General features: G+C 70.9%; 104 protein-coding genes, 3 tRNA genes and 1 pseudogene (2 of these 108 running past the window's edge). 54 read left to right on the top strand and 54 right to left on the bottom strand.

Features of this window, described 5'->3' with window-relative positions; translation table 11 throughout:
- The 5 genes from gyrB to FB047_RS06545 form a co-directional block, all read left to right on the top strand.
- Nucleotides 1–398: the 3' end of a DNA topoisomerase (ATP-hydrolyzing) subunit B gene (gene gyrB / locus FB047_RS06565; RefSeq protein ID WP_136586373.1), read on the top strand. The gene continues 1639 nt to the left of window position 1, outside the view; 398 of the gene's 2037 nt are visible here — the last part of the coding sequence; its start codon lies beyond the left edge, outside the window; the stop codon is at nucleotides 396–398.
- A gap of 60 nt (nucleotides 399–458) precedes the next feature.
- Entirely contained in the window at nucleotides 459–3089 is a 2631-nt protein-coding gene (gene gyrA / locus FB047_RS06560; protein WP_136586372.1) for a DNA gyrase subunit A, read from the top strand.
- Nucleotides 3086–3487, top strand: coding sequence for a DUF3566 domain-containing protein (locus tag FB047_RS06555; RefSeq protein ID WP_136586371.1), 402 nt, complete (start codon nucleotides 3086–3088; stop codon nucleotides 3485–3487). The genes gyrA and FB047_RS06555 overlap by 4 nt, the downstream gene beginning before the upstream one ends.
- Nucleotides 3488–3555: 68 nt before the next feature.
- Nucleotides 3556–3629 (top strand) — tRNA-Ile (locus tag FB047_RS06550).
- A gap of 14 nt (nucleotides 3630–3643) precedes the next feature.
- A tRNA-Ala gene (locus FB047_RS06545) sits at nucleotides 3644–3716 on the top strand.
- Between the two features lie 43 nt (nucleotides 3717–3759).
- On the opposite strand, the gene FB047_RS06540 is transcribed toward FB047_RS06545, so the two are convergent.
- Complete coding sequence (locus FB047_RS06540; RefSeq protein ID WP_136586370.1) at nucleotides 3760–4086, bottom strand: hypothetical protein; 327 nt, start codon at nucleotides 4084–4086, stop codon at nucleotides 3760–3762.
- 207 nt (nucleotides 4087–4293) lie between these two features.
- Between FB047_RS06540 and FB047_RS06535 the strand changes: the two genes are divergently transcribed.
- A complete protein-coding gene (locus FB047_RS06535; protein ID WP_136586369.1) occupies nucleotides 4294–4725 on the top strand; it encodes an NUDIX hydrolase in 432 nt (143 codons plus the stop codon).
- Here the strand turns inward: FB047_RS06535 and FB047_RS06530 are convergent, their stop codons facing one another.
- Complete coding sequence (locus FB047_RS06530; protein WP_136586368.1) at nucleotides 4726–5208, bottom strand: aminoacyl-tRNA deacylase; 483 nt, start codon at nucleotides 5206–5208, stop codon at nucleotides 4726–4728. It abuts the gene before it with no gap.
- On the bottom strand, nucleotides 5205–5777 hold the full coding sequence (locus FB047_RS06525; RefSeq protein ID WP_136586367.1) for a DNA helicase: 573 nt from the start codon (nucleotides 5775–5777) through the stop codon (nucleotides 5205–5207). The genes FB047_RS06530 and FB047_RS06525 overlap by 4 nt, the downstream gene beginning before the upstream one ends.
- Before the next feature lie 101 nt (nucleotides 5778–5878).
- On the opposite strand from FB047_RS06525, the gene FB047_RS06520 reads away from it, so the two are divergent.
- Together FB047_RS06520 and FB047_RS06515 are read left to right on the top strand one after the other, a co-directional pair.
- The gene (locus FB047_RS06520; protein ID WP_136586366.1) at nucleotides 5879–6436 is read left to right on the top strand and encodes a peptidylprolyl isomerase; all 558 of its coding nucleotides are present in this window, start codon (nucleotides 5879–5881) and stop codon (nucleotides 6434–6436) included.
- 18 nt (nucleotides 6437–6454) lie between these two features.
- Complete coding sequence (locus tag FB047_RS06515) at nucleotides 6455–7381, top strand: rhomboid family intramembrane serine protease (RefSeq protein WP_240752654.1); 927 nt, start codon at nucleotides 6455–6457, stop codon at nucleotides 7379–7381.
- A 51-nt stretch (nucleotides 7382–7432) separates the two neighbouring features.
- Here FB047_RS06515 and FB047_RS06510 read toward each other — a convergent pair whose 3' ends face one another.
- Entirely contained in the window at nucleotides 7433–7672 is a 240-nt protein-coding gene (locus tag FB047_RS06510) for a cell division protein CrgA (protein WP_076673116.1), read from the bottom strand.
- 54 nt (nucleotides 7673–7726) lie between these two features.
- Here FB047_RS06510 and FB047_RS06505 point away from each other — a divergent pair, with 54 nt between their 5' ends.
- Genes FB047_RS06505 through FB047_RS06500 form a run of 3 tightly spaced genes read left to right on the top strand, consistent with a single transcriptional unit; the run spans nucleotide 7727 to nucleotide 9317 of the window.
- Nucleotides 7727–8509, top strand: coding sequence for a class E sortase (locus tag FB047_RS06505; protein WP_136586365.1), 783 nt, complete (start codon nucleotides 7727–7729; stop codon nucleotides 8507–8509).
- Nucleotides 8509–8664: a hypothetical protein gene (locus FB047_RS16875; RefSeq protein WP_167494170.1), complete on the top strand. Its 156-nt coding sequence runs from the start codon at nucleotides 8509–8511 to the stop codon at nucleotides 8662–8664. Before FB047_RS06505 ends, FB047_RS16875 begins: the two co-directional genes overlap by 1 nt.
- Complete coding sequence (locus tag FB047_RS06500; protein WP_136586364.1) at nucleotides 8661–9317, top strand: anthranilate synthase component II; 657 nt, start codon at nucleotides 8661–8663, stop codon at nucleotides 9315–9317. Before FB047_RS16875 ends, FB047_RS06500 begins: the two co-directional genes overlap by 4 nt.
- Here FB047_RS06500 and pknB read toward each other — a convergent pair.
- The 7 genes from pknB to FB047_RS06465 are packed head-to-tail and all read right to left on the bottom strand — an operon-like array spanning nucleotide 9289 to nucleotide 18227.
- Nucleotides 9289–10989, bottom strand: a complete 1701-nt coding sequence (gene pknB / locus FB047_RS06495; protein ID WP_136586363.1) for a Stk1 family PASTA domain-containing Ser/Thr kinase — start codon at nucleotides 10987–10989, stop codon at nucleotides 9289–9291. The genes FB047_RS06500 and pknB overlap by 29 nt on opposite strands.
- Nucleotides 10990–11020: 31 nt before the next feature.
- On the bottom strand, nucleotides 11021–12811 hold the full coding sequence (locus FB047_RS06490; RefSeq protein WP_136586362.1) for a serine/threonine-protein kinase: 1791 nt from the start codon (nucleotides 12809–12811) through the stop codon (nucleotides 11021–11023).
- Nucleotides 12808–14262 carry a peptidoglycan D,D-transpeptidase FtsI family protein gene (locus FB047_RS06485; protein ID WP_136586361.1) on the bottom strand — a complete coding sequence of 485 codons (1455 nt, stop codon included), beginning with the start codon at nucleotides 14260–14262 and terminating at the stop codon, nucleotides 12808–12810. The genes FB047_RS06490 and FB047_RS06485 overlap by 4 nt, the downstream gene beginning before the upstream one ends.
- Before the next feature lie 40 nt (nucleotides 14263–14302).
- A complete protein-coding gene (locus FB047_RS06480) occupies nucleotides 14303–15706 on the bottom strand; it encodes an FtsW/RodA/SpoVE family cell cycle protein (protein ID WP_136586360.1) in 1404 nt (467 codons plus the stop codon).
- Entirely contained in the window at nucleotides 15703–16941 is a 1239-nt protein-coding gene (locus FB047_RS06475) for a PP2C family protein-serine/threonine phosphatase (protein ID WP_136586359.1), read from the bottom strand. Before FB047_RS06475 ends, FB047_RS06480 begins: the two co-directional genes overlap by 4 nt.
- A gap of 9 nt (nucleotides 16942–16950) precedes the next feature.
- Nucleotides 16951–17493, bottom strand: a complete 543-nt coding sequence (locus FB047_RS06470; protein ID WP_136586358.1) for an FHA domain-containing protein FhaB/FipA — start codon at nucleotides 17491–17493, stop codon at nucleotides 16951–16953.
- Nucleotides 17490–18227, bottom strand: a complete 738-nt coding sequence (locus tag FB047_RS06465) for an FhaA domain-containing protein (protein WP_167494169.1) — start codon at nucleotides 18225–18227, stop codon at nucleotides 17490–17492. The genes FB047_RS06470 and FB047_RS06465 overlap by 4 nt, the downstream gene beginning before the upstream one ends.
- A 152-nt stretch (nucleotides 18228–18379) precedes the next feature.
- Between FB047_RS06465 and FB047_RS06460 the strand changes: the two genes are divergently transcribed.
- Nucleotides 18380–18463: transfer RNA gene (locus FB047_RS06460), tRNA-Leu, on the top strand.
- A gap of 700 nt (nucleotides 18464–19163) precedes the next feature.
- Here FB047_RS06460 and FB047_RS06455 read toward each other — a convergent pair.
- A complete protein-coding gene (locus FB047_RS06455; protein ID WP_136586356.1) occupies nucleotides 19164–20081 on the bottom strand; it encodes a DUF368 domain-containing protein in 918 nt (305 codons plus the stop codon).
- Between the two features lie 159 nt (nucleotides 20082–20240).
- Here FB047_RS06455 and FB047_RS06450 point away from each other — a divergent pair, with 159 nt between their 5' ends.
- Nucleotides 20241–20507 (top strand): GlsB/YeaQ/YmgE family stress response membrane protein, encoded by a 267-nt coding sequence (locus FB047_RS06450; protein ID WP_136586355.1) that lies wholly within the window; start codon nucleotides 20241–20243, stop codon nucleotides 20505–20507.
- 299 nt (nucleotides 20508–20806) lie between these two features.
- Here FB047_RS06450 and FB047_RS06445 read toward each other — a convergent pair whose 3' ends face one another.
- From FB047_RS06445 to FB047_RS06430, 4 genes are read right to left on the bottom strand one after another with little or no spacing between them, the layout of a single operon-like run.
- On the bottom strand, nucleotides 20807–21502 hold the full coding sequence (locus tag FB047_RS06445) for a response regulator (protein ID WP_136586354.1): 696 nt from the start codon (nucleotides 21500–21502) through the stop codon (nucleotides 20807–20809).
- The gene (locus FB047_RS06440) at nucleotides 21499–22791 is read right to left on the bottom strand and encodes a sensor histidine kinase (RefSeq protein WP_136586353.1); all 1293 of its coding nucleotides are present in this window, start codon (nucleotides 22789–22791) and stop codon (nucleotides 21499–21501) included. The genes FB047_RS06445 and FB047_RS06440 overlap by 4 nt, the downstream gene beginning before the upstream one ends.
- Nucleotides 22792–22795: 4 nt before the next feature.
- Nucleotides 22796–23224: a hypothetical protein gene (locus FB047_RS06435; protein WP_136586352.1), complete on the bottom strand. Its 429-nt coding sequence runs from the start codon at nucleotides 23222–23224 to the stop codon at nucleotides 22796–22798.
- Nucleotides 23225–23272: 48 nt separating this feature from the next.
- Complete coding sequence (locus tag FB047_RS06430) at nucleotides 23273–23881, bottom strand: GntR family transcriptional regulator (RefSeq protein WP_136586351.1); 609 nt, start codon at nucleotides 23879–23881, stop codon at nucleotides 23273–23275.
- A 331-nt stretch (nucleotides 23882–24212) separates the two neighbouring features.
- On the opposite strand from FB047_RS06430, the gene FB047_RS06425 reads away from it, so the two are divergent.
- On the top strand, nucleotides 24213–24419 hold the full coding sequence (locus FB047_RS06425; protein ID WP_136586350.1) for a cold-shock protein: 207 nt from the start codon (nucleotides 24213–24215) through the stop codon (nucleotides 24417–24419).
- 57 nt (nucleotides 24420–24476) lie between these two features.
- Here FB047_RS06425 and FB047_RS06420 read toward each other — a convergent pair whose 3' ends face one another.
- The 4 genes from FB047_RS06420 to FB047_RS06405 form a co-directional block, all read right to left on the bottom strand.
- On the bottom strand, nucleotides 24477–26540 hold the full coding sequence (locus FB047_RS06420) for a bifunctional lysylphosphatidylglycerol flippase/synthetase MprF (RefSeq protein ID WP_136586349.1): 2064 nt from the start codon (nucleotides 26538–26540) through the stop codon (nucleotides 24477–24479).
- 36 nt (nucleotides 26541–26576) lie between these two features.
- A complete protein-coding gene (locus tag FB047_RS06415; protein ID WP_136586348.1) occupies nucleotides 26577–27773 on the bottom strand; it encodes a hypothetical protein in 1197 nt (398 codons plus the stop codon).
- The gene (locus tag FB047_RS06410) at nucleotides 27766–28452 is read right to left on the bottom strand and encodes an HAD hydrolase-like protein (RefSeq protein WP_136586347.1); all 687 of its coding nucleotides are present in this window, start codon (nucleotides 28450–28452) and stop codon (nucleotides 27766–27768) included. The genes FB047_RS06415 and FB047_RS06410 overlap by 8 nt, the downstream gene beginning before the upstream one ends.
- Nucleotides 28453–28535: 83 nt before the next feature.
- The gene (locus FB047_RS06405) at nucleotides 28536–36227 is read right to left on the bottom strand and encodes a carboxypeptidase-like regulatory domain-containing protein (protein ID WP_240752653.1); all 7692 of its coding nucleotides are present in this window, start codon (nucleotides 36225–36227) and stop codon (nucleotides 28536–28538) included.
- A 52-nt stretch (nucleotides 36228–36279) separates the two neighbouring features.
- On the opposite strand from FB047_RS06405, the gene FB047_RS06400 reads away from it, so the two are divergent.
- A complete protein-coding gene (locus tag FB047_RS06400; RefSeq protein ID WP_136586345.1) occupies nucleotides 36280–36840 on the top strand; it encodes a hypothetical protein in 561 nt (186 codons plus the stop codon).
- A 92-nt stretch (nucleotides 36841–36932) separates the two neighbouring features.
- Here the strand turns inward: FB047_RS06400 and FB047_RS06395 are convergent, their stop codons facing one another.
- The 4 genes from FB047_RS06395 to FB047_RS06380 form a co-directional block, all read right to left on the bottom strand.
- The gene (locus FB047_RS06395; protein ID WP_136586344.1) at nucleotides 36933–37967 is read right to left on the bottom strand and encodes an ECF transporter S component; all 1035 of its coding nucleotides are present in this window, start codon (nucleotides 37965–37967) and stop codon (nucleotides 36933–36935) included.
- Between the two features lie 109 nt (nucleotides 37968–38076).
- Nucleotides 38077–38775: an endonuclease NucS gene (gene nucS, locus FB047_RS06390; RefSeq protein WP_136586343.1), complete on the bottom strand. Its 699-nt coding sequence runs from the start codon at nucleotides 38773–38775 to the stop codon at nucleotides 38077–38079.
- A gap of 9 nt (nucleotides 38776–38784) precedes the next feature.
- A complete protein-coding gene (locus tag FB047_RS06385; protein WP_136586342.1) occupies nucleotides 38785–39969 on the bottom strand; it encodes an AbaSI family restriction endonuclease in 1185 nt (394 codons plus the stop codon).
- 258 nt (nucleotides 39970–40227) lie between these two features.
- Nucleotides 40228–41466: an MFS transporter gene (locus tag FB047_RS06380; protein ID WP_136586341.1), complete on the bottom strand. Its 1239-nt coding sequence runs from the start codon at nucleotides 41464–41466 to the stop codon at nucleotides 40228–40230.
- 77 nt (nucleotides 41467–41543) lie between these two features.
- Here FB047_RS06380 and FB047_RS06375 point away from each other — a divergent pair, with 77 nt between their 5' ends.
- From FB047_RS06375 to mnhG, 7 genes and pseudogenes are all read left to right on the top strand, one after another.
- Entirely contained in the window at nucleotides 41544–42593 is a 1050-nt protein-coding gene (locus FB047_RS06375) for a LacI family DNA-binding transcriptional regulator (protein WP_136586340.1), read from the top strand.
- A gap of 96 nt (nucleotides 42594–42689) precedes the next feature.
- Nucleotides 42690–45617 carry a Na+/H+ antiporter subunit A gene (locus tag FB047_RS06370; protein WP_136586339.1) on the top strand — a complete coding sequence of 976 codons (2928 nt, stop codon included), beginning with the start codon at nucleotides 42690–42692 and terminating at the stop codon, nucleotides 45615–45617.
- Nucleotides 45614–46120: pseudogene (locus FB047_RS06365) on the top strand (Na(+)/H(+) antiporter subunit C); the annotation flags it as partial. The gene FB047_RS06370 and the pseudogene FB047_RS06365, both read left to right, overlap by 4 nt.
- Before the next feature lie 103 nt (nucleotides 46121–46223).
- A complete protein-coding gene (locus FB047_RS06360; RefSeq protein ID WP_136586338.1) occupies nucleotides 46224–47780 on the top strand; it encodes a Na+/H+ antiporter subunit D in 1557 nt (518 codons plus the stop codon).
- The gene (locus FB047_RS06355; protein WP_136586470.1) at nucleotides 47777–48391 is read left to right on the top strand and encodes a Na+/H+ antiporter subunit E; all 615 of its coding nucleotides are present in this window, start codon (nucleotides 47777–47779) and stop codon (nucleotides 48389–48391) included. Before FB047_RS06360 ends, FB047_RS06355 begins: the two co-directional genes overlap by 4 nt.
- Nucleotides 48388–48654, top strand: coding sequence for an MrpF/PhaF family protein (locus FB047_RS06350; RefSeq protein WP_136586337.1), 267 nt, complete (start codon nucleotides 48388–48390; stop codon nucleotides 48652–48654). Before FB047_RS06355 ends, FB047_RS06350 begins: the two co-directional genes overlap by 4 nt.
- Nucleotides 48651–49031, top strand: a complete 381-nt coding sequence (gene mnhG / locus FB047_RS06345; RefSeq protein WP_136586336.1) for a monovalent cation/H(+) antiporter subunit G — start codon at nucleotides 48651–48653, stop codon at nucleotides 49029–49031. Before FB047_RS06350 ends, mnhG begins: the two co-directional genes overlap by 4 nt.
- 36 nt (nucleotides 49032–49067) lie before the next feature.
- On the opposite strand, the gene FB047_RS06340 is transcribed toward mnhG, so the two are convergent.
- The 4 genes from FB047_RS06340 to FB047_RS06325 form a co-directional block, all read right to left on the bottom strand.
- The gene (locus FB047_RS06340; protein ID WP_136586335.1) at nucleotides 49068–50744 is read right to left on the bottom strand and encodes an FAD-binding dehydrogenase; all 1677 of its coding nucleotides are present in this window, start codon (nucleotides 50742–50744) and stop codon (nucleotides 49068–49070) included.
- Between the two features lie 112 nt (nucleotides 50745–50856).
- Nucleotides 50857–51399 (bottom strand): SRPBCC family protein, encoded by a 543-nt coding sequence (locus FB047_RS06335; protein WP_136586334.1) that lies wholly within the window; start codon nucleotides 51397–51399, stop codon nucleotides 50857–50859.
- A gap of 235 nt (nucleotides 51400–51634) precedes the next feature.
- The gene (locus FB047_RS06330) at nucleotides 51635–52342 is read right to left on the bottom strand and encodes an ABC transporter ATP-binding protein (protein ID WP_136586333.1); all 708 of its coding nucleotides are present in this window, start codon (nucleotides 52340–52342) and stop codon (nucleotides 51635–51637) included.
- Nucleotides 52343–52373: 31 nt separating this feature from the next.
- Entirely contained in the window at nucleotides 52374–53843 is a 1470-nt protein-coding gene (locus FB047_RS06325; RefSeq protein WP_136586332.1) for an ABC transporter permease, read from the bottom strand.
- Between the two features lie 133 nt (nucleotides 53844–53976).
- Between FB047_RS06325 and FB047_RS06320 the strand changes: the two genes are divergently transcribed.
- Both FB047_RS06320 and FB047_RS06315 read left to right on the top strand, forming a co-directional pair.
- Nucleotides 53977–54699, top strand: a complete 723-nt coding sequence (locus tag FB047_RS06320; RefSeq protein WP_276606269.1) for a response regulator transcription factor — start codon at nucleotides 53977–53979, stop codon at nucleotides 54697–54699.
- Complete coding sequence (locus FB047_RS06315) at nucleotides 54696–56207, top strand: sensor histidine kinase (protein WP_136586330.1); 1512 nt, start codon at nucleotides 54696–54698, stop codon at nucleotides 56205–56207. The genes FB047_RS06320 and FB047_RS06315 overlap by 4 nt, the downstream gene beginning before the upstream one ends.
- Nucleotides 56208–56299: 92 nt before the next feature.
- Here FB047_RS06315 and FB047_RS06310 read toward each other — a convergent pair whose 3' ends face one another.
- Nucleotides 56300–57313 (bottom strand): LacI family DNA-binding transcriptional regulator, encoded by a 1014-nt coding sequence (locus FB047_RS06310; protein ID WP_136586329.1) that lies wholly within the window; start codon nucleotides 57311–57313, stop codon nucleotides 56300–56302.
- A 119-nt stretch (nucleotides 57314–57432) separates the two neighbouring features.
- Here FB047_RS06310 and FB047_RS06305 point away from each other — a divergent pair, with 119 nt between their 5' ends.
- The 7 genes from FB047_RS06305 (at nucleotide 57433) to FB047_RS16870 (ending at nucleotide 68108) form a co-directional block, all read left to right on the top strand.
- Nucleotides 57433–59640 (top strand): alpha-galactosidase, encoded by a 2208-nt coding sequence (locus FB047_RS06305; RefSeq protein ID WP_136586328.1) that lies wholly within the window; start codon nucleotides 57433–57435, stop codon nucleotides 59638–59640.
- Entirely contained in the window at nucleotides 59637–60581 is a 945-nt protein-coding gene (locus FB047_RS06300; RefSeq protein WP_205822702.1) for a carbohydrate ABC transporter permease, read from the top strand. The genes FB047_RS06305 and FB047_RS06300 overlap by 4 nt, the downstream gene beginning before the upstream one ends.
- Before the next feature lie 9 nt (nucleotides 60582–60590).
- On the top strand, nucleotides 60591–61547 hold the full coding sequence (locus tag FB047_RS06295) for a carbohydrate ABC transporter permease (RefSeq protein ID WP_205822700.1): 957 nt from the start codon (nucleotides 60591–60593) through the stop codon (nucleotides 61545–61547).
- Nucleotides 61548–61632: 85 nt separating this feature from the next.
- Entirely contained in the window at nucleotides 61633–62994 is a 1362-nt protein-coding gene (locus tag FB047_RS06290) for an ABC transporter substrate-binding protein (RefSeq protein ID WP_136586327.1), read from the top strand.
- Nucleotides 62995–63165: 171 nt separating this feature from the next.
- Entirely contained in the window at nucleotides 63166–66048 is a 2883-nt protein-coding gene (locus tag FB047_RS06285) for a hypothetical protein (RefSeq protein WP_136586326.1), read from the top strand.
- A 57-nt stretch (nucleotides 66049–66105) separates the two neighbouring features.
- Nucleotides 66106–66732, top strand: coding sequence for a hypothetical protein (locus FB047_RS06280; protein WP_136586325.1), 627 nt, complete (start codon nucleotides 66106–66108; stop codon nucleotides 66730–66732).
- A 62-nt stretch (nucleotides 66733–66794) separates the two neighbouring features.
- Nucleotides 66795–68108 (top strand): hypothetical protein, encoded by a 1314-nt coding sequence (locus tag FB047_RS16870; RefSeq protein ID WP_167494167.1) that lies wholly within the window; start codon nucleotides 66795–66797, stop codon nucleotides 68106–68108.
- A 251-nt stretch (nucleotides 68109–68359) separates the two neighbouring features.
- On the opposite strand, the gene FB047_RS06270 is transcribed toward FB047_RS16870, so the two are convergent.
- Genes FB047_RS06270 through FB047_RS06260 form a run of 3 tightly spaced genes read right to left on the bottom strand, consistent with a single transcriptional unit; the run spans nucleotide 68360 to nucleotide 71510 of the window.
- Nucleotides 68360–70297, bottom strand: a complete 1938-nt coding sequence (locus FB047_RS06270) for a YhgE/Pip domain-containing protein (RefSeq protein WP_136586324.1) — start codon at nucleotides 70295–70297, stop codon at nucleotides 68360–68362.
- Complete coding sequence (locus FB047_RS06265; RefSeq protein ID WP_136586323.1) at nucleotides 70294–70902, bottom strand: hypothetical protein; 609 nt, start codon at nucleotides 70900–70902, stop codon at nucleotides 70294–70296. Before FB047_RS06265 ends, FB047_RS06270 begins: the two co-directional genes overlap by 4 nt.
- Nucleotides 70902–71510, bottom strand: a complete 609-nt coding sequence (locus tag FB047_RS06260) for a TetR/AcrR family transcriptional regulator (RefSeq protein WP_136586322.1) — start codon at nucleotides 71508–71510, stop codon at nucleotides 70902–70904. Before FB047_RS06260 ends, FB047_RS06265 begins: the two co-directional genes overlap by 1 nt.
- 71 nt (nucleotides 71511–71581) lie before the next feature.
- On the opposite strand from FB047_RS06260, the gene FB047_RS06255 reads away from it, so the two are divergent.
- Nucleotides 71582–72082, top strand: coding sequence for a hypothetical protein (locus tag FB047_RS06255; protein ID WP_136586321.1), 501 nt, complete (start codon nucleotides 71582–71584; stop codon nucleotides 72080–72082).
- Between the two features lie 68 nt (nucleotides 72083–72150).
- Here FB047_RS06255 and argG read toward each other — a convergent pair whose 3' ends face one another.
- The 4 genes from argG to FB047_RS06240 form a co-directional block, all read right to left on the bottom strand.
- The gene (gene argG, locus FB047_RS06250) at nucleotides 72151–73593 is read right to left on the bottom strand and encodes an argininosuccinate synthase (RefSeq protein WP_136586320.1); all 1443 of its coding nucleotides are present in this window, start codon (nucleotides 73591–73593) and stop codon (nucleotides 72151–72153) included.
- An 80-nt stretch (nucleotides 73594–73673) separates the two neighbouring features.
- Entirely contained in the window at nucleotides 73674–74360 is a 687-nt protein-coding gene (locus FB047_RS17075; protein ID WP_205822699.1) for a peptidylprolyl isomerase, read from the bottom strand.
- 17 nt (nucleotides 74361–74377) lie between these two features.
- A complete protein-coding gene (locus FB047_RS17070) occupies nucleotides 74378–75379 on the bottom strand; it encodes a glycoside hydrolase family 6 protein (RefSeq protein ID WP_205822690.1) in 1002 nt (333 codons plus the stop codon).
- A gap of 140 nt (nucleotides 75380–75519) precedes the next feature.
- Nucleotides 75520–76212 (bottom strand): Pr6Pr family membrane protein, encoded by a 693-nt coding sequence (locus FB047_RS06240; protein WP_136586319.1) that lies wholly within the window; start codon nucleotides 76210–76212, stop codon nucleotides 75520–75522.
- A gap of 120 nt (nucleotides 76213–76332) precedes the next feature.
- Between FB047_RS06240 and FB047_RS06235 the strand changes: the two genes are divergently transcribed.
- Nucleotides 76333–77619, top strand: a complete 1287-nt coding sequence (locus FB047_RS06235; protein WP_136586318.1) for an adenylosuccinate synthase — start codon at nucleotides 76333–76335, stop codon at nucleotides 77617–77619.
- On the top strand, nucleotides 77619–78821 hold the full coding sequence (locus FB047_RS06230) for a lactonase family protein (protein WP_136586317.1): 1203 nt from the start codon (nucleotides 77619–77621) through the stop codon (nucleotides 78819–78821). The genes FB047_RS06235 and FB047_RS06230 overlap by 1 nt, the downstream gene beginning before the upstream one ends.
- Before the next feature lie 30 nt (nucleotides 78822–78851).
- Here FB047_RS06230 and FB047_RS06225 read toward each other — a convergent pair whose 3' ends face one another.
- Nucleotides 78852–79976: an AI-2E family transporter gene (locus tag FB047_RS06225; RefSeq protein ID WP_136586316.1), complete on the bottom strand. Its 1125-nt coding sequence runs from the start codon at nucleotides 79974–79976 to the stop codon at nucleotides 78852–78854.
- A 90-nt stretch (nucleotides 79977–80066) separates the two neighbouring features.
- Between FB047_RS06225 and FB047_RS06220 the strand changes: the two genes are divergently transcribed.
- The 4 genes from FB047_RS06220 to FB047_RS06205 all read left to right on the top strand — a co-directional run bounded on the left by FB047_RS06220 (nucleotide 80067) and on the right by FB047_RS06205 (nucleotide 84145).
- Nucleotides 80067–80372, top strand: a complete 306-nt coding sequence (locus FB047_RS06220) for a chorismate mutase (protein ID WP_136586315.1) — start codon at nucleotides 80067–80069, stop codon at nucleotides 80370–80372.
- A gap of 382 nt (nucleotides 80373–80754) precedes the next feature.
- Nucleotides 80755–82119, top strand: coding sequence for a quaternary amine ABC transporter ATP-binding protein (locus FB047_RS06215; RefSeq protein ID WP_420812643.1), 1365 nt, complete (start codon nucleotides 80755–80757; stop codon nucleotides 82117–82119).
- Nucleotides 82119–83123 carry an ABC transporter permease gene (locus FB047_RS06210; RefSeq protein WP_136586314.1) on the top strand — a complete coding sequence of 335 codons (1005 nt, stop codon included), beginning with the start codon at nucleotides 82119–82121 and terminating at the stop codon, nucleotides 83121–83123. The genes FB047_RS06215 and FB047_RS06210 overlap by 1 nt, the downstream gene beginning before the upstream one ends.
- Before the next feature lie 119 nt (nucleotides 83124–83242).
- Complete coding sequence (locus FB047_RS06205; protein ID WP_136586313.1) at nucleotides 83243–84145, top strand: glycine betaine ABC transporter substrate-binding protein; 903 nt, start codon at nucleotides 83243–83245, stop codon at nucleotides 84143–84145.
- 108 nt (nucleotides 84146–84253) lie between these two features.
- On the opposite strand, the gene FB047_RS06200 is transcribed toward FB047_RS06205, so the two are convergent.
- On the bottom strand, nucleotides 84254–84985 hold the full coding sequence (locus FB047_RS06200; protein ID WP_240752652.1) for a YqjF family protein: 732 nt from the start codon (nucleotides 84983–84985) through the stop codon (nucleotides 84254–84256).
- 47 nt (nucleotides 84986–85032) lie between these two features.
- On the opposite strand from FB047_RS06200, the gene FB047_RS06195 reads away from it, so the two are divergent.
- Nucleotides 85033–85293: a DUF3253 domain-containing protein gene (locus FB047_RS06195; RefSeq protein WP_136586311.1), complete on the top strand. Its 261-nt coding sequence runs from the start codon at nucleotides 85033–85035 to the stop codon at nucleotides 85291–85293.
- Between the two features lie 7 nt (nucleotides 85294–85300).
- Here FB047_RS06195 and FB047_RS06190 read toward each other — a convergent pair whose 3' ends face one another.
- Together FB047_RS06190 and FB047_RS06185 are read right to left on the bottom strand one after the other, a co-directional pair.
- Nucleotides 85301–86041 (bottom strand): hypothetical protein, encoded by a 741-nt coding sequence (locus FB047_RS06190; protein ID WP_420812642.1) that lies wholly within the window; start codon nucleotides 86039–86041, stop codon nucleotides 85301–85303.
- Nucleotides 86042–86066: 25 nt separating this feature from the next.
- Nucleotides 86067–87056 carry a coiled-coil domain-containing protein gene (locus FB047_RS06185; protein WP_136586309.1) on the bottom strand — a complete coding sequence of 330 codons (990 nt, stop codon included), beginning with the start codon at nucleotides 87054–87056 and terminating at the stop codon, nucleotides 86067–86069.
- 265 nt (nucleotides 87057–87321) lie between these two features.
- On the opposite strand from FB047_RS06185, the gene FB047_RS06180 reads away from it, so the two are divergent.
- The gene (locus FB047_RS06180) at nucleotides 87322–88392 is read left to right on the top strand and encodes an epoxide hydrolase family protein (RefSeq protein ID WP_167494166.1); all 1071 of its coding nucleotides are present in this window, start codon (nucleotides 87322–87324) and stop codon (nucleotides 88390–88392) included.
- Between the two features lie 161 nt (nucleotides 88393–88553).
- Here FB047_RS06180 and FB047_RS06175 read toward each other — a convergent pair whose 3' ends face one another.
- The 3 genes from FB047_RS06175 to purL form a co-directional block, all read right to left on the bottom strand.
- Entirely contained in the window at nucleotides 88554–88994 is a 441-nt protein-coding gene (locus tag FB047_RS06175) for a hypothetical protein (protein ID WP_136586307.1), read from the bottom strand.
- Nucleotides 88995–89013: 19 nt separating this feature from the next.
- Complete coding sequence (locus tag FB047_RS17355; RefSeq protein WP_276606268.1) at nucleotides 89014–89148, bottom strand: hypothetical protein; 135 nt, start codon at nucleotides 89146–89148, stop codon at nucleotides 89014–89016.
- 118 nt (nucleotides 89149–89266) lie between these two features.
- Nucleotides 89267–91669: a phosphoribosylformylglycinamidine synthase subunit PurL gene (gene purL, locus FB047_RS06170; RefSeq protein WP_420812641.1), complete on the bottom strand. Its 2403-nt coding sequence runs from the start codon at nucleotides 91667–91669 to the stop codon at nucleotides 89267–89269.
- 118 nt (nucleotides 91670–91787) lie between these two features.
- Here purL and FB047_RS06165 point away from each other — a divergent pair, with 118 nt between their 5' ends.
- Nucleotides 91788–92168, top strand: a complete 381-nt coding sequence (locus FB047_RS06165) for a hypothetical protein (protein WP_136586305.1) — start codon at nucleotides 91788–91790, stop codon at nucleotides 92166–92168.
- 8 nt (nucleotides 92169–92176) lie between these two features.
- Nucleotides 92177–93169, top strand: a complete 993-nt coding sequence (locus tag FB047_RS06160) for a glycerate kinase (RefSeq protein ID WP_136586304.1) — start codon at nucleotides 92177–92179, stop codon at nucleotides 93167–93169.
- Between the two features lie 170 nt (nucleotides 93170–93339).
- Here FB047_RS06160 and FB047_RS06155 read toward each other — a convergent pair whose 3' ends face one another.
- The 3 genes from FB047_RS06155 to aqpZ all read right to left on the bottom strand — a co-directional run bounded on the left by FB047_RS06155 (nucleotide 93340) and on the right by aqpZ (nucleotide 97514).
- Nucleotides 93340–95661 carry an FdhF/YdeP family oxidoreductase gene (locus FB047_RS06155; protein WP_136586303.1) on the bottom strand — a complete coding sequence of 774 codons (2322 nt, stop codon included), beginning with the start codon at nucleotides 95659–95661 and terminating at the stop codon, nucleotides 93340–93342.
- A 61-nt stretch (nucleotides 95662–95722) separates the two neighbouring features.
- Nucleotides 95723–96592 carry a formate dehydrogenase accessory sulfurtransferase FdhD gene (fdhD, locus tag FB047_RS06150; protein ID WP_136586302.1) on the bottom strand — a complete coding sequence of 290 codons (870 nt, stop codon included), beginning with the start codon at nucleotides 96590–96592 and terminating at the stop codon, nucleotides 95723–95725.
- Nucleotides 96593–96701: 109 nt separating this feature from the next.
- Entirely contained in the window at nucleotides 96702–97514 is an 813-nt protein-coding gene (gene aqpZ, locus FB047_RS06145) for an aquaporin Z (RefSeq protein WP_136586301.1), read from the bottom strand.
- A gap of 307 nt (nucleotides 97515–97821) precedes the next feature.
- Between aqpZ and FB047_RS06140 the strand changes: the two genes are divergently transcribed.
- The 6 genes from FB047_RS06140 to FB047_RS06115 are packed head-to-tail and all read left to right on the top strand — an operon-like array spanning nucleotide 97822 to nucleotide 101016.
- Nucleotides 97822–98301 (top strand): Asp23/Gls24 family envelope stress response protein, encoded by a 480-nt coding sequence (locus tag FB047_RS06140; RefSeq protein ID WP_136586300.1) that lies wholly within the window; start codon nucleotides 97822–97824, stop codon nucleotides 98299–98301.
- On the top strand, nucleotides 98298–98486 hold the full coding sequence (locus tag FB047_RS06135; RefSeq protein ID WP_136586299.1) for a DUF2273 domain-containing protein: 189 nt from the start codon (nucleotides 98298–98300) through the stop codon (nucleotides 98484–98486). Before FB047_RS06140 ends, FB047_RS06135 begins: the two co-directional genes overlap by 4 nt.
- On the top strand, nucleotides 98483–98875 hold the full coding sequence (locus FB047_RS06130) for an Asp23/Gls24 family envelope stress response protein (protein ID WP_136586298.1): 393 nt from the start codon (nucleotides 98483–98485) through the stop codon (nucleotides 98873–98875). The genes FB047_RS06135 and FB047_RS06130 overlap by 4 nt, the downstream gene beginning before the upstream one ends.
- Nucleotides 98875–99453 (top strand): DUF6286 domain-containing protein, encoded by a 579-nt coding sequence (locus tag FB047_RS06125; RefSeq protein ID WP_136586297.1) that lies wholly within the window; start codon nucleotides 98875–98877, stop codon nucleotides 99451–99453. Before FB047_RS06130 ends, FB047_RS06125 begins: the two co-directional genes overlap by 1 nt.
- Complete coding sequence (locus FB047_RS06120) at nucleotides 99453–100040, top strand: hypothetical protein (RefSeq protein ID WP_136586296.1); 588 nt, start codon at nucleotides 99453–99455, stop codon at nucleotides 100038–100040. The genes FB047_RS06125 and FB047_RS06120 overlap by 1 nt, the downstream gene beginning before the upstream one ends.
- 19 nt (nucleotides 100041–100059) lie before the next feature.
- The gene (locus FB047_RS06115; protein WP_136586295.1) at nucleotides 100060–101016 is read left to right on the top strand and encodes an Asp23/Gls24 family envelope stress response protein; all 957 of its coding nucleotides are present in this window, start codon (nucleotides 100060–100062) and stop codon (nucleotides 101014–101016) included.
- A 64-nt stretch (nucleotides 101017–101080) separates the two neighbouring features.
- Here FB047_RS06115 and FB047_RS06110 read toward each other — a convergent pair whose 3' ends face one another.
- The 4 genes from FB047_RS06110 to FB047_RS06095 form a co-directional block, all read right to left on the bottom strand.
- The gene (locus tag FB047_RS06110; RefSeq protein ID WP_136586294.1) at nucleotides 101081–102448 is read right to left on the bottom strand and encodes an ABC transporter substrate-binding protein; all 1368 of its coding nucleotides are present in this window, start codon (nucleotides 102446–102448) and stop codon (nucleotides 101081–101083) included.
- A 30-nt stretch (nucleotides 102449–102478) separates the two neighbouring features.
- Nucleotides 102479–103420, bottom strand: a complete 942-nt coding sequence (locus FB047_RS06105; protein WP_136586293.1) for a carbohydrate ABC transporter permease — start codon at nucleotides 103418–103420, stop codon at nucleotides 102479–102481.
- Nucleotides 103420–104388 (bottom strand): carbohydrate ABC transporter permease, encoded by a 969-nt coding sequence (locus FB047_RS06100; RefSeq protein ID WP_136586292.1) that lies wholly within the window; start codon nucleotides 104386–104388, stop codon nucleotides 103420–103422. The genes FB047_RS06105 and FB047_RS06100 overlap by 1 nt, the downstream gene beginning before the upstream one ends.
- 285 nt (nucleotides 104389–104673) lie before the next feature.
- A complete protein-coding gene (locus FB047_RS06095) occupies nucleotides 104674–105159 on the bottom strand; it encodes a DUF1990 family protein (RefSeq protein WP_136586291.1) in 486 nt (161 codons plus the stop codon).
- A gap of 257 nt (nucleotides 105160–105416) precedes the next feature.
- On the opposite strand from FB047_RS06095, the gene FB047_RS06090 reads away from it, so the two are divergent.
- Genes FB047_RS06090 through FB047_RS06080 form a run of 3 tightly spaced genes read left to right on the top strand, consistent with a single transcriptional unit; the run spans nucleotide 105417 to nucleotide 107850 of the window.
- Nucleotides 105417–106604 (top strand): molybdopterin molybdotransferase MoeA, encoded by a 1188-nt coding sequence (locus FB047_RS06090; protein ID WP_136586290.1) that lies wholly within the window; start codon nucleotides 105417–105419, stop codon nucleotides 106602–106604.
- Complete coding sequence (locus FB047_RS06085; protein ID WP_240752651.1) at nucleotides 106598–107428, top strand: NTP transferase domain-containing protein; 831 nt, start codon at nucleotides 106598–106600, stop codon at nucleotides 107426–107428. Before FB047_RS06090 ends, FB047_RS06085 begins: the two co-directional genes overlap by 7 nt.
- Nucleotides 107429–107448: 20 nt before the next feature.
- Complete coding sequence (locus FB047_RS06080) at nucleotides 107449–107850, top strand: YkvA family protein (RefSeq protein WP_240752650.1); 402 nt, start codon at nucleotides 107449–107451, stop codon at nucleotides 107848–107850.
- A 227-nt stretch (nucleotides 107851–108077) separates the two neighbouring features.
- Here the strand turns inward: FB047_RS06080 and FB047_RS06075 are convergent, their stop codons facing one another.
- Nucleotides 108078–109253, bottom strand: coding sequence for a citrate/2-methylcitrate synthase (locus FB047_RS06075; RefSeq protein WP_167494165.1), 1176 nt, complete (start codon nucleotides 109251–109253; stop codon nucleotides 108078–108080).
- Nucleotides 109254–109305: 52 nt separating this feature from the next.
- Here FB047_RS06075 and FB047_RS06070 point away from each other — a divergent pair, with 52 nt between their 5' ends.
- Together FB047_RS06070 and FB047_RS06065 are read left to right on the top strand one after the other, a co-directional pair.
- On the top strand, nucleotides 109306–110391 hold the full coding sequence (locus tag FB047_RS06070; protein WP_136586288.1) for a citrate/2-methylcitrate synthase: 1086 nt from the start codon (nucleotides 109306–109308) through the stop codon (nucleotides 110389–110391).
- 191 nt (nucleotides 110392–110582) lie between these two features.
- Nucleotides 110583–111092, top strand: a complete 510-nt coding sequence (locus FB047_RS06065) for a hypothetical protein (protein WP_136586287.1) — start codon at nucleotides 110583–110585, stop codon at nucleotides 111090–111092.
- A gap of 4 nt (nucleotides 111093–111096) precedes the next feature.
- Here the strand turns inward: FB047_RS06065 and FB047_RS06060 are convergent, their stop codons facing one another.
- Nucleotides 111097–111462: a hypothetical protein gene (locus tag FB047_RS06060; protein ID WP_136586286.1), complete on the bottom strand. Its 366-nt coding sequence runs from the start codon at nucleotides 111460–111462 to the stop codon at nucleotides 111097–111099.
- A 222-nt stretch (nucleotides 111463–111684) separates the two neighbouring features.
- Here FB047_RS06060 and FB047_RS06055 point away from each other — a divergent pair, with 222 nt between their 5' ends.
- On the top strand, nucleotides 111685–112449 hold the full coding sequence (locus tag FB047_RS06055) for a DUF429 domain-containing protein (RefSeq protein WP_136586285.1): 765 nt from the start codon (nucleotides 111685–111687) through the stop codon (nucleotides 112447–112449).
- Between the two features lie 38 nt (nucleotides 112450–112487).
- Here the strand turns inward: FB047_RS06055 and FB047_RS06050 are convergent, their stop codons facing one another.
- Both FB047_RS06050 and FB047_RS06045 read right to left on the bottom strand, forming a co-directional pair.
- Nucleotides 112488–112889: an arsenate reductase ArsC gene (locus FB047_RS06050; RefSeq protein WP_136586284.1), complete on the bottom strand. Its 402-nt coding sequence runs from the start codon at nucleotides 112887–112889 to the stop codon at nucleotides 112488–112490.
- A 14-nt stretch (nucleotides 112890–112903) separates the two neighbouring features.
- Nucleotides 112904–113501, bottom strand: partial view of an arsenate reductase/protein-tyrosine-phosphatase family protein gene (locus FB047_RS06045; protein WP_136586283.1) — the 3' portion only. 68 nt of this gene lie beyond the right edge of the window; only the last 598 of its 666 coding nucleotides appear in the window; the start codon falls outside the window, past its right edge; its stop codon occupies nucleotides 112904–112906.

Below are 113501 nucleotides of genomic sequence, written 5' to 3'. Positions count from 1 at the left end.
TGCTGACCCTGCTGTTCCGTTACATGCGCGGTCTCATCGAAGCGGGCTTCGTCTATCTCGCGCAGCCGCCGCTGTACCGCCTGAAGTGGTCGAACCACCCCCACGAGTACGCCTACAGCGACCGCGAGCGCGACGCGATGCTCGTGGACGGGCAGGCCTCGGGTCGCCGGATCCCCAAAGACAACGGCATCCAGCGCTATAAGGGTCTCGGCGAGATGAACGACCACGAGCTCTGGGAGACCACGATGGACCCCCAGACCCGCACGCTGAAGCAGGTGACGATCGACGACGCGGCCGCGGCCGACGAGATCTTCTCCGTCCTCATGGGCGAAGACGTGGAGTCGCGCCGCAGCTTCATCCAGCGCAACGCCAAAGACGTCCGCTTCCTCGACATCTGATCTCGCCGACGCGAGACACGGCACCGACAGACGACGAACGCACTACGGAACTGAGAAGACATGGCTGACGACACCACGCCCGAGCCCGACGACGTCCGGGGCGAACCGGTGCACGACCACGGCAAGATCGACCAGGTCGACCTGCAGCTCGAGATGCAGCGGAGCTACCTCGACTACGCGATGAGCGTGATCGTCGGTCGCGCGCTGCCCGACGTGCGCGACGGTCTCAAGCCGGTGCACCGCCGCGTGATCTACGGCATGTACGACGGCGGCTTCCGCCCCGACAAGTCGTTCTCGAAGTGCGCGCGCGTTGTCGGCGAGGTGATGGGCCATTACCACCCGCACGGTGACGCCCCCATCTACGACGCCCTCGTGCGCCTCGTGCAGCCGTGGTCGCTGCGATACCCCCTCGCTCTCGGCCAGGGAAACTTCGGCTCGCCCGGAAACCAGGGGGCGGCCGCCCCGCGCTACACCGAGACGAAGATGGCTCCTCTCGCGCTCGAGATGGTGCGAGACATCGAAGAAGAGACCGTCGACTTCCAGGACAACTACGACGGTCAGACGCAGGAGCCGACGGTCCTGCCGGCGCGCTTCCCGAACCTGCTCGTGAACGGTTCCGTCGGCATCGCCGTCGGTATGGCGACGAACATCCCCCCGCACAACCTCCGCGAGGTCTCGGCCGGCGCGCTGTGGGCCCTCGAGAACCCGGATGCCACGCGCGAGGAGCTGCTCGAGGCGCTCATGCAGCGCATCCCGGGGCCCGACTTCCCGACCCGCGCGCAGATCCTCGGCACGCGCGGCATCAAGGACGCCTACCGCACCGGTCGCGGCTCCATCACGATGCGCGCCGTGGTCAACATCGAGGAGATCCAGGGCCGCACCTGTCTTGTGATCACCGAGCTGCCGTACCAGGTGAACCCCGACAACGTCGCGGTCAAGATCGGCGACCTCGCGCGCGAGGGCAAGATCACCGGTATCGCCGACATCCGCGACGAGACCTCGGGTCGTACGGGCCAGCGCCTCGTCATCGTGCTGAAGCGCGACGCCGTCGCCAAGGTCGTGCTGAACAACCTGTACAAGCACACCCAGCTTCAGGAGAATTTCGGCGCCAACATGCTGGCGATCGTCGACGGGGTGCCGCGCACGCTGTCGCTCGACGGGTTCATCAGCCTGTGGATCGACCACCAGGTCGAGGTCATCGTCCGCCGCACGCGCTACCGCCTGCGCAAGGCGGAGGAGCGCATGCACATTCTGCGCGGCTACCTCAAGGCGCTCGACGCGCTCGACGAGGTCATCGCGCTCATCCGTCGTTCTCCGACGGCCCAGGATGCCAACGAGGGCCTGCAGAAGCTCCTCGACATCGACGAGGTCCAGGCGCAGGCGATCCTCGACATGCAGCTGCGCCGTCTCGCGGCACTCGAACGGCAGAAGATCGTTGACGAGGCCACCGAGCTCGAGGCGCGCATCGCCGACTACAACGACATCCTCGCCACGCCGGCCCGCCAGCGCACGATCATCCGCGACGAGCTCACCGCGATCGTCGATCGCTTCGGCGACGACCGTCGCACCGAGATCCTGCACGGATTCGACGGCGACGTGTCGATCGAAGACCTCATCGCCGAAGAGGAGATGGTGGTCACCGTCACGCGCGACGGTTACATCAAGCGCACCCGCAGCGACAACTACCGCTCGCAGCACCGCGGTGGCAAGGGTGTGAAGGGCGCGCAGCTGCGCGCCGACGACGTCGTCGAGCACTTCTTCGTCACGACGACCCACCACTGGCTGCTGTTCTTCACGAACAAGGGCCGCGTGTACCGCTCGAAGGCCTACGAGGTCCCCGAGGCCGGTCGGGATGCCAAGGGCCAGCACGTCGCGAACCTCCTCGCGCTGCAGCCCGACGAGGAGATCGCCCAGATCCTCGACATCCGCGATTACCAGGTGGCGACGTACCTCGTGCTCGCCACGCGCGGCGGTTTGGTGAAGAAGACCCGCCTCGACGAGTACGACACCAACCGCCAGGGCGGTGTCATCGCGATCAAGCTCCGTGATCATGGCTCCGAGGAGAACGGCGACGCCGATCAGGGCGGTGCCGACGAACTCGTGAGCGCACTGCTCGTCGACGAGGGCGACGACATCCTTCTGATCAGCCGACTGGGGATGTCGCTCCGGTTCTCCGCGACCGACAGCGCTCTGCGCCCGATGGGGCGTTCGACCTCGGGCGTGAAGGGCATGGACTTCCGCGAGGGCGACAGCCTTCTGTCGGCATCCGTCGCCAAGGACGACGAATTCGTCTTCGTCGTCACCGAGGGCGGATACGCCAAGCGCACCGCCGTGACTGAATACCGCATGCAGAACCGCGGCGGTCTGGGCATCAAGGTGGCCCGTCTGACCGACGATCGCGGGGTTCTCGCGGGCGGCATGATGGTGTCCGAGACCGACGAGGTCCTTGTGGTTCTTGCCAGTGGCAAGGTGGTACGCTCCTCCGTGGCCGAGGTGCCTGCCAAGGGTCGCGACACGATGGGTGTCGTTTTCGCCCGTGCAGGAGGCGACGACAAGATCATCGCGATCGCGCGAAATGCCGAGCGCAACCTGGCCGAGACGACGGAGACGACCACGGAGCCCGCCGCGGATGACGCGAACGAGGCCACCGCCTCCACTCCCGAGACCCCCGAGGAAAGTACTGACGCATGAGCACGGTAGCCGACAAACTCGCCAAGAAGTCGACTCATAAGACCCCTGCCAAGCAGGTGCGTCTCCGCCTGGTCTACATCGACTTCTGGTCGGCGGTGAAGCTGTCGTTCCTGGTGGCCGTCGCTCTGGCCATCGTGACGGTCGTGTCGTACTTCCTCATCTACCTGGTGGTCTCGGCGACGCTGCTCACCAAGCTCGACGAGTTCTTCACGAGCTTCACCGACGGCGGTGCGACGCTGTCGCAGTACATCGGTCTGCCGCAGGTCATGGCGTTCGCCGCGATCGTGGCCATCCTGAACCTCGTCGTCGTGACGGTCCTCGGTGCAGTGATGGCCGGGATCTACAACCTCGCGGTGAAGGTGACCGGCGGTCTGCTCGTCGGTTTCACCTCGAACTGACGCCGATTCGTCAAAACCTCGCAAGTCCGGTAAACTCTTCGAGGTTGACGTGATCACGTCAGCGAGACGGGGCTATAGCTCAGGCGGTTAGAGCGCTTCACTGATAATGAAGAGGTCCCAGGTTCAAGTCCTGGTAGCCCCACCCCTTTCCCTCGCGGGGCCTTAGCTCAGCTGGTAGAGCGCCTGCTTTGCAAGCAGGATGTCAGGAGTTCGAATCTCCTAGGCTCCACACTCACGATGAACAGCCGGCCTTCGGGCCGGCTGTTCTCGTTTCACGCGGCGCGGTGCGGCGTTGCGCGCCGTCCTCTCAGAAGGACGACGGATGCCGCGAGCGGCACCGTCCCGCAGAGAAGCAGGGTCGTATCGAGCCCGTACACGGTCACGAGGAACAGCGGCAGGAACGCCGAGGTCCGGGCCACGGCGACGGCGCGCGGCCGCGGACGCGTCGATGCCGGGGAGACCCCGATCGTCTCGATGCGCGCGAGCGGAACCGACAGCAGCCCCCGCACGATCACCAAGACCACGAAGACCACGGGACGCGTCGCCCACCAGTCGGCGCTGCCCGGGAGAGGAGCCGCACCGGGGACGATCAGAGCCACCGCGGACACGATCAGGATGACGGGAAGATTCCACGACCACGACGAAGACGACGGCCGCGACACGCGCCAGGTCCAACGTGAGGTCTCGCCAGTGCGGGTCGGAGACGGCGGAGGACGATGCGTCGGGGCTCATCCGTCCATGCTGGCCCGCCCTCCATTCGAGCGGCGCGGACCGTCGTCGGCGGGCGGGGTCGCTAGAGTCTGGTCATGGACATGCGGGTTGCCGCGTACGCCGTCATCACCGACGCCGACGACCGCGTGCTGCTCGCCCACTGGATCGACGGTCGGCGGGCGGCCTGGACGCTCCCCGGCGGCGGCCTCGAGCCGGGCGAGGATCCGGCTCACGCTGTCCGTCGAGAGGTGCGCGAAGAGACCGGGTTCCGAGTGGTCGTCGGCGACCTTCTCGGCATCCATTCCCGAGTCATCCCGGCAGAGGCGCGTCTCGCCGACGGGGCGTCCGAACCCCTGCACGCGCTGAGGATCGTCTATCGCGCGCGGATCGTCGGCGGTCGCCTCCGGTTCGAGACGGACGGGTCGACGGATCGTGCGGCGTGGTTCACCCTCGCGGCGGCGCGGAAGGTGCGCCGGGTGCAGCTGGTCGACATCGCCTTCCGGATGGCCGACCTGCCGCGGCCCTGATCACCCTCGCTGCGCGCTCTCCGTGGTGATGTCGGCGACGACGGCCCCGTACGCGGCGATCAGATCGTCGGCGTCGACGAACAGGCTGTAGCCGTGTGCGCCGGCTCCCATCGCGATCCGTTCGCCGACGATGCGTTCGTCGGCGAAGACCGGCCAGGCGGTGGTGCTGCCGATAGGCACGATCGTGCCGCGTTCGTAACCGGTCGCGGCGAGAGCGAGTTCGGGCTCAGGCAGCCGAAGTTTGTTCACGCCCACGACCGCGCGCAGCTTGGGCCACGAGATGGCACGGTCGCCGGGCACCAGGGCGAACAGGTAGGTGTCGTCGGAGCGCTTGACCACAAGCGTCTTCACGATCGCGGAGGGAGGGATGCCGAGGAGGTCCGCCGCCTCGACGAGACTCGAGGCCGCGGGGCGCTCGCGCACATCGACAGAGAGGCCGCGCTCGCGCGCGGCCTCTCTGACTCTGATGGTGGGATCGCTCACGCGTCCGGTGCGCGCAGCGGGTCGTCGGCCACCCACAGCTCGTCGTCGGCGCGCAGCGTCTGCCACGCGGCGTAGGCCACGCCCGCCGCGGCCACGACGCCCAGGATGATGGCGATCACGCCACCGGCGCCGATGCCGTCGTGCTGCGAGGGGAGCTTCTTCGAGAGGCGCTTCGACGCCTGCTTCCCGTACTTCTCGGCACGCTTGGCGTACTTGTGGGCGTCGAGCTCGAAGCCCTTGCCCTTGGCGAGGCGGTCACGGGTGTCGCCCGCCGCGTCCCAGACAGAGAGCGCGCCGCCGACGACGGCTCCGGCGGCCGGGACGACCTTGTTGCTGAGGAAGCGGTTGCTGTACTTCACGCTCTTGTCGACGTACGGCGCGGCGTACTTGTTGTAGCCGTCCTGCACGGCGGGGACGAGGTCTTCGCGGCTGAAGCGACCGAGCTGGTGGCCGGCTTCACGAGCGACCTTCCCGCTCTCGCCCAGCAGCACCTGCTGCGACTCCCACACCTTGGCGGCGTGCTTCTGGAGCTTGCGCAGTTCCTTCTTGCTCTTGCGGCTGAGGCCCACGGCTCATCCTCCCTGTCGATGGGATGTACGTTGCCCTCATCTTGCCAGAACGGGCCGCTCGCGCCGCCGACCCTTGCAGATAACTCTGAGAGAATGTACCCATGGCCAACCACACCGCCGTCGCGACCCTGCACACCAACCACGGCGACATCGTCGTCAACCTCTTCGGTGACCACGCTCCGCGCACCGTCCGCAACTTCATCGGTCTGTCCGATGGGACGCAGGAATGGACGGACCCGGCCACCGGCGCCAAGGGCGAGGGTCCGCTCTACACGAACGTCATCTTCCACCGCATCATCCCCAACTTCATGATCCAGGGCGGCGACCCGCTCGGTCAGGGCATCGGTGGTCCGGGATACACCTTCAACGACGAGATCCACCCCGAGCTCGACTTCACCGCGCCGTACAAGCTCGCCATGGCCAACGCCGGACTGCGCCGCAACGCCATCACCGGTCAGCCCGAGGGCACGAACGGCTCGCAGTTCTTCATCACCACCGACCCCACGCCGTGGCTCCAGGGCAAGCACACCATCTTCGGCGAGGTCGCCGACGACGCGTCGAAGGCCGTCGTCGACGCCATCGCGGCGGTCCCCACCGGCGCGCAGGACCGGCCGAAGGCAGACGTCGTGCTGCAGTCGGTCGACGTCGTCTCGGTCTGAGTCAGCGGACGGCGGCGGGTGTCCACCACCGAGGAGTTCCGTCGCAACAGCGACAACTTCTGCTACCGGCATCCTGACCGGCAGAGCTTCGTGCTGTGTCAGCGGTGCATGCGCACCGTCTGTTCGGAATGCCGGACCCCCGCCGCCGTCGGCGTGATCTGCCCCGAGTGCATGGCTCAGCAGCGCGCGTCACAGACCCCCGCCCAGAAGAAGGCGCAGCGCCGCTGGGCGTCACGACCGATGGCGGTCGTCTCCTCCGACCGCCCGAGGATGACCCTGGGGATCATCGCCGTCACGGGCCTGGTCTACATCATCGGACTCATCCCGGGCGTCGGTCCGCTGCTGTCGAACCTCCTCGCGTTCAACAGCTTCTACGTGCTGCCCCAGGCCGGTCTCATTCAGCCGTGGCGTCTGCTCACCGTCGCGCTCGTGCACGACGGGTTCTTCCACGTCGGCCTCAACATGCTCGCGCTCTGGTTCATCGGGCGGAGCCTCGAGCCGCTGCTGGGGCGCGCGCGATTCCTGATCCTCTACCTCATCGGGGCGCTCGGCGGCTCGGTGGCGGTCGCGCTGCTCGCTCCGGGCGTCTGGACCGTGGGTGCTTCGGGTGCGATCTTCGCGCTCTTCGGTGCCCTGCTCGTGATCGGCCGACACATCGGGGCCGACATCCGCGTCATCGCGATCCTGATCGGGATCAACTTCGCGTGGCCGTTCGTGCTGGCGGGGATCAACGCGATCGGGTCCGGGGACTTCGCCTCGTCGCTCGCCGCCGTCGGCATCTCGTGGCAGGCGCACCTGGGTGGACTCGTGACGGGTGCCGCGATCGGGTTCGTCTACTCGCGGACGCGTGCGCCTCGGCAGCGCGGCCTGCAGACGGGGCTACTGATCGGCGTGACCGTGGCTCTCATCGCGCTGCTGGCGATTCCCGCGGCGTTCTACTTCTGAGACTTATCCACAGCCCCATCCACAGGTGGGGATGAATTACACGGGTGTAAGTCAGCGCCACCGGGTCGTCATGAGGAATCCGACGAAGGCGATGCCGAAGCCGATGACGAGGTTCCAGGGACCGATCCCGGGGATGGGGAACTGGGAGTTGCTGAGGTAGAACACCAGCACCCAGACGAGGCCGATGAGCATCAGGCCGATCATGATGGGCAGGAACCACACCGGGTTCGGGGCGGATCCACCGTCGTTGCGTTCGGCGATCGGGTCTTCGCCTTTGCCAGTTCGAGCCATGCGGCACAGTCTAATGGTCAGGTGCCTGCGAACCCACGGAACTAGACTCGCCTCGTGCACCCCGACTCGCAGCCGCAGACGCGCCGGAGCAGGCGGCGCACGAGCGCGCCCCGGCGTGGGCTCTCGGTGGTCGGCGTGATCGGAGATCTGCTCGTCACCGCGGGAGTGGTCGTTCTGCTCTTCGTCGTCTGGCAGTTGTGGATCGGCGATGTCATCATCGGGTCCCAGTTCAAGAACGCAGCCCGTGACATCACCGACTCGTGGGCAGCCGATCCTCCCGCGCCGGCCCCGAGCATCACGCCGACGCCGGGACTGCCCCCCACCGCCGATCCGCCGGAGATGGCGCAGCCCGACGATGCGCAGATCTTCGGGGTCGTCCGCATCCCCCGTCTCGGCTCCGACTACCAATTCCGGCTCGCGGGCGGGGTGAGCGCCGGACGCACCCTCGACCCCATCGGTCTCGGCCACTACCCCGACACCGCCATGCCCGGCCAGGTCGGCAACTTCGCGATCGCCGGACACCGGGGCAGTCACGGTGCGCCCTTCGCGGATCTGCCGTCTCTGCACATCGGCGACGCCATCGTGGTGGAGACCGAGACGGGCTGGTACACCTACCGCTATCGGAACCTCGAGTACGTGCGTCCCGACGCCGTCGACGTGCTCCTCCCCTTCCCGCAGAACACCGAGATCCAGGCCACGGACCGCATCATCACGATGACCACCTGCAGCCCGCGGTACGGCTTCTCCGAGCGCGCCATCGCGTACGGAGTCTTCGAGTCGTACACCCCCCGCACCGACGCGGGACCGCCCCTGTCCCTCACCTCTGGAGCCGCCTGATGTACGGAGCCCTGTGGCGCATCCTCCCGGGCCCCTGGTGGGTGCGTCTGCTGATCGTCCTCGTGCTGCTCGCGGCCGTGCTCTACGGCCTCTTCTTCTACGTCTTCCCGTGGGTGAGCGACATCGTCTACCCGCAGGAGGTCACGGTCGAGTGAGACCCCGGCGCGTCGTCGTCGTCGACAATCGCGACAGCTTCGTCCACACCCTCGCCGGCTATCTGCGTGACCTCGGCGCCGAGACGATCCTGGTCTCCGCGGACGATCCGGGTCTGCGCGGTCGCATCCGTCGCGACGCCGATGCGGTGCTCGTCTCGCCCGGGCCGGGGCATCCCACCGAGGCGGGTCAGTCCGTTTCGGTGGTTCGCGACACCGCCGCCCGCGGCATCCCCCTCCTGGGCGTCTGCCTCGGTCATCAGGCCATCGCCGTCGCCTTCGGAGCGCGGGTGGGTCACGCCCCGGAGTTGCTGCACGGGATCACCAGCGTCATCCGCCACGAGGGCGCCGGTGTCTTCGCCGATCTGCCGGACGGCTTCGCGGCGACGCGCTACCACTCGCTCGCGGTCGAACCGATCTCGCTGCCCCCGGAACTCGAGGTCACCGCGCGCACCGACGGCGGCGTGATCATGGGTCTTCGCCACCGGTCGGCGCCGATCGAGGGCGTGCAGTTCCACCCGGAGAGCGTCCTCACCGAGGGAGGGCACGTTCTTCTCGGCCGCTGGCTGGAGGATTCCGGCCTGAGCGGCGCGGCGGAGCGCGCCGCGGGCCTGAGTCCGCGCGGACTCAGGAGCCCGAGCAGACCGTCAGCGTGATCTCGCTGTGGACGGGGACCTCGCCGGGAGCGAGCGACTGACCGCTCACCGTCTGCGGGCTCGTCGCGCGGCATCCGGTGTCTTCCTGGGTGATCACCGTCAGCTGCTTCGCGTCGGACTCCAGCTCGCGCTTGGCTGCGTCGAGGGTGTAGCCCGTGTAGTTGACGATGACGACCTGACCGCTGGCGACGACGAGGTTGACGACCGTCCCCTTCGCGACCTGGGAGCCGCTCTCTTCGCTCGCCGACATCACGGTGCCGGCCGCCAGGGCAGGATCGGTCGTGCGGCGGATGGAGCCCACCGTCAGTCCGGCCGCTTCGAGCGCGGAGCGCGCCTCGGACTCCGAGATGCCGTCCAGAGTCGGGACGGTGGCGGTGTCGGGACCGGTGGAGACGTAGACGGTGACCTGCTGACCGGATGCCACGGTGGTGCCGGCATCGGGGGTGGTGCGCGTGACGTTGCCCGCGGCGATCTTCTCGTCGGGCTCGTTGACCCGGCTCGCGGTGAGCTGCTGGGCCTCGAGCGTCTCGACGGCCCGGTCGTAGGACATGTCGACCACGTTCGGGACCGTGAACGAGGTCGTGGGCACGTCGTCGTTCGGCTGGATCTGCATGACCCAGATCAGCACCGCCACGAGCAGCACCGCCAGCACGGTCACTCCGGCCCAGATCCAGGCGACCGGAGGGCCGGGCTGGGTGCGACGCATGGTCGTGTCGGTGCTCAACTGACGCAGCGATCGCGCCGTCTCGGCCGCCTGGCGCGGGTTCGGTCCGTAGAGCTCGTTCGACAGGGCCGACATCTGACGCTTCGTCGGCGCCTTCCCGTCGGCGGTCTCGTCGAGGGCCTCGCGGAAGCCCGCGGCATCCTGGGGTCGCTGGAAGGGATCCTTCGCGAGCGCACGCAGCACGATGGCATCCAGGGCGCGCGGGATCGTCTCGACGACCTCGCTGGGCGGAACCGGAGCCTCGCTGACGTGCTGGTACGCGACGGCCACCGGTGTCTCACCGCGGAACGGAGGACGCCCGGTGAGCAGCTCGTAGAGCACCACGCCGGTCGAGTAGAGGTCGGCACGGGCGTCGACCGATTCGCCCTTGGCCTGTTCCGGGGAGAAGTAGGCCGCGGTGCCGACGATCGCCGTCGTCTCGGCGACGGTCGACGACGAGTCCGACACGGCGCGCGCGATGCCGAAGTCCATGACCTTCACGCGTCCGGCGTCGGTGATCATCACGTTGCCGGGCTTGATGTCGCGGTGCACCACGCCCGCGCGGTGCGAGTACTCGAGAGCCTCGAGGATGCCGTCCACGTACCGCAGGGCGTCGTCGACGGGCACGGAGCCCTCGGCGATGATCTCCTTGAGCAGCCGGCCGTGCACGAGCTCCATCACGATGTACGGGACGGGACGTTCCACCCCGTCGATCCCGACCTCGACGTCTTCGCCGGCGTCGAAGACGCGCACGATCGTGGGGTGCGCCATGCGGGACGCGGCCTGCGCCTCGAGGCGGAAACGCGTGCGGAACGCGGCGTCGCCGGCGAGGTCGGCCTTGAGGATCTTGATGGCCACCGTGCGACCGAGCGTCTGGTCGTAACCGCGATAGACGCTCGCCATGCCGCCGCGACCGATGAGGTCGTCGACGCGGTAGCGCCCGGACAGGACGCGCGTCTCAGTGGTCACGAAAAAACTCCCGGGGAGGGTGGATCGAAGCTCAGGGCTTGGTGGCGGCGCCGTTGCCCGTGGAAGACGGGTTCGGCGTGCTGCCGCCGGTGATCGAGGCGGAGGCCTCGCCCGACGGGCCGGCGGTGCGGTCGGTTCCCGAGCAGCTCACGGTGTAGGTCACGCGGAGGGTCTGACCGGCGGAGTTGCTCACCTTGAGCTGCGCGTTGCGCTCGTCGGGCGAGAACGATGCCGTCGACTGACCGTTCGTGTCGAACGTTCCGTTGGTGGCGGTGAAGTTGTAGGAGGTGACGCTGCCCGTGCCCGCGGGGCACGAGTACTGCTGCCACGACACCTGGATGTCGCTGCCCGCGCTGACGGAGGTGCCCGGCAGGGTGGGCGTTCCGGGCTGCTGCAGGGGCGTCTCTTCGCCGTAGACGGTCACCGTGATGTTGGTGCCCTCGGGATTACGGCCCGTGGGGTCGACGATGTAGACGCGCCCGATCTGGTCGGCGTTCTCGGCGGCGGTTCCGGTCGCGCACGTCGCGCCCAGCATCGCTTCGCTGAGGATGCCGCGAGCTTCATCGCAGGTCTTGCCGATGAGGTCGAGGGCGTCGACGTCGACCAGTCGTGCGGTCTCGGTCGGCGTCGGGGTGTTCGACGGCGACGCGGGGGCACTGGGAGTGGCCGAGCTGGGTGCGGCGCTCGTCGGCACCGCGTCGGGCTCGCCCTGGTTGGACAGCAGGGTGAAGAGCGTGCCGCCGAGCACCAGCAGGAGCAGCACGATCAGCGCCACCAGGGGCCACGTCCACGGGCTGCGCTTCTTCTTCTGCGGGGCGGCGTCTTCTTCGGTGTGCTGCTCCGTGAGGAGGGATGCCGCGCCCGCGCCCAGGCCCGCTGCGCCGGCGGAGGGCAGGAGCCGCGTGGTGGCGGAGGTCTGACCCGACGTGAGCAACTGGGTCGCGTCGTCGGCGACGGCCGCACCGGCCGCGATGGCGGGAACGGCGGCCGCGGCGGCGGTGAGGTCGCCCCGGCGCAGGGCCGCGGCGGCACGCGAGACGGCCGCGGACGAGGCCGGGCGGTCCTCGGGCTTCTTGGCGATCATCGCCATGACGAGGTTCTGCACCGGGACCGCGACGGTCGGCGGCAGCGGTGCGGGCTGCTCGTTGATCTGCGCCATGGCGATCGCGACCTGCGACTCACCGGTGAACGGGCGCTTGCCGGCGAGGCACTCGTACGCGACGATGCCCAGCGAGTAGGTGTCGGTCGCGGGGGAGGCGGGGTGGCCCGACGCCTGCTCGGGCGAGAGGTACTGGACCGTTCCCATGACCTGGCCGGTCGCCGTGAGCGGCACCTGGTCGGCGATGCGGGCGATGCCGAAGTCGGTGATCTTGACGCGGCCGTCGGGCGTGATGAGCAGGTTGCCGGGCTTGATGTCGCGGTGCACCAGCCCCGCGGCGTGGGCGGCCTGCAGGGCTGCCGCGGTCTGCGCGACGATGTCGAGGGTCTTGTCGGTCGACAGCGAGCCCTCGCGCTCGAGGATCGTGGACAGGGCCTCACCGGGGACGAGCTCCATCACGAGGAAGGCGCTGCCGTCTTCTTCGCCGTAGTCGAAGACGCTCGCGATGCCCTCGTGATTGACGAGTGCCGCGTGCCGGGCCTCGGCGCGGAAGCGCTCGAGGAAGCCCGGGTCGCCCATGTACTCGTCTTTGAGGATCTTGATCGCGACGGTCCGTCCGATGACGTGGTCGGTCGCTTCCCAGACCTCGCCCATGCCGCCGATCGCGATCCGCGAATCGAGCTCGTACCGCCCGCCGAAGGTCACACCCTGTGTCGGTCTCATTTACCCAGCACCGCCTCCATGACCTTCTTCGCTATCGGGGCGGCGATCTCGTTGCCGCTCCCGCTCTGCCCCTGGCCTCCACCGTTTTCGACGACCACGGCGACGGCGACCTGGGGGTCGTCCGCCGGAGCGAAGCCGGTGAACCAGAGAGTGTAGGGGCGGGAATCGTTCTCCGCGGTGCCGGTCTTACCCGCCACCTGGACCCCGTCTATTCTTGCATTCGATGCCGCGCCGTCCTGGACGTTCGCCGTCATCATGGCGACCATCTGCGCGGCGACGTCGGGCTCGATCGCCCGTCCGAACTCGCTGTTGCTGCCCTCGTCGGTGACCGACAGGTTGGGTTCGATGACGCGGTCGACCATGCGGGGGTTCATCACCACGCCGTCGTTCGCGATCCCGGCCGAGACCATCGCCATCTGCAGCGGCGTCGCCCGGACGTCGCCCTGGCCGAAGCCGCTGAGCGCGGTCTGCGGGGCGTTCGGGCTCGCGGGGTACGTGGATGCCGTGGACTGCAGCGGCATCGTGAACTGCGCGTTGAAGCCGTACTTCTCGGCCTCCGCGCGGATCGCGTCGTCGCCCAGTTCCACCGCGAGTTCGGCGAACGGGATGTTGCAGCTCAGGCGCAGGGCCGTGGCGATCGTGACGGTGTCGCCGCCGCCGCAGGTTCCGCCGCCGGCGTTGCTGACGACGTTCGTCGACTGGGGCAGCGTGTAGGCCGCGAGGTTCGGGAAGGCCGAGTCGGGCGTGTACTTGCCGGAGGCGAGGGCGGCCGAGGCGACGACGAGCTTGAAGGTGGACCCCGGCGGGTTGAGGCTGCCCGCGATCGCGCGGTTGTCGAGCGGCTTCGCGTTGTCGGCCACGAGCTGGTCGTACGCCGAGTTCACGGCATCCGTGTCGTGCGAGGCGAGGACGTTCGTGTCGTAGCTCGGCTTCGACACCATGGCGAGGATGCGGCCCGTGGAGGGCTCGATGGCCACGACGGCGCCCTGGAGGTCGCCGAGGGCGTCCCAGGCGGCCTTCTGGACGTTCGCGTCCAGCGAGAGCTCGACGTTCGATCCGCGCGGGGCCTGCCCGGTGATCGCGCGGTCGATGCGCGAGAAGAACTGGTTCGAGTCCGAGCCGCTGAGCACGCTGTTCTCGGCGGACTCGATCTGGGTCTTCGCGTCGAGCACGGGGTTCATGTAGCCGGTCACGGGCGCCCACATCTCGGCATCCGTGTACTGACGCTGCCAGCTGTAGACGTCGTCGGACGGGACGGACTGCGCGATCGGAGTGCCGCTGACGATGATCGATCCGCGCTGGATCTCGTAGGAGTCGTAGAGCGCACGCGTGTTGCCCTGCGTGTTGGTCAGCGCGTTCGCCTGCACGACCTGGATGACGCTGGTCGAGGCGAACAGGGCGAGGAACATCGCCAGCATGACGATGCTGAGGCGTCGGAGTTCTTTGGTCACGGTGCCTCCTCGAATCGGGCGGCTGCGGGGGTGCGGCGCATCAGCCGATCACCACCCGCGGCCGGGAGCGGACGGCGTCGGAGATGCGCAGCAGGAACGCCACGATGATCCAGTTCGCGATCAGCGAGGACCCACCGGCGGCGAGGAACGGGGTCGTGAGTCCGGTCAGCGGGATCACGCGGGTGACGCCGCCGACCATGATGAACACCTGCAGCGCGATGGTGAACGAGAAGCCGGTGGCGAGGAGCTTGCCGAAGTCGTCCTGACCCGCGAGGCCGACGCGGATGCCGCGGCTCGTGAAGACCATGTACAGGGCGAGGATGGCGAAGATGCCGACGAGGCCGAGCTCCTCCCCGAGGCTCGGGATGATGTAGTCGCTCTGCGACAGCGGCGTGATGTACGGCCGGCCCTGACCGAGTCCGGTGCCGAACAGTCCGCCGTGCGACAGGCCGAAGATGCCCTGGACGAGCTGGTAGCTCCCGCCGTCGCGGTCGATGACGTCCTGGTCGAACGCGTTCAGCCAGTTCGCGAAACGGCCCTGCACGTACGGCAGCACACGGGATGCCAGGAACGCGCCGCTCGCGACGAGCACGAGGCCGATGAAGACCCAGCTCGTCTTGCCCGTCGCCGCGTAGAGCATCGCGACGAACATGCCGAAGATCAGCAGACCCGTTCCGAGGTCGCGCTGCAGCACGATGATGCCGAGCGAGACCAGCCAGATGATGAGCACCGGGCCGAGCTCGCGGGCGCGCGGCCACGTCATGAACAGGAAACGGGTGCCGGTGGAGGTGAGGCTCTCGCGCGTGCGCACGAGGTATCCGGCGAAGAAGATCGCCAGGCAGATCTTGGCCAGCTCGCCGGGCTGGAACGACACGAATCCGAGCGAGACCCACACGTCGGCGTTCTGATCCGTTCCGAGCCCCGGCACGAAGGGCAGGAGCAGCAGCAGGATGCCGACCAGACCCGACAGGTACGTGTAGCGGAACAGCACGCGGTAGTTGCGGACGAAGATCAGCACGGCCAGGGCGCAGACCATCGCGATGGCCGCCCACGCGATCTGGCGGTGGCCGGTGGCATCCCATCCGCTGCTCTGATCGGCGAGGTCGATGCGGTAGATCATGGCGATGCCGAGACCGGTCAGGACCGTGGCGATGGGGAGCACGAACGGGTCCGCGTCGCGCACGCGCAGGCGCAGCACGACGTGCATGACGAGACCCAGCACCGCGGGAACCGCCGCGAGCATGAGGAAGCCCGTGTCGACGGTTCCCGTCACGCCGAGCTGGACGAGCGCGATGGCGGAGCCGTAGACGGCGATCGCGAAGACGAGCAGGCCCAGCTCGCGGTTGCGCTGCGTGGCCGGGACGCGGATCTTCTTGAGCGCGCGCATGACGGCCGTGTCGGTGGACACGGCGTCGGCGGAGCGCGTCTGCTTCTGGTCGGTCATCCGCTTCCCTCCGCCGCCGGCCGCAGGCGGTCGACGATCAGCTCGGCATCCGAGAGCGAGCGGGCCGAGATCGTGGCCTCGACGGTCTGCCGGTCGAAGTCCGACAGATCGGCGAGCACGATGTTGGTGTCTTCGTAGACGGTCGACAGCGAGATCGGACCGATGGACTGCTGGATGCCGCGGTAGATGACCACCGAGTCGTCGTCGGCTCCGACGTAGTAGCGCGTCTGCGTCCAGTTGTACCCGGCGAACAGGGCGAGACCGATCCCCGCGAGCACGACCAGCAGCGCCGCGAGCCAGCCGAACCGGCGGCGCCGCGCGCGTCGGCGGTCTTCTTCGATGAGCTCCTCGAGGAACTCCGCGGCCGGTTCGAAGTGCGTGGGCTCGTTGGCGACCTGGCGGGCGTGGTGCAGCCAGTTCGGACGGCTGGGCCGCGCCGCCGGGACCACGACGCCGCTCGGGTTGGATGCGGAACCGACGATCGCCGGGGTGCCGATGAAGACGGGGTGCTGGCCGCCCACGTCGACGAGCACCACGGTGACGTTGTCGGGCGCGCCGCCGTCGAGCGCCTGCTTCAGCAGGGCGTCGGCCGTGCGCGCCGGGGGCATGCCGAGTCCGAGCGTCTTCGCCGTGTGGGCGTCGTCGACGACCCCGGACAGACCGTCGGAGCACAGCAGCCACCGATCGCCGTCCTGGGTCGGCATGATGAAGCTGTCGACCTCGGGATCGGGGTCCATGTCGCCGAGCACGCGCATCAGCACCGAGCGGCGGGGGTGATACCGCGCTTCCTCGGGCGTGATGCGACCCGAGTCGACCAGGCGCTGCACGAACGTGTGGTCGGCCGTGATCTGCGTGAGCGTGTCGTCGCGGTAGAGGTAGATGCGCGAGTCGCCGATGTGGCCGATCACCGCGTAGTCGTCGACCATCACCAGGGCGCTAACTGTCGTGCCCATGCCGGCGAGCTCCGGGCGCCGCGCGACGGTGTCGATCAACTCTGCGGCGGTGTCGGCGAGGGCGTCGCGGATCGCGTGCTCGGCCTGGGCGGGGGTGGCGTAGGGCTGGTCGAGCTCCGTCAGCCGCTGAATCGCCAGGCTCGAGGCGACGTCGCCTCCCGCGTGACCGCCCATGCCGTCGGCGACCACGAAGAGGTTGGACCCGGCGTAACCGGAGTCCTGGTTGTTGGAGCGCACCTTTCCCGTGTGGGAGATGGCGGCACTCGAGCCCTGGAAGACCATGGAGGTGGTTTACGCCCTCAACTCGAACGTGGTGGCGCCGACCTTGATCGGCGCTCCCACCTTGACCTGCACGGGGGCCGCGACGCGCACGCCGTCGTGGGTGGTCCCGTTGGTGGAGTCGAGGTCCTGCAGCATCCACTGGTCGCCCCAGAGCACCAGTCGCGCGTGGTGGCTCGAGGTGTAGTCGTCGCGGATCACGAGCCCCGACTCGCTCGAGCGGCCGATGGTCAGAGGCTCGGTGCCCAGGGGCAGCTCGAGACCGGCCTTGGGGCCGCTTGTGATGACGATGCGCGAGACCACCGAGGTGGTCGCGAGGCCCCCGACAGGCGCGGGGGCGGGCGGTGCGGCCGGTCGCTTGACCTGCGTGGTGACGGCGTCGGGAGACGCGGTCGGCGCCGCGGCGGCGGGCGCGGGGGATGCCGCCGGCTCGGGGAGTTTGCGCACCTTGACGCCGAAGAGATCGGCGCGCAGCGAGTAGACGACGCCGAACACGAAGAACCACAGCAGGACGAGGAAGCCGCCCTGCAGCAGAAGGAGAGTCAACTGACTCATGAGAGGGGTCCCCGTTCCCGGACGTCGAACATGCGCGTGGCGTCGGACGCCTGGGGGCGCCGCGGCGGCTGAGCCTGAGCGACCACACGGAACACGATATTGGTGCGACCGATCGAGATCGTCGAATCGGGGGGCAGCGCGGCCTCCGAGACCTTCCGACCGTTCAGGGTGGTGCCGTTCGTCGAGCCGAGGTCGCGCACCATGGCGCGCTCGCCGTCCCACAGGATCTCGACGTGCTTGCGGCTGGTCCCGGCGTCGGGGATGGTGATGTCGGCGTCGCTCCCGCGACCGATCACGGTGCGGGAGCCCGTGAGCGGGTGGCGCGTGCCGTCGATGTCGACGACCCCGCGCCAGGCGACGCGACCCTCCGTGGTCTGCGAATCGACGCGCAGTGTGCCGGTCGATAGTGAAGCGTCGCGCTCGATCGTGATCGCGACGGGCCCGGCGAAGGAGTACCCCTGCGTGCGGGCGTGCTTCTTCACGAGGGTGTCGAGCTCGGAGAGGAGCGTCGATCCGAGGGCGCTCATCTTCTCGTCGTCGACGGGGGAGAGGCGCACCGTGAACGCGTTCGGCGTGAGGATGCGCTCACGCGTGACGACCACGGCCTTCTTGTCGAGCTCGCTGCGCAGGGCCGAGGCGATCTCCACCGGCTGGATGCCACTGCGGAAGGTCTTCGCGAACGCACCGTTGACGGCGCGTTCGAGACCTTTCTCGAAACTGTCGAGTAGTCCCACGAGACTCCTTCGGGCAGGCAGACCAGTAGGCACATCGTAGCCAGGGCGGCTGGACAGGTCATGGAAGCGGCCCCCGACCCCCGCGTTTCGTCGTGCGGTCGCGGCCGTGATATTCTCGGGAAGTTGAGTTCGTGGCATCCGTGCCGTGACTCGCGCGAGTGGCGGAATAGGTAGACGCGCTGGCTTCAGGTGCCAGTGCCCGCAAGGGCGTGGGGGTTCAAGTCCCCCCTCGCGCACAGAACGAAGAAGGCCCCGGATCATCGATCCGGGGCCTTCTTCGTCGTCTGTGTGAGCGGGAGGGCCGTGAGCCCGTGCGGGGTCGGGTCCTCGTCGCCGAGGGCTTCGCACGCCGCGCTTCGGTGTACCTCGTGGATCCTCCGCGCGTCCTCACCTCGGCCGCCCTGGAAGGAGGCCCCACGCGACGGTCGTGGTCGACCGGGCGGGTTCGCACAGGCTGACGATTACACATGTGGATAACCCTGTGGAGAACATGTGCGAAACAGCCGGACGGGTGTCAGTAAGGCTGTGGAGAGACGCCGTATTCGTCTCAGTCTTCGAAACTACAAGCGCGTAATTCCGCGGATCGTGGGGGTGTGCTCGTCGTGGGGGAAGCGGGGGAGAGCCGAAAGGGAGGACGGATCGCCCTGTGGACATCTCGGCGGCGAGGCTCTCCCGCACCGGCGTGCGATGTGGGCCGAAGTTATCCACAGTTTGCACATGCCGGCCACGGAGTTATCCCCACGGCGACGGCCGCCGCGCTCTTCACGCTCCGTCCCCGGAATGACGCGGTTGTCATTCGTCTCCGGGGCGGAATTTCGCTTCAGTCCACGGGCGTGACAGGGCGGCACCGAGCGCGATGCCGGAGGCTCCCCACAGGGTTATCCACACCTCTCTCCCGTCTGTGCACAGCACTCTCCACAGAAACTCGGTCGGGAGTCAGCGGCTGCTCGGCTGAAGACGTGACTGCATTGCCACGACCACGAGGACCACCGCGGCGCCGGCCGCGGCGAGGGCGACGAGGGACGCGGCATCCTCTCCCGCGGGAAGGGCTCGACCGACCTCGTCCTGCCACGGCCAGAGGGCGCGGAGGGAGCCCAGCATGAGCCCCGTCATGAGCGCCAGCATCACCTCGTGGAAGCGCGCCAGGAGCAGGCGCAGAAGGTTCACGAAAAGGCTGAGTCCGACGATCGCACCGATCGCGAACGCCGCGATGTAGGGCACGTTCCGTTCGTTCACCGCGACGAGCGTGGTCTCGTAGAGCCCGAAGACCAGCAGCAGGAAGGCCCCCGACAGTCCGGGCATGACCAACGCGCAGACGGCGACGGACGCCGCGACCGCGACCAGGATCAGCGGAGGATCGGCGACGGTCGACGACGGCAGCCCCGTGACGAGGAACGCGGCCCCCGCGGCGGAAGCGGCGAGGGCGGCGCGTCGCCAGGTCCACGCGCGACCGAGGAGGCGGATCGGGATGACGAGCGAAGCGGCGATCATGCCGCCGAACACCGCGCGCGTCGCGGCCGGATGGGCCTCGACGAGGGGAGCGAGGAGGCGCGCACCCAGAAGCACCGCGAGCACCATGCCGATGAGCACCGGGGCCACGATGCGCCAGCGCACCGCGGCGAGATGGCGTCGCGTGCGATTCGCGCCCCGGCCGCGGAGGACATCGCCGAGGCCGAGGGCGGCGCGCACGAGGTGACTCGCGGCGTCGATGAGGGTCGAGTAGACCCCCACGATCAGCGCGACCGTACCGCCGCTGACCCCCGGCACGACTTCGACCGCCCCGATGAGGGTCCCGCGCAGCAGGTCGAGAGCGGGACGGACGGGGGAACGGTGGTCGGCGAGGTGGTCGGCCATTTGATCCACGCTAGGCGACGCGGCCGGCGCCCCTCGCGCGAACCAGACAATTCCCGCCAGCGCAAGCCACCCGGCGAAACGCCAACCTGGGAGGAGGCTGTATGCAACGGGTCCCGCCTCGAGCGGGCTTCGGTTCTCACTCGCGAAAGGAACGACAACATGGGATTCTTCGGATTTCTCCTTCTCGGCCTCATTGCCGGCGCCATCGCCAAGCTGATCCTCCCCGGTAAGCAGGGCGGCGGCTGGCTCATCACGCTCCTGCTCGGCGTCGTCGGCGCCCTCCTGGGCGGTTTCCTCGGCGGACTGCTCTTCAACGCCCCCCTGCAGGACTTCTTCTCGATCCAGACCTGGCTGCTCGCCATCGGCGGCTCGATCATCGTGCTGCTGATCTACGGCCTGATCGTCGGACGCCGCACCGCGCGCTGACGACGAGGGACGAAGGCCCGGGGCGGGGGACCGCGCCCCGGGCCTTCGTGCGCTCGGGGTGGGCACGGGCGCCGGGCGGACCCTCGTGCGCGCCACCGAGGCGCGGTTCGCGGGACGCGAAGCGACGATCGGCGGGACGCCGTCGCGGTTCCGAACGGCGAGAAGTGGCCGCGCGGGGCCGCCCCCAAACTCCCGGCCCCGCGCGGACCAGCGGCGGCATCGCACCGCTGTGAGCAGCATTCTGGCGCGTTCTCGCCGATCTCGCGGCATCCGGACGGATGACGAGGGCCGACGGCGGGCTATTTCATCCGTTCGGACGACGTGTCGCGTCGACTCAGACCGTTCTGCGCGCCCCAGAGGGCGAGCTGCGTGCGATCGTCGAGGTCGAGCTTGCGCAGGGCGGCGGCCGTCTGACTCCGCACGGTGTTCACCGACACGCAGAGGTGTCGCGCGATGTCGTCGTTCGAGGTCACTCCGCTGCTGAGCAGACCCACCACGCGCTGCTCGGCGGCGGTGAGCAGCGCGAGTCGCTCCGGATCGGCGGGGGCCGGGCGGGCCGCTCGGAATTCGCGGAGCAGTCGGGGAGCGACGAGCGGCGAGATCGTCGCCGTGCCGGCCGCCGCCCCGCGGATCACCGGCAGCAGTTGATCGCTGTCGTGGCCCTTGAGGAGGTATCCGCTCGCGCCGGCGTCGAGGGCATCGACGAGGAACGCGTCCGACACCTCGCTCGTCAGCAGGATGACGCGGCAGCGGTCGGGCCGGTCGGCGGTGATCAATCGTGTCGCCTCGATGCCGTCCATGCCCGGCATGTGCAGGTCCATGAGGACCACGTCGACGCTCTCCGCACGGGCCCGGACCACGGCATCCTGGCCGTTCGACGCTTCGCCGGCCACGCGGATGCCCGTGGCGTTCTCGAGGCGGAGCCGGATGCCGCGCCGCACCGTGCGGTTGTCGTCGACGATGAGGACGCTGACCTCGTCGTTCGGAGTCGTCATCGGCTCACCGGGTCGAGGGCGCCGATCGGCGCACGGAGGACCACGGCCCAGCCCCCGTCGTCGCGCGGACCTGCCGAGAGGCTCCCGTGGATGAGGTCGACGCGCTCCGCCATGCCGGTCAGGCCCCATCCCAGCCCCTCCGCGTCGCGGGCGGTGCGCGGGACGGTCGCGGGATCGTTCTGCACGGAGAGGAGAAGGGTCGTCGAGGACGCGTCGACCTCGACCGTCGTGGGGGCGCCGGGGGCGTGCTTGCCGGCATTGGTGAGGGCCTCCTGCACGACGCGATACGCCGTCGTCGAGACCATCGCCGGGAGGTCGGCGATCTCCCCCCGCACCTCGACCGCGACGCGCATGCCGCGCGCCGACCAGAAGTCGCGCAGACCGTCGAGGGAACGGAGGTCGAGGGTCGGCTCGACGCGCGAGCCGTTCTGGATCCGCAGATCGCGCAAGGCCGCGTAGAGGCTCGCTGAGGCGAAGCGCCCCTCGGCACGCATCTCCGAGATGAGCGCCGACGCCTGCCGGGTGTCGAGGACCTCGATGTCGACCGCGGCGTCGGCCAGGGAGAGCAGCCCGGCCAGGTGCTGTCCGGCCACGTCGTGGAGCTCCTGCGCGATGCGGGCGCGTTCGTGAGTGGTCACGCGTTCCATCTCGGCCGCGTGCACGGCGGCGGCCTCGGCCAGTTCGGCCCGCGTGCGACGGAACGCGCGGAGTCGCCGGGACGACCAGATGCCGAGGGCGGTCGCCCCCGCGATCGGGGCGCCGACGGAGAGGACGGTCTCGAGGGTGAAGCCCCCGACGACGCCGGCGGGAACCCCCGTCGACACCGCCCACGCGAGAAGGGACAGGCTCACGACCGCCACGACCGCGATCGCGGCGCCGACGGCGACCACCGCGCGCCGAGACAGGGCGACGAAGAAGACGGCCACCGCCACCACGAGGGGCAGTGCGGTGAGCCAGCGGGGGATGGACAGGCCGGCGACGAGGGCGACGTAGCACCCGGCCGTTCCGGCCAGGGCGACCAGCGGCGCGCGGGCGCACAGGAAGAGGAAGGCGCTCTGTGCGGCGCAGCCGACGACGACGAGGGCGATGACGACCGACAGCGGCGGCGGACCCTCCCACGGGAACTCGCCCTCCAGCAGACCCGTGAGGGGGTTGATGAGCGCCTGCACGACGGTAACGACGAAGACGATCGCGACGAACACCGCCATCGATCGGGGCCGACCCAGCACACGGGTGAAGCCGTCGGCATCCGTCAGCGTCGGTGCGGGGGGATCCTCAGTCGTCGGCACCGCGTCACTCTAACGTCGGCGGCAGCACGTAGACCACGTCGGCGCCGTCGCGCTCGTGCTCGACGAAGCCGATGCGCGCGAGCATCTCGTGGGCGGGGCGGTCGTCCGCAGAGACACACGCGTAGAGCGGCCGTTCCGCTTCGCGCACCGTGAGCTGCCGCAGCGCCTCGGTGGGCGCGTCGGCGTCGGCGTCGGGGGCGACGGCCAGCAGGATCTCCCGGTCTCCGTCGACGTCCATCGCCGCTCCGATTCCGGCCACCCGGTCGCCTTGCGCGATCGTGTAGACCGTCACGTCCGAGCGTCGCACCCACGTCTCGAACGAGTCGCGGTCGTCGAAGACGCCCCGCGGCCACGCGGAGCTGCTGGCGCGAACCGCGTCGTAGGCGGCATCCCGTTCGTCGTCGGAGAGGGGATGCAACTCGATGTGGGACATGCCGTCACGGTAGCGTCGCGTCGCCGCGGTCCGCGCGATCTTGCACCCTCACGCGAAGCCGTGCAACGTCAGGAAGCTCCAGCAGGCGCCGTTCGCGTCGCGCCGGGCGATCTGCTCGCGCAGATGACGGAAGAGCGGTTCGCGGGTGTCGTCGTCGATGCTGACCCAGCCGTCGAGATTGCGTCGCAGCACGAGGTCGGTCTGCTCGAAGGCCTTGCGGAACACGACATTGCGCGATTCGGCCACCAGGTGCCCGTACAGATCGAGCGCCGCCGCCACATAGGAGCGCGATGACTCGGCATCGCGAAGGGCGTCGACGAGGGGGAGGGTCGCGGCGATCTCGTCGTCGGTGGCCCGTGCCAGGGCGACGTGCATGACCGACGCGATCGTGTGCGCGGCGTATTCCCGCATGTCGGTGCGGGCGCGGTCGCTGAGGGCGGCGACGCGCGTGTAGCGGTTGGCCGCGACCTCGACCAGGCCGATCCGCTCCAGCCGCTGCAGGGCCTCGCGGACGGGGGTGCGCGAGATGCCCATGAGCGTGGCGAGTTCGACGTCTCGCAACCGGTCGCCGGGCTGGAGGCGACCGTCGACGATGGCCTCGCCGAGAGAGCGGTACGCATCGTCGACGAGGGCCGAAGCGCGTCGCCGACCATCCATGAGGCGGATTTTACGACTCTCCGTTAGCACAGAACATCGACATAACTGACTGATTCTTCGTTTTCGTGTCGCGCGCGCGGTCGCGCGCCGGTAAAGTGATCGCCGTCACGCATCGCGTGGCATATCCGGGGGGATCCGTCGACGCCCGGGCTTCGAGCTCTGCTCAGCCCGGGCGTCGTATGGGCTTCGGGCTCATCGCCCGCCGATCCGGCCTCCTCCGGGCCGGCGCAACGTTTGTGTCACGGTGCCGTGCGGTCGACCGCGGTGGCCGTTACCGTGGGGGCACAGTCCGGCGCGCACGGCGTCGGCTCAAGCGGAAAACGGCATCACGATGAGCACGCAGGGCACGGTCAAGTGGTTCAACTCGGAGAAGGGCTTCGGCTTCATCGCCCCCGATGACGGCGGGCAGGACGTGTTCGCGCACTACAGCGCGATCCAGTCCGGCGGCTACCGCTCGCTCGAGGAGAACCAGCGCGTCGAGTTCGAGATCGCACAGGGCCCCAAGGGTCTGCAGGCGGAGAACATCCGCGCGCTCTGACGCGTCCGGCTCCCGCCGGTCCGCCCCGTCCCCGCGTCGCCGCGAGGGTCGGGGCGATCAGCGTTCCTGCCGCACGAGGTCGATTCCGGCGGCCGCGAACTGACGCAGCGTCGCGTGCGGCAGGAAGGCCCGGGTGAGGGCGGCGCCGATGCGCGTGAGGTCGGCCTCGTCGCGGTACAGCAGGTACATCGTCTCGTACCGCGGGTGGAACTTCTGCTTGAACCGGTGCAGCGAGGCGAACCCGTAGACCGGCTCGAGCAACGTGGCCATGCGCGCCTGCAGATCGGCGATGGCACCGGCATCCGGGGGGTACTCGTGAGCCAGCGGGGCGCCGGAGAGCGACAGCACCTCCGCGCCCTCGGCGGAGAACTGCTGGGCCGACGAGCCGATGAGGTACTCCATGACGGGGCCGAAGCCGCCGTCCCGACGGCGCATGAGGTCGAGGGTCCAGCCGCGCACCCGTCCCTCCCCGTAGACGGGCAGCCAGGAGAGGAAGCCGTCGACGTCGCCCGCGGGCGAGATCGCGAGGGCCAGTCGCACCTCGGGGTCGGCCGCCTCGTGCAGCGTGCCGAGGGTGAACCCCATCTCGGGCAGGCCCTTGTCTCCCACCCAGCTCTCCGAGATGGCCCGCAGCTGCTGACGCACGCCCCACGGTTCGTCGGCGAGCCGGGTGAGACGGAAGGTCATGCCCTCCCGCTGCGCGCGGTTGAGCGAGGTGCGCACCGCACCCCACGCCTTGCCCGTGAACTGCAGGCCCGGGAGGTCGACGACGGTGTCGTCGGCGACCACGAGGGATCGCCAGCCCTCGGGCACGGCGGCGCGCGTGGACTCACCGGCGCTGAAGAAGCAGGGGGCGAGGCCGGCCGCCTCCGCCCGCTCGACGAACCGACGCACCGTGGTCGGGCGATCCGCCTCGGGGCCCAGGGGATCGCCCAGGGCGAGAGCGACGCCGGAGCGGCGCTGGAAGGCGACGATGCCGCGCCCGAACCGCGCGTACGACATGCCCTCCCACGTCGTCATCCACGACAGCGTCCCCCCGCCCGTCGCGCGCAGCTCGTTCTCGACCTCGTCCACCGAGGGAGGGGTCGCATCGCCGAGCGCGGCGCGGGGCCGCGCCCGGAACGCCCCGCGCACGAGGACGAAGTAGACGGATGCCACGATCCACAGCACCGACGAGGCCAGGATGCTCGTGACGTCGGTGTCGAGCTGCGCCTCGATCCCGGAGAGACCGACGACGATCAGGATGCCGAGGATCGCGAGGACCAGGAGGACGTTGGCCACGCAGTACAGCAGGACGAGGATCCACGCCCACCGCCGGCCGCGGCGCAGGGCCGTGGCGACGACGAGGACGATCACGGTGTTGATCGCGACGTCGACCCACGACCCCGAGGTCGCGGCCGACGACCCGAACGGACCGGTCATCGGTGCGACGTAGCCGAGGATCTCGATCGCGCCGAGAGCGCACACCACGACGAAGGCGATCAGACGCTGTTCGCGCACGCTCACCCGCTGCGGGCGGAGCGAGCGGTCCACGGCCAGGACCAGGCCCACGGCCAGCACGTGCTCGAGGTCGGGGAGCGATCCGTAGTAGACGAAGGCGACGGAGAGGGCGGCCGCGAAGACCGTCCAGGCGCGCAGGCGCCACGGGGAGGGCAGGACGGCGAGGGCGCCCGCGATGCAGGCGAAGACGCCTCCCGAGGGACCGACGTCGAGGACGCCGGCCTGCTGCTGCGCCCACGACCACGGCAGCAGGGAGGCGACCGCGAGGAACGCGGCGGCCCCCAGGACCGAGAAGAGCTGGCCGCCGGCGAAATACACCGCGGTGAGACGGCTCCCGCGCGTGTACTCGAAGAACCCCATCGCGACGAGGGCGGGGACGCCCGCGAGGTAGACCCAGGGCGCGTCGACGAAGAAGGTACCGGTGATCGGCGTCCACCACCGACCCTCGACCAACGCCGGCAGCCCGTACGCGATGTCGGGGAACAGCGGCGACGCCGAGAACGGAGACCAGAGGCCGCCTCCGAGCAGTCCGACGAGGAGCAGGATGCCGGCGAGCCCGAGGGTGACCGGGACGCGGCGAGCGACGGTCGAGGCTCGAGGAGACCGGGACGTGTCCGACATGCCGCTCACGCTATTGCACAGGCCGCCCGCGCCGCCTCAGCTCTTCTCGTCGAGGAGCGCGCGCCGCGCGGCCCGGGCGTGGGCGAGCGCGTCGGTCGCGTCGGTGGCCGCGCGGGCCGCCGCCAGTTCGCGCCGCGCCCGTTCGAGGCGCAGCCGGTCGGCGATGAGGGGGCGGTCGTCGCGCGCCTCGGCGGCGATGAAGGCCGCCCGCGCACAGGCCAGGGTCCCCGGGAGGGCGGCCCGGGCCGCTTCGATCCGCTGGCGGGGATTCGGCGCGTCGCCGAGCGCGACATCGCGCACCTCGCGCACGCGGGCGACGGTCGCGATGGCCTCACCCGGCCGGCGCGAGACGGACGCGGAGGCGAGATCGAGGTCGCGGAGCGCCTCGCTCAGCACGCCCGTCGCGGACGCGGCGCCGTCGGCCGGACGTGCGGCGGCCATCGCCAGAGCGGTCTCGATCTCGTCACGCGCGGCCGAGATCTCGCCGCCGGCGTTGTCGGCCGCCTGCAGCACGAAGCGGTGCGCGTTCTCGACGGCACTCCCGTGACGCGAGGCGGATCGGAGCGCCCGGACGACCCGCTGGAGGGACGCGGGAGTCGCGTCGCGCTGCGCGTCGCGCAGGGCGGCATCCGCCTCCGACAGGGCCGCAGTGGCCGCGGCGGCCGCCCGCTCGGCGTCGGCCCCGTCCGCGGGATCGAAGCGCTGCCGCAGGACGACGAGGAGGGGCTCGGGGTCGCCGATGGCCGCGACCACCTCGCCGCGTCGTGCGCGCGCCGCCGCCAGGAGGGCGGCGGGAGTCCGGTTCGCCGCCGCCCAGGTCTCGAGTCGGTCGCCGAGGGTGTGGACGCGCTCGCGCGCCGCGCCGAGGGCCTGCGCCACGCGTCGCGCCTGGTCGCGCCGCCGCGAGGGGCTCGTCGCGAGGTCGTCGAGGGCCGACACATCGACGAATCCGCGATCGCGGTCGCGCCGGGCCGCGGTGCGCGCTCGCCGCAGGTCGGTGGGCGCGTCGGGGGCGTCGAGGGCGTCGGCCGCCTCGAACGCCGCGTCGAGATCGTCCACGGCGTCATCGAGAAGCAGAAGCGCCTCCGCCGCCTGTGCCGCCGCGTCATCGGCCGCCGCGCGCATGTGGGGCGAACGGTGATGGCGCCGCACCGCGACGACGATCACCGCGACGACCACGAGCGCCGCAGCCAGGGCGATGACGAACGGCAGCGCCGCACTCAGGTCAGGCACCGGCGGAGTCGTCCACCAGCAGCAGCGCCCGCAGCTGCGCGACATCGTCGACGGCGGCCTGCGCTCCGTCGGCCTCGTGGGGCCAGCTGAAGCCCCAGCGCACGAAGATCACCGGGACCCCGGCATCCGCTCCGCCCTCCACGTCGTGGTGCCGATCGCCGATCAGGACGGGACGGGAGGTGTCGACGCCGTTCGCGGCCAGCCGCCGCAGCGCCTCACGAACGATGTCGGCCTTCGTGCTGAGCGTGCGCTCGTCGAGGCTGGCCCCGACGATCGCGTCGAGGTCGGGGGCGAGGTCGAAGTGATCCATCAGGGCGACGACCTGCACCTCGGGCTTGGAGCTCGCCGTCGACTGGGGGATGCCGGCGGCGCGCAGTTCGTGCATGAGGTCGGCGACGCCCGGGTACAGGCGCGCGCTGACCGTGTAGCCCTCTTTCTTGTTGAGGCCCCGGTAGAAGGTGACGGCCTCGGTCGCCTGCTCCGGGGTCATGCCGACGTTCGCCTGGAACGACTCGAACATCGGGGGACCGATCCAGTGCGACAGCTCGCCGCGCGTGGGGGCCTGGCGTCCGAAATGCTCGAGGGTGACGGTCAGGCGCCGGAGGATCCCCTCCGATGCGTCGACGAGGGTGCCGTCGACATCCCACAGGATGCAGGAGAAGGGAGAGCGTGCGGGCATGCGTCCACGCTACCGGCGGACCCGCGCGCATCGGCGCCCCCACGCACGTCGACGCCGGGACCCCCACCGCGGCCGGAGGCGCCTCACCCCGCCGTCGCGAGGAGGCGCGCGGACGGAGCCACCGTCGCTGACCCCTTCGGGTTCGGCCGCATCGTGAGATCGACGCTCGTCGACGTCGCGCCGGCGGCGATGGTCACCCCCGAGCGGCAGACCTCCGCGAGGCCGGTGCCCGCGTCGGTCGGACGGGCGCAGACGGTGAACGTTCCGGCGGGGATCGACGCCGAATAGCCGCCGGCCGCATGCGCGCTGTAGGCCTCGGCGACCACGCGGCCCTTGGCATCCTTCACCGAGAGGAACGCATCGGTCCATCTCGTCGTCGAATCCCTGCCGAGAGCGGCGACCCTGCCGACGAGGACGCCCGCCCGCTCGAGTGTGCGGGTGGGGACGGTGACCGTCTTGCCCGCTGTCACGACCACGGCCGTCGCCTCTTCTCGGGTGCGGGATGCCGCCGCCCACCCCGGAGCCAGGGCCGACACGCGGCTGCCCCCGTCCTCGCCCTCGCCCATCTGCACGCGATAGGTCCCGGGCGCGAGACCGTCGAAGCGGTACGAGCCGGTCTCGTCGGTCTGCACCCAGCCGGTCGGGGAGGTGTCCCCGTCGCGCCAGAGGACCACGCTCTGCCCGATGACCGCCCCGGCGCCGACGGGGTCGACGACGGCCCCGGTGACCGAGCCGGCGGAGGGGAGGGAGAGGGTGAAGCTCTTCGTCCCGACCGCGGCGGTGAACGTCTTCGACAGCAGCACCCGACCGTTGCGTGCGGCCGCGACGTCCAGTCGATAGGAACGACCCGCGATCGTGCTCGTGGGCAGCGCGAACGTCCCATCGGCGCCGGTGTACACCACGGGCCAGGTCCACGTGTCGGCGGAGCCCGGTACCGGTGAGTTCGCGTCGCCGAGCGGCGTCAATCTCACCGCTGCTCCGACGACGACTCGACCATCCGTCGCGGCGACCACCTTGCCCCCCACGGCCCCGTCTCCTCGGGCGAGCGCGAAGGACGCGGTCTTGCGCGCGCCTCCGGTCACCACGATCTTCGTCGCGGATGCCGCCGACGCGCCGCCGTACCAGGTCTGCACCCGACCGGCATCCGACGTCGACGCGACGGCTCGGTAGGTGCCGTTGGGCACGAAGAACGTCGACGTGAGGGACGACGAGGAGGCGACGGTGGTGGACGCGGCGATCTCGGATCCCGCCGCGTTCAGCAGGAGGACCCGGGTGGCGGAGGGAGAGGGGGAGGACACGGTGACCGCGATCGTCCCCGCCGTCGTGGCGGGCGCGGCATCCACCGTTCCGACGTCGACGGAGGAACCGGCGGCGACGTCGAACCTCCGCGCCTTCTCGGCCGCCACAGCGCCCCCGGCGAAGATGCCGTTGACCGAGACCGAGTACTCGGCGGGCGCGAGGCCCTCGAAACGGAACGTCGTCCCTCCGCCGCGGTTGTCGGTCCAGGTCGAGACCGGGCGCCCGTCCACCCATCGATAGAGGGTGATCGACGGCCAGCTGACCCCCGTCATGGGTGCGATCGTCCCGGAGAGGGTCCCTCCCGCGGGCAGAGCCGTGAGGTCCTTCGTCATCGCCGAGCTGCCGACGGAGAAGAAGGCGGCTCGGTCGTCGTCGTACACACCACCGAACCAGGTGGAGGCGTACGCGCCCCCCGAGGGCGCGCGGTAGACCGCCGTCCAGCTGCCGGCGGTGACACCGCGGACCGTGTAGCGCCCGTCGGTGCCGACGGCGACCTCGGAACCGTAGCCCGTGCGCGGTGACGACAGGGCGACGGTGCCGCCGGAGACGGGCTTCGATCCGACCGACGACCGCACGACCCCGCTCACCGTGACGCCGGGAACGCGGACGTCGATCTTCGCCGACGCGCCGCCCACGCGCGTGAATCCGGCGGCGGCGAGAGTCGTGACCGCCCCCGTGTACACGGTGCCGCCGCCCACTCTGACGGCGGCGGTGAGATCGCCCGCGGCGACTCCGCTGATCGAATAGGCGCCCTTGGCATCCGTGGTGCCCCACGAGCGGGGGTCCCCCGAGCGCGAGACGAGGCTCACGCTGGTGTCGGCGACCGGCGTGCCGTCGGTATAGGTCACTCGACCCGTGACGGTCGTGCCCGTGGCCAGCGACACGTTCGCCGTCGCGTCGCGCGACGAGCCCGAGCCGAGGGTGATGACGGTGGCCGTGGCGAGCGAGGGCTTGTCGTTGTAGTACTCCGGGAGCAGGCCGCTCCCCGAGGGCGGCTGGACCGCGATCTTGTACCGACCGGGCGTGAGACGCTTCATCGCGTACGCACCGGAGCTGTCGGCGTTCGCCGAACCGCCCCACTCCCACGATCCATCGGCCGCCGCCCGGTAGACGGTGACGGTCGCCGATCCCACCGCTGCGCCGCCCGTGGTCGTCACCGCACCGGAGAGGGAATTCGCGCGGGTGAGGGTGGCGGTGATGCCCGTCCGGTCCTCCCCGGCGGCGATGGCGACCGTGCGGGCCGACACGAAGTCCGTCGCGTCATCCCACCACTCGTCGAGGACGGGGGCGTCGGACGAGGTGAACCTCAGCTTGTAGCTGCCCGCGGGCAGCCCGTTCAGGGTCCAGCTGCCGTCGGCGGCGGCGCGGGTCGAGGCGATCGAGGACCATTCGCTGTTCGGCGACATGGCGCTGACGGAGATCGCCGTGGCCGAGACCCCCGAGGGGACGGTGACACGACCGGAGATGGTCGACGACCGCGCGAGGGCGGCATCGATCCCGGTCTTGTTCTGCGCCGCCGACAGGGTGATCGTGGTCGCCGACGCGAAGTCGGGCTTGTCCTTCCACCACTCGCTCAGGACGGGCGTGTTGTCGGCGGAGAACTTCACTTTGTAGTCCCCCGGGACCAGGCCGGTCACGGTGTACGTGCCGTCCGGGCGGACCGAGACCGAGGCGACGGTCGACCACGACTGGTCGACCGGGGTGACCGAGACGCGCACGGACGTGATGGACGAGCTCAGGCTCGCGGGGAGGCTGACCGTGCCCGAGATGGTGGCCGAGAGGGCGAGGGTCGCGTCGATGCCCGTCCGCGCCGCCCCGGCCGCGACCACGACGGCCTTCGCGGTCGTGAAGGAGGTCTGGTCGTCCCACCATTCCGGTGAGATCGGGAGATCCCACGACGAGAACTTCACCGCATAGCTTCCGGCCGGTATGCCGGTCAACGTATACGTCCCGTCGGGGTTCACGGAGGTGGAGGAGACCGTCTGCCACTGGTTGGACGTCGAGGTGGCCGACACCGAGACGCGACTCTCCCTGCCCCGGAGGGTCGCGGGCAACGTCACCCTGCCCGAGATCGTCGCCGACTGCGCGAGGGTCGCGTCGATCCCGACCCGGTCCTGCCCGGTGGTGACGGTCACCGGCGTCGCCGACGCGAAATCCCGGACGTCGTTCCACCACTCGCCGAGCACCGGCACGCCACTGGGGACGAAGTTGATCTTGTAGGAGCCCGCTCTCAGACCCCGGATGGCGTAGGTCCCGTCCGGGCGCACCTGCGCACTCGTCGCCCACCCCGAACCCGTCGTCGGCGAGGCCGAGACGGAGATCGACCCCTGACCGAGGGTGATGCCCGCCGGCAGCGTCACGCGGCCGGCGATCGTGGCGGCCTTCTCGAGGGTCGCGTTGATGTTCGTCCGCGTCTGACCCTCGGTCAGGGTGAGCGTCGTCGCCGAGGCGGCATCCGTCGCGCCATTCCACCACTGCTGCAGCACGGGGAGGTCGTACGAACGGAACGTCAGGCGATAGTCGCCGGCCGGGAGACCCGCCAGGACGTAGGTGCCGTCCGCTGCGACCCTCGTCGAGAACCAGCCGGAGTCCTCTCCGGATGCCGAGGAGGCTTCGACGGTGAGGGAGCCGCTGCTCAGCGTCACCCCCGCCGGTAGCGTCACCCGCCCGGAGACGCTCGCGGAACGCGGCAGGCTCTCATCGACGTCGCTGACGCGCCCGCCCTCGACGACGGTCACGGGAGACGCGCTCGCCCAGCTCTTCTGCCCCTTCCACCACCGAGGAGCGACCTGGGTGGATTGCGCGCGGAACTGCAGCTTGTAGTCGCCGGGGGCCAGTCCGACGAAGGCGTAGGAGCCGTCGTCCTTCACGACCCCGTCGGCGACCCACTGGCTCCATCCCGTCGCCGTGTAGGCGGCGACGCTCAGCCCCGCGGCCGAGGTGGTCATGCCGCTGGGCAGGGTGATGCGTCCCGTGATGTCTCCGCCCCGGGGCGGGGCGCTGTCGATTCCGGTGCGGTTCTTGCCCGCGGCCACGACGAGTTTCTTCGCGCTCGACGCGTCGAGAGTGCTCTCCCAGAACCACCGGCTCGCGATGGGCAGGTTGGATGCCGAGAACGACACCAGGTAGGTGCCGGGCCGCATCTTGCGCGCGGTCCACGATCCGTCCTGCTGCACGTACGCGTAACCCGATTCGCTCACCCCGTCGACGTTGCTGAGATTGACGGAGATCCATCCGCCCGACATCGACACGCCCTCGGGCAGGATGACCCGGCCCGACACCGTCGAGGCGATCGAGAGGGCGGCGTCGATGCCGTGGAGCGCCTGGTCGGCGGCGAGGGTGACGGTCGTGGCCGATTGGCCGTTGGTCGCACCCTTCCACCACTGGTCGAGGAGCTGGCTTCCTCCGGACGAGAACCGCACGCGGTACGACCCGGGGGCGAGACCGGCGACCCGGTAGGTGCCGTCCGCGGACACGGATGCCGAGTGCACCGGCGTCCACAGATCGCGCGGGGTGAAGACCGAGACGGTGACGTCGTTCGACGCGAGCGGGTAGCCCGTGGGCAGGACGACCGTGCCGGTGATCGAGGCCCCCGTCGTCATCGCCGCATCCACGCCCGTGACCGACTGCCCGTCGCCGAGGGTCAGCAGGGTGGCGGTGCCGAAATCGGGGCGGTTCTTCCACCACTGCTCGACCAGGGGCGCGTTCGACGCGATGAACCGCGCCCGATACGTTCCCGCGGCGAGGGCGTCGATGCGGTAGCCGCCGTTCGGCGAGACCGTGGCGGACGCCACCGGGCGCTCCTGCGAGATCGTGTAGAGCTCGACCCGCACGGAGTCGGGGCCGAACGCCGATCCCGCGGGCACCGTGACCTTTCCGGAGACGGATGCCAACCGCGCGAGCGCGATGTCCAGACGTGACGACGTGGCGCCGGCCGCGAGGGTCACGGTCGTTGCGGTGGCGAAGTCGGCGGCGCCCTTCCACCACTGGTCAGCGACGGGGAGACCGGATGCGTCGATGCGGACCTTGTAGCTGCCGGCGGGCAGGCCGACCGCGCGGAACGTGCCGTCCGAGCGGACGGGGACCGACATCAGGGGTGCGTTCGACGACGTGGAGACGAAGATGTCGGCCGTCGCCGACCCCGTCGCCAGATCGACACCGGAGGGGAGGATGACACGACCAGTGATCGTCGCAGAGCGGGAGAGCGTCGCATCGATGCCCGTGCGCGCCTGGCCGGCGACGAGCGAGACGGTGGTGGCATTGCTGAAGGCGGTCGCCTTCTGCCACCACTGCTCGAGGACGGGCAGGTCGTGTCCGCGGAAGGCGACGCGGTATCCGCCCGCACGAAGTCCGCCCACCGTGTAGGTGCCGTCGGGGCCGACGGAGGTCGTGGCGATCGGGCTGTCGGCCGACGACGCCGGATAGACGGCGACCTCGACCGAACCGTTGCCGAGCGAGACGCCCTGCGGCAGATCGACCTTCCCCGAGATCGAGGCGGCCGCGCTCAGGGCGGCGTTCACCCCGGTCCGCTGCTGACCGGCCGTGAGCTCGAGCACCGTCGCCGTGTCTTTCGACGACTTCTGGTCCCACCAGCGCTCGACCAGGGGCAAGGATCCCACCCCGAAGAGCACCTTGTACCGGCCGGGCTCGAGGCCGTCGACGCGGTACGAACCATCGGCCGCGACCGCGCTTCCTCGGGGGATCGTCCCCTGATCGACCGGGAAGACGGTCACGCTCAGCTGGTCGTTCGCGGTGCCCGCCGGGAACGTCACCTTTCCCTGGACGGATGCCATCGGCGCCAGCGTGACGTCGAGTCCGCCGCGGTCCTGCCCGTTCGTCACCGTCACGACCGAGGCGGTGGCGTAGGAGCCCTGACCCTTCCACCACTGCGAGAGTGCGGAGACCCCGGAGGGCAGGAAGAGGAGGCGGTAACTCCCCGCCGGCAGCCCGATCAGGCGGTACGCGCCGTCGGCCGACGTGGTCGTGGTCGCCGCGACGGTCGACTCCGACGAGTAGGCGCGGACGGTGACCGCTCCATCGAAGCCGGTGATGCCGGAGGGAAGAGCGACCGTACCCGACAGGGTGGCGCTGCGGGGGAGAGGCGTGTCGACCCCGGAGGCGACCGCACCGGCACTCACCGTGACGGTCGCGGCCGCCTCGAAGGAGGCGGCATCCTTCCACCACCGGGGCAGCAGGGGCAGACCCGTCGGCACGAACGACACTCTGTAGGTCCCCGCCGCGAGGCCGTCGAGGCGATAGGTGCCGTCGACTCCCGCCGTCGTCTCGGCCACGGGTGCGGCGGCGTCGCTGCTCGTGTACGCGCGAACCGACACCGACCCGGTGGCGAGATCGACGCCGTCGGGCAGGATCACGCGCCCGGTGATCGCGGACGACGGACTCAGCGTGGCGTCGATCCCCGTCTTCTGCTGCCCGTCCGTGATCACGACGACCGTTGCCGCGTCGTAGTCGGTCTTGTCGTTCCACCATTCGTCGACGACGGGGAGTCCGTCCGCCTCGAAGAGGATCTTGTATCCACCCGCGCTCAGGCCGGTGAGGGTGTAGCGGCCGTCGGCCCGCAGCGTCGTCTGGGCGGCCGCCGTCGCGGCGTCGGTCAGGGAGAAGGCCCTCACCGTCACGGAGCCCGCGCTCGGGTCGATGCCCGCGGGGAGCGTCACCGCGCCCGCGATGGACGCCTTCGTCGTCAGCGTCGCGTCGATGCCCGATGTGACCTGGCCCTGCGCGACCGTGAGCGTCGTCGCGGTGTCGAAGGTGGCGGCGTTCGCGTACCAGCGCGAGCGGAGAACGTCGGAGCCGGTGAAGAACACCTTGTAGGCTCCGGCGGCCAAGCCGGGTATCGCGTACGTGCCGTCCGAGGTGATGGCGCCGGAGGCGACGGGCGCGGACGGGTCTGCGGCGGAGAAGACCTGCACCGACGCGTCGGCGGCCGACGAGCCCGTCGGCACGGAGACGCGCCCCGAGATCACGGCGCCCTTCCGGAAGGTCGCGTCGACTCCCGAGACCGACTGGGCGGCCTTCACCGTGAGGCCGGTCGCCGTGGCCGCCGTCGGCTGGTCCTTCCACCATTGCGGAGCGAGTGCGGAGGCGCCGGGCTGGAACTCGACGGTGTACTCGCCCGCCCGCAGTCCGCTCACGGTGTAGTCGCCGGCGGCGTCGACCGTCGCGTACCCGGCCGACGAGTGCGGGTCGGAGGACGGGTGCAGGACGACCTGGGCCCAGGTGCTCGGCGTTCCGGCGGGGAACGTCACCCGACCGCTCACGCGTGCGCCCCTCTGCAGGGACGCGTCGATGCCGGTCACGGCCTGCCCGGCCTGAACGGTGACGCCGCTGGACCAGTCGGCGTCGGCCTTGCCGTCCCACCACTGTTCCAGGAGGTTGGCGTCGGATCGTGCCGAGAAGTGCACGGTGTACGTGCCCGGGGTCAGTCCGTCGATGCGATAGGTGCCGTCCGGGGCCACGTCGGTACGCGCGGTCGTTCCCGAGGATCCGCGTCCCGACACATCGACACTGATGAGCCCTGTCGTGATGGTGGACCCGGCGGGGACGGACACGGTTCCGGAAAGGGACCCGGTCGTCACCGCGGGAGCCGGCGACGGCTTCGGCGACGCGCTGCGCGTGGGCGTCGGCGTGGGGGTGGGCGACGCACTGCGGGTCGGCGTGGGCGACGCGGTGCGGTCGGGGGTGGGTGTCGGCGTCGCGGTACGCGCGGGGGTGGGCGTCGCCGTGGGCGACGCGGAGCGCACCGGAGTGGGCGAGGGTGTCCGGGTCGGCGCGGGCGTCGCGGTGCCCGTCGCCGCGGGTGCGGGCGTGGTGGCGGGAGTCGTCGCAACGGCACGCGCGGTGGCGGTCGGTGTGGGATCCACGGGGGTGTCCGCCGAGGCGGCCGGCGCGACGAGGAGCGACCCCGCGAGAGAAAGTCCCACCACAGCCGTCGTGAAAGCGTGCAGCATCGAACGCGCAGATCTGCGCATGTTCCCCCCCGGGAGGCCTGACGGCCTGCAGCGCAGGTCGGGTGCCTGCGACATGAACAGCGAGCAAGAGTCCCGCTGGCTAAGTTGTAGCGCACTGTGAACGCGCTGAGCAATATCGCGTTTCACGGCCCGTCGTTTCGCGGGCGGGCGGTACTCGCGCGGCGCGCGGGCGCCTCGCGAGACGCGACGGCCTCAGGCCCGGCGCGAAGCGTCGCGGGAAGGCTCGGTCGTCGCCGAGGACGTCCCCGCACCCAGGATCCGTCCCACCGGCAGGGCGGTCGACGGCATCCGCACGCTCCGCTGCAACCACAGGCAGATGGTGAGGGCGAGGAAGCCCGTCAGCACCTTGTCGATAAGCGACGTGAGCATGTTCCCGGAGAACGCCGCCGCGACGAGGGGAAGACCCTTCGTCTCGAGCATGGCGGTGACGGCATCCGATCCGTGCCCCGGGAATCCGTGGAACAGGATGACGCTGATCGAGGCGCCCACCAGCGAGCACGCCACGCCCGCCACGAGGTTGACGGCGAAGAACCGACCGAGATCACGGCCGCCCCCGAATCGGCGCACGCCGTAGCCCCAGACGAGCGCCCCGACGATGTTCACGAGCGCGTACGGGGGCGCACCGGGCGAGCCGACGCTGAACCCGAGCAGGTTGCTGGTCAGGGCGACGAGGGCGGCCGGCCACGGCCCGAGGACGATCGCCACGATGGCGGTACCGAGCATGTCGAGGTAGATCGACAGTTTGAGTGCCTCGACGACCCCGATGCCGATGAGGTTGAGGGCGACGCCGCCGAGGAGGATGGGGGCCCAGAGGCGCCACCGGTTCGGGGCGCTGTCGATGACGGGATCGCCCTCCTCCGGGGCCCCTGCTTCCGCCCCTTCCGCCTCCGTGGACGCCCGCTGCCGCGGGGCCCGCTTGCCCTCGCGCACCTGGAGCGATCGCTCGACCCACGCGTCCGCGTCCGCGTCGTCGACGTCGAGGGCGATCACGATGTCGCGCAGCAGGACCGGGTCGATCCAGGTGCGTCCGGGACGGAAGGCGTCGTAGACGGTGCTCCGGGGAGGGGTCGCGGCGCCGTGGGGGACCCCGCGCTCGATGCGCATCAGACCGATCCGCCGGACGATGTCGGCGTACGAGCGGCCGGTGCGCTCCTTCAGGGCGAGCAGATCCGCGGCGATCCGGTCGAGGCTGTCGGTCTCATGCCCGGGCGCGGAAGAACTCGCCATGACCATTCCCCCTTCTCGCCCCTCCGCCATGAGGTGGGCGAGAGCCACGCTAGGGCCGCGGGAGATCGGATCCGTGCGCCGCGCTGTACGGAATCGTTCGGAACAGCCCTCAGAACAGGCGCGGAGCCCCCGACTGCACACCCTTCATCTCGTCGTAGTCGAGAGTCAGACACCGGATGCCGCGGTCGGTGGCGAGCACCCGCGCCTGCGGCTTGATCTCCTGCGCCGCGAAGACGCCCGTCACCGGAGCGAGGAGCGGGTCGCGGTTGAGCAGTTCGAGGTAGCGGGTGAGCTGCTCGACACCGTCGATGTCGCCGCGGCGCTTGACCTCGATCGCGACCGTCCCGACGCCGTCGTCGTTGCGCAGCAGGAGGTCGACCGGTCCGATCGCCGTGGGGTACTCGCGCCGGACGAGGGTGAGGTTCTCGCCGACGACCGACACCTGCTCGGCCAGCAGGCGCTGCAGGTCGGCCTCGACGCCGTCTTTGATCAGTCCGGGATCGACGCCGAGGTCGTGCGCGGTGTCGTGGACGATCTCGTGGATGCGCACGAGCAGCGCGTCGCCGGTCTTGGCGTGCGTCACGCGCCAGCGCTCGATCACGCCGTCTTCGACGTCGACCTCGTCGGGGTCTTCGCGCGTCAGGCTGCAGGGCGGGCTCATCCAGTTCAGGGGCTTGTACGAGCCGCCGTCGGAGTGCACCAGCAGGCTGCCGTCGTTCTTGTGCACGAGCAGCCGGGTGGCGAGGGGGAGATGCGCGTTGAGGCGGCCGGTGTAATCGACGGAGCAACGGGCGATGACGAGACGCACCCGACGAGCCTAATCGCGCCCGTTCGTCCCCGGGGACGCCGCGAGGGTCGTCAGATCGATCTCGGATGCCACGAGCCGACACGTCTGGAACCACGTGCCCCGCGCGTCTCGACGAAAGCCGCCGTCGTTCTGGAACACGCCGATGAAGCGGTATCCGGTGCGCCCGATCGCGTCGCGGGTGCGGGCGAAGGTGAGCCGGCGCACGTCGCTCCAGTACGACGTCGGGGACGCCTGCCGGTAGTCCTCGGGTGTGAGCGGGTAGGTGAGCGGCGGTACGGGGAGCGGCGTCTCGCCGTTCTGACGGCGTACCCGGTTCGCCTCCTTCGCCGCGAGCTGGGCGTCGACCGCGTCCGGCGCGGGGTCTGCTTGACCGATGACCACCTCGTCGCCCTCGGGGAAGAGGACGTTGAGCAGCCCCTTCGAGTTGGTCGAGCGGTAGACGCCGTCACCGTTCGCCTCGCTCAGCGTCGGCATCCAGACGGCGTAGCCGGTGTCGCCGAGGCGGAAGCCGCCGCGGAATCGGTCGATCCTGGTCCCCGAACCGTCTCCCCGACCGAAGAGTTCGCGAATCTGTCCGTTGTGCGCGTAGAGGAAGACGTCGTCGGCCCGCAGGCGGCCCGCGGCGAGGGCGATCTGCCAGTCGGCCAGGGCCGTCTGCCAGGGCTCGAAGCGACCCCAATCGAAGTCCCCGGCGATCACCCGCGCTTTGCGCTCACGAATACGCCGCACGGCCTCCGCGAGCTTGGCGTCCACGGCCGCGGGATCGACCGGAAGGCCGTCGTCGTCCGTCTCGACGTCGATGCGGATCTCTTCGTAGTCGGGGATGAGCCTCTCGATATCGGCCGTCCGCCCGGCATCCCTCTGCCGCTCCTCCAGCTCGGAGTGGTGTCCCTCGTCGCACTCGACTCCCACGTGCAGCTGAGGGAAGTACAGATCGATGAAGGCGCGGTGACGCTGATCGTCGCTGGGGGCGGCCGCGGCGAAGTTCGCGAGCCCGACCGCGGGGTTCAGCGCGCGGCGGTCGACGAACTGCTGGGCCACCGGTTGGAGTTGCGGGTCGTCCAACGCGAACCACAGCTGGTTGAGGACGTAGCTCTCGTACTTCTTTCCGGCGGTGCGTGTCGAGAGCGTGCGTACGAGGTACTCGAACGTCGAACGGTGCATGCCGGCGGTGGCGATCTGAGCAGTGGTCATGAGAGGCGCTCCTGTCTGGTCGGGCCTCACTGTAGGAGCGGACGGCCCGCGGGCCGGCGACGGTCGCGGCATCGCGGACGTTCCCGGACGGCAGTGTCCGTTCGGGAACGTTCGGGTCGGTCGCTCGGCGGCGTCCATGCCGCGACCGCGTCGAACGCTCCCTGCCGCTTCGGCGCGACATCACCGAGACCGTGACGCCGGCACCGTCCGGCTGTCCGCCGAAGCGCCTCGCCTCGCCGCCCACGGTCGGCGTCACGGTCAGCGACGCGCGGTCTCGTCGACCTTCTCCTCCTCGACGACGAGCGGCTTCGCCGCGCCCGAGAAGAGACCGGATGCCACGATCAGGCCGACCACGATCAGCAGGGTGTTCAGCAGCCCGATGTGGTCGCCGATCCAGCCCAGGATGGGCGGGCCGCACAGGAACGCGACGTAACCGATGGTCGCGGCGGCCGCCACGCGGGAGGCGGCCTTGGCGGGATCGTCCGCGGCGGCCGACATGCCGATCGGGAAGCCGAGCGAGGCGCCGAGGCCCCAGAGGGCTGCCCCGACGAAGACGAGGGGCCCGTACGGCGCGAGGATGAACAGCAGCAGGCCCGCAGCCGCGGTGCCCGCGAGCACGCGCAGCACGACGACGCGGCCGAGGCGGTCGACCACGGGTCCACCGGCGATGCGGCCGACGGTCATCGCGACCGAGAACACCGCGAGCACGGCCGGACCCGCCTCTTCGGGAGCGCCGTGGCCGTAGACGACCGCGGAGGGCAGCCAGTCGTTCGCGCTGCCCTCGGCGAAGGCCATGCCGAGCATGATGACGCCCAGCGTGTACGTGCGCGGCTCGCGCCACGCCTGCAGCGAGGTGGCGAGGCGCTCGCGCCAGTGCGGGCGCTCCTCGTCGGCGGGGGCGTCCATCGCGACCTCGGCCCGCGGCACGTTGGCGACCGCGACGAAGGCGATCACGAGGATGACGACGGCCATCGCGACGCAGTGCGCGAGCACGGGGATGCCGAGGCTGACGGCGATGAAACCGAGTCCCGCGCCGATGACCGTGCCGAAGCTGAAGAACGCGTGCAGCAGCGGCAGGATCGTGCGGCCCGTGGCCTTCTCGAGCGCCGCACCCTCGACGTTCATCATCACGTCGACCGCGCCGTTGCCGAACCCGAAGAGAGCCAGGCCTACGAGGGCGACGCCGAAGAGCTGCAGGGTGTCGGCGCCGAACCCGATGATGCCCAGGCCCGCGCTCACCAGGATGAGGGCGACGAGCATGCCCGAGCGCGCCCCCACGCGGGCGATCACCGCGGGGGCGACCGAGAGGCCGATGATGGATGCCACGCCCATGCCCAGCAGCAGCAGGCCGACCCCGGAGTTCTCGATGCCGAGCGACTCGCGGATCGCGGGCACGCGCGAGGCCCACGTGGAGATGCTCAGACCGCTCGCCAGGAAGATGGCGCAGATGGCGATGTGCCAGCGCACGAGTTGGGAGCGGGTGAGGGTCGGGGTCATGCGGCCACTGTAGCGAAGCGATACGACATCGATCGAATCGATTCGGAACACCCAGGGGGCGGCGGTAGCATCGGCCCGTGACCACCCGCCGCGCCACCATCAGCGACGTCGCCCGTGAGGCCGGCGTGTCGCCGTCGACGGCATCGGTGGTGTTCAGCGGCAAGACGCCCACGTCCGAAGCGACGAAGGCCCGCGTTCTCGCCGCCGCGGAGGCGCTCGGCTACACCGGCCCCGACCCGCGGGCGGCGTCGTTGCGCCGGGGCCGCAGCGGCATCGTGGGCGTCGTCTTCGACACGCACCTCGGCACGGCCTTCCTCGACCCGGTCACCACGCACATGATGGACGGCCTCGCCGACGGCGTCTCGCGCCTGGGCGCGGCGCTGCTGCTCCTGCGCGACGACGGCGAGACCGTCAGCGAGCCGTCGCTGCACACCGCCCCCATCGACGCGGCCGTGCTGATCGGCTGCAGCCCGCGCATGCGCGACTCCCTCGAGATCGTGCGCGGTCGCGGCATCCCCGTGGTCGTCGTCGAGGGCGACGCGGGCGACGGCGTGCCGCGCGTGCTCCTCGACAACGCCGAGGCTCAGCGGCAGGCCGCGCAGCACTTGTACGACCTGGGCCACCGCGACGTCGTGCTCGTGACACTGCCCTTCGACACCTCGCGGCGGCGCGGATGGGCGGATGCCGAGGCGCCCGTGCGCGTGGACGTGACGGCGGATCGGCTGGCCGGTGCGCGCGAGGTGTTCCCGGAGGCTCCCGTGCTGGCGGCGGCGACGAGCTCGATCGACGAGGGGACGATCGCGGGGCGCACGATCTTCGCCGATCCCGAGCGCCGACCCACCGCCGTCATCGCGCAGAGCGACCTGCTGGCCGCGGGCGTGATCCGCGCGGCCGAGGAGGCCGGACTGCGGGTGCCGCACGACGTCAGCGTCACGGGCTTCGACGGGGTGGTGGTCGACGGCCTCGCGCCGCACGTGCTCACGACGCTCGTGCAGCCGGCGACCGCGAAGGGACGTGCGGCCGGAGAGGCGGTCGCGGCGATGCTCGAGGACGCCGAGCCCTCGGGTCTCGACCTGCGCTGCGTGTTCCGCGCGGGGACGACGACGGCCCCTCCGCCTACCACATGAGGATTCGTGGTCCGCGAACTCTCATGCTCCGCATAGAATAGGTTCGACACCCCGAGAGCCCGGGCATCCGCCCGTCGAACCCGAGGAGGCCCGAACATGTTGCTGTTCCTGGGCGCCTTCGCGGCTCTCCCCCTTTTCCTGCCGTGGCTGGTCTCGAAGATCGGCGCGCGGGCGTTCTACGTCGCCGCGGTCCTGCCTGCTCTCGCCTTCGTTCACGCGATCGTGCTGGCTCCCGCGGTGTTCGCCGGTGACATTCCGTTCGAGGAATACCGCTGGATCCCCGCGATCGACGTCTCGCTGTCGATGCGGATGGACGTGCTCGGGTGGCTCCTGACGCTCGTCGTCACCGGCGTCGGCGCGCTCGTCATGCTCTACTGCCGCTGGTACTTCCGGGGCAAGACGCGGGGGGTCGGGCAATTCTCGGCCGTGCTCCTCGCGTTCGCCGGTGCGATGTACGGCCTCGTGCTGACCGACGACCTCGTCGTGCTCGTGATGCTCTGGGAAGCCACGAGCGTGCTGTCCTACCTGCTGATCGGCTACTACCACGCACGCGCCGCCAGCCGTCGCGCGGCCCTGCAGGCGCTGCTGGTCACCACCCTCGGCGGACTCGTCATGCTGATCGGCGTCGTGCTGATCGTCGTGCAGGCGGGCACCTCGAGCCTGTCCGCCCTCCTCGCCGATCCGCCCACCGGCACCATCGTCGACATCGCGGTGCTCCTGCTGCTCATCGGCGCGCTGAGCAAGTCGGCGATCTTCCCGTTCCACTTCTGGCTTCCGGGTGCCATGGCCGCTCCCACCCCGGTGAGCGCGTACCTGCATGCCGCCGCGATGGTCAAGGCCGGCATCTACCTCATCGCCCGTCTCGCACCGGGCTTCGCCGAGACGCCGTTCTGGCGGCCGACGCTCATCGCGCTCGGCGTCTTCACCATGCTGCTCGGCGGTTTCCAGGCCCTGCGCGAGCGCGACCTCAAGCGCATCCTGGCGTTCGGCACCGTGAGCCAGCTCGGCTTCCTCACCGTCATGCTGGGCTACGGGACGCGGGATGCCGCCCTCGCCGGCGTCGCCCTGCTGCTCAGCCACGCGCTGTTCAAGTCGTGCCTGTTCCTCGTGGTCGGCGTGATCGACCGTCAGCTGAACACCCGCGACATCGGCGAGCTCTCCGGGCTGGGCCGGCAGGCGCCCGTCATGGCGACCGCCTCGTTCATCGCAATCGCCTCGATGGCCGGCGTCATCCCGACCCTCGGGTTCGTGGCGAAGGAGACCGCGCTCACCGCGCTCCTGCACGAGGCCGAGGCCGGAGCGATCTGGGGCGTCGTGGCGCTGATCGGCATCGTCCTCGGCTCCGCTCTCACCGCGGGCTACGGCATCCGCTTCCTCTGGGGTGCGTACTGGACCAAGCGCGACGTCGCGACGACCGAGTGGCCCGACCCGCCCATCGGCTTCCTCTCGGCGCCCGTGCTGCTGGCCGCGGCCTCGCTCGCGCTCGGCATCCTGTCGCCCGTGGTCGACCACTGGCTCGCCCCCTACGCCGACGGTCTGCCCGAGGCCACTCCGGGTGTGGGTGCTCCCGACTACCCGTACCACCTGGCCCTCTGGCACGGGCTCGAGCCGGCCCTGTTCATCTCGCTCGGCACGCTCGCGCTCGGCGCGGCGATCTTCTGGACGGTGCGCAAGACGCAGCTGCACAAGCGGCGCCGCGTGCTGCCGTTCACCGCGAACGACGCCTACAACGTGGCCCTGCGCGGCATCGACCATTCCTCCGAATGGGTCACGGCGCGCTTCCAGCGCGGCTCGCTGCCGTTCTACGTCGGAACGATCTTCATCGTGCTCGTCATCGCCGAGGGCACGGCGCTCTTCGCCTCGTCGGAGTGGCGCGCCCAGCTCGACGCCTGGCACTCGCCGACGCAGCTCATCGCCGCGCCGTTGATGATCGCCGCGGGCATCCTCGCGGTGCGCGCCCGCAAGCGCTACACCGGCGTCGCCCTCGTGTCGGTGACCGGGCTCGGTCTCGTCGTGCTCTTCGCCACGAGCGGCGCCCCCGACCTCGCCCTCACCCAGGTTCTCGTCGAGACCGTCACCCTGGTGGTCTTCGCGCTCGTGCTGCGGCGTCTGCCCGCGCGCATGGGGGAGCAGAACGCCTCGGTGGCGCCCCTGGCCCGGGCCGTGCTCGGCGCGGGCGTGGGTCTGACCATGGCCCTGGTCGCCGTGGTCGCCACGGGAGCGCGACAGGACCTCCCCATCTCGCTCGAGTGGCCGCCCCTGGCCTACGAGATCGGTCACGGCCGCAACGTCGTCAACGTCGCGCTCGTCGACCTCCGCGGCTGGGACACCATGGGCGAGCTGTCGGTGCTCGTCCTCGCGGCCACGGGTGTGGCATCCCTCGTCTTCATCACCGACCGCAGCGACAACCTGTCCCGCCGCTCGGGCACGGCCCGCAGCCGGTCGGGCCTCGGGCGCCGCCGCCCGCTCGTCGAGACCGACAGCGGCGTGCGCGCGCAACGCGTGGGCGAGACCGGCGCGCCGCGCGCGTGGCTCGTGTCGGGCGTCAAGGTTCAGCCCGAGAACCGCTCGATCCTGCTCGAGATCATCATCCGGGTGCTGTTCCACACGGTCATGATCATCTCGCTGTACCTGCTCTTCGCCGGCCACAACCTGCCCGGCGGCGGCTTCGCGGGCGGTCTGGTCGCCGGCCTCGGCCTGGTGATGCGCTACATCGCCGGCGGGCGCTGGGAGCTCGGCGCCGCCGCCCCGACCGACGCCGGACGCCTGCTCGGCGCGGGCATGGCGATCGCCGTGCTGTGCGCGGTCGTGCCGATGTTCTTCGGCTTCGCGCCCCTGCAGAGCTTCACGTTCGAGGGCGAGCTGCCGCTCATCGGCCACTGGGAGTTCGTCACCAGCACGATCTTCGACATCGGCGTCTACCTCGTCGTGATCGGTCTCGTGCTCGACGTTCTGCGCAGCCTCGGCGCCGAGGTCGACCGGCAGTCGCAGCTGCCCGAAGACGCGGAGGTGGTGGACGCGTGAACATCTCCCTCGTTCTCGTCATCGTCATGGCCGTGCTCTTCGCGTGCGGCGTGTACGCGATGCTCGAGCGCAGCCTCACGCGCGTGCTCATCGGCTTCCTGCTGTTGGGCAACGCCGCCAACCTCCTGCTGCTCATCGTCATGGGCCGCCCCGCGCTCGCCCCGTTCTACGACGGCGAGACGGATGCCGCCGACATGTCCGACGCGCTCCCGCAGGCGTTGACACTCACCGCGATCGTGATCACGTTCGCGATCTCGGCCTTCCTGCTCGCCCTCATCTACCGCTCCTGGCAGCTCGGCCAGGCCGACACGGTCATCGACGACGCCGACGACGTCGCCCTGCGCACCCGTACGGCCGAAGAGGTCGAGGACGCGATGGACGAGGAGTCGCGCTCCGACGACGACGACGTCACCACCGACTTCGTCGGCGACGCGGCGAACCCCATCCGCGTCCTGCACCAGGGCGACCTGTCGCAGCTCGTCGACGACGCCCCGGTCGATCGCGTCGCCGTGCGGCGCCGCGGGTCGAACGAGGGCGCGACAGCGCGGAGCGCGACGGCGACGCCGCGACCGACGCCCCCCGCGACCCCCAGGACGGTGATCGCTCGTGAGCGCCCTCGTGCCCCTGCTCGTCGGCATCCCGCTCATCGGTGCCGCGATCAACCTCATCTTCGGCCGTCGCAAGAAGACGCAGATCGTCGTGTCGGTCGCCTCCCTCACGGCCGTGCTCGTGCTCGGGGCGATCCTCCTCGTCGCCGTCGACACCAGCGGTCCCATCGCGGTCGCGATCGCGGCCTGGCAGATCCCGTTGGGCATTGTGCTGTACGTCGACGTGCTCGCGGCCCTGCTGGTCGTCGTGACCAGCATCGTGCTGCTCGCGGTCCTGCTCTTCTCGATCGGCCAGGGGGCGGCCGACAACGACGAAGACACGCCGGTCTCGATCTTCTACCCGGCCTACCTGATCCTGGGCGCGGGCATCTTCAACGCCTTCATCGCGGGCGACCTGTTCAACCTCTACGTCGGCTTCGAGATCCTGCTCGTCGCCTCGTACGTGCTCATCACGCTCGGGGGCACCGAGTCGCGCATCCGCACGGGCGTCGTCTACATCGTCGTGTCGCTGGTGTCGTCGATCCTCTTCCTCGCGGCGATCGCGATGGTCTACGGCGCGCTCGGCACCGTCAACATGGTGCAGATCAGCGAGCGCATGGCGCAGCTCCCGCAGGACACGCAGACGATCCTGCACCTCATGCTGCTGCTCGCGTTCGCCATCAAGGCGGCGGTGTTCCCGCTGTCGTTCTGGCTGCCCGACTCGTACCCGACGGCACCCGCTCCCGTCACGGCGGTGTTCGCGGGCCTGCTGACCAAGGTCGGCGTCTACGCGATCATCCGCACCGAGACGCAGCTCTTCGTCGACAACGACATCAACTTCCTGCTGCTCATGGTCGCCCTCGCGACGATGATCGTCGGCGTGCTCGGCGCGGTGGCGCAGGCCGAGCTCAAGCGCATCCTGTCGTTCACGCTCGTGAGCCACATCGGCTACATGATCTTCGGACTGGCGATCAACACGCCGCTCGCGGTGGGGGCGACGATCTACTACATCGTCCACCACATCATCGTGCAGACGACCCTGTTCCTCGCGGTGGGCCTGATCGAACGCCGCGCGGGGAGCACGTCGATCCTCAAGGTCAAGGGGCTGATGCGCGCGGCACCCCTGCTCGCGGTGCTCTACTTCATCCCCGCGATCAACCTGGGCGGCCTCCCGCCGTTCTCGGGCTTCATCGGCAAGTACGCGCTGTTCGACGCCGCGGCCCAGGTCGGCACGCCCGTCATGATCGTGCTCATCGTCGGCGGTATCGTCACCTCGATCCTGACGCTGTACGCGCTCATGCGCGCGTGGAACCTCTCGTTCTGGCGCGAAGACGACGACTCGGCCGAGACGACCGAGCGCATCGCCTACCTCGGCAACGCCCCCGCGGCGACGATCTCGACCGAGCGCCGCACCATCCCGCGCATCATGACGGTCGCCACCGCCGGCATGGTCATCGTGACGCTCTCGCTGACGGTGTTCGCCGGACCGCTGCTCGACGCGTGCCTGCGGGCGGGCGAGCGCATCTACGGCGGGGTCACCCTCGTGCAGCTGCAGGATGCGGAGGACCCGCGATGAGCCCGACCCGCCGCGCGCAGGTGTCGCTCTTCCTGCACCAGCTGCCGCTCCTGCTGTGGCTGATCGCCCTGTGGATGCTGCTGTGGGGGCAGTTCACATGGCTCGCCTTCGTCACCGGCCTCGTGATGGCGGTCTTCGTCACCCGCGTCTTCCGGCTGCCCCCGGTCGAGCTCTCGGGGCGCATCAACCTCTGGTACGGCCTGATCTTCGTCGTCACCTTCCTCGGCGCCGTCATCAAGGGATCCCTGATCGTCGCGTGGCAGGTCCTCGACGTGCGGCGCCAGCCGGGAGCGGCGATCATCGCGGTACCCCTGCGCGTCGACGACGACGTCATCATGGCCCACACCGCGGTCACGGCATCCCTCATCCCGGGATCCCTCATCGTCGACGTCGATCGCGAGAACCGCACCCTCTACCTGCACACGATCGGGGTGCGCAGCGACGCCGACGCCGAGCACCAGCGCCGCATCGTGCTCGGCTGGGAGGCGCGGATCACGCGCGCCGTCGGCTCGCGCGAGGAGCTGCAGGAGCTGCGCGCCCGCATCGCCGACAGCTCGACGCACCACCACGAGTCCATCGAATCTCCGCGAGAGGGGAGGACCCCGCTGTGAACGCCCTCGTCGTCGTCATCCTCGTCGTCTTCGCCGCCGCCGCGGTGCTCGCCCTCATCCGGCTCGTGATCGGCCCGTCGATCCTCGACCGGGCCGTCGCGGCCGACGTGCTGCTCACCGAGGTGGTCTGCATCCTGGGTGCCGACATGGTGATCAACCACCACACGCGCTCGCTGCCGGCGATGCTCATCATCGCGGCGGTCGGCGTGTTCGGGTCGATCGCGGTCGCCCGCTTCGTCGCGCGGAAGGAGAACCCGCGGTGACCCTCGAATCGGTGCTCGACACCGTCGCCCTCGTGCTCGTGCTGATCGGCGCCGTGCTCTGCCTCACGGCGACGATGGGGCTGCTGCGCTGGCGCGACGTCCCCACACGCCTGCACGCCGCGACCAAGCCGCAGGTTCTGGGCGTGCTGCTCATCGTCATCGCCGTCGCGCTGTCGCTGCGCACGTGGGAGGTGGTCGCCTTCGGCATCCCGATCGTGCTCATCCAGTTCGCCACGGCGCCGCTGGCCGCGCACATGGTCGGCCGCGCCGCGTACCGCAACCGGACGACCGACGAAGAGGGCCTGTACATCGACGAGCTGCAGCACCGCACGGAGCAGCCCGGCTCGACCGGCGCGGAGACACGGCCGGAGAGCTGACCGCTCAGCGCGCGTCAGCGACGCGGATGCCGGGATTCAGAGCGCGCCCGCGAGGGCTCGGCCGACCGTCCGGCCCGTGAAGAGGCAGCCTCCGAGGAAGGTCCCCTCGAGGGCGTTGTATCCGTGGGCGCCGCCCCCGCCGAAGCCGGCCGCCTCGCCCGCGGCGTAGAGTCCCTCGATCGGTCGGCCCGCGGCATCCAGGGCGCGTCCGCTGAGGTCGGTCTGGATGCCGCCGAGCGACTTGCGCGTCACGACCCACAGGCGCACCGCGATGAGGGGGCCGTGCGCGGGATCGAGCAGCGCGTGGGGCTTCACCGTGCGGAAGATGCGGTCGCCGAGGAAGCGGCGGCTGTTGCGGATGCCCATCGCCTGCGCGTCCTTCGAGTACGGGTTCACGAGCTCGCGGTCGCGTTCGACGATCTGCCGGTGGATCGCCCCCTCGTCGAGAAGTCCGTCACCCGTGAGGGCGTTCATCTTGCGCACGAGTTCACCGAGGGTGTCGGCGACGACGAAGTCGGCCCCGCGCGTCTTGAACGCCTCGACGGGTCCCGGGGCGGTCCGCCCGAGGCGACTGCGCAGGAGCAGTCCGAGGTCGCGGTCGGTGATGTCGGGGTTCTGCTCCGACCCCGACAGCGCGAACTCCTTCTTGATGATCGTCTGATCGAGCACGAACCAGGAGTAGTCGTAGTCGGCGATGTCGGGGGTGGTGCGCAGGATGCGGAGGGTGCCCAACGTGTCGTATCCGGGCAAGCCGGGAGTGGGGAGCCGTCGCCCCCGGGCGTCGAGCCACAGCGACGAGGGACCGGGGAGGATGCGGATCGCGTGGCCGGGCCACACCGGGGCGAAGTTCTGCACGCCCTCGGTGTAGTGCCACATGCGGTCGCGGTTGACCAGTCGCACGCCCTGGGAGGCGGCGATGTCGAGCATGCGCCCGTCGACGTGGGCGGGGACGCCGGTGACCATCTTCTTCGGCGGCGTGCCCAACCGCTCCGGCCACCACGCGCGCACGCGGTCGTGGTCGCCGCCGATCCCGCCGGTGGCGATGACCACCGCCTGGGCCGACAGCTCGAACGTCGACACCTCGTCGCGCGACGACGACACCCCGCGGGCCGCGTCGTCGGGTGCCAGGATCGCCCCGCGGATGCCGGTGACCCGGCCGCCCTGGAACACCAGACCGTCGACGCGATGGCGGAAGCGCAGGTCGAGGGCGCCGTCCGCCGCGGCGGCGCGGGCACGATCGGCGAACGGCTCCGAGATCCCGGTGCCGGTGCCCCACGGCACGTGGAAGCGGGGGACCGAGTTGCCGTGCCCGTCCGCCGTCAGCGACCCGCGCTCGGCCCAGCCGACGACGGGAGTGAACCGCACGCCCTGCTCGTGCAGCCAGGCGCGCTTCTCGTCGGCGGCGAACTCGACGTAGGCCCGCCCCCACTTCTTCGCCCACTCGTCCTCGGCGAGGGGACCCTCGAGCCGATCCCAGCCCGCCGAGCCCTGCCAGTCCTGCCAGGCGAGGTCGAACGAGTCGCGCACGCCGAGCCGTCGCTGCATGGGGGAGTCGACGAGGAAGACCCCCCCGAATGACCAGAACGCCTGTCCGCCGAGATTCGCCGCATTCTCCTGATCGACGATGAGCACGCGCTTGCCCGCTCGGACGAGCTCGTTGCTCGCGACCAGACCGGCCAGTCCCGCGCCCACGACGATGACATCGGCATCCATCGGTCTCCTCCTCCGCGCGGCGACGGCGACGCGCGTTCCTTGCATCATCTCGCGGGATGGGTGTGCATCTCGCAGGCCCGCACCCGATTCGCTGCGTGTGCGCCGCGAAGCGTCAGACGCCCGCCTCCCGCACGTCGCGCTCGGCCTGAGGGGAGGGGCTGCCCTCGGCGGGGTCGGGTGTCTCGGTGCGGTGGTCGAGCTCGCGCGCCTCGCGCTCGTCGCGGCGCCCCTCGGCCAGGAACGCCAGCCGGTTCAGGCACTCGTGGTTGCGGGCGATCAGGAGCGGCTTCCACAGCAGCGAGGGGAGCAGGGCGGCGGCGCCCGAGACGGGCTCTTCGAGGATCGTCACGGCGATGCCGTCGCCGTGCGGGCGCACGTCGATGCGGATGACCCCGCGCCCGAGGATGCCGGCCTCCGGCCGCAGGCGCAGCCGACGCGGCGGGTCCCACTCGACGATCTCGGTCTCGTCGTGGATCATCACCGGCCACACGCCGAGCGAATGGTGGATGCGGGTGCCTTCGCGCGGCCACTCCGCGTCGACGTCTCGCATGCGAGCGGCGCCCACCACCCACACGGGATAGAGCCAGCCGTCGGAGAGCACCGCGAACAGGTCGTCGGCAGTGCAGCGCATCAGGCGCGTGTTGCGGGCGGCCATGGCACTGCATCCCTCCGGTCGGCGTGCTCCGACTGTAAGGGGTCGGCGTCGAAGGCGGTGAACCCCTTGACCGAGAGGGGCGGAGCCCGGGTCCCTTCGACAGGCTCAGGGACCTTCCCCAGGCTCAGGGACCTCGGGGGAGAGGTCGCTGAGCCTGTCGAAGCGACCGGGTCGGGCAGGACGAACGAGGCCCGGGGCCCCGCGCAGGGGGAGGCGGAGCCCCGGGCCGGTCTGATCAGCCGTGCGTGATGTCGGTCACCACGCCCTTCGCGAGGCGCAGTCGACGGCGTGCCCGACGGGCCACCGCGGAGTCGTGCGTGACCATCACGAGCGTCAGCCCCTCGGCGTTGAGCGTCTCGAGCACGTCGAGGATCTCGTCGCGCATGCTCTCGTCGAGGTTGCCGGTGGGCTCGTCGGCGAGCAGCACGCGGGGCTGCTTGGCGACGGCCCGGGCGATCGCGACGCGCTGCTGCTGACCGCCCGACAGTTCCCCGGGCCGGTGGTCGGCACGGTCGGCGAGACCGACGCGTGTGAGCGCCTCGGTGACCCGCCGGTCGCGCTCCGCGCGGTCGAGGTGCAGCGGCTCGAGACCCATGTCGACGTTCTCGGCCGCGGTCAGGGTGGGGATGAGATTGAAGCCCTGGAACACGAAGCCGATCTCCTCGGCGCGCAGGCGGCTCAGCTGGGCGTTCGAGGCCGTCGCGATGTCGACCTCGCCGAGCGTCACCGACCCGCTCGAGGGGCGGTCGAGCGCGCCGAGCATCTGCAGCAGCGTCGACTTGCCGCCGCCGGTGGGGCCCTGGATGGTGACGAAGTCGCCCGCCGCGATCTCGAGGTCGACGCCCGCGAGGGCCTGCACGGTGCGATCGCGCTGACGATAGGTGCGCGAGACCTTCGAGAGGCGGTACGCGGTGGCGGTGGAGGTGGGAACGGTGAGGGTCATGATGTCTCCTTCGAAGAACGGGGGATGCCGCTCACGCGACCGAACGGAGGGCGGCGGCGGGGCTGAGGCGAGCGGCACGCCATCCGCCGAAGGCTCCGGCGAGGACGCCGCCGAGCACGGCGATGCCGACCGCGGCCAGCACGACCACGGGGGTGACGGGGGCGCTCAGCACGATGTCGGTGGCCTGCGCCGCCGCCCGCCCGAAGCCGCCGGGGCCACCGGCGCCGGGACCCCCCTGCCCTCCGGGACCGCCGGAGGTGCTCGCCGCGACCGAGACGGTCGGCGAGATGACGTTGACGAGCAGGATTCCGCCGAGCCCGAGGATCAGGCCCGCGACGCCGCCGAGCAGGCCCTGCACGAGCGACTCGCCCGCGACCTGCCGCACGATGCGCGCGTTCGACCAGCCGATGGCCTTCAGCGTGCCGAACTCGCGGGTGCGACGGGCGACGCCCGAGATCGTGAACAGCACGGCGAGGGCGAGGGCGACGAGCAGCACGACGAGGCTGAGCCACGTGCCGAGGTTCGAGATCATCGTCGACGCGCTCGAGAGCGATCCCGAGACGGTCGAGGCGAGCTCGGACTGCGAGCTGACGGTCGCGTCCGGAAGCGCCGCGGTGATCTCGCTCTGCACCTGGTCGATGGCATCCGCCGAGTCGGCCTGCACGTACACGGTCGACACCACGTCGCCGACGCCGGCGAGCGTCTGGGCCACGTCGAGGGGGAGGTAGACGTTCGCGGCGGTGTCGGCGTCGGCCGAGGCGGAGGCGACGATTCCGACGATCTGCATCGCGGTGCCGCCCACGTCGATGGTGCCGCCGACGCTCAGGCCCGCGCTCGCCGCGTACGTCGCGTCGATCACCGCGACGTTCGTTCCGGCATCCGCCGCCTCCAGGGCACGGCCCTCGCTGACCGTGACGGACGAGAGGGGACCGACGGATGCCGCCGGGTCGACGCCCAGCACGCTGAAGGAGTCCACGCCGAAGGCGCTGCCGCCGTCGCCGCCGGGTCCGCCCGCCGGGGGTTCGCCCATGCCCCCGCCCTGCGACGCGTCGGTGCCGGTGCCGCTGTCGGCGCTGCGGTCGGGGATCTCGCCCGAGAACGTCGTGTTGGTCAGGGCCAGGGCGCCCGTCGCCGCGGACACGCCGTCGAGACCGGTCACCGTGCTCACGGTCGAGGCGTCGAGCGTCCCGCGCATCATGTCGGTCATCAGGCGCGACTGGCTGAGGGTCGTGGTGCCGTCGCTCGAGGCCCCGTCGTCGGCGCCGAAGTCGAAGCGCGGTCCGCCGCCGCCCTCGCTCGGCTGGGTCTGCGCCCCGGTGACGGTGAGGTCGGTGCCGACGCCGTAGACCGACGACAGCGCCTGCGACTGCGCGTCGCGCACGCCCGCCGACAGGGCGTTGACCACGATGACGAGGGCGATCGCGATCGCGAGTCCGACCGCGACGATCACGGTCTGTTTGGTGCGGCCGGCGAGTTCGCGCCGCAGGTAGGTGCCGTACATGCTTCTCCTTCCGGACGCGGGGTGCGGCCGTCGGAGTGACGGTAAGAACGGCACCCTCACCGCCGCCTCACGGTTTCTATGAAGCGCGTATGTCGCGGTGACAGGGCTGCGGAGGGCGGGCATGCTGGCATCCATGACCTCCCGACCCGCCCCCCTGCTGCGCCCCGACGGCTCGCCGATCCGCGCGCTCGTCGTCGACGACGAGGCCAACCTGAGCGAACTGCTGCGCATGGCGCTGCAGAACGAGGGGTGGGACACCCGCACGGCCGCCGACGGTCAGGAGGCGCTCGCCGTCATCCGCGACTTCGACCCCGATCTGCTCGTGCTCGACATCATGATGCCCGGGCTCGACGGCATGGGGTTGCTCGCGCGCGTCCGGGCCGCGGGCAACGACGCGCCCGTGCTGTTCCTGACGGCGAAGGATGCCGTCGAAGACCGCATCGCGGGCATCTCGGCGGGCGCCGACGATTACGTCACGAAGCCCTTCAACCTCGAGGAGGTCGTCGTGCGGCTGCGGGGGATGGCCCGGCGCCACGTCGCCGCGGCCGCCGACGCCGATCCGCGCCTGCGCGTCGGCGATCTCACGCTCGACGAGGAGGCGTACGAGGTCGAGCGCGGCGGCATCCCGGTCAAACTGACCGCGCGCGAGTTCGAACTTCTGCGCTACCTGATGCAGAACCCGCGACGGGTGCTGAGCAAGGCGCAGATCCTCGACCAGGTGTGGAGCTACGACTTCGGCGGCGACGGCAGCGTCGTGGAGATCTACATCTCGTACCTGCGCAAGAAGATCGACACCCTCGGCGAACCGCTCATCCACACGGTGCGCGGCGTCGGCTACACGATCAAGGCGTCATGACCGCGTCCGCCGTGTCGCGGCATCCGTCGTCGCGGCGGCCGTCCGGTCGGCGCTCGCCGGGGCGGCGCTGGACGCTGCGCCGCACCCTCGTCGTCGGAACCAGCCTGCTCGTCGCGCTCGCCTTCGTCGTCATGAGCCTCGCGACGATCGTGTCGCTGCGCTCGTTCACCCTCGACCGCCTCGATCAGCAGGTGAGCGAGGGCCTGTCGTTCGCGGCCGGTCGCGGGTCGTTCGAGAACCGCGGCGGATCCCCACCCGCACCCAATCAGGGCCAGGGCCAGGATGCCGATCGCCCCGCGCCGCGGATCGGATCGCTGCAGGCGGTGGTCGCCGCCGACGGCACCGTGCGCACCTCCGACTACACCCGCAGCGACGGCACGCAGGTGCAGCTGACCGCGGAGCAGGTGGCCCTGCTGCGGGCCGATGTGCCGACCGACCGCACCCCGGTCACGATCGATCTCGGCGGCGACCTCGGGTCGTTCCGGATCGCCGCGGCCGAGGTCAACGGCACCACGGTGTTCGCGGGCAACTCCGAGGCGGACGTGTCGGCGACCACGACCGCGCTGACCGTCATCCTGCTCGCGGTGAGCGCGGCGACCCTGCTGATCGCGGTTCTCGGTCTCTCGCTCTTCGTCCGCCGGAGCCTGCGCCCGCTCGATCGCGTGGCCGAGGTGGCACAGCGCGTGTCGACGCTCTCGCTCGCCGCCGGGAGCGTCGAGATCCCCGACCGCGTGGCCGCCGCCGACACCGACCCGGCAACCGAGGTGGGTCGGGTCGGGTCGTCGCTGAACGGTCTCCTCGGTCACGTGCAGACCTCTCTCGCCGCCCGCCAGCACAGCGAAGACCAGCTGCGCCGGTTCATCGCCGACGCGAGCCACGAACTGCGCACGCCGCTGTCGAGCATCCGCGGGTACGCGCAACTGTCGCTCGGCGAGGACGCGCCGATGACGCCGACGCAGGCGCGCTCGTTCGACCGGATCGAGTCGGAGGCCACGCGCATGGCATCCCTCGTCGACGACCTGCTCCTGCTGGCGCGCCTGGATGCCGGCCAGCCTCTGCGCCGCGAGGAGGTCGAGCTGACGCTGCTCGCGGTCGACGCCGTCAGCGACGCGCAGGCGGCGGATGCCACCCACGTGTGGCGCCTCGACGTCACCGACGACCTCATCTCGGTGACGGGCGACGAGAACCGTCTGCGGCAGGTGGTGGCGAACCTGCTGCGCAACGCCCAGGTGCACACCCCGCCCGGCACGACCGTCACGCTGTCGCTCGCCCGCGACGGGGGAGAGGTGGTGCTGCGCGTCGCCGACGACGGACCGGGCATCGACCCCGCGCTCGCGGGGCGCTTGTTCGACCGGTTCGCGCGCGGCGACGACTCCCGCAACCGGGATGCCGGCAGCACGGGTCTCGGTCTGTCGATCGCGCAGGCGATCGTCGAGGCGCACGGCGGCAGCATCGCGGTCGAGAGCGAGCCCGGGCGCACGACGTTCGCCGTGCGCCTGCCGGTGTGACCCGTCCCTCCTGCGTGAGTCGCCAGAAATCGTCGCTGGGGAAGGTGTCGAAGCGACGAAACTTGGCGACTCACGCGGGATGCGGAGGGGGATCAGGCTCGCGGGGCTCCGGCGCTTTCGCGGACGACGAGCTCCGGGGTGACGGCGGAGTCGGGCGAGGAGTGGCCCTCGGTCAACCAGCTGCCGAGCAGCGCGAAGGTGCGCCGGCCCAGATCGACGAAGTCCTGGCGGACCGTCGTGAGGGCGGGGGTCCACATGCGGGCGAACGGCTGGTCGTCGAAGCCGACGATGCTGACATCGTCCGGGATCCGTCGCCCGACCTCCTGATAGGCGCGGGCGACGCCGATGGCGAGCTCGTCGTTGCCGCAGAGCACGGCGGTCGTCTCGGGCATGCCGAGGAGCGTCTGGGCGACGTCGTACCCGGACGTCGGCGAGTAATTCGCCCGCAAGACGGCGGGGACGCTCGCCCCGGCCTCCTCGAGCGCGGCGCGCCAGCCCCACTCGCGACCCGTCCCGGGCCGGGTGGCGGGGATTGCGACGTGGTGCACGGTGCGATGCCCTTGCGCCAGCAGGTACTTCGTAGCCTCGTACCCTCCCGCGTAGTCGTCGAGGAACGCGTGGGGGACCTCGCCCGGCGGTCGGCGCGCCCCGGCGGCCGCGACGACGGGCACGGTCTTCGGCATGGCCGCGAGTGTCTGCACGCCCAGGTCGTCGAACTCGATCACGATGGCCCCCGCCAAGGGCTGGGAGAGCGCGCCGTCGATCGCCGCCGCGATGGCGCGCGGATCGTCGGACTCGACCACGGCGATCATGACGACGTAGCCGGCGGCCCGTGCGGCCTCCTCGATGCCCTGCAGCGTCGCGGCGTAGCCGTAGCGGATCGTGTTGCGGGCGAACACCGCCACCGTCGAGCGTCGCCCGCTCACCAGCGATTGGGCGGCGGCGTTAGGTCGGTAGCCGAGCTCGGCGACCGCCGCCTCCACCTTCTGGCGCAGGCGGTCGCTCACGGGGGTCCGGCCTGACAGGACGCGCGAGACCGTCGACAGGCTGACCCCCGCCTTCTCGGCCACGTCGACGATTCCCGGGACATCTCGATCGAGCGGCATCACCCGATCCTAGTGACCAACGTTTTCTCCGACGAAGACCGATTTCTGACCAACGTTTGCAGGATGCGGTTGCCCGTGCTACTTTGACCAACGTTTGCAGGACCCGATGAGGGGTCCTCATGGAAGGCGACGACGCAGTGACCACCCACGTGATGACCGAGATCGCAGACGAGCTCGCAGCCCCTTGGCCCGCGGCCGTGACGCTGCGTGCGGCGGGTGCGGCCGTCATCCTGGGACTTCCCGCCGACGCGCTCCCCTTCGTCATCCACTGGGGCGGCGACATCGGTGCCCAGGATGCCGACTCCCTCCGCGAGCTCTCGCTCCACGCGCAGCCTCCCCTCGCCACCAACGGCGTCGACGTGCCCGTGATCGTCGGTCTCCTGCCGGAGAACTCCGCCGGGTGGACGGGGACGCCGGGACTGTCCGGACACCGCGCCGGGCGCGCGTGGTCGACGCGATTCGTTCCGACCGACGTCGACATCGCCGACGACGCCTCGAACGGCGGGTCCGTGCGGGTGGAGGCGGTCGATCTCGACGCGCGCCTCGCGCTCACCCTCAAGATCGAGATGCTCCCGAGCGGATTGCTGCGACTCTCGGCGGAGCTGCGCAACGACGGCGACGACACCTACACCGTCGACGCCCTGCAGCTCGCGCTGCCCGTTCCCACCCGCGCCGACGTCGTGCACGACATGGCCGGTCGCTGGGGCAAGGAGAAGGTCGCCCAGTCCCGGCCCTTCACGGTCGGCTCGCACCTGCGCGAGGGCCGCCATGGGCGCACGGGCGCCGACGCCGCGGCCTTCCTCGCCGCCGGGACCGGCGACCTCGACTTCGCCCAGGGCGAGGTGTGGGGCCTGCACGTGGCCTTCAGCGGCAACCATCGGGTGCTCGCCGAGCGCGCCTTCTCCGGCGAGCGGCTGCTTCTCGGCGGCGAGCTCCTCTTGCCCGGCGAGATGCCCTTGGCGCCGGGGGAGTCGTACGCGACGCCCGCCGTCTACGCGGGGTACGGCACCGGCCTCGACGCGGTCGCCGCCCGCTTCCACACCCACCTCCGTTCGCGTCCCTCGCACCCCCGCACCGCGCGTCCCGTCGTGATGAACGTGTGGGAGGCGGTCTACTTCGACCACGACCTCACGCGTCTGCTCGAACTGGCCGACGCCGCCCAGCGGGTGGGTGTCGAGCGGTTCGTGCTCGACGACGGGTGGTTCGGCTCGCGGCGCGACGACACCTCGGGGCTGGGCGACTGGGTCATCGCCGAAGACGTCTGGGGCGGCGGACGGTTCCGCGCCCTCGTCGAGGGGGTCAAGGGCCGAGGCATGCAGTTCGGGCTCTGGTTCGAGCCCGAGATGGTCAACGTCGCGTCGGAGCTCGCCACCGCCCACCCCGAGTGGCTGCTGCAGGTGCCCGGCCGCCTGCCGGTCGACTTCCGGCATCAGCAGGTGCTCGACCTGTCGCACCCGGGCGCCTATGCCCACGTCCGCGATCAGATCGTCTCGCTCGTGCGCGAGTACGGCATCGACTACATCAAGTGGGACCACAATCGCGACCTGATCGAGGCGGGGTCCACCCGCACCGGTCGCGCGGGCGTCCACGAGCAGACCCTTGCCACGTACCGTCTCCTCGACGACATCCGCCAGGCCTGCCCGGGGCTGGAGATCGAGTCGTGCTCGTCGGGAGGCGCGCGCATCGACCTCGGCATCCTGGAGCACACCGACCGCGTGTGGGCGTCGGACTGCATCGACGCCCGCGAACGTCAGCAGATCCAGCGGTGGACCGCGCAGCTGCTGCCGCCGGAGCTCGTCGGCAGCCATGTCGGCGCCGACCGCGCGCACACCACCCGTCGGCGCCTCGACCTCGACTTCCGCGCGGCCACCGCCCTCTTCGGCCACTTCGGCATCGAGTGGGACCTCATCACCGCCTCCGACGACGAGATCGAGCGGCTCGCGGCCTGGGTGGCCTACTACAAGGACGTGCGCCAGCTCATCCACACGGGAACGACCGTCCGCCGCGAGCTCGAGGGCGGCGACGTCTGGCTGAACGGCGCGGTGAGCATCGGCCGCGATCGCGCGCTGTACGCGGTCGTCCTCCGCGAGCGTCACGTCACCTGGCCGGCGGGGCGCGTGCGCCTCCCGGGGCTCGACCCCGACCGCGAATACCGCGTGCGCATGGGCGGTCCTGGACCGCTGCCGGCGTACGACCCCCGCATCCACCCGTCGTGGTTCCGCAGCGGCACCACCCTGACGGGAGCCGTCCTGCAGGAGATCGGGCTGCACGTGCCCGCGCTGGATCCCGACAACAGTGCCCTTCTCGAAGTGGAGGTCGTGCGATGAGCACCCCGACCCGATCGGTCGACACGCGGTCCCTCGACACGCGCGCGATCGTCGCCCCGAAGACGAAGCGCCGTCGGCGCGGCGACGCGAAGGTCGCCCTCTTCTTCATCGCCCCCGCCGCCCTCGGGTTCCTCGCGTTCTACCTGATCCCGTCTCTGCGCGGCATCTGGTTCAGCTTCACCGACCAGAACCTCATCGGTGCCGGGAAGTTCGTGGGGCTCGAGAACTACACCCGGATGCTGGCGGACCCGCTGTTCTGGAATTCGCTCGGCGTCACCGTCGAGTACGTGGTCATCAACATCGGCGTGCAGACGGTGCTCGCCGTCGGGATCGCGGTCCTCATGCATCGCCTCACCCGGTCGGCCGTCATCCGCGGCATCATCCTGCTGCCCTACCTCGTCGCCAACGTGGTCGTCGCCCTGGTCTGGTTCTGGATGATGGACTACTCCACCGGCATCATCAACGTCTTCATCGACGCCCTCGGCGGCGACCGTATGGCCTTCTTCGGCAGCGAGACGCTCGCGATCCCGACCATCGCGCTCATCAACGTGTGGCGTTACGTCGGCTACACCGCTCTGCTGGTCTTCGCGGGCTTGCAGACCATCCCGACCCAGCTCTACGAGGCGGCCGCGCTCGACGGCGCCTCCGAGGTGCGGATGTTCCGCTCCATCACGCTGCCGTTGCTGCGCCCCGTGCTGGCGCTGGTGCTGGTGATCACCGTCGTCGGGTCGTTCCAGATCTTCGACACCGTGGCGGTCACGACCGAGGGCGGACCGATCAACTCCACCCGCGTCATCTACTACTACATCTACCAACAGGCCTTCGAGAAGTTCGACCTCGGCTACGCGTCGGCCATGTCGGTGTTCCTGCTGGTCGTGTTGGCCGTCGTCGCCTACTTCCAGCTCAAGATCATGCGCTCGAACTCGTCGGATCTGGCCTAGGAGCCCCTCATGACCGCTGTCGCCACGCCGCCCCGCGTCACCCGCCCTGAGCCGACCCCCGTGGACCCCCGCCGCGCGGCGCCCCGCCGCCGCCGCATCGGGCTCGGACGCATCCTCGCCTGGTCGGCCCTCGTCGTCCTGCTCGTCGTGACGCTGTTCCCGTTCTATTGGATGCTGCGCACCGCGCTGTCGACCAACACCGCGCTGTACACGAACGCCGGCAGTCTGCTGCCGGTCGAGTTCAGCTGGGGAGGCTTCGCCCGCGTGCTGGGTCTGTCGTCACCCGCCGAGGCGGCGGCCGAGGGCGGCACGACCGGGTCGATCGATTTCTGGCTGTACCTGCGCAACACCGTGATCGTGGCTACCGTGATCACCGTCGGTCAGGTGCTGTTCTCCTCCATGGCCGCCTACGCTTTCGCGCGTCTGCACTGGAAGGGCCGCGACGCCGTGTTCTTCCTGTTCCTGACCGCGTTGATGATCCCGCCGATCTTCGTGCAGCTGCCGAACTTCATCCTCATCCGCGACCTGGGCCTGCTGAACACCCTGGCGGGCATCATCCTGCCGTTCTTCTTCATGACGCCGTTCGCGATCTTCTTCATGCGCCAGTTCTTCCTCGGCATCAGTCGCGAGGTCGAGGAGTCCGCCAAGATCGACGGTGCCGGGCACCTGCGCATCTTCTTCCGGATCGTGCTGCCCATGTCGTCCACTCCCGTGTTCACGCTCGCGCTGCTGACCTACATCACCGCATGGGGCGAGTACTTCTGGCCGCTGCTCGTGGGCCGCGCCGACGACTCGCGGGTGCTCACGGTGGCCCTCGGCATCTTCCGCTCCCAGACCCCGCAGACGGGCCCCGACTGGGCCGGTCTCATGGCGGGGACGCTCATCGCGGCCCTGCCGATCTTCGTCCTGTTCGTCCTCTTCGGCCGCAAGCTCGTCGACAACCTCGGCTACTCCGGCATCAAGTGATCCCCCCGCCCCTCATCTCCCGCCCGGCGACCCGAGAGCCGGGCGGGGAGCCCCACCCGCACGTCCACTCCTGAAAGGCACTCCCATGCGCACCACCTCACGCGCGCGCCGCACCGTCGCGGTCGCCGTCGTCGCCGCGGCCGTCCCCGTCATCCTCGCCGGGTGCTCCTCGGCCGGGGGCCCCGGGGCCTCCGGCGGCAGCACCATCACCTACTGGCTCTGGGACAGCAACCAGCAGCCCGCCTACCAGCAGTGCGCGGACGATTTCCAGAAGTCGTCGGGCGTCACGGTGAAGATCGAGCAGTTCGGCTGGTCGGACTACTGGCAGGGCCTGACCACCGGCTTCGCCTCGGGCACCGCTCCGGACGTCTTCGCCGACCACCTGTCGTACTACCCCGAGTTCGTGTCCCAGGGGCAGCTTCTCGACATCTCCGACCGCGTCGAGAAGGACGGCGTCGATCTCGGCATCTACCAGGACGGCCTCGCCGACCTGTGGACCACGCAGGAGGGGGGTCGCTACGGCCTGCCGAAGGACTTCGACACCGTGGCGACGTTCTACAACGAGAAGATGGTGACGGATGCCGGCTACACGGCCGACCAGCTGTCGGATCTCGCGTGGAACACCGCCGACGGCGGCTCGTTCGAGAAGCTCGTCGCCCACCTCACGGTCGACCAGAACGGCGTGCGCGGCGACGAGGCCGGCTTCGACAAGTCGAAGGTGGCGGTGTACGGCCTCGCGCTCAGCGGCAACGGCCTGAACGCGAGCGGCCAGCAGACGTGGTCGCCCTACGCCCTCGGCAACGACTGGTACTACGGCGACAAGACGCCGTGGACCAGCTCGTGGAACTTCGGCGACAAGGCCTTCACCGACACCCTCGCCTGGTACAAGGGCCTGATCGACAAGGGCTACATGCCCAGCGTCGACATCGCCCTGTCGGAGCAGGACCCGCTCAACGGTTACCTCGCCGGTCGCTACGCCCTCGTCACCGACGGCAGCTGGATGAACGGCTCGTACCTCGGTCAGGACAAGGTCGCCACGAAGGTCGCCCCCACCCCGGTGGGCCCGAGCGGTGAGCGCGCCAGCCTGTTCAACGGTCTCTCCGACGGCATCTGGGCCGGAAGCAAGAACCAGGATGCCGCATGGCAGTGGGTCAAATACCTCGCTTCCGCCGACTGCCAGGACGTCATCGGCGATGCCGCCGTCGTCTTCCCGGCGGTGAAGTCCTCCACCGCCAAGGCGGAGGCCGCGTTCAAGGCCAAGGGCTGGGACGTCACCGGGTTCACCGAGCAGGTGACCGACGGCACCACCAAGCTGCTGCCCATCGCCGACCACTGGTCGGACGTGAACGACACCATGAAGGCCGCCATCGAGTCCTACCTCAAGGGCGCGTCCGACGCCGGCGCACTGAAGACCGCGAACGATCAGGTCGACGCCCTCTTCAAGTGACTCGACACCCGGGGTGCCCGTTCCGCAGCGGGCGCCCCGGGCCACACCTCACCGTGACGCGTCGTGAGCGTCACGCCCGAGACCCGGCATCCATTCGCCCCTCTTCCCCTCCCGGCGCGCTGTCGCGCCGTCCCACCGCAGGATCCCGCCCCACCGTACGAAGGAGTACACGTGACCCGCCCCCGCCTGAACCTCGCGCGAGCGACCGCCTGCACGGCGCTCTCCGCGCTGGTGATCTCCGGCCTCGCCGTCGGAGCCGCCGCACCGGCGAACGCCGCAACCGTCGACGTCATCGGCGTCGACTTCAGCAAGACCGACGGTGCCGTCAAGGGCGGCGCATCGGGCATGCTCTACGGCCTGTCGGACGACGGCGTGCCCACCGACCCGATCCTCGCCGGCGCGAGCCCCAAGAACGTCACGCAGAAGGCCCCGCACGGGGCGCAGCACCCCAACGGCGACCCGCTCCAGGTCGAGGACTCGTTCTTCGACAACGGCGGCCAGTACTTGATGACCAACATCCAGGACTACTACCCCGACTGGGCGTACAACGGCGGCAAACGGCCGTCCGACTTCTCCACCTACCTCGACATCGTGCGCAAGGTGGTCAAGAGCGTCGTCGACGAATCCGACCACCCCGAGAAGTACGTCTTCACGCCGTTCAACGAGCCCGACGGAGGCAACTGGTACGGCGACTGGGGGGCCATGAAGGACACCTACCTCCAGGATTGGAAGGCCGTCTACCAGGCCATCAAGGAGGTTTACCCCGACGCGAAGATCGCCGGCAACGGCGACACCCGTTGGCAGCCCGATCGCACGCGCGACTTCCTCAGCTACGCGAAGGCCAACGGCGTGCTGCCTGACATGTTCACGTGGCACGAGCTCAGCCGCAGCAGCCTGCAATATTTCCGTCAGCACCTCGCCGACTACCGCAAGATCGAGAGCGACCTCGGCATCGCGGCTCGCCCGGTCAACATCACCGAGTACGCGATGCGCCGCGACATGTCGGTGCCCGGCAACCTCGTGCAGTGGTTGGCGATGTTCGAGGACGAGAAGGTCGACGCGCAGACGGCGTATTGGACCTACGCCGGCAACCTCAACGACAACATGGCCAAGAACAACAGCGCCAACGGCGCGTGGTGGCTCCTCAAGTGGTACGGCGACCTCTCCGGCCAGACCGTCTCGGTCACCCCGCCCGCCCTCAACGCGCCCGACACCCTGCAGGGCATCGGCGCGGTCGACACCGCGAAGAAGCAGGCCACCGTGCTGTTCGGCGGCACGAACAACGCCACGCGCCTCGACCTGTCCGGCCTCGACCCGGCCGTCTTCGGCAGCACCGTCGACGTGCAGGTGCGCGAGGCGGAGTGGTCGGGTCAGGAAGGCGAGGCCCAGGCACCGCCCGTCGTCGTGACCAAGAGGGTGGCTGTCGGCGGCACCATCCAGATCGATGTGCCGAGCTCCAACCGTCTCGACGCCTACCAGGCCGTCATCACGCCGGCCCTGCCCACGGCCCCCGTCGTGGATTCGACGTGGTCGACGAGCATCGAGGCCGAGAACACGGCGCTGAAGGACGTGACGGCGTACACCCAGGATCCGGCCGCGGACTGGACCTTCTCGGCATCCGGAGGTCGTGATGTCGGGTCGACCAACAAGGCGACGTCGTCGCTGACCTGGACGGTCGACGTGCCCACGACCGGCACCTACCGCTTCGGGGCGATCGCGGGCGTCAACGGCAGCAAGATCGGGCCGGGATCGCACGCGCTGTTCGTCGACGGCACGAAGGCCGCCACCATCGACTACGAGGCGGGCTTCGACTGGAGCTACCGCGGTCGCGGCGAAACGCTCGTCTCGCTCACGCAGGGCAGTCACCAGCTGTCCGTGCGTATGAGCGCCGACGGGTCGACGCTGCTCCCCGGCTCGGACATCTCGCTCGACCGCTTCGACCTCACGCGCATCGCCGGCGCCGAGACGACGACCTACCCGGCCGTGCTCTCGCGCACCGACGCGCCATTGGATTACGGCAAGGGCGCGGCGGTGCTGAGCGGTGACAAGAGCGCCACGTTCTTCGCCTCCGCGCGGGAGACGGGCTACTACGACGTCGCCGTGCGCTACTCCACGACCGGAGCCGCGGGTCTCGGCCTGCGTCTGAACGACCGCACGGTCGTCGGGCTCGGCGCCGACAAGGCGGGCACCTGGACGTCGACGGCGCGGGTGCACCTCGCCGAGGGCATCAGCGAGCTGCGACTGGCCTCGGCCGAGGGAGCGGCCGTGCAGTCGATCACGGTCACCCGGGCCGCGGACGGCGACGCGGCCACGGTGCGCGTCGAGGGCGAGGATTCCTCGCGCATCGCCCTGCACGGCACGGCGCGCCTGGAGACCCCGGGAGCACCCACCAACGTCTCGGGCAAGCAGTTCGGCTGGCTCGGCGGTGGTGCCGACAACTACGCCACCCTCGCCCGCCCCAGCGGCCTCGGAGCGGGGCAGTACGACCTGTCGGTGCGCTACTCGAACGCCGAGAAGAACACCGGTCACGCCTACAACACCGACGTCATCACGCGCTTCCTCGAGGTGACCGAGGACGGGGGCACGACCACCCGCGGCGCATTCCGCAACAACTACTCGTGGAACGGATTCTGGACGCACACGGTGCCGCTCGATCTGAGCACCGCGAGTGGTTCGCTACGACTGGGCAACACCACCGGCAACGCCCCGAACATCGACTGGCTCGCGATCTCGCCCCTGGTGACCAAGACCACCAACGCGGCCGACGCGGTCCTGACGGCGGATGCCACGGCATCCACCCGGAAGCTCGCGGGCAAGGTCTACATCACGGTGGACGTCACGAACACCTCGTCGGTGGTGACGGACGTCGCGATCGCGACCGCGTACGGGAGCAAGACCTTCACCGGTGTGCAGCCCGGCAAGAAGGTCAGCGTCTCGATCAACACGACGAAGTCGTCGATCCCCGCGGGGCAGGCGACCGTCACGCTGAGCGGAACCGTCAACGGGGGACCGACCACCCAGAAGATCGTCGCCCCGTACAACGCCCAGAACTGACACCGAGTGGGGGCGGGCAGCCGCCCCCACTCCTCACCCACTCGAAGGGACACGTCCATGAGGATTCACCTCGCTGTCGGCGTCGGCGCGCTGACGGCAACCTTGCTCGTCTGCGGCGGATCGGCCATCGCCGCGGCCGTCGAACCAGGCGGGAGCAGCGACGTCGGCGTCGACGTCGACATCGCCCGCGTCACCACCCCGGGAGTGCTCGTCATGACCGTCGCGCCCGGCCGTGCGAACCTCGTGGAGGACGGGTCGACCGACACGGTGCGTCGTTTCACCGGCTCGCTACCCCAGGTGACCGTCACCGATACGCGCGACCCGGCGCAGCTGGCCACGAGCTCCGGGTGGTACGTGCTCGGCAGCGCGAGCGTCTTCACGGGCGCCGGCGGAGCGAGCATCGGCGCCGATCACCTCGGCTGGAGGCCCAAGCTGATCACGGGCGACGCCGACACCGTCTCGATCGGCGGGGACGTGGGAACGTCCCTCGACGAGAACACCGGCGACGAGGCGGCGACGAACCGCGGGCTCGTCGACAAGGAGCTGCTCGCGCTCGGCGATCCGCAGTCCCTGCCCGACGGCGGCGTGACCTCGACCGCGACGGCGGACCTCACCTTGAAGGTCGAGTCCACCGTTCCGGCGGGCGCGTACTCCTCGGTCATCACCCTCTCCCTGTTCGAATGACCCGCCTCGGCGGCGCGCTCGTTCCCGCGCACGGGCGCGCCGTCGCGCGGAGGACTCCGCTGATGCGCACCTCCCTCACGAGGATGGCCGCGGTGGTGGCGCTCGCCGCCGCCCTCCTGACGCCCGCGGCCTCCACCGAGGCCGCCACCCCCGCGGTGTCGTCAACTGCCGCGACCCCCGTTCCCGCCGCGAGCGGCGCCGTCAGCTGGTCTGTCGAGCCCGCGGGCGAGGACGGCGCGCCCGACGGGCGCTCGTGGATAGAGCTGACCCTCGACGCGGGGCAGCGCGTCGAGGCGTACATGCGCGTCACCAACCGCGGGAGCCGGACGGCGACGTTCGCGCTGTCGGCCGCCGACGGGTACTTCACCGAGGAGGGTCGGTTCTCCATGCTGCCGGCCGGCCAGGCCTCCGCGGATGCCGGAACCTGGATCACCCTCGCCGACTCCGTCACGATCGAGCCGGGCGCGAGTGCCGTCGTGCCCTTCGTCGTCGCGGTGCCGGCCCAGGCGACGCCCGGCGACCACCTGGCTGGTGTCGCGGCGGGCGTGTACTCCGAACGCGACGGCGTCGCCGTGGAGTCGCGGATCGGGTTCCGCGTCATGACCCGCGTCACCGGCGAGCTCGCGCCCGCCGTGGCCTCCACCGTGAGCGCGGATTACGCCCCCTCGTGGAACCCTTTCCTGCCCGGACGTCTCACCGTCGTGGTCACCACGACGAACACCGGGAACACACGCCTGGTCGCGCAGGAGGCGGTGACCGCCGCGGGGCCCCTCGGCGTCGCAGCTCGGTCGGCGCTCCCGCAGGGGCTGCCGGAACTGGCACCCGGCGACGTGCGCCGGACCACGACCGTCATCGACGATGTGTGGCCGACTTTCGCGACCACGGCCGGCGTCCGCACCTCGGCGACGGGGGTGACCGATGCCGGCGAGACGGCCTCCGCCACGGCGGAGGCGACGGTGGGCACCCCGCCGTGGAGTCAGCTCGGCGTGCTGCTGGCGGCTGCGGGGCTGGCCGTGCTGGTCCTTCGAGACCGCCGCCGCAGACGAGAGCGCTGGGAGCGGCGACTGGAGCAGGCGCGCGACGAGGGGCGCCGAGCGGTTCAGGCGGGCGCCGCGCTCGCGCTCGTGGTGGTGCTGGGCCTCGGGGTTCCGCTCGCTACGGCGCCGCCGGCGGCGGCCTCGGCCACCGTCGACGTCGACATCACCCCACGCCCGACGAGCTCGCCGTTCGCCACGCTCCGTCCCGCGCCGGCGACCGGTTCCGACGTCGACTCCGACTCGACGCTCGCGCGGACGGGGGCGGGGGTGCCGTCCGCCCTGATCGTCGGGGGCCTCGGGATCGTCGCCGCCGGGATCGTCCTGCGGATCAGGGGGTGAGGGCGTGTCGTCGGGCGGATGCCGATCCGTCCTCGGCCGCGCTCCCGACATCCCCGCTCTGATCGCTCGCGGGTCGCGGTGCGACGGTGGCGGTCGGCCGTTCCCGCGGCCCCGGCCGTCGGCGCGCACGCCGCGCGACGGTCCGACCCCCGGCGCCCGCCCGAACCCGGCGCGCCCCGCGGGCGGGCCCGCCCGTCCGTGACGCGGCCGTCCGCGACAGCGGCATCCGGGGGCGGACCCGCCTGCCCGGATCAGCCGATCAGGCTCGGCTGCAGATCGCGCAGCGTGCGGTGATGCGTCATGCGCGTCACGCCGATCGCCGCGAGCAGCACGCCGCCGGCCATCCACGCGCCGAGCACGAGCAGGTCGGGCCCGACGCGCGAGACGTCTCCGCCGTACATGACCTGCCGCATGGCATCCACGACGTATCCCATGGGCAGCACGTGGTGAAGCGCCGCCAGGGGAGCGGGAAGGGTCTGCCACGGGAACGTCCCGCCCGCGGTGACCAGCTGCAGCACCATCAGTACGAGCCCGAGGAACTGCCCCACCGAGCCGAGCCACACGTTCAGCGCGAGCACGATCGCCGCGTAGGTCGCGGAGGCGAAGAGCAGGATGCCGAGGGCGGCCCACGGATTCGCGAACGAGAACTGCAGCGCGATCGCGAGCACCGTGAACAGCCCGACCATCTGCAGGGCGCCGAGGCCCGCGGGCGTCAGCCAGCCCGCGAGGGTCACGCGGACGGGGGAGCGCAGAGCCGTGATGGCGCGCTTGGAGACGGGCTTGACGATGAGGAACAGCGCGTAGATGCCGATCCAGCCGGCGAGGGCGGCGAAGAAGGGGGCGAGACCCGCTCCGTAGTTCTGCGCCTTGGTCACCGAGCTCGTGCCGACCGCGACGGGGTCGCTGATGGCCGCCGCCTGCGCCTGGCGTGTGGCGTCGTCGGAGTCGGGGATCTGCTCGACGCCGGCGGCGAGGCCGTCGCGCAGCTGCGTCGCCCCGTCGGAGAGCTGACCGATGCCGCTGTCGAGCTGCGCCGCGCCGTCGCGCAGCTGGGCGGAGCCGTCGCGCAGCTGCGCGGCTCCGGATGCCGCGGTCGCGGCGCCGTCGGCGAGGGCGGAGGCGCCGCTCGCGGCGGTGGCGGCCCCCGAGGCGACGGACGCGCTGCCGTCGGCGACCTGCCGAGCGCCGTCGTCGAGTTGGTTGATCTGGTCGACGGTGCTCTGCACGCGGTCGTTCGCGGACGACAGGCGCTCTCCCACGGGGTCCAGGCGCGTGAGGATCTCGTTGATGCGCGCCTGATCGAGACCGGCGTTCGCGAGGGCCGTGGCGATGTCGGCGCGCGCCTGGGGGAGCTGCGCGGCGGCGTCGCCGGCGATCGAGCCGACCTGTCGCGCGGCCGCGTCGATGCGGTCGACGCCGTCGGCGACCTGCGCGGCGCCGTCGGCCACGCGCGCCGAGCCGTCGCGCAGCTGCGCGGTGCCGTCGCGCAGCTGGCTCGCGCCCGAGGAGAGCTGGGACGTCCCGTCGGCGAGCTGGGCGGAGCCGTCGGCGAGGGTGACCGACCCGCTGGCGAGCTGGGAGGATCCGTCCTTCGCGGTCGCGAGACCGTCGACGAGCTGCGTCGCCCCGTTCGCGGCGTCCACGAGCTTCACGCGGATGGTGTGCAGGGCGTCGAGCAGGGTCCCCCCGGCTTCGTCGATCACCTTCTGCGCGACCGAGGTCTGGATCTTCGCCACCGCCTGCGTGCCGATGGTCGAGGCGAGGTAGTTGTTGGCGTCGTTGGTACGCAGTTCGATGTCGGCCTGGCGGGGGGTGTCGCTCGAGAGTGAGGCCACGGCATCCGTGAAGTCGGCGGGCAGGGTCACGATGAAGTCGAAGTCGCCGGCCTGCAGCCCCGCGTCGGCCTGATCGGCCGACACGCGGTGCCACTCGAACGTGTCGCTGTCGAGCAGCTGCTCGGCGGCCTCGTCGCCGAGGTTGCGCTGCTCGCCGTTCACCTCGGCGCCCTGGTCGTCGACGACGAGAGCGACGGGGACGCTCGAGAGGTTGCCGTAGGGGTCCTGGTTGGCCCAGAGGTACAGGCCGCCGTAGAGGATCGGCACCGCGAGCAGGGCGATCAGCGCCAGCACCGACATGCGCGTCGAGGTGAGACGGCGCAGTTCGGCCGTGATCATCTGCGGGATCTTCATCGCGTCGTCTCCTCGGCGTCGTCGAGCAGGTCGATCGCGGTGCGCGACGCGCGCCCGGCGATCACGAGCACGGCGTAGCCGCGCTCGGCGAACTCGCGGGCGATGCGCCACCACCCGAGGGGTTCCCCGCCGTGACGGTCGGGCGCGACGAGCACGAGGCCCTCGACGCCGGTGCGCAGCGCCGCGAGCTCGAGCAGCAGGCGCACCCGCGCGGCGGGGTCGATGTTGCCCACGGGAAGCGACGCGATCGAGTCGAGTCCGATCTGCTCGAGCCACCGTGCGGCCGCGAAGGGCGTCGGTGAGTGACCGGCGAACATGAGTTCTTCGGCGACGACGCCGGTGACGGTGACGTTCGGTTCGGGCTCCGACACGATCGGGGCGTCGACGAGCGCCACGCGGCGGCGGATCGCGCCGCGGTCGGTGCGTCCGTCGATCGTGACGGTGCCGGCATCGACCTTCATGCGTCCGGATGCCACCAGGCCCAGCACCGTGGGACGTTGCTCGGTCTCCGCGACGACGAGGGTCGCGGTGCCCGTCTCGTAGGCGGTCGTGGTCTCGGGAAGGGCGCTGCGGCCCTTGGCGACGGCGTCGACGACGATCTTCATCAGGCCTGCGCCTCCAGGTCGGGGTGCTGCGCGAGGATCTCGCGCGCCTCGGTCCACGAGAGCCCGGCCATGCCCAGCACGGCGCACACCGCGATGGCGCGCGCCGTCGAGGACTCGGCATCCACCCGCGAGACGACCATGCGACCGGTCTCCTCCAGCAGGCGGGCCAGGGTCGGTGCCGGCAGGTCGGTGCGCAGCTCTCCCGCCTCCTGCCCGCGCCGCACGATCGCGTCGATGCGGCGGCGCAGCGGGGCGAGGGCCGCCGAGGTCTCGGGCAGGTGCGCGTCGTCGAGGGCGAGGGCCGCGGCGGCCTGCACGTGAGCGGCTTCACGCCAGAGCTCGGATGCCAGGCGCGCGAGAGCGACGCGGGAGTCGGTGTCGTCGACGTCGTCGGCGATCGCGTTGAAGCGGGCGGCCCCCGCGGCGATGACCTCGCGCACGATCGCGTTGCGGTCGTCGAAGTGACCGTAGAGCGCACGGCGCGAGAGGCCGGCGCGGCGGGCGATCGTGTCGATCGAGGCGCGGGGATCGTGCCCGATGGCGGCGGTGGCCGCGTCGAGGATGCCGGCGCGGTTCTCGACGGCGTCGCGGCGGGTGGGGGTGCTCACAGGTCGAGTGTACTCCGAAAGTGCACAGGTGTGTGCAACTTAGCGGGGGAGGTCTCTGCGAGGATCGTGCGGTGCGTCGATCCCCCCTCCTCCCTCTCCTCGCCGCCTCCCTTCTCGCCACGGGGCTCGCCGGGTGCACCGCGGATGCTCCGACCGATCTCCCGACGAAGACCTTCACGGAATCGATGAGCGCGGTCCGCATCGACGCTCGTGAGACCAGCGACGACCTGGTCGCGGCGTTCGGTGAGATCCGCTTCGATCAACCCGTCGACGTCGACGTCGAGCAGTGCGCGGGTCAGGAAGCGGGCATCGGTCGTTGGCACTGGGGTCGCGTCTTCGCGGCTACCGACCCCGTCTCGACGATCGCCGGCCTCCGGGACTCCTACGCCGGTGCCGCCTCGGTGACGACGGGAGCGCCGGGAGACGTGGAGATGACACCGGGCAGGAGTGTGATCGCGCAGCTGCCGTGGACGCTCATCCGCGATGACGCCGGGTCATACCTCCTCCAAGCCCAGGAGGGGCCGGAGGGGATCGTCTCGATCACCGTCTTCAGCGCCTGCGGCGTCCTTTAGACGGGGCGTCGAAAACGCACGAGAGCCCGCGGCACAGGATGCCGCGGGCTCTCGTCGAGGTCGTTCCGTCAGTCGGTGCCGGCGTCGAACGCGGCGGACTCGCCCGCGGCATCCGTCGCCTCGGCCAGGCGCTCGCCGTCGGCGCTCAGGGGAGCGGCGGGCTCGACGATCTCCCGCGCCCCACCGACGGCGACGTCGCCGACGAGCTCGCCGGTCGGTCCGCCGATCAGGCCCTGGGCCGCGTACTGCTCGAGACGGGCGCGCGAGTCGGCGATGTCGAGGTTGCGCATGGTCAGCTGGCCGATGCGGTCGACCGGTCCGAAGGCGGCGTCGCCGACGCGCTCCATCGACAGCTTCTCGGGCGAGTACGACATCCCGGATGCCACGGTGTCGAGGATCGTGTAGTCCTCGCCGCGGCGCAGGCGCACGGTGACCGAGCCCGTGATGGTCGACCCGACCCACTTCTGGATCGACTCGCGCAGCATGAGCGACTGCGGCTCGAGCCAGCGGCCCTCGTACATGAGGCGGCCGAGGCGGCGACCCTGCTCGTGGTACGTGGCGAGGGTGTCTTCGTTCAGGATGCTGTTGACCAGGCGCTCGTACGTGAGGAACAGCAGGGCCATGCCCGGGGCCTCGTAGATGCCGCGCGACTTCGCCTCGATGATGCGGTTCTCGATCTGGTCGCTCATGCCGAGGCCGTGGCGTCCGCCGATCGTGTTCGCCTCGCGCACCAGGGCGACCGGGTCGTCGAAGCGCGTGCCGTTGATCGCGACCGGGCGACCGGCCTCGAAGGCGACGGTGACGTCTTCGGTCTCGATCTCGACGGCGGGGTCCCAGAAGCGCACGCCCATGATGGGCTCCACGATCTCGAGCGAGACGTCGAGGTGCTCGAGGGTCTTGGCCTCGTGCGTGGCGCCCCAGATGTTGGCATCCGTCGAGTACGCCTTCTCGGCGCTGTCGCGGTAGGGGAAGTCGTGGGCGACGAGCCACTCGCTCATCTCTTTGCGCCCGCCGAGCTCGGTGACGAAGTCGGCGTCGAGCCACGGCTTGTAGATGCGCAGGGCGGGGTTGGCGAGCAGGCCGTAGCGGTAGAACCGCTCGATGTCGTTGCCCTTGTAGGTGGAGCCATCGCCCCAGATGTCGACGCCGTCTTCTTTCATCGCGCGCACGAGCAGGGTGCCGGTGACGGCGCGGCCGAGCGGCGTGGTGTTGAAGTAGGTGCGGCCGCCCGAGCGGATGTGGAAGGCACCGCACGCGAGGGCGACGAAGCCCTCTTCGACGAGCGCGGTCTTGCAGTCGACCAGGCGCGAGATCTCGGCGCCGTACTGCGTCGCGCGACCGGGGATCGAGGCGATGTCGTCTTCGTCGTACTGACCGAGGTCGCCCGTGTAGGTGCAGGGCACGGCGCCCTTGTCGCGCATCCACGCGACGGCCACGGAGGTGTCGAGACCACCCGAGAAGGCGATGCCGACGCGCTCGCCGACGGGAAGGGACTGCAAGACCTTGGACATGCCCTCGATTCTAGGGCGGAGGGATGCCGCAACCCGACTCGGGGGAGCGGTGCGGCCGACGAAGGGCCTGGGGAGGAGCCTCAGCCGATCACGACGTCGGTGATCGTGACGGGCGTCGCCGGGCGGCCGTCGGCGGCCCCGCCCTCGGCGCCGGCCGCGGCGATGCCCTGCACGACGGCGAGGCCTTCGGGCGAAATCCGACCGAACACGGTGTAGTCGGGCCGCAGCTGCGTGTCCTCGTAGACGAGGAAGAACTGCGACCCGTTGGTGCCCGGACCGGCGTTGGCCATCGCGACCGTCCCGGCCGGATACTTCTCCGACCCGTCGAGCTCGTCCGCGAAGCGGTAGCCGGGACCACCGCGACCGGTGCCCGTGGGGTCGCCGCACTGCAGCACGAAGATGCCCGAGGTGGTGAGGCGGTGGCATTCGGTGTTCGAGAAGTACTGCTGCTGCGCGAGCGAGACGAAGCTCTCGACGGTGCAGGGCGTGCGCTCGCCGGTGAGGGTGATCGGGATGTCTCCCGCCGAGGTCTTCAGCACCGCCTGCACGTCGCCGGTCGGACGGTCGGTGCCGGCCGCAGGCGGGGTGACGTCGACCGCGGGCTGTCCCGAGGCGGGGTACGCGCACTCGGCGCTGCCGGCGCTGCCGGCGCTCGCCGAGGGAGCGCTCGCCGAGGGGGCGCTGTCCGTCGAGGTGCCGCCGGAGCACCCGGCGAGCACCAGCAGAGCGGAGGCGGCCAGGGCGACGGTGATCAGGCGGGTGCGCACGGGTCCAGCGTAGGCGGCTAGGTCTGTCGGCGCGCGACCAGGTCGAGCGCGGCCTTCTCGAACCAGCTCCCCGCTGCCGGACCGCCGTTGCAGTCGCCGTCGCTCTCGCCGGGCCGTTTGATCCACAGCAGCGCGTCGAGACCGCTCGCACCCGACACCGCTCGCGGCGTGCTGCCGAGACCGGCCCCGGGGGGATTGCACCACTCCCCGGTCCAGCCCCGGCCGTTGCGCGAGGTGTCGATGACGTAGCGCGCGGTGCCGCCCAGCGCGGAGCGCACGCGTTCGGCGTAGGTGCGCTCCGAGGCCGTGGTGCGGAACCCCGAGACGTTCGTCGCGAAGCCGCGCGCATCGGCGATCCCCGCGTCCCGCAGCCGCGCCGCCATCACCTCGGGCGCGATCCACCCGGAGTTCCCGGCGTCGATGTAGGCGGGCACTCCCGCCGCGGCCAGGGTGCGGACGCCGTCGCGGATGAGCCCGGCGCGATCGCCCTGACCCGCGCAATCGCCGAGCATGGCGAGGGCGTCGGGCTCGATGATCGCGACGGACGGCGTCCCGCGCAGGGTCTGCGCGATCAGGGCGACCCACCGGGCGTAGCCCGCCGGGTCGAGTCCGCCGCCGGAGTGCTGGCCGCAGTCGCGGGCGGGGATCGCGTACAGCACGAAGACGGCGGTCTTCTTCTGCCGGACGGCGGCCTGCGTCTCGGCCCGCAGCACCCGCACCAGCGTCGAGGAGTCGTACCACTCGCCGAGCCACACCGCGGTGGGCTGCGCGGCGATGATCCCGAGCGTCTTCGCGACCGCCGTGCGTCCCTCCCGCGCGGCGGTCTTCTGCGCCTCCGCGGCCGCCGAGAAGGTCGGGAGGGCGGGGCCGGATGCCAGGGGGTTCGGCCCCGAGGGGAGCGTCGACGAGCCGCCGGCCGCCGAGGCGGGCGTCGCGGAGAGCAGGGCTGCGGGGGAGATCAGCAGGGCGACGGCGCCCGCGGCGAGCACCGTCTTCCAGGACGGGCGGCGTGACGGCATCCGGGGTCTCTCTCGCAAGCGCTGCGCGGGATCGCCTTCTCCGCCGGGGGGCGGGGGATCGCCGAGGTGCGCCCATTATCACCCGGGCGGGATCGCGCGCGGGAGCGTGGCCGCGGGAGGATCGCCCGGCGGACGTCCGATCAGCGGGGTGCCGCTCCGCGCGCGCGACCGAGGGCGACGACGCCGAAGGCGAGGGCGATGATCGCGACCGCGATGATCACGATGTACACGGCGACGCTGCCCCACCCGCCCGTGTTCGGGTCGAGGAACGGGTAGGGGTACCAGTACGGCGCCCCGGTCGTCGGGTTGGTGATCAGGGGTGCCCGCACGAGCGTGTAGACGATCCAGACGATCGGGAAGATCGCCGCGGCGAAGGCCGCCGACCAGGGGAGGCGGCGGCGCAGCGGCCCGAGCACCACGTCGAGCAGCAGGAACAGCGGACCCCACACGTGCATGACCTCGTTCGACCATCCGACCGTCTCGGGCTGGAGCGGGAGCCCGCGCAGCAGCAGGTTGTAGACGACGCCGGTGACGATCATGTAGGTCGACACGAAGGCGAGCGCGGTCGCGAGGCCGCGGGGATCGACCTCGAGGCGTCGGCCCCGCGCGAAGAAGCGCACGCCGAGCACGAGCAGGACGACGGCCGACGAGACGTTGGAGAGGATCGTGAAGAAGCTGAAGAAGTTCGCGACCACCGTCGGGACGTGCCGGCCCTGAGTCAACGCCTCTCCCACGGTCGAGGAGAACTGGGCGATCACCGCGGCGAGGATCAGCACCGCGACCGCCAGTCGCACCGCATTCCATCCGGTGATCCACCCACGCGATCGCTGCATGGAGTCAGGCTACTGAGATGCAGGCGGCTGCGGGCGGGTCGTTGCCACATGCCCCTGCGGTCGTGTCGGGCCCGCTCGATAGGATGGGGTGTACCGCCGGACAACATGCGAGGAGCACTCATGCCCGGAATCGTGATCGTCGGCGTCCAGTGGGGCGACGAAGGCAAGGGCAAGGCCACCGACCTGCTCGGTGAGCGCACCGACTGGGTGGTGAAGTTCAACGGCGGCAACAACGCCGGCCACACCGTCGTCATCGGCGACGAGAAGTACGCGCTGCACCTCCTGCCCAGCGGCATCCTGTCTCCCGGGGTGACCCCGGTGATCGGCAACGGCGTCGTGGTCGACCTCGAGGTGCTCTTCAACGAGCTCGAGGCGCTCAACGCGCGCGGTCTCGACACGAGCCGTCTCAAGATCAGCGCGAACGCGCACATCATCACGCAGTACCACCGCACGCTCGACAAGGTCACGGAGCGCTTCCTCGGCAAGCGCATGATCGGCACCACCGGTCGCGGCATCGGCCCGGCCTACGCCGACAAGATCAACCGCGTCGGCATCCGCGTGCAAGACCTCTTCGACGAGAACATCCTGCGGCAGAAGGTCGAGGGCGCCCTCGACCAGAAGAACCACCTGCTGGTGAAGATCTTCAACCGCCGCTCGATCACGGCCGACGAGATCGTGGAGGACCTGCTCGCCTACGCCGAGCGCGTGCGCCCGATGGTCGCCGACACCTCGCTGCTGCTCAACGACGCGCTCGACGCGGGCGATGTGGTCGTCTTCGAGGGCGGCCAGGCCACCATGCTCGATGTCGACCACGGCACCTACCCGTTCGTCACCTCGTCGTCGGCGACCGCCGGTGGCGCGTCGACGGGTTCGGGGGTGGGCCCCAACCGCCTCGACCGCATCGTCGGGATCGTCAAGGCGTACACGACGCGCGTGGGCTCGGGCCCGTTCCCGACCGAGCTGTTCGACGAGAGCGGCGACTGGCTGCGCTCGCGGGGCTTCGAGTTCGGCACCACCACGGGGCGTCCGCGCCGCGTGGGCTGGTACGACGCGCCCATCACGCGCTACGCGACGCGCATCAACGGCATCACCGACCTCGTGCTGACCAAGCTCGACATCCTCGGCGGCCTCGAGCAGATCCCCGTCTGCGTGGCTTACGACGTCGACGGCGAGCGGTTCGACGACCTCCCGGTCAACCAGACCGACTTCCACCACGCGAAGCCCATCCTCGAGTACTACCCGGGCTGGAGCGAAGACATCTCCACCGCGCGCACCTTCGACGAGCTGCCGCAGAACGCGCAGGACTACGTCCTCGCGCTCGAGAAGATGAGTGGAACCCGCATCTCGGTCATCGGCGTGGGCCCCGCCCGCGACCAGGTCATCGTTCGGCACGACCTCATCGACTGATGCGGCTCTGGGTCGGCGCGTACGCCGGCGATGACGGCTCCGCCGAGGGCATCGGCATCCTGCAGGCCGGAGAGGCCGACGCCCCGGGGGCCGGCGGCCCCCTCGGCATGGTCGGCACGGCCGTGGCGGCGCCGGGATCGGCGTCGTGGCTCGCAGCCCACCCCGCGAGCGGCGATCTGCTGTACGCCGCGCTCGAGTCCGACGGGACGGTGCAGGCCTACCGCCGCGTCTCCGACACGCGCCTGACCCCGCTCGGAGCCCCCATCGCGGCGGGAGCGGCGGTGTGCCACGTGGCCGTGGCGCCCGACGCGTCGTTCCTCGTCGCGAGCTGCTGGGGCGACGGGAGCGTAGTGCACATGGACCTGGATGCCGCGGGGCGGCCCTCGCGCCCCGTGATCGCCGCCGAGGCCGCCGACCCCTACGGGGCGGCCCCCGACGAGGGAACGGTGAGCACGGGTGCGCGGGTGTCGGGCGCGGTCGTCCCCGACCTCGCGGCGGCCGCGCGGGCTCTGCGCGAGGCCGCGGGCGAGGACTACGCCCATCTCGTCCCGGCCTACGACGACCTGCCCGAGACCGACGCCGAGTCCGAAGAGGCGGCCGCGGGCGCGCGGGTCTCGCGGGCCCACCAGGCGACGTTCCTGCCCGGCGGCCTGATCGCCACGACCGACATGGGGCTCGACCTCGTGCGCCTGTGGCGTCGCACCCCGGCGGGCCTGCGCGCGGTGCAGGAGGTGGTGCTGCCGAAGGGCAGCGGCCCGCGGCACGGCGTGTGGCATCCGTCCGGGCACTTCTACGTGGTCACCGAGCTGAGCCGCGAGGTCTTCGTGCTCGCTCCCGACCGTGAAGGACGCTGGCACGTGCGCTCCGGCGAGCCCCTGCTCGGCACCCTCGACACCGACACCGCCGCCGAGCTCAGCATGGGCCGCGACGGATCGACGCTGTACGCCGGCGTGCGCGGGAGCGACACGGTCGGCGTGCTCTCGGTGCGCGGCGCGGGAGAGACGCTGCAGCTCACCGCGCTCGCCGAGACGGGCACGCACTGGCCGCGGCACCACCTGGTGGTCGACGACACGCTGCTCGTGGCGGGTCAGCTCGCCGACGAGATCGTGTCGCTGCCCCTCGACGCGCGCACCGGCGTTCCGGGGCGCGTGCGCCACCGCACCGTCTCGGCGTCGCCCACGCGGCTGCTTGCGATGCGCTGAGCGGGTCCGCGCCGCGGCGCGGCGGTTCCGCTACTTCTTGGCATCCTGTCGCGGGATGACGATCTGCTTGATGATCAGCAGGACCGACGCCGTCACGGGGATGGCGACGAGCGCGCCGAGGAGGCCCAGGAGCGTGCCGCCGACGAGGGCGCCGATCACGACGAGGGCACCGGGCACCGAGATCGTCCGGTTCATCACGCGTGGGGTCAGGATGTATGCCTCGATCTGCATGTACACCAGATAGACGATCGCGAAGATGAGCCCGGCGGTCGGACTGACGATGAGCGTGAACAGGGTCGCCGTCGCCCAGAACAGCACCGAACCCACGAGCGGGATGAGCGTGATCCCGAAGGCCAGAGCGGCGAGCAGGGCCGCGAACGGCTGCTGCAGGATCGTCAGCACGATGAACGCGAAGACCGCGTTGCACAGGGCGAGCACGACCATGCCGGCGAGGTAGCCACCCACCGAGTCGGTGATCTGCCCCGTCATGTCGGCGACGGTCTCACGGCTGCGCGCCGGCGTGAGGCGCACGAGGCTGTTCTTCATCTTCGGCAGGGATGCCAGGAAGTACAGGCTCAGCACCAGCACGATGATCGCGCCCGAGATGAACTCACCGATCCCGATGCCCACCTGAAGGAGTCCGCCGCCGATCGCGGCGATGTTGGTGGGGTTCGTGACGAAGCTCTGCACCTCTTTCAGCACGTCGCCCAGGCTGTCGCCGAAGTTCTGCTCGACCCAGCGAACGGCGTCGCTGTCGATGACGTCGTTGACGAACGTGGGGATGTCGCCGACGAACTGCTCGACCTGACGCACGACCGGGGGGATGAGCAGCCAGAGGGCGCCGGCGAGGATGACCGCCAGTCCTCCGAAGACGATGACGATGCCCCACGCCCGCGACAGGCCCCGGCGCACGAGCATGCGCACGAGGGGATCGAGAGCGAGGGCGACGAACAGGGCGATCGCGATGTAGATGAGCACCGTCGACAGCTGCCCGAGAGCGAGAGCGAGCAGGAACGCGGTCAGGCCCCCGAGGGTGAGGAAGAAACCGGCGGCGTAGGGGCGGGAGACCGCCGCCCACACCGGCTTGTCGCGCGAGGTGGGCGCCCCGGCGTCGGCGCCTACGGCGGTGGGGTCGGGGCGCGTCGATCGGCTCATGCTCACACTGTAGGACTCGGCCGCGGCGGACGACGGTGCACCGCACGGTGCCGTGCGGCGCGGTAGGGTCGGAGCGATCTGGGAGGACACATGACCGACGCCGATCCCTCGACGATTCTGCAGGGGCTGCGCGGCAGCATCGACAACATCGACGCCGCGCTCATCTTCCTTCTCGCCGAGCGGTTCCGCTGCACCAAGCAGGTGGGCGTCCTCAAGGCGAAGCACGGGATGCCCGCATCCGATCCCGCGCGCGAGGAGCAGCAGATCGCCCGCCTGATGCGCCTGGCGGAGGATGCCGACCTCGACCCCGCGTTCGCGGAGAAGTGGTTCAACTTCGTCGTCGCCGAGGTCATCCGTCACCACCGAACGGCCGCCGCCCAGCCGCCCGTCGACTGAGCTGTCGCACATCGCGCGGGGCGACGCAAGGGCCCCGCGACACGCCCGGGGTGTCATGCGGGTGAATCGACCGACCGACTCGCGACGGCGGGATCCAGACGCGCGCGCGTGCCACACGGCATCCGGATCCGCAAGGCGAGGAACGATTTGCCAGCCGATCCATCACCGTGAAACGTTGGATGAGGTCCTTCACGGGCCGTTCACCCGACCAGTCCGCGGTCGCCGGTGTCTTCTCGGGGGAGGGGATGCCGCGAGCGTATGGTCGGCGGCCAGGACGCCGGACCCGATGTCCGGTGTCGACGTGCTCCACCCCCGGAGAGCGCCGACGGCTGCCACCCGGGCGTGACCTGCGCGGCCACCCGAAGGCCGCTGAGGTGCACCAGTGACACATCCGCCTGCTTCGACGGAGCCCGCTCCGTCCGCATCGGCTTCGCCCGCATCCGCTTCGCCCGCATCGGCGAGCGAATCGCCCGCCCTCTCCGCCAAGAACCTGTTCAAGGTCTTCGGACGCGCGCCCCAGGCCGCCGTCGACAAGCTCCGCTCCGGCGCCACGCGCGACGAGATCGCCGACCACGGGACCGCCGCCGTCATCGACGCGAGCTTCGACGTCCAGCCCGGCGAGATCTTCGTCATCATGGGGCTCTCCGGCTCCGGCAAATCCACCATCATCCGCATGCTGAACGGCCTGCACGAGGCCACCGCGGGAACCGTCGAGGTCAAGGGCGACGCCCTGACCGGCGTGGGCGCGTCCCGCCTGCGCAGCCTCCGCCGCGATCGCCTCGCGATGGTGTTCCAGCACTTCGCGCTCTTCCCGCACCGCACGGTCGCGGCCAACGTCGCCTACCCGCTCGAGCTCCAGGGCGCCGGCAAGGCCGAGCGTCTGGCCAAGGCGAACGAGATCCTCTCCCTCGTGGGCCTCGACGGCTGGGGCGACAAGCTCCCCTCGGCGCTCTCGGGCGGAATGCAGCAGCGCGTCGGCATCGCCCGCGCCCTCGCCGCCGACACCGACATCCTGCTCATGGACGAGGCGTTCAGCGCCCTCGACCCGCTCATCCGCCGCGAGATGCAGGAGCAGCTCATCGAGCTGCAGCGGACCCTGAAGAAGACCATCGTCTTCATCACGCACGACCTCAACGAGGCGATGTTCCTCGGCGATCGCATCGCGGTCATGCGCGACGGACGCATCGTGCAGATCGGCACCCCGGAAGACATCCTCACCGACCCCGCGAACGACTACGTCGAGCAGTTCGTGCAGGACGTCGACCGCGCCCGCGTGCTCACCGCCGGCAACGTCATGGAGCGCCCGCGTCCGCGCGTCGACGCCTCGGCGGGCCCGCGCACGGCCCTGCGCCAGATGCGCGACGCCTACATGTCTGCCGTCTACGTCACCGACCGCGACCGCAAGCCGCTCGGCATCATCACCGACCGGGATGCCATGAAGCTCGTGCGGGCGGGGGAGAGCTCGCTGCTCAGCCGGCTCAAGCCCGTTCCGCAGACCGTCCGCGAGGACGACGTGCTCATGAACCTCTTCGTCCCCTCGGTCGAATCCCCGCTCCCCCTGGCCGTGCTCGACGCGGAGGGCCGTCTCGCCGGTGTCATCCCGCGCGTCACGCTGCTCGCCGCCCTCGGACCCGGGCCCACCTCCACCGAGGAGATCACCGTGCTTCCGCAGCCCCTCCCGTCCGCCGAGATCGATGCGGTGCTCGACACCCCGGTCGCGGCCTCCGAGACCGAGGGGGTGCGCTGATGGATGGCTTCCGCATCCCGGTCGGCTCCTGGGTCGACTCCGCCGTGGACTGGTTGCGAGACAACCTCTCCGGGCTCTTCGACGTCATCGCCGTGACCGTGCGCTTCCTCGTGGGCGGTCTCAGCGACATCCTCCTGTCGGCGCCGATCGTCGTGGTGATCGTGATCGCCGCTCTGCTGGCCTGGCTGCTGCGCTCGTGGAAGCTCGCGGTCGGCACCGTGGTCGGCTTCGCCCTCATCCTCGCGATGGGGCAGTGGGTCACCGCCATGCAGACCCTCGCCCTCGTGCTCGTGGCGACCATCGTCGCTGTGGTGATCTCGGTGCCGCTGGGCATCTGGTCGGCGCGCAACAGCACGGTCCGCGCGGTGCTGAAGCCGATCCTCGACTTCATGCAGACGATGCCCGCGTTCGTGTACCTGATCCCCGCGATCACGTTCTTCAGCATCGGCGTCGTGCCCGGTGTCGTCTCGACCGTCATCTTCGCGCTGCCCCCGGGTGTGCGTCTGACCGAGCTCGGCATCCGCGGGGTCGACTCCGAGACGGTGGAGGCCGGGCAGGCGTTCGGCGCCACCCCGTGGCAGATCCTGCGCGGCATCCAGCTGCCGCTCGCGATGCCGACCATCATGGCCGGCGTCAACCAGGTGATCATGCTCGCGCTGTCGATGGCGGTCGTGGCCGGCATCGTCGGCGCCGACGGCCTCGGCAAAGAGGTCGTGCAGTCGATCTCGACCGTCAACCTGCCCAAGGGCGTCGAGGCCGGCCTGAGCGTCGTGATCCTCGCGGTCTACCTCGACCGGCTCACCGCCGCTCTCGGCAACCGCGCCGACAACACCTCGTCGCTGCTCGGAGTGCTCGCCCGTCGGCGGGCCGCCCGTCCCGCGGCGGTCGTCACGGCCGGTGCCACCGCGGCGCCGCACGTCGACACGGCGTCGGCGGATGCCGCAGCCGAGGCCGATCGCGAGAAGGCCTCGCCGCGCCGCGCCCCGATCTCGAGCGGTCACTGAGCCCCTCCTCGGCGCGAGCCGCTGGGATCCGTCGTTCGCCCCGTGCGGGGGCGACGGGTCCCGGTGGCTCGCGTGAGGGACATCCGGAAATCACATACGAAAAGGAAGAGAACACAGCAATGAAGACGCGACACCTCACCGCGACCCTTGCCCTCGGCAGCGTGGCGGCTCTCGCCCTCGCGGGCTGCGCCAGCGGAAACCAGGCCGAAGGCGGCTCGGGCGACGGCGGCGACAAGGGCACCATCACCCTCGGGTTCCTCCCCTCGTGGACCGACGGCCTCAGCACCGCGTACCTGCTCGAGGACCAGCTCGGCAAGCTCGGCTACACCGTCGAGATGCAGACCCTCACCGAGGCGGGCCCGCTGTACGCCGGACTCGCCCAGGGCGACGTCGACATCTACCCCTCGGCCTGGCCCGAGCTCACGCACGCCGACTACATGGACAAGTACGGCGACAACATCGAAGACCTCGGCGCCTACTACGACGACGCCAAGCTCACGATGGCGGTCCCGAGCTACGTCGACATCGACTCGATCGACCAGCTCCAGGCGAACGCCGCGCGCTTCGACGGCAAGATCTACGGCATCGAGCCTGGCGCGGGCCTGACCAAGCAGACGCAGGAGGTCGCGATGCCCGGGTACGGCCTCGACGGCCTCGAGCTCGTCACCTCGTCGACCGCGGCGATGCTCACCGAGCTCGACAACGCGATCGCGGCGCAGAAGGACATCGTCGTCACCCTGTGGCGTCCGTTCTGGGCCAACGACGCGTACGACGTCAAGGATCTCGCCGACCCCCAGGGGCTGATGGGCGACCCCGAGGCGCTGCACTTCCTGGGCACGAGCGGCTTCGCCGAGAAGTACCCGGATGCCGCCGAGCTCATCGCCGGCATCGAGCTCGACGACGCGCAGTACGGCTCGCTCGAAGACCTCGTCGTCAACGAGTACGGCGAGGGCAAGGAAGCCGACGCGGTCGACGCGTGGCTCGAGCAGAACCCCGACGCGTTCTCGACGCAGCGCGACTGATCTCGTACGCCGAAGGCTCCCTCCGTCCGCGGGGGAGCCTTCGGCGTTGCGGGAAGCGGTCGCTCGTCGGACCGAACGGCTCCTCACCTGCCGGGCGAGCCGAGGACGTCAGCCGATCGGTCGCGCCGCCGTGAATCGCGTGATGAAGCCCGGATGCCCGGCCGGCATCGCGAGCACCGAGTCGGGGGTGCGTCCGGCGAGCTGCGGGAAGCCGGCATCGGCCACGAGCTCATCGTCGAGCACGTCGAGCTCGGCGGTCACGAGAGGCCAGGGCTCGTGACTGTTCGCCGCCCAGATCGTGCGGCCGAGGTGCCGCTCGTGGAACCCCCAGCGGGCGGTGAGGAAGCGCGAGAGCCCGGTGTCGACGGTCTCGGTGCCGAGCGTCGCCCGCAGTCGCGTTCCCGGATGCCGACCGCCATGGCGCCATGAGCGGTACTCGATGCGATCGCCCTCGGTGCGCACGCCCGCGCGGGCCCAGCGGTAGGGCAGGCCGAACAGGGCGCGAGCGGCGAGCACCGGGGCGAGGTGTTCGGCTTCGAGCGTTCGGAACACCACGCCCCGGCGCCCCTCCTCGTCGATCGCGTACGTGCGGACGTTGATCTCGGTGAACGTCCCGACGAACGGAACCGGGGGCAGGGGCAGGAAGCGGAACTCGCTCAGCACGAACGGTACGAGACCCACCCACGCGGATCCGTCGTGCTCGTCGGGCCGCGTGCCCGCGGGGAGCAAGGGAGCCACGTCGGCGGCGTCGACGCGCCAGTGCACGAAGACGGCGCGGTTCCAACGCTGCGCGATGACGGCGCGTCCGGGCAGATCGGGGGCGTGGCGCTCGGTGATCACCGGCTCATTCTGACCCCGACGCCTTCCCGCGGAGGGACACTGGACAGATGACCTCGTCGTCTGGTGCGGACCCGCGGCTCGTGGCATCCATCCGCGATCTGCTCGCCGCTCGCGATGCCGGGGCGACCATCTGCCCCTCCGAGGCGGCGCGCGCCGTCGGTGGCGATGACTGGCGCGAGCTCATGCAGCCGGCCCGCGACGCGGCCCGCGAGCTCGTCGCCCGCGGAGAGGTCGAGGTCACGCAGAAGGGCGTCGTGGTCGACGTGACCACGGCGCGGGGCCCGGTGCGGATCCGCCGGAAGGACTGAGCGGCGGTCAGACCGCGGGCTCGGGCGGGGTCGTCGACGAGCTCGGCTGCGCGGCGCGGCGCGGAAGCTCCAGCGCGACCTTCTTCTCGAGCTCGTCGACCGCCTCGTCGCTCAGCCAGATGAGGCCGTCGAGCTCCTCGCGCACGCGCTTGTACGCGAGCTGCCGTTCGTTGGGCGTGGCCGCCTGGTCGGTGGCGACCGTCAGCAGCTGCTTCGCCGTGTCGAGGCGCTTGCGCTCGTCGGGGGTGAACGCCGCATCCTTCACGCGCCGGGCCTCGCGCTCGGCGACCTCGAACGCGACCTCGTAGTCGGTCACGGCGTCGCGGTACTCGCGCAGACGCTCGGGTGAGAGCGTCTCGCCCTCGGCCGGACGGAGGTTGTCGGCCACCTTCTTCGCCCGCAGGAAGGCCGCGGTCAGCGGCTGACGGCCGTCGCTCATCGCGGGGTACGAGATCAGCTTCGCAGCGTCGAGCTCGTACTCGAGCCACTGATGGGTCACCGCGTCGTGCGCCGATACGAGCCGCGCACGCTCGTCTACGCCCGCGGGGGTGATCGCCGCGGGAGCGTCGGCGTTCGCCGCGAGACCCTGCGCGCGCAGCAGCTCCAACTGCTCCTTGTGGCGTCGACGCGCGTTCACCTCGCGGTGCTTCGCGCGCGCGTTGAGTGCGCCCATCGTCATCCCGAAGAGGGGGAAGACGAGCCACCAGTAGTTGCCGGCGAAGTTCCAGAATTCCTGCACCCGCGCCATGCTACGCCGCCGGGCTCCGCCCCTCTCAGGATGCCGGAGGGTGCGGCCGATCGCGTGCGGGAGGCGGCCAGACCGGACCGTCGTCCGACCCGGGCGCCGCGGCATCCGGTCGCTTCGCGGAGGCGCGTCGAGCGCCGCGCTCGGTCCAGGAGCGGGCCGCTGCCCGCCCCATCGACTCCATCGAGCGCGCGAGGGCCCGCTGGGCGGTCTCGGCCAGGTCGGAGGCGACGCGGCTCCACGCATCGCCGCCCTCGAACCCGGGCTGCTCGGTGCCCTGGCGCGCCGCGCGCTCGGCGCGGTCGAACGCGTGCGCGGTGCGGCGCACGGCGTCGCGGTACGCGAGGTAGTCGGCGGGCTCGAGACGCGTCTGCACCGATGCGGGCCGCAGCCACTGCGCGCGCTCGTGCGCCCGCAGGAACTCGGCGAGGAGGGGCGAGCGCGAGTCGCTCATCTGCGGGTAGTCGATCGCCAGGCCGGGATCCGTCTCGTACGCCATCCAGCGGGCGAGGATCGCGTCGTGCTCGGCCAGCAGGCGCGCGACCGGCAGGGGAGCGCTGCCCGCACGGATCGCGGGGAGCATCGCCTTCGCGGCCTTCACCCCGGCACGCCGCGCGCGCACCTCCGCCATCGCCGCGCGGAGGTCGCGCTGCGCGTCGACCAGGCGGGCGCGTGCGGCGGCGACCGTATCGCTCGAGACACGGGATGCCGCCCGCTCGGCCTGGGCGCGCACCACCTCGGCATCGGCGACCTTGACGTCGGCGCGTCCGCGGGTGACGGCGTGACGGGCGGTCTGCAGGTCGAGTTGGGCCGCGTCGAGCTCGAGGCGACGCGCGGCGGCCTTGCTCAGGGGGCGCGAGGCCCACGCGCGAACCGCGCGATCGCCGGTCGTCGTCGTGCCGGCCGGGAGCGCTCGGCGTCGGGAACGGCGCACGCCGACCCAGCCGACGGTGCCGGCACCGGCCGCCGCAGGACCGATCCACCACCACTCGGCCAGAAGGGCCACCAGCGGTTCCACACGCCCATGCTATGCCGGGCCCCCGACACGGGGCTGGGTGGGGGCCGGAATCCGCAGGGGCGGCGCCGACGCGTGCGGCGGGCGTCCGAAGCAGGCGGCGCTCGAACAGCCGGTCATTCCCGAAGTCGATCGCCTGAAGGCCTCCCCGAGGCCGGTGACCTCGACGAGCGCCGGATGACGCTCTCGCGCGTCTTTGTGCGGCACGGTCGAGATGAGCCCGCTCGTCGAGGACGGATGTCACGCGCGGTCGTGCCAAGGTGTCCTCGTGATCACTCGCCTCGACTCACGTACCTCACCCGCCGAGATCGACGATCTGCGCCGACGCATCGCCGCGACCCGATGGCCCGATGACGTGGGTGACGACTGGTCACGGGGCACGCGTCCCTCTGCCCTGCGCCGGGTGCTCGACGCGTGGGCGGAGTTCGAGTGGTGCGGTGTGGAGCAGCGCCTGCGTCGCGAGCAGCATCTGCTCGTGGGTGAGCCGGGCCGTCGCGTCCACCTGTGGCGGTCGGGAACGCCCGGGGCGCGCGCCATCGTGCTCATCCACGGGTGGCCCGACAGTTTCGTCCGGTTCCGCGGGGTGGCGGAGCACCTCACCGATCTCGACGTCGTCGTCCCGAGCATCCCCGGGTTCGGATTCAGCGATCCGGCCGGCCGCGACGAGGGCGGCCCGCGCTGGAATGCCGAGCGGCTGCTCGGCGCTCTCGATGAGATCGGCGTGCGGTCGTTCGCCGTGCACGGCGGCGACCTCGGTACGGCCATCGCCGACCAGATCGCCGTGCTCGCCCCCGACCGCGTGACCGGAGTGCATCTCACCGACGTCCCCCTGTGGCACGCGCGCGCGGCGCACGATCTCTCGGTCGAGGAGAGGGAGTGGGTGGATGCCGCCGATGCGTGGGAGACGGCCGAGGGCGCCTACGCCGCCGAGCAGCGCACCAAGCCGCAAACCCTCGCGGCCGCGTTGACGGACTCCCCGGCGGGGCTGGCGAGCTGGTATCTCGAGAAATTCCAGGCCTGGGGCGACGGTGACGTCTTCGAACGCCTCCCGCTCGATCTTCTGCTGGAGAACCTATCGCTGCATTGGTTCACCCGCACCGCGGGCAGCGCCGCGAGGGTGTACTTCGACCGGCGGCGGTTCCCGCCGACCGGTCGGGTCTCGGTGCCGACGGCCTTCGGACTGTTCCCGCACGATATCGATCACGGGGTGGAGTCCTTCGCTCGCCGCTCGTACCCGACCGTGCGCTTCACGCGCTTCCCCTCGGGCGGGCACTTCGGGTCGATGGAGCATCCCGCCCTGCTCGCCGCCGATCTGCGTGCCCTGACCGAGAGCACGTGAGCGACCGTTCTGCGTCGCTCCGTTCGCGGCTCGACGACGGAGCGTGAAGCCTCGCGCGAGGACAGCGGGACGACAAGCGCGAGAACGGCGTCGTGGGCGCCCGTCATCCGCAGCGGGAGACCGACTCCTCGACATCGGCCATGCCCCGGCATGACCGGAGGTCAGGCGGGCGGCGTGCGTACGATGTGCGCCTGCATCGGCAGGAGGTTCTGCAGCGGCGCCATGTACCCCTGCGCGGGCATGTCGAACACCACGCCGGCGACGCCCTGCTGAGCGAACGCGGCGAGCCACTCGACCGCGCCGGGGAGGGGGACGCTCAGCACGCGCGAGGCGGCTTCTTCGTCGAGGCCGGTCGCGAGCGCGCCGTCGTGCGCGCGCTGGCGGGTGGTGAAGGCGAAGACCATCGGCCCGTTCGCGAGCTGCCCGATGAACGGCGACGGGGCGTCGTCGGGTCCGCGCGCGATGAACGACCAGTGCGGCAGCGCGTAGACGGCACGCCACAGGGCGTCCATCGCCGAGAAATCATCGGGGCGGACGCGCGCGGCGTCGGAGAGGGCGTCGAGCGTCGCGACGGTCTCGGGGGTCGGATCGATGAGCGACATCCGCGGGCGCCTTTCGTCGTCAGCCGAGGATGAGCGAGATCACCGTGGCGCCGCCGCCGGTGAGCACCAGGGCGCCGATCACGATCCACGCGGTGATCTTGACGCGCTTCTGCCGCTTGTCGCTGAACACGGTCATGTCGTCGTCGTCGGTCATCTCGCGTCTCCTCTCGGCTGTGCTGTGCTGTCGGTGTCGGACTTCTCGTTCCCGGAGCGGTGCGGCGAGGACCGGGACCGGTCGTCGCGCGGACCGTTCAGCCCGCGCGACGATCGGATCAGGCCACCGGCTCCGAGACGGTGGGACCGAAGACCGCGGGAAGCGTCTCGGTCGACAACCGGCGCAGCTCCGACACGGGCACGGTGAAGATGTCCTGGATCTCGAGCGTCGCCTCGGTGCCCGGCTCGACATCGGTCACGCCGATGCGCAGCACGGGGTAGCCGCGTCCGTCGCACAGGCCCCGGAACTTCACGTCTTCCTCGCGGGGGACGCTGACCAGCACGCGGCCGGTGGACTCGCTGAACAGCGCGGCGGTGGCATCCACCCCGTCGCGCTCCATGAGCTCGGTGAGCCAGACGCGCGCGCCGACGCCGAAGCGCAGCACGCCCTCGGCGAGGGCCTGCGCGAGACCCCCCGAAGACAGGTCGTGCGCGCTCGACACGAGCGACTGCGACCCCGCGGCCTGCAGCAGTTCGGCGAGCTTGCGCTCCTGCGCGAGGTCGACCTTCGGCGGGCGACCGCCGAGGTGGTCATGGATGGTGCCCGCCCACTGCGAACCGTCGAGCTCGTCGGCGGTGACGCCCAGCAGGTAGAGGTTCTCGCCGGCATCCTGCCAACCGCTCGGGATGCGCGCGGCGACGTCGTCGATGATGCCCAGGACGCCAACGACGGGGGTCGGGTGGATCGGCTGGTCGCCGGTCTGGTTGTAGAACGACACATTGCCGCCCGTGACCGGGATGCCGAGCTCGAGGCAGCCGTCGCTCAGACCCTCGACGGCCTGGCTGAACTGCCACATGACCTCGGGGTTCTCGGGGCTGCCGAAGTTCAGGCAGTCGGTGACGGCGGTGGGCACCGCGCCCGTGACGGCCACGTTGCGGTACGCCTCGGCCAGGGCCAGCTTCGCGCCGTTGTACGGGTCGAGCTGGTTGTAGCGGCCGTTGCAGTCGGTCGCGATCGCGAAGCCGAGGCCGGTCTCCTCGTCGACGCGGATCATTCCGGCGTCGTCGGGGAAGCTCAGCGCGGTGTTGCCGAGCACGTAGTAGTCGTACTGGTTCGTGATCCACGAGGTGTCGGCGAGGTTGGGGCTCGCGACGAGGGTCGTGAACTGCTCGCGGAGGGTGTCGGCATCCGTCGCCCTCTCGAGCTTCGCGGCGGAGTCGGCCTGCAGGGCGTCGATCCAGGTGGGGTAGGCGACGGGGCGCTCGTAGACGGGTCCGTCGACCGCGACGGTCGAGGGGTCGACGTCGACGATGCGCTCGCCGTACCAGTCGATGACGAGGCGGCCGTCGCCGGTGACCTCGCCGAGCACGCTCGTCTCGACGTCCCACTTGCCGACGACGGCGAGGAACGCGTCGAGCTTCTCGGGGGCGACGATCGCCATCATGCGCTCCTGCGACTCCGACATGAGGATCTCTTCGGGCGTCAGCGAGGGGTCGCGCAGCAGCACCTTCGACAGCTCGACCTTCATGCCGCTGTCGCCGTTGGCGGCGAGCTCGCTCGTGGCGCACGAGATGCCCGCGGCCCCGAGGTCCTGGATGGCCTCGACGAGGTCGTCGCGGTACAGCTCGAGGCAGCACTCGATGAGCACCTTCTCGGCGAACGGGTCGCCCACCTGCACCGCGGGACGCTTGGTGGGTCCGCCGTCGGCGAAGGTGTCGGATGCCAGGATGCTCGCGCCGCCGATGCCGTCGCCGCCCGTGCGCGCACCGAACAGCACGACCTTGTTGCCGACGCCCGTGGCGTTGGCGAGCTTGATGTCTTCGTGGCGCATGACGCCCACGGCGAGGGCGTTGACGAGCGGGTTGCCCTGGTAGACGGCGTCGAAGACCGTCTCGCCGCCGATGTTGGGCAGGCCCAGGCAGTTGCCGTAGAAGGAGATGCCGCTGGTGACGCCGTGTACGACGCGGGGGGTGTCGGGGTGGTCGATCGCGCCGAAGCGCAGCTGGTCCATGACCGCGACCGGGCGCGCGCCCATCGAGATGATGTCGCGGACGATGCCGCCGACGCCGGTCGCGGCGCCCTGGAACGGCTCGATGTAGCTCGGGTGGTTGTGCGACTCGACCTTGAAGGTGACCGCCCAGCCCTCGCCCACGTCGACGACGCCGGCGTTCTGCCCCATGCCCACCATGAGGCGCGTCTTCATCTCGTCGCTGACCTTCTGGCCGAACTGGCGCAGGTAGATCTTGCTCGACTTGTAGGAGCAGTGCTCGCTCCACATGACCGAGTACATCGCCAGCTCGCCGCTGGTGGGGCGGCGGCCCAGGATCTCGCGGATCTTCGCGTATTCGTCGCTCTTGAGCCCGAGCGCGCCGTACGGCTGCTCTTTCTCGGGCGTCGCGATGGCGTTCTCGACGGTGTCAGCAAGAGCTGTGCGGGCGGCGGGGTTCGGGGTGGTCACGCGGCTGAGCTCCAAGAATCGCAGGGGCCGGACGGGAGTCAGTCTAGTTGGGCGGGCCGACATGCCCGGGCGGCGTGTTCACGGGAGAGGTCGACGCCCGGGCCGAGCCCGCCGACGGAGCTTGTGCAGCCGTCGCCGGACGCGCCAGGCTGGGCCGCACCGGAGCGAAAGGCGTACGCGCATGGCCATCCTGAACTTCCACCTCGTCGTCTCGGGCGACCTCGCCGCCGCCCAGCAGGCGGTACGCACCGCCCTCGAGGCCGCGGGATTCACCGTGACCGAACAGGGCGACCACTGGAAGGCCACTCACGGCAGCATCGCCAAGACGATGTTCCTCGGGCTGCGGGCGCACGATGCCGACGTGCGCGAGGTGCTCGATGTGCGATTCGCCGATCTCGGCGGCACGGTGCGCGTCGATCTGCACCGCCCAATCTTCCAGCCCGGTGGCGGCAGCGACGACGGACTCGAGCAGGTGAAGCTGCACGACGCCTACCAGCGGGCCGTCGGCGAGGTGCAGGCCGACCTGCAGCGCCAGGGCGTGCTCGTCAGCGCCGACGTCTGACGCGCCGCATGCGCGTGGTCATCGCCCCTGACAAGTTCAAGGGCACGCTGAGTGCGCGGGAGGCGGCGGATGCCATGGCGGCGGCCGTGCGCGCGGGGTGGCCGTACGCGGAGGTGGTGGTCGTGCCCATCGCCGACGGCGGGGACGGCACGCTCGACGCCCTCGGCGGAGCGAACCGGGTCGACACCGTGACCGGACCTCTCGGTGAGCCCGTACGGGCCGCCTGGCGTCTCGAGGACGATCTCGCCGTGATCGAGTCGGCCGCGGCATCCGGGCTCGTTCTGGCCGGGGGATCCGACCGCAACGACCCCTGGGGCGCGACGAGCCGGGGCGTCGGAGAACTCGTCGCGCGGGCGCTCGACGCGGGCGCGGCGCGGGTCGTGGTGGGGATGGGCGGATCGGCGATGACGGACGGAGGCCGAGGGGCGATCGAGGCCCTCGGCGACCGTGTGCCGTTCACCCCCGGCCGGGTCGTCGTGCTGACCGACACGACGACCGCGTTCGTCGACGCCGCGCGGGTCTTCGCCCCGCAGAAGGGCGCGGATGCCGCCCTGGTGGGCCGCCTCACCGCTCGACTGTCGAGGGATGCCGAGGAGTGGGCCACCCGGTTCGGCACCGACGTGCGGGGTGTTCCGCGCACCGGCGCCGCGGGAGGCCTGTCGGGTGCGCTCTTCGCCGCGGGCGCGGAACTGGTCGACGGCGCGGCCTTCATCGCCGGCGCCCTCGGGCTCGAGGCGGCGATCACCGGAGCCGACCTCGTGCTCACCGGCGAAGGCGCCTTCGATGAGACCTCGCTCGCGGGCAAGGGACCCGGGCACGTGCTCGCGCTCGCCGCGGCGCGGGGGGTTCCGGCACTCGTCATCGCCGGGACGGCGGCGCCGTCGGTCGTCGGCGAGCGGGTGTTCACACTGGTCGAGACCGTGGGGGAGGAGAGGGCGCGGCGCGAGCCCGCGGCGGCCGTCGAGTCGACGGTCGCGCGCGCCCTCGCGCACGGGGCCTGAGGGCGCACCGCGTCCTGCCGAGCCGACGCGCGATCCTCCGACGCCGGCGTCGCGAGCGGGGGCGGTCAGCGGCGCACCCGGGTCGAAGGATCGCGCGGACCTCGCCGTTTCGCGATCCGATCCTGCGTCGAGGGGGTCCCGCGCGCGGGCGAGCCGCCGCCCCCGCAGCGTCAGGCCGTCTTCGCGATCCGCACCCGGATGTCCTTCATCAGCGGCTGATCGCTCTGGCGGCTGTAGTCGTCGGGGCCGAGCAGCACGTTCATCTCGGGGAAGTAGCCCGCCGCGCTGCCGCGCGGAGTGTCGTACTCGAGGGCTCGGAATGCCGTGACGCTGCGCACCGAACCGTCGCGCGAGGTCGCGACGATGTCGACGAGGTCGCCCTCGGCGATGCCGCGCTCCTTCATGTCGCGCCGGTTCATGAAGACCAGTTCGCGGATGTTGCGCACGCCCCGGTAGCGGTCGTCGGCCGAGTAGATCGTGGTGTTCCACTGATCGTGCGAGCGCATGGTCTGCAGCACGAGCACGTCGGCCTCTGCGGGGATGACGTTCGGCAGTTCGGCGTGCGAGAACTCCGCCTTGCCCGAGGGCGTGCGGAAGTCGCGCTCGCGGGCGGGCTGGGGGATGCGGAAGCCGTATTGCTGCCGCACGAGTTCGTTGAAGCCCTCGAAGCCCGGCAGCGCCTTGGCCATCGTGTCGCGGATGCGGTCGTAGTCGCCCACGTACCACTCCCACGGCGTGGCCGACTCGGGCATGGTCGCCCGCGCGATGCGCGCGATGATCTCGGGCTCGCTGAGCAGGTGCGGCGACGCCGGCTTGCGGGAGCCGAGCGAGAGCATGACCGAGCTCATGGCATCCTCCGTCGAGATCGACTGCGGACCCGCCTCCTGCATGTCGCGCTCGGTGCGTCCGAGGCACGGCAGGATGAGCGCCTCCTTGCCGTGGGTCAGGTGGCTGCGGTTCAGCTTCGTGCTGACGTGCACGGTCAGCTCGCACCGGCCCATGCCCTCGGCGGTGAGCTTGGTGTCGGGAGCCGCCCGCACGAAGTTGCCGCCCATGCCGAGGAAGACCTTGAGGTCGCCACGGTGCAGGGCCGCGACCGTGTGCACGGTGTCGAGACCGGGCTCGCGCGGCGAGGTGATGCCGCAGACCTCGTCGAGCTTGGCGAGCCACTCCTCGGTCGGCTTGTGGTTGATGCCGCACGTGCGGTTGCCCTGCACGTTGCTGTGGCCGCGCACGGGGGAGGGACCGGTGCCCTTGCGTCCCACGTTGCCGCGCAGCAGCAGCAGGTTGACGATCTCGCGCACCGTGTCGACGCCGTGCTGGTGCTGGCTGACGCCGAGGCACCAGCTGATGACGCAGCGCTTCGACGCGAGGTAGACCGCGGCGGCGGCGCGGATCTCGGCCTCGGTCAGGCCGGCCTGTTCGACGAGCTCGTCCCACGAGGTCGTCTCGACCATCGCGCGGTACTCGTCGAGTCCGCTCGTGTACGCGTCGAGGAACGCCTGGTCGAGAGCCGTGGGGTCGGTCGCCGAGGCCTCGAAGACGACCTTGGCCATGCCGCGCACGAGCGCCAGGTCGCCGCCGGGGCGCACCTGCAGGTTCATCGTGCTGGTCGGCGTGGAGTTGAACGTCGCCATGTCGACGATCTCGTGCGGCACGATCGTGCGGGTGCCGGCGACCTCGCGGAGCGGGTTGACGTGCACGACCTGCGCTCCGCGGTCGATGGCCTCGGCGAGGCTGGTGAGCATGCGCGGGGCGTTCGAGGCGGCGTTGACGCCGAGCACGAAGAGGGCGTCGCACGCCTCCCAGTCCTCGAGGTCGGCGGTGCCCTTGCCCGTGGCGAGGGATGCCGTGAGCCCGCGGCCGGAGCCCTCGTGGCACATGTTCGAGCAGTCGGGGAGGTTGTTCGTGCCGAGCTCGCGCGCGAACAGCTGGTACAGGAAGGACGCCTCGTTGCTGAGGCGGCCCGAGGTGTAGAACGCGGCCTCGTCGGGGGAGTCGAGCGCCGTGAGGTGGCGCGCGATCATGCGGAACGCGTCGTTCCACGAGATGGGCACGTAGTGGTCGGTCGCGGCGTCGTACGCCATCGGCCCCACCAGGCGTCCGGCGTCCTCGAGCTCGAAGTCGCTCCACTGCGACAGCTCGCTCACGGAGTGCTCGGCGAAGAACTCCTTGCCGACGCGCTTGTGCGTCATCTCCCACGTGACGTGCTTGATGCCGTTCTCGCAGATGTCGAGGGTGACGCCCTTGTCGTCGGGCCACGCGCAACCCGGGCAGTCGAAACCACTCTTCGGGTGATTCATCGTGAACATCGCCTTTGTCCCCGCGAGGGGCTGACGCTGCTCGTAGAGCACCTTGCCCACGGTGAGAGCGGCGCCCCAGCCGGCGGCGGGGTGCTCGTAGGGGCCGGTGCTCGACCACTCGCCCTCGACCTGCGGGCCGAGGCCTCCCTGGCGCGGTTCCTCGGTCATCAGCCCGAACGACTCACCCATGCTCACCCTCCGTGGATTCCGGCGCCGAGTCGGTGGCATCCGCTCACCGCGCGCACGATCGTCAGCGTACGCCCGCGGCGTCCTCGGTCACGGGGGTTGTGGATGCGACGACGATGCGATCCGCGCGGGTGTAGAGGTTCATGCTCGACCCGCGGACGAACGCCGCGAGCGTGAGCCCGGCGCGCTCGGCCAGTTCGATCGCGAGGGACGAGGGTGCCGACACGGCGGAGAGCATCGGGATGCCGGCCATCACGGCCTTCTGCACGAGTTCGAAGCTCACTCGCCCCGACACCTGCAGCACCGTCCCGCGCAGGGGCAGACGATCGTTCAGCAGCGCCCAGCCGACGACCTTGTCGACGGCGTTGTGGCGTCCGACGTCTTCGCGCGCGACGAGCAGCTCGCCGCTCGCGACGTCGAACAGTGCTGCGCCGTGCAGGCCGCCGGTCTTGTCGAACGTCTTCTGCTGCTCGCGCAGGCGGTCGGGGAGGGCCGCGACGTCGTGTGCCGAGATCGAGAGGGTGTCGGTCGACACGTCGTAGGTCGAGACCTTCTCGACCGCGTCGATGGATGCCGTTCCGCACACGCCGCACGAGCTCGTCGTGAAGAAGGAACGCGGGGTGGGGGGCGCGACCCCCGCCGCGAGGGTGAGGTCGAGCACGTTGTAGGTGTTGCCGTCGGCGCCGCCCGTGCCGGGTCCGCCGCAGTGGATCGCGCGGGCGAACTGGTCGCCGCGGCTGATCACGCCCTCCGACACGAGGAAGCCCGCGGCGAGCTCGACGTCGTGCCCGGGCGTCCGCATGGTCACCGACAGCGGCGTGCCCGCGACGCGGATCTCGAGCGGTTCCTCGACCGCGATGGCATCCGGTCGCTGACGGTTCGCGCCCTCGAGGGTGATGCGGGTCACCCGGCGGGAGGTGGTGAGGCGGCCCATCTCAGGACCGCTCCGACGAGAACAGGGGGGACATGGGTCGAGCGTACGCCCGGCATCGGCGGACCGGCCCGGGAGCCCCTGCTCCCGGGCCGGCGATCTCGATGCCCGATCAGGCCGTGACGGTGCGCCGCCCCAGCGTGCGCACGATCAGCCCCGCCACGACCGCACCCGCCAGCGGTGCCACGATGAACACCCACAGCTGGCTCAGCGGCAGGGCGCCGCCGTACACGGCGGTGGCGATCGACCGCGCCGGGTTCACGCTCGTGTTGCTGACCGGGATGCTGATCAGGTGGATCAGCGTCAGGGTCAGGCCGATGCCGATCGGCGCGAACGCCTGGTACTCGGCCTTTGCGGTGATCGAGAGGATCACCGCGATGAAGATGCCGGTGAGCACGGCCTCGGTCACGAAGACCGCGGCCAAGCCGTAGCCGCCCGGGCTGCCGTCGCCAAACCCGTTCGAGGCGAAGCCCGCCTCCTGCGCGGTCGTGAAACCGTCCGGACGACCGGACAGGACGAGGGCGATCACGCTCGTGGCCAGCACGCCGCCGATCAGCTGCGCCAGGATGTAGCCCGGCACATGCCGGGCGTCGGTACGGCCGGCGGCGAGCAGTCCGAGCGTCACCGCGGGGTTGAAGTGCCCTCCGCTGATGTGTCCGACCGCCGCGATACCGGCGACCAGGGTGAGGCCGAAGGCGAGGGCCACGCCGAGGAAGCCGACCCCGGCCTGGTTGTCGTCGGCACTGGGGAAGTTCGCGGCGAACAACGCCGTCCCCACGCCGCCCAGCACCAGAAGGAAGGTGCCGAACAGCTCCGCGGCGTATCGCGCGGGCGACGACCAGCTGCCCGCCTTCTGCCGCTGCTGCTCCGAGGTCGAGTCCGCGATGTCGACCGGCTCGTTGCGCTTCTTGTCCTTCTTGCTCATGATGCTCCGTTCTGTCTGATCCGACGGGGGTGTCGGGGGGATGACGTTGCGAGCGGGGCGAGTGTCACATCCGATGTGGCCGGATGATGCTGCAACCGACGAATCATCGCGACGCGAAACGAACTACTTCGGCGCCTTGACTCGCCCTGCGCCCCCCGGATAAAGGCGAAGTCTGCATGCGCTCGAATACACAAGACGAAATGAATTGCAATCCCGGCGTGACGATTCCTGCACCCGGTACGTCTTAGTCATGTAGGCCGAAGCGCCCACCCCGAACCATCGGGTCACGACATCGAAAGGCACGGACATGGCTGAGAACGCCCCCACCACCCCCGCTGCGCAGAACGTCCCCCAGGCGGCGTCGCGCGTGAACCGTCCCCTCGCCGCTCGCGGCCAGGAGACCCACACCGAGGGCAAGACCACGATCGCCGAAGGCGTCGTCGCCAAGGTCGCCGGCATCGCGGCCCGTGAGGTCACCGGCGTGTACGCGCTCGGCGGCGGCGGAGCCCGTGCGCTCGGCGCCATCCGCGACGCCATCAACGCGACCGACCTGACGCAGGGCGTCAAGGTCGAGGTCGGCGAGACGCAGGCCGCCGCCGACGTCACCATCGTCGTCGAGTACGGCGCCCCGATCCAGGAGGTCGCCGACCAGGTGCGCGGTCGCGTCGCCGGTGCGATCAGCCGTCTCGTCGGTCTCGAGGTCGTCGAGGTCAACGTCGATGTGAACGACGTCCACATCCCGGGCGACGACAACACCGACGCCGAGTCCGAGAAGCGCGTCCAGTGAGCGCCACGGCGAAGGGCGCTCTCGCCGGTCTCGTGCTGGCCCTCAGCGCCCTGATCTTCGGCTTCTGGGGATTCATCCTCGTCGCCCTCTTCATGGCGATCGGTGTGGTCGTCGCCCGTATCACCGCGGGTGAGATCGACTTCCGCAACGTCGTCAACGCCTTCAAGGGTCGGAGCACATCGTGACCACCGTCACCGCTTCCCCCGGGGTCGGCAGCCGCAGCGCGGTTGCCGGCCCCGGCCTCCCCGCCGGCCGGGTGAACATCGCCGACCGCGTGCTGCAGAAGACGGCCGAGCGCGCCGCCGCCGACATCATCGGAGTGGATGCCAAGGGCGTCCACGTCGAGATCGTCGCGGCCCGCAACACCGCCGCCGTGCGCGTGACGTCGCCGTTCCCGGTGCCCCGCCTCGACGACACCGAGGCCGTGCGCGCCGCCACCCCCGTGCTCGAGGCGGCCGCCGCCGCCCAGAGCGAACTCCGTACGCGCCTCACGCGGCTGTTCGGCCGCGAGATCTCGCGCGTCGACCTGACCATCTCGGGCGCCACCGCCCCCCAGCGAAAGCGAGTGCTGTGATGACTGACACCGTGCTCCGCACCGTGGTGCGTCGTGAGACGCACTCCCCGCGCACCGTGGCCATGCTCGTCGTGGTCGTGCTGCTGCTCCTGGCCCTGGCCTACGCCGCGGTCGAGATCATCCTGAACCTCACCGGCGCTCAGCCGTTGCTGGTGTCGCCCGGCGAGGCCCTCAACGCCGTCGTCGCGGCCCCCACCGCGCTCATGCCCGTCGCCTTCATCATCGGCGGCGTCGTGCTCGCGATCCTCGGCCTCGTCGTGCTCGTGCTCGCGCTCAAGCCCGGTCGGCTCTCGCGTCACGAGATGGAGTGGGGCGAGCGTGCCGTCGTCGTCGACAACGGCGTCGTGGCATCCGCTCTCGCCCAGCACCTCAGCAACGAGTCCGGCATCGCCCGTGACGACATCGTCGTGGGCGTGGCCCACCGCGCCGTCGACGTGACGGTGCGTCCCCCGGTCGGCATCCCGGTCGATGAGGCGCAGCTGCGCCGCATCGTCGACGAGGAGGTCGCCGCCTACAAGCTCACCCCCGCTGTGCGCACCCACCTGCGCGTCGAGCGTCCCGACACCAAGGAGTCCTGATGAACGCCACGCGTCGCGGTCTGAACCGCTTCATCCTGTTCCTGGTCGCCCTCGTGCTGCTGGGCCTGGGCGCTCTCGCCCTCGCCGTGGGACTCCTCCCCGGCGGAACCGACACCTGGACCACCGTCATGGGCGGCTTCCAGGGCTGGCTCGAGTCGCTCGGCCGCGACTCCGCCGGCTGGGGTGCCGTCGCCGCCTTCGTGGTGCTCGCGATCATCCTCATCGTCATCGCCTCGGCCGCCGTGCGCGGACGCCGTCAGGCGCCGCTGCAGTCGACGGGCAGCGCGAGCGACGCCGGTCGCATCACGGTCACCGACGGGTTCGCCTCGGAGGCCCTCAAGAACGCGCTCGCCGAGCGCGACGAGATCCTTTCCTCGCGCATCAGCGCCGGTGAGATCAAGAACGAGTCGGTGCTGCACGTCGCGGTCACCCCGCGCCAGAACACCTCCCCGCGTCAGGTGGCCGAGCACGTCGACACCCTGGTCACCAACCTCGCCGCCCTCACGGGCCAGAACCTGCGCGCGTACATCTCCATCCACTCGGGCCTGCGCGCGAAGCTCGCGCGCGACAACACCCGCGTGCACTGACACCCCACGAGGAGCCGTCATGACCACCATCGATGCCACCATCGACCCGCCCGACCTGGATGCCGCGGCGAGCCTGGCCGCCACCGCGGCCGGCTCGGTGCCGGGCGTGCACGCCCTGGGCAGCCTGCTGGGTCGCGCGTCGGACGCCGTCCGTGAGCGCGTGGGCCTGGCCAGTACCGCCCCCGGCGTGAAGATCGACACCGACCGCGCCGACTCGGTCACGGCGACCATCTCGCTCGTGGTCGATTACCCGCACAAGCTGCACGAGGTCTCCGACGCCGTGCGCACGGCCGTCCGCACGGCCCTCGAGCCCCTCGGGCGCGGGCGCATCGATGTCGACGTGGTCGTCACCGGCGTGTTCGGCCCCTTCGACCGCGACGTGGTCGATGAGACGGAGCAGAAGGCGGATGCCGCCGGCGACCGCGCTCGCGAGATCGCCGGTGCGGCGAAGGAGAAGGCGGATGCCGCGGGGAACCGCGCCCGCGAGATCGCCGGTGAGGCGAAGCAGCGGGCGGATGCCGCGTCGACGGCCGTCCGCGAAAGGACGGCCGACGCCGCCGCCGTCGTGCGCGAGAAGGCCGACGACGCCGCCAAGGCGCTCGGCGACGCCAAGGACGCCGCGTCCGACCTCGCCGCCGGTGCGGCCGCGGCGGCCGGCGAGTTCGCGCGCCAGAACGCCGAGGCCACCCGCCGTGAGCAGGCCCAGGCCGACATCGACGCCGCGGACCGTGCGACCGAGGGCCTCGAGCCGACCGACGAGGGCTCGGCCCTGGACACCTCCGACCCCGCCCAGGGCGGTCGCGCCGACGTGCGCGTTGACGATGAGCGCGCCGATGTGCGCGACGTCGTCGCCGAGGCGCTCGAAGACGCCGCGGTCGACATCGCCATCGCGGCCGACGAGGTACGCGCCGACGACGAGACGCCGGCCACCGACGAGGTGCAGTCGGTCGTGGAGGACGAGCGGCCGCAGAACTGACCTGCAGACGTGAAAGGGCGCCTCAGCGATCAGCCGGGGCGCCCTTTCGTCGTCCTGCGGGCGCTTACTGCGCCGTCGCGTTGTCGTACGCCCGCTGCGCCGCCTGCTGCGCGTCGGCGAGGGCCTGCTCGGTCGTCTTGTCGCCCAGCAGAGCCGCGGTGATGGCGTTGTTGAGCTCGTTCTGGATGTCCTGCCCGGCCGGCGACGATCCGAACGACCGGCCGGAGCCCACCACGTCGTAGTACGTGGAGATCACCTGGTCGAAGCCGCTGTCGCCGGTGGGCGTGACGTACTGCGAGCGGATCTTCTCGTCGGCCTCGGGCGACCCGGTGAACAGGCCCGTGTTGAGCCCGCCCTTGCTCTCGATCGTGCCCGCGCGTGCCGCACCCGCTGCCATCCACGCGTCGGTGGAGGTGAGGTCGGTCATCCAGGCGCATGCCGCGGCCGGGTTCTTCGCGCCGGCGGGGATGACGAACGCGGTGCCGGAGGCGAGGGAGAACGGCTGGCCCTCGGCATCCCGGAACGGAACCGCCTGCAGCGAGATCTGGTCGCGGTAGGCGCTGAGCACGTTCGGGTACCACTGGTTGGCGACCTGGGCGCCCACCTGGTTCGACACGAACTGGTTCGCGTCGCCGAAGGTGTCGAACGAGTCGGTGAAGCTCTTCACCGCGGCGTACCCGCCCTGCGCGTCGGTGATCCTCTTCAGCGCATCGATGCCCGCGGCGTTGGACGGGTCGTCGAGGGTCGGCGTGCCGCTGTCGTCGGTGAGCTGCCCGCCCATGCCCAGCACCCACAGGCCGCCCTGCCCGGTGGCGACGGGGTCGAAGCCGAGGCGCGTCGGGGTGCTGCCCGAGCCCTCGTAGATCTTCTCGATCGCGGCGAGCAGTCCATCCATGTCGGACGTGTCGAAGGCGTCGGGGCTGACGCCCGCCTCGTTCAGCACGTTCATGTTCAGCAGGATCGCGGGCGGCTGGTAGAACTGCGACACCGCGTAGACAGCATCCTCGTACGTGACGTCGTCGACGACGTTCTGGTACCAGCGGTCGGTGGGATTCACCCCCTGAGCCTCGAAGCACGAGTCCAGTGGCATCAGCAGCCCCTGAGCGGCATATGTCGTGACGTAGCGCCGGTCCATCTGCACGACGTCGGGCACGTTGCCGCCCGCGATGCGGGTCGTGAACTTCTGGGCGTCGAAGGCCGTGGCATCCAGGGTCACCTGCACGTCGGGGAGCTGTTCCGCGGCGTAGTCGAGGCGCGATTGGCCCACGTCGTCGGCGTTCTCGAAGCCCCACGCGGCGAGGGTGCCCGTCGGCGCGGCGGAGAAGTCGACGTCGGCGGCCTGCTCGGAGGGGTCGCCTCCGCCGCTGCAGGAGGCGAGGAGGAGGGTGGATGCCGCGACCGCGGCGACACCGGCGAGGGAGCGCGTGCGCATGGTGAGGTCCTTTCGGGACGGGGGGGGGGATCAGCCTTTACGGCCCTGGGTGGCGACGCCCTCGACGAAGTACCGCTGACCGAAGGCGAAGATGATGAGCATCGGCAGGGTCACCAGGAGCGAGGCGACCATCACGTACTGATAGTCGCCCTGCCCGCCCGCGCTGGGGCTGTACTTCGTCATCGCGTAGGCGATGCCGAGCGGGGCGGTGAACTCCTCGACGCTGCCGGCGTTGAGGTAGATGAGCGCCGCCTGCAGGTTGTTCCAGCTCGCCTGGAATTCGAACAGGAACACGATGATGAACGACGGGATCGACAGGGGCATCGCGATGCGCCAGAACAGTCCCCACGCGCTGCACCCGTCGAGGCGCGCCGCCTCGAACAGTTCTCGCGGGACGCCGAGGAAGAACTGCCGCTGCAAGAAGATGTAGAAGGCGCTGCCGAACAGGTTCATGCCCCACAGCGGTACCCACGTGCCGAGCAGCCCGGTCTCTTTCCAGATCAGGTAGATCGGGATCATCGTCACCGCGCCCGGCAGCATCATCGTCGCCAGCACCAGACCGAACAGGAACCCGCGGCCCGGGAAGCGGAAGTAGGCGAAGCCGAACGCGACGATCGAGCTCATCACCGCCACGGTGGTCGCGGCGAGCAGGGCGATGGCGACGCTGTTGAACATCCAGTTCAGCAGCGGCAGCTGGCTCCACACGTCGGCGTAGTTGCCGGGGGTGAACGTCTTCGGGATGAGGGCGTTGTCGAATACCTCGCCGCGGGGCTTGAGGCTCGCCGCGAGGAGCCACGCGAAGGGGTAGAGGAACAGCAGCGCGAAGAGCACGAGCACCGCCGCCAGCACGACGCGGCCGGCGAGGGTCTTCGGCTGCTTCAGCGCGCGGCGCCACCGCGGGGGCCGAGCCGCGGATGCCGCGAGCTCGGGGCGGGCCTGGGCGACGCCCGGGGTCTGAAGGGTGTTCGTCATCAGCGGTCCCCCTCGTAGTAGACGAAGCGGTTGCCGAGGCGCACCTGCACGAGCGTGATGAGCAGGATGATCACGAACAGCAACCACGCCATCGCCGCGGCGAACCCGAAGTTGAACTGCCGGAACGCCTGCTGGAAGAGGTAGATCGCGTAGAACAGGGATGCCTCGGGGGAGGCGTTGCTCTGATCGCGCCAGAACAGCAGGTACGCCTGGTCGAACACCTGGAACGCCGCGATCGTGAGCACGATGACGTTGAAGAACATCGCCCCCGAGATCATGGGCAGCGTGATCGAGAAGAACCGGCGGACGGGACCTGCGCCGTCGATCTGCGCGACCTCGTACAGGTCGACGGGCACGTTCTTGATCGCCGCGAGGAAGATGACCATCGTGCCGCTGACGGTCCACAGCGCCATGATGATAATGCTCGGCTTGACCCATGCGGGGTCGACGAGCCACTGCGGACCCGGGATGCCGACGGCTCCGAGCGCCTGGTTGATCGCGCCGGAGTTGCCGTTGAGCAGCAGGAAGAAGACCGCCGCGGTTGCCACGGCCGGCGTCATCTTGGGCAGGTAGTAGAGCGTGCGGAAGATGCCGGCGCCACGACCGACCCGGCTCAGCAGCAGCGCCAGGAACAGCGCGAAGGCGATCTCGAGCGGCACGGCCATCACGGCGTAGAACAGCGTGTTGCCGAGCGACACCGCAACGCGCGGGTCTTCGAACAGCTGCGCGTAGTTGCTCGCGCCGACCGGGCGCGCGGCGCCGGTGGCGAGGTTGTAGCTCGAGAGCGAGATGACGAGGCTGTAGATCATCGCCCCGGCCGTGAAGATCAGGAACCCGAGGATCCACGGCGAGATGAACAGGTAGCCCGCGATCGCTTCGCGGCGGTTGTATTTGACCCTCTGTCGGGGAGGTCGGCGGTGCTTTCGCGCGGTGTCGCTCTCGGTGACGGGGGCGGAGGAGACGGTCACCGGCGGGACCGGTCGACGGCGGAGGACCCGGGGATGATGTCGCGCATTGTCTTCTCCTTTCGCGCGCCGTCTCGACACCGAGAAGCGCTTCGCCAGGGTCGAGAAGTGCTCGGAGAAGGTCCAGGGCGTTGCCACGACGCCTGGGACGTGCGATAAGCGGTTCTCCCCCGCGGCGGGATGCCGGCACCCGGTCGGCGAGGCACGCGACGGGCGCCGGACCGGGCGAGGAACGCGCACGCGCGCGGATCGTGCCGTTTCGGCGCCCCGGGGCGGACCGCGGCGGTGTCAGAGCGCGCGGAGGTAGCGCCGCGTCATCCACGCCTGCACGAGGCGCCCGAGCGGAGCGCCGACGCGCGTGAACCAACGGCCGGGGCGGGAGAACGCGGCGATGTCGAACACCACCTCGCCCGACGGCCGCAGGGTCAGCGTGAACCGCTCCTCCCCGCGCTCGGGGTGCCCGGGCAGCGTGCCGTACGCGAACCCCGCCACGGTGTCGGTGCGCTCGGCCCACACCACGAGACACGGAATGCAGAAGCTCAGGATGCCGACCCCCAGACGCATCGTCACGCGGGTGCCCTCGCGCATCGGGGTCTCGCTGAGTTCGATCCGCGCTCCCGCCCGGCGCTGCGCCTCGCCCGCGAGGAGCGCGTCGGCGGCGCGCTCGAAGGCCTCGCGGCCGTGACCGATCGCCCGGCGGGCGCGAACGTGGTGGTAGTCCGCGGGCATCTCGCCGGCGGTCGCGCCGACCTCGGCGTAGGTCAGGTCGTCCATGCGGCCACGGTAGCGGGGCGCAAGGCCGCGCCGGTTCGGGTTGCGTGTGGCCGCGCGCAGCGTTCGAGACGTCCGGCGGCGCGCCCGCCCGCCCGTCGGCGCGCTTGGCGCTCGCTCGTACCCACGGCCCCTCGACCGCGCCCGCGCGCCGAGGCGCCTGGCCCTCCCTCGTGCCCGCGGCCCCCGCAACCATGCGCCCGCCCGCGGCGCCGCGCCTACGCTGAGCACATGCCCCTCTTCGCTCCAGGATCCGCCGCGTGATCGACGTCGCCGAGCACCTCGCGGCGATCCTCGAGGCGGTACGGCCCCTCGTCCCCGAATCGCGCGATGTCGCCTCCGCGCGCGGCCGGGTGCTCCGGCATCCGGTCTCGGCCGCCGTGGACGTGCCCGGCTTCGACTCCTCCGCGATGGACGGCTTCGCCGTGCGCGACCTCGACGCCCCGGCCACCCTGCGCGTGGTCGCCGACCTCCCCGCCGGCACTGACCTCGACCCGCCGATGGATGCTGGCGACGCCGCCCGCATCATGACCGGGGCGCCCGTGCCCACCGACGCCACCGCTGTCGTCCCGTTTGAGGAGACCGCGCGGGGGCTTGCCGGGGGCCTCGAGCCCGTCGAGGTCGTGGTCGCCCCGCGGGCGCCGGGGGCGCACATCCGCCGCCGCGGCTCGGACGTGCAGCAGGGGGATCTCGTCGTCGAGGCCGGCGTGCGCCTGACCGCCGCCCGGATCGGCGCCATCGCGGCATCCGGAGTCGGCACCGTCGAGGTGTCGCGCGCCGCCCGGGTCGCCGTGGTGTCGACCGGGTCCGAGCTCGTCGCGCCGGGCGCGGAGCTGCGTCGTGGCCGGATCCCCGAGTCGAACAGCGTGCTGCTCGCCGGTCTCGCCGAGGAGGCAGGGGCCGACGTCGTGCTGCGCACGAGCGTCGACGACGAGGGCGACGGTCCGCGCCGTGCGATCGCGGCCGCGGAGGCAGCGGGGGCCGACGTCGTCGTCTTCTCCGGAGGCGTGAGCGCCGGGGCGTACGAGGTGGTGAAGAACACGCTCGGCGACCTCATGCGCTTCGACCGCGTGCGCATGCAGCCCGGAAAACCTCAGGGCTTCGGGCGCACCCCCGCCGGCACCATGCTGTTCGGGCTCCCGGGCAATCCCGTGAGCGCCGCGGTGTCGTTCGAGCTGTTCGTGCGTCCGGCACTGCGCGCACTGGAGGGCGACGTCGACCTCGCGCGCGCGCAGGTGCGTGTGGCGCTCGCCGGGGGGTGGCGGGCGCGACCGGGCAAAACGCAGTACGTGCCGGTGTCGCTCGACCGCTCCGATCCGCAACGCTGGCGGGCGACCCCGACGCCGCGCGGTACGCGGGGCCTCGGTCAGGCCGAGGGACTGGCAGTGATCACCTCGCGCGACGACGACCTCGCCCCCGATGCCCTCGTGACGGTCGCCCTGTGGTGAGCGTCGACGCGATCCTGCTCGCCGGCGGTCGCGGGTCGCGGGTGGGCGGCGCCGTGAAGCCGCTGTTCGAGGTCGGGGGATCGACGCTGCTCGCCGCGGCGATCGACGCCGTGCGGGCCTGCGTGACGGGACGCGTCGTCGTGGTCGCACCGATGCTCGACGCCGCGCTCGACGTCGATTGGGTACGCGAGGATCCGCCCTTCGGTGGTCCGGCCGCCGCCATCGTTGCTGCGCTGCCGGCGGTGGATGCCGACGAGGTCTACGTCATCGCCTGCGACCTCGCCGCACCGGCCGCGGCCGTCCGACGGCTCACCGCGCCCATCCCGCCCGGGGCCGACGGGGTGTGTCTCGACGACGGCCGACGCCAGTGGCTCATCGGCCGGTACCGCACCGGGGCGCTGCGGGCAGCGGCATCCGGTCTCCCCGAGGCGGGCCGCGATGCGTCGATGCGGGCGCTGCTCGGCGGCCTGTCCATCGCCGCGATCGCGGCCCCCGCGATGGAGACGCGCGACATCGACACGTGGGACGATCTCCGGAGAGCCCGAGGAGGAGCCATGACCGAGAACCGCACCCTGCCCCCCGAGGCGCTGAACGAGTGGAGTGCCGCGCTCGCCGAGCGCTTCGGCCTCGACGACGGCGACATCCCCATCTCGCTCATCCTCGACCTCGCCCGCGATGTCGCCAACGGCGTCGCGCGCCCCGCGGCTCCGCTCAGCGCGTTCGTGGCCGGACTCGTCGCGGGTCGGGCCGGGGGTTCCGTGGCCGACACCGAGGCCGCCGTCGCCGCCGTCGTCGAGTTGGCGCGCGAGTGGGAGAACCACTGAGCCCGATTCCGGAAGGGCTCGTGATCGTGCTCGGCGTCGCCGCCGGGCTCGTCATCCTGTGGCTCGCGCTCGTCGCGGTGCTGTGGGTGCAGCAGAAGCGGTCGGGTGAGACGGTCGACTGGCGCGCCGTAATGCGTCTGGCTCCCGACGTGGTGCGGCTGATCCGCCGACTGGTGGCCGACCGCACGGTGTCGCGAGCCACCCGGTGGTGGCTGGGCGGGCTGCTGGTCTACCTGTTGCTGCCGATCGACCTCATCCCCGACTTCCTGCCGGTCATCGGCTACGTCGACGACGCGATCGTGGTCGTCATCGCCCTGCGCTTCGCGATCCGTTACGCGGGGATGCCGGCGATCGCGCGCCACTGGCCCGGCACGCCCGAGGGGCTGCGGAGCGTGCTGGCGCTGGTCGGCGCCGCGCGGTGAGGTCAGGCCGTCTCGAGCACGTTGATCGCGAACTCCGGCGCGATCGCGGCGAGGCGCGCGTCGTTCGTCCGAATGGCCCGATCCGCGCGACGGGCACGCGCCGTCTCGCGATGGTGACCTCCACCCCCGACTCGACGTCGGCGATCAGGCGCGACAGGTTGTTGCACGCCTCCAGGACGGTGTACGTCGTGGGCGGAATCCTTGCCATCCACCTGGCTAGGGCGGCCTCACCGCCCCACGTATTCACCCCGTGGGCGAAGCCGCATGGCGGGCTCCGCGTACTCCGCGGCGATGTGTGCGATCCAGCCGGCGAGGCGCCCCACGACGAAGATCGTGCTCGCGGCGTCTTCGGGCAGCCGAGCACCGGATGCCAACGCGGCCAGCGCCAGATCGACGTTGGGGCGCAGGCGCGCCCGCGCGTCGACGACCTCGGAGAGCCGGCGCACGGCATCCATCGTCCCTCCGCCGTCCGGGAGCGCGGTGATGAAGGGGAACAGGGCCTCGGCGCGGTCGTCGATCCCGCGGTAGAGCGGGTGCCCGAAGCCCGGGATGCCGTTGCCGTCTTGCAGCGCTTCGGCCAGGGCCCGCTCGGGGTCGAGGCCCCGCCGCACGCGCGTGAGCAGGCGGGCCGTGCGGGCGGCCGCGGAGATGTGCAGGGGGGAGTCCGCCGCGCCGAGAGCGGCGCTGACCGCGGCGTATCCGTCTGCACGCGCCGAGGCGGCCACCCGCGCGGCGAAGGTCGACACCGCGAGGTCGTGGTCGATGAGCAGCACGAGGGCCGCGTTGAGGGCGGGACCGACGGATGCCGGGGCGTTCCACGACCGCGACAGCGACAGCGCGATGTCGGGATCGGGGTCTCCGCCCAGGGCGACCGGGAGCCCGGTCAGGAGCGTCCAGCCGATGCGGTGCAGCGTGGCCGGCGAGGTGTCGTGACGGAGGGGATCGTCGGCGGCGAACCCGGTGAGGGCGGCGCGCAGGCGATCCATGGCGTCGGCGTGCGGGGGCAGCGCCGCCACCATCTCGCGCGCGCTGCCGATGGCGGGGTCGGGGGCGTCGACGCGCTCGGCGTCCCAGAGCCAGGCGACGACCTCGGCGAACGGGCGGTCGACGAGATCACGCGCGCGTCGGCCGCGGAAGAGCAGCTCGTCGTCTTCGATGTCGGCGATGTCGGTGTGCAGGATGCCGAGCGGCATCCCGGTGGTGGGGTGGGCGGGCGCGTGCGCGGCGGAGCGTCGTCGCCCGGTCGCGAACGCCTCGACCTCGAGGGCGTCGAACGTCGAGCCGTGCGCGTCGCGCTCGCGGGCCAGCAGCCCGCGCGAGACGTAGGCGTAGAGGGTCTCGGGTTTGACCCCGAGCCGAGCGGCGGTCTGGGCCGCGGTCAGGCGGGGGAGGGGAGCAGACATCTTGATCCGATCAACGTTGACGCTGTGGACGTCATGTTCGCACACTGAGCGCATGAGCCACCTGATCGATGTCCCCCGCGGTCTCAACGGTGTCGTCGCGGCCGAGACGGCCATCAGCGATGTGAACGGCGAGGCAGGTTCCTACCACTACCGCGGTCACTCCGCGGTCGACCTCGCGCGCACCCGCACGTTCGAAGACGTCTGGCACCTGCTCGTCGTCGGTGGCGCGCCCCACGTTCCGCACGACTTCGCGCGGCGGATCGCCGACGCGCAGGCCGACGAGCGGCTCCCGGCGCTGATCGCCGTCGTCCGCGAGCGCACCGACGATCCGCTCGCGGTGCTGCGCGCGGTGTGGACGCTGTCGGCATCCGCCCTCCGCTCCGCGGCCCTGTACGACCTCGACGAGACGGGTCGCCTCGACGACGCCATCCAGTACGCGGCGATCGCGCCCCTCGCCCTCGCTCCTCTCCCGGGGCGGATGCCGACGGGTCGCGGCGTCGTGTCGGACTACCTCGAGCGGGTGACCGGCGTCGTTCCCGACGATGCGCACGTGCGCGCACTGTCGGCCTATCTCATCGCGGCGATGGACCACGGCTTCAACGCCTCGACGTTCACGGCCCGAGTCATCGCCTCGACGGGAGCCGATATGGCATCCTGCCTCTCCGGCGCGCTCGGGGCGCTCTCGGGGCCGCTGCACGGGGGAGCGCCCGCGCGCGCACTCGACAGTCTCGACGCCGCCGGCGGCGACCCCGGCGCGTGGATCGCGGGAGAGCTGTCCGCCGGTCGACGTCTCATGGGCTTCGGACACGCGGTGTACCGCACGGCGGATCCGCGGTCGGAGCTGCTGCGCGAGGTCGCCCGGGGACTCGGCGGCGGGCGGGTGGAGCAGGCGCTGGCGTTCCAGGCGGAGGCCGAACGTCAGCTCGCCGCGCGGCATCCGGAGCGGGCCCTGAAGGCGAACGTGGAGTTCTACGCGGCGGTGGTGATGGAGCAGTGCGGCATCCCGCGCGGCATGTTCACGCCGACCTTCGCTCTGGCCCGCACGATCGGCTGGACGGCGCACGTGCTCGAGCAGGCGCGGGATCCGAAGATCATCCGCCCGGCCGCGCGGTACGTGGGGGTGGGGGCGGCGTCCTGAGCACGCACCGGTCGCGCCGTCCTGCGGAGGAGAGTCGTGACACGCCGCCCGATCGCGGTCCACAGCGCGGTGACGGCCACCACCTCCGCACGACGGCAGGGCCGACGGTCGTCGGCGTCGAACACGAACAGCCGGGCGAGAGACGCCACACACGACTGGCACCCGCGCGTCTCGTCGCCGAGGATGGATCCATGCGATCCCCCCGCCCGCTGCTCCTCCTCGCGCTCGCCGGCGCGAGCCTCGTCCTCTCCGCCTGCACCGGCCCGACGGCATCCGAGCCCGCGTCGATCGAGCCCTCCGCGTCGGTCTCGACCGCCCCGAGCCCTGTCGCGAGCGCCTCGGCCTCTCCCGACGCCGGCCCGGTCGAGGCCTTCCGCTCGTGGTGGACCGCCGTGCGGGCGGCCGACACGGTCGCGGCCTGCGGTGCCCTGACCGAGCCGCTGCAGCAGCGCATGATCCAGGAGTACAACGACACCACCGGGGCCGGGATCTCCGACTGCGCGGCCCTCATCACGCAGACCTCGGCGCTATATGCCGCCACCGGCATGTCGGCCGACGTCGACGTGACGGTCGTGTCGCAGACGCAGAACGACGCGGTCCTCGACGTCGCCTACGTCGGCGGGAATTGCGGCACGGTGCACCTCGACCGCTCGAGCGGATCGTGGACGCTGACCGAGCTCAGCCAGGAGTGCGCCGGCTGAGGTCTCAGGTCAGCAGTTCGCTGAAGAAGCCGATCGAGATCGACAGCAGACCCGCGGCCACTCCCGCGATGAAGCCGGCTGCCGCCAGCTCGCGCGCCATGCGCGCGTTGAGACTCAGGATGCCGCACACGAACGACACCACGGCGAGACCCCACATGCCGATCTGGATCCACGGCATCTCGTCGACCTTCGAGATCGTCTGGGCGGTGGCGATGAAGAGGTACCAGGCGATGACGATCGCGCCGGTGACGATCGCGATGATGGACACGGCCCGCAGGTCGCCCTTCGGGGTGGGCGGCGGGTCGGGTTCGTCGCGCGACGGGACGTCGGTCGCCGGTTCGAGCGAATCGGGGAGATCCTCGTCTGCCATGCGTCGATCCTCCCAGGTCACCGGGCGGATCGGGGATGGCTTGTCCGGCGCGGTCTCGCGTGCGACACGCCCCGTCGCGGGGCGTCCGCAGGCACGCCGATCCGTGGCCGGAGGTCGAGGACCCGCCGCGGGGTGCGCGCACGGTCCGCGAGGACCTGCGGGGCGCGTGCGTTTTTGCGCGGGCAGGGCGGCACCCGCCCGCCGTGACCTAGGCTCCTCCCGATGAGAACCGTCGGAGTCGACCTCGCCGCGGAGGCTCCCGGCACCGCGCTCGCCGAGATCGCATGGAGCCCGGGCCGCGCCGTGCTCGAGCGTCTCGAGATCGGGATGACGGATGCCGAGATCGTGGCATCCGTCCGCTCCGGCGACGCGTGGCTGGGGGTGGACTGTCCGCTCGGCTGGCCCGACGCGTTCGTCGACTTCGTCGGGGCGCATCACGCCGACCGCGTCCCGACCCTCGGTCCCGTCGAGGGGCACGCGGACTGGCGTCGACCGCTGGTCTACCGCCACACCGACCACGTCGTGCGCGAGCGCATCGGGCGGTGGCCCCTGAGCGTGTCGACCGATCGGCTCGGGGTGACCGCGCTGCGCGGGGCGGGGCTGCTGCGTCGTCTGGCTGAGGCGGGGCTCGACGTCGACCGGGCCGCCGAGGGGCGCCTGTTCGAGGTCTACCCCGGCGGATCGCTGCGCCTGTGGGGCTTCGGCACCACGGGATATCGCGTGGATGCCGCCCGCCGGGCCGTCCTGCTCGACGCGCTCCGCGAGCGCGCACCGTGGCTCGACCTCGGCGCCTTCGCCGCGCTGGCGATCCGCAAGGCGGACGCCTTCGACGCCGTCATCGCCGCCCTCGCGACCCGCGCGGGGGCGCTCGGACGGTTCTCGCCCCCGGCATCCGACATGCTCGCCGTGGCGCGGCGGGAGGGATGGGTCGTGCTGCCCGACGGGCCGCTGGAGGCTTTGGTCGACGGTCCCGTAAGCAAAGGCTAGACATCTAGCCTTTGCTTACGAGGGCGACGTCCTCGGACTTAGGCCCCGGACAAGCTCGCGATCAGCCCCTCGACGCGGCCCTTGATCTTGTCGCGGATGCGGCGGACGGCGTCCAGGTCCTGCCCCGCGGGGTCGTCGAGCTCCCAGTCCTCGTAGCGCTTGCCCGGGAAGATCGGGCACGCGTCGCCGCAGCCCATTGTGATCACGGCGTCGGAGGCCTTCACCGCGTCGACGGTGAGGATCTTCGGCTGGTTCGCTGAGATGTCGATGCCTTCCTCGGCCATCGCGGCGATGGCCATCGGGTTGATCGAGTCCTTGGGGGCGGATCCGGCGGACAGCACGTCGATGCGGTCGCCGGCGAGGTGCTGCAGGTAGCCGGCGGCCATCTGCGAGCGCCCGGCGTTGTGGACGCAGACGAAGAGAACGGTGGGGCGGGTCATGGTGGCTCCGGTGGTCAGGCGGCGAGGTGGGGGAGGAGTCCGTCGATACGGCGGGCGAGATGTCGATAGGTCTTTTCGAAGGCGTCCGCGGTGTTCGAGGGAACCGGGTCGGGCACCGACCAGTGGAGGTCGGTTCTCTCGAGGGCCTCGTGGGCGTTGTCGCACACACTGATCAGCAGGTCGTCGTCGTGGCGGATGTCGGCGAGCAGCTTGGGTGCGGCGTCATGCAGGTCGAGGCCGTGCCGCGCGGCGACCGCGATGGCCCCCGGCGCGACGGCGGGCGACGGGGTGGTTCCGGCTGAGGCGGCGGGGACATCGCTGCGGGTGCGCCACAGGTGCTCGGCGAGCTGAGAGCGGGCGGAGTTCGCGGTGCACACGAACACCACTCGCGGTGCCGTCAAGACCGTGCTGCCGGAGATCGGACCGGCGGCGTCCGGCGACAGCGAGACGTAGGTGCGGCGGCGATCGCCCTCCGAGCGCGAGCGGATGACGATGCCCGCTCGCTCGAGCACCTTGAGGTGATGGGAAAGCAGGTTCGAGGCGATGTTGATGCGCGCGAGCATCTCGAGGGGGGAGAGGTCGCCCGTCTCGAGCAGGTCGACGATCTGCAGT

Source organism: Microbacterium hydrothermale (genome assembly GCF_004854025.1).
GTDB lineage: Bacteria > Actinomycetota > Actinomycetes > Actinomycetales > Microbacteriaceae > Microbacterium > Microbacterium hydrothermale.
The sequence above is the reverse complement of the archived record's forward strand: the minus strand, read 5'-3'. Positions and strand labels throughout refer to the sequence as shown.

What these genes read in the sequence shown, in the direction of transcription:
- FB047_RS06110 (WP_136586294.1), bottom strand. Translation starts at nt 102,448, where the DNA reads ATGCGCACGCGCTCCCTCGCCGGTGTCGCCGCGGTCGCGGCATCCACC.
- argG (WP_136586320.1), bottom strand. Translation starts at nt 73,593, where the DNA reads ATGTCCAAGGTCTTGCAGTCCCTTCCCGTCGGCGAGCGCGTCGGCATC.
- FB047_RS06445 (WP_136586354.1), bottom strand. Translation starts at nt 21,502, where the DNA reads ATGACGACTCCGAACGACGAGGTCAGCGTCCTCATCGTCGACGACAAC.
- FB047_RS17355 (WP_276606268.1), bottom strand. Translation starts at nt 89,148, where the DNA reads ATGACCGACGACGACGACATGACCGTGTTCAGCGACAAGCGGCAGAAG.
- FB047_RS06385 (WP_136586342.1), bottom strand. Translation starts at nt 39,969, where the DNA reads ATGACCACTGCTCAGATCGCCACCGCCGGCATGCACCGTTCGACGTTC.
- FB047_RS06115 (WP_136586295.1), top strand. Translation starts at nt 100,060, where the DNA reads ATGACCACCATCGATGCCACCATCGACCCGCCCGACCTGGATGCCGCG.
- FB047_RS06280 (WP_136586325.1), top strand. Translation starts at nt 66,106, where the DNA reads ATGAGGATTCACCTCGCTGTCGGCGTCGGCGCGCTGACGGCAACCTTG.
- FB047_RS06300 (WP_205822702.1), top strand. Translation starts at nt 59,637, where the DNA reads ATGAGCACCCCGACCCGATCGGTCGACACGCGGTCCCTCGACACGCGC.
- FB047_RS06230 (WP_136586317.1), top strand. Translation starts at nt 77,619, where the DNA reads ATGCGGCTCTGGGTCGGCGCGTACGCCGGCGATGACGGCTCCGCCGAG.
- fdhD (WP_136586302.1), bottom strand. Translation starts at nt 96,592, where the DNA reads ATGGGCCGCCTCACCACCTCCCGCCGGGTGACCCGCATCACCCTCGAG.
- FB047_RS06380 (WP_136586341.1), bottom strand. Translation starts at nt 41,466, where the DNA reads ATGACCCCGACCCTCACCCGCTCCCAACTCGTGCGCTGGCACATCGCC.
- FB047_RS06290 (WP_136586327.1), top strand. Translation starts at nt 61,633, where the DNA reads ATGCGCACCACCTCACGCGCGCGCCGCACCGTCGCGGTCGCCGTCGTC.
- FB047_RS06450 (WP_136586355.1), top strand. Translation starts at nt 20,241, where the DNA reads ATGGGATTCTTCGGATTTCTCCTTCTCGGCCTCATTGCCGGCGCCATC.
- FB047_RS06240 (WP_136586319.1), bottom strand. Translation starts at nt 76,212, where the DNA reads ATGCAGCGATCGCGTGGGTGGATCACCGGATGGAATGCGGTGCGACTG.
- FB047_RS17070 (WP_205822690.1), bottom strand. Translation starts at nt 75,379, where the DNA reads ATGCCGTCACGCCGCCCGTCCTGGAAGACGGTGCTCGCCGCGGGCGCC.
- FB047_RS06125 (WP_136586297.1), top strand. Translation starts at nt 98,875, where the DNA reads ATGACTGACACCGTGCTCCGCACCGTGGTGCGTCGTGAGACGCACTCC.
- FB047_RS06470 (WP_136586358.1), bottom strand. Translation starts at nt 17,493, where the DNA reads ATGAGTCAGTTGACTCTCCTTCTGCTGCAGGGCGGCTTCCTCGTCCTG.
- FB047_RS06120 (WP_136586296.1), top strand. Translation starts at nt 99,453, where the DNA reads ATGAACGCCACGCGTCGCGGTCTGAACCGCTTCATCCTGTTCCTGGTC.
- FB047_RS06295 (WP_205822700.1), top strand. Translation starts at nt 60,591, where the DNA reads ATGACCGCTGTCGCCACGCCGCCCCGCGTCACCCGCCCTGAGCCGACC.
- FB047_RS06455 (WP_136586356.1), bottom strand. Translation starts at nt 20,081, where the DNA reads ATGGCCGACCACCTCGCCGACCACCGTTCCCCCGTCCGTCCCGCTCTC.
- FB047_RS06070 (WP_136586288.1), top strand. Translation starts at nt 109,306, where the DNA reads ATGAGCCACCTGATCGATGTCCCCCGCGGTCTCAACGGTGTCGTCGCG.
- FB047_RS06165 (WP_136586305.1), top strand. Translation starts at nt 91,788, where the DNA reads ATGGCCATCCTGAACTTCCACCTCGTCGTCTCGGGCGACCTCGCCGCC.
- FB047_RS06225 (WP_136586316.1), bottom strand. Translation starts at nt 79,976, where the DNA reads ATGAGCCGATCGACGCGCCCCGACCCCACCGCCGTAGGCGCCGACGCC.
- FB047_RS06400 (WP_136586345.1), top strand. Translation starts at nt 36,280, where the DNA reads ATGAGCCCTGTCGTGATGGTGGACCCGGCGGGGACGGACACGGTTCCG.
- FB047_RS06370 (WP_136586339.1), top strand. Translation starts at nt 42,690, where the DNA reads ATGTTGCTGTTCCTGGGCGCCTTCGCGGCTCTCCCCCTTTTCCTGCCG.
- FB047_RS06160 (WP_136586304.1), top strand. Translation starts at nt 92,177, where the DNA reads ATGCGCGTGGTCATCGCCCCTGACAAGTTCAAGGGCACGCTGAGTGCG.
- FB047_RS06395 (WP_136586344.1), bottom strand. Translation starts at nt 37,967, where the DNA reads ATGGCGAGTTCTTCCGCGCCCGGGCATGAGACCGACAGCCTCGACCGG.
- FB047_RS06340 (WP_136586335.1), bottom strand. Translation starts at nt 50,744, where the DNA reads ATGGATGCCGATGTCATCGTCGTGGGCGCGGGACTGGCCGGTCTGGTC.
- aqpZ (WP_136586301.1), bottom strand. Translation starts at nt 97,514, where the DNA reads ATGAGCAAGAAGGACAAGAAGCGCAACGAGCCGGTCGACATCGCGGAC.
- FB047_RS06330 (WP_136586333.1), bottom strand. Translation starts at nt 52,342, where the DNA reads ATGACCCTCACCGTTCCCACCTCCACCGCCACCGCGTACCGCCTCTCG.
- FB047_RS06320 (WP_276606269.1), top strand. Translation starts at nt 53,977, where the DNA reads ATGACCTCCCGACCCGCCCCCCTGCTGCGCCCCGACGGCTCGCCGATC.
- FB047_RS06310 (WP_136586329.1), bottom strand. Translation starts at nt 57,313, where the DNA reads ATGCCGCTCGATCGAGATGTCCCGGGAATCGTCGACGTGGCCGAGAAG.
- FB047_RS06140 (WP_136586300.1), top strand. Translation starts at nt 97,822, where the DNA reads ATGGCTGAGAACGCCCCCACCACCCCCGCTGCGCAGAACGTCCCCCAG.
- FB047_RS06490 (WP_136586362.1), bottom strand. Translation starts at nt 12,811, where the DNA reads ATGAGACCGACACAGGGTGTGACCTTCGGCGGGCGGTACGAGCTCGAT.
- FB047_RS06175 (WP_136586307.1), bottom strand. Translation starts at nt 88,994, where the DNA reads ATGTCGCTCATCGATCCGACCCCCGAGACCGTCGCGACGCTCGACGCC.
- FB047_RS06095 (WP_136586291.1), bottom strand. Translation starts at nt 105,159, where the DNA reads ATGGACGACCTGACCTACGCCGAGGTCGGCGCGACCGCCGGCGAGATG.
- FB047_RS06315 (WP_136586330.1), top strand. Translation starts at nt 54,696, where the DNA reads ATGACCGCGTCCGCCGTGTCGCGGCATCCGTCGTCGCGGCGGCCGTCC.
- FB047_RS16875 (WP_167494170.1), top strand. Translation starts at nt 8,509, where the DNA reads ATGTACGGAGCCCTGTGGCGCATCCTCCCGGGCCCCTGGTGGGTGCGT.
- FB047_RS06475 (WP_136586359.1), bottom strand. Translation starts at nt 16,941, where the DNA reads ATGGTCTTCCAGGGCTCGAGTGCCGCCATCTCCCACACGGGAAAGGTG.
- FB047_RS06480 (WP_136586360.1), bottom strand. Translation starts at nt 15,706, where the DNA reads ATGACCGACCAGAAGCAGACGCGCTCCGCCGACGCCGTGTCCACCGAC.
- purL (WP_420812641.1), bottom strand. Translation starts at nt 91,669, where the DNA reads ATGTCGGCCCGCCCAACTAGACTGACTCCCGTCCGGCCCCTGCGATTC.
- FB047_RS06055 (WP_136586285.1), top strand. Translation starts at nt 111,685, where the DNA reads ATGAGAACCGTCGGAGTCGACCTCGCCGCGGAGGCTCCCGGCACCGCG.
- gyrA (WP_136586372.1), top strand. Translation starts at nt 459, where the DNA reads ATGGCTGACGACACCACGCCCGAGCCCGACGACGTCCGGGGCGAACCG.
- FB047_RS06535 (WP_136586369.1), top strand. Translation starts at nt 4,294, where the DNA reads ATGGACATGCGGGTTGCCGCGTACGCCGTCATCACCGACGCCGACGAC.
- FB047_RS06325 (WP_136586332.1), bottom strand. Translation starts at nt 53,843, where the DNA reads ATGTACGGCACCTACCTGCGGCGCGAACTCGCCGGCCGCACCAAACAG.
- FB047_RS06075 (WP_167494165.1), bottom strand. Translation starts at nt 109,253, where the DNA reads ATGTCTGCTCCCCTCCCCCGCCTGACCGCGGCCCAGACCGCCGCTCGG.
- FB047_RS06430 (WP_136586351.1), bottom strand. Translation starts at nt 23,881, where the DNA reads ATGGATGGTCGGCGACGCGCTTCGGCCCTCGTCGACGATGCGTACCGC.
- FB047_RS06555 (WP_136586371.1), top strand. Translation starts at nt 3,086, where the DNA reads ATGAGCACGGTAGCCGACAAACTCGCCAAGAAGTCGACTCATAAGACC.
- FB047_RS06105 (WP_136586293.1), bottom strand. Translation starts at nt 103,420, where the DNA reads ATGACGAACACCCTTCAGACCCCGGGCGTCGCCCAGGCCCGCCCCGAG.
- FB047_RS06220 (WP_136586315.1), top strand. Translation starts at nt 80,067, where the DNA reads ATGACCGACGCCGATCCCTCGACGATTCTGCAGGGGCTGCGCGGCAGC.
- FB047_RS06305 (WP_136586328.1), top strand. Translation starts at nt 57,433, where the DNA reads ATGGAAGGCGACGACGCAGTGACCACCCACGTGATGACCGAGATCGCA.
- FB047_RS06410 (WP_136586347.1), bottom strand. Translation starts at nt 28,452, where the DNA reads ATGCCCGCACGCTCTCCCTTCTCCTGCATCCTGTGGGATGTCGACGGC.
- FB047_RS06510 (WP_076673116.1), bottom strand. Translation starts at nt 7,672, where the DNA reads ATGGCTCGAACTGGCAAAGGCGAAGACCCGATCGCCGAACGCAACGAC.
- FB047_RS06050 (WP_136586284.1), bottom strand. Translation starts at nt 112,889, where the DNA reads ATGACCCGCCCCACCGTTCTCTTCGTCTGCGTCCACAACGCCGGGCGC.
- FB047_RS06065 (WP_136586287.1), top strand. Translation starts at nt 110,583, where the DNA reads ATGCGATCCCCCCGCCCGCTGCTCCTCCTCGCGCTCGCCGGCGCGAGC.
- FB047_RS06235 (WP_136586318.1), top strand. Translation starts at nt 76,333, where the DNA reads ATGCCCGGAATCGTGATCGTCGGCGTCCAGTGGGGCGACGAAGGCAAG.
- FB047_RS06425 (WP_136586350.1), top strand. Translation starts at nt 24,213, where the DNA reads ATGAGCACGCAGGGCACGGTCAAGTGGTTCAACTCGGAGAAGGGCTTC.
- FB047_RS06155 (WP_136586303.1), bottom strand. Translation starts at nt 95,661, where the DNA reads ATGGGTGAGTCGTTCGGGCTGATGACCGAGGAACCGCGCCAGGGAGGC.
- FB047_RS06520 (WP_136586366.1), top strand. Translation starts at nt 5,879, where the DNA reads ATGGCCAACCACACCGCCGTCGCGACCCTGCACACCAACCACGGCGAC.
- FB047_RS06435 (WP_136586352.1), bottom strand. Translation starts at nt 23,224, where the DNA reads ATGTCCCACATCGAGTTGCATCCCCTCTCCGACGACGAACGGGATGCC.
- FB047_RS06210 (WP_136586314.1), top strand. Translation starts at nt 82,119, where the DNA reads ATGGATGGCTTCCGCATCCCGGTCGGCTCCTGGGTCGACTCCGCCGTG.
- FB047_RS06195 (WP_136586311.1), top strand. Translation starts at nt 85,033, where the DNA reads ATGACCTCGTCGTCTGGTGCGGACCCGCGGCTCGTGGCATCCATCCGC.
- FB047_RS06270 (WP_136586324.1), bottom strand. Translation starts at nt 70,297, where the DNA reads ATGAAGATCCCGCAGATGATCACGGCCGAACTGCGCCGTCTCACCTCG.
- FB047_RS06205 (WP_136586313.1), top strand. Translation starts at nt 83,243, where the DNA reads ATGAAGACGCGACACCTCACCGCGACCCTTGCCCTCGGCAGCGTGGCG.
- FB047_RS06060 (WP_136586286.1), bottom strand. Translation starts at nt 111,462, where the DNA reads ATGGCAGACGAGGATCTCCCCGATTCGCTCGAACCGGCGACCGACGTC.
- FB047_RS06335 (WP_136586334.1), bottom strand. Translation starts at nt 51,399, where the DNA reads ATGGCCGCCCGCAACACGCGCCTGATGCGCTGCACTGCCGACGACCTG.
- FB047_RS16870 (WP_167494167.1), top strand. Translation starts at nt 66,795, where the DNA reads ATGCGCACCTCCCTCACGAGGATGGCCGCGGTGGTGGCGCTCGCCGCC.
- FB047_RS06265 (WP_136586323.1), bottom strand. Translation starts at nt 70,902, where the DNA reads ATGAAGATCGTCGTCGACGCCGTCGCCAAGGGCCGCAGCGCCCTTCCC.
- FB047_RS06190 (WP_420812642.1), bottom strand. Translation starts at nt 86,041, where the DNA reads ATGGCGCGGGTGCAGGAATTCTGGAACTTCGCCGGCAACTACTGGTGG.
- FB047_RS06420 (WP_136586349.1), bottom strand. Translation starts at nt 26,540, where the DNA reads ATGTCGGACACGTCCCGGTCTCCTCGAGCCTCGACCGTCGCTCGCCGC.
- FB047_RS06355 (WP_136586470.1), top strand. Translation starts at nt 47,777, where the DNA reads ATGAGCCCGACCCGCCGCGCGCAGGTGTCGCTCTTCCTGCACCAGCTG.